At 59.2% G+C, this 113,290-nt stretch carries 109 protein-coding genes, 1 tRNA gene and 1 riboswitch (2 of these 111 cut by a window edge); of the genes, 41 read left to right on the top strand and 69 right to left on the bottom strand.

The genetic code is table 11. The annotated features are described in order from the left end of the window. Positions 1-2,042, top strand: partial view of a hypothetical protein gene (locus tag GF108_RS13670; protein ID WP_153669441.1) — the 3' portion only. It extends 34 nt beyond the left edge of the window; only the last 2,042 of its 2,076 coding nucleotides appear in the window; the start codon falls outside the window, past its left edge; its stop codon occupies positions 2,040-2,042. Positions 2,043-2,044: 2 nt separating this feature from the next. On the opposite strand, the gene GF108_RS13665 is transcribed toward GF108_RS13670, so the two are convergent. Beyond that, on the bottom strand, positions 2,045-2,557 hold the full coding sequence (locus GF108_RS13665) for a GNAT family N-acetyltransferase (protein ID WP_153668425.1): 513 nt from the start codon (positions 2,555-2,557) through the stop codon (positions 2,045-2,047). Positions 2,558-2,843: 286 nt separating this feature from the next. Between GF108_RS13665 and GF108_RS13660 the strand changes: the two genes are divergently transcribed. Beyond that, entirely contained in the window at positions 2,844-3,839 is a 996-nt protein-coding gene (locus tag GF108_RS13660; RefSeq protein ID WP_153668424.1) for a glutathione S-transferase family protein, read from the top strand. A 5-nt stretch (positions 3,840-3,844) separates the two neighbouring features. On the opposite strand, the gene GF108_RS13655 is transcribed toward GF108_RS13660, so the two are convergent. Continuing rightward, on the bottom strand, positions 3,845-4,315 hold the full coding sequence (locus GF108_RS13655; RefSeq protein WP_153668423.1) for an NUDIX domain-containing protein: 471 nt from the start codon (positions 4,313-4,315) through the stop codon (positions 3,845-3,847). 117 nt (positions 4,316-4,432) lie between these two features. Here GF108_RS13655 and GF108_RS13650 point away from each other — a divergent pair, with 117 nt between their 5' ends. Continuing rightward, a complete protein-coding gene (locus GF108_RS13650; RefSeq protein WP_153668422.1) occupies positions 4,433-5,362 on the top strand; it encodes a metallophosphoesterase in 930 nt (309 codons plus the stop codon). Positions 5,363-5,365: 3 nt separating this feature from the next. Here the strand turns inward: GF108_RS13650 and GF108_RS13645 are convergent, their stop codons facing one another. The 8 genes from GF108_RS13645 to putA form a co-directional block, all read right to left on the bottom strand. Beyond that, positions 5,366-5,980 carry a hypothetical protein gene (locus GF108_RS13645; protein ID WP_172982642.1) on the bottom strand — a complete coding sequence of 205 codons (615 nt, stop codon included), beginning with the start codon at positions 5,978-5,980 and terminating at the stop codon, positions 5,366-5,368. 128 nt (positions 5,981-6,108) lie between these two features. Continuing rightward, complete coding sequence (gene leuA, locus GF108_RS13640; protein WP_172982641.1) at positions 6,109-7,815, bottom strand: 2-isopropylmalate synthase; 1,707 nt, start codon at positions 7,813-7,815, stop codon at positions 6,109-6,111. 302 nt (positions 7,816-8,117) lie between these two features. Continuing rightward, positions 8,118-9,065 (bottom strand): alpha/beta hydrolase, encoded by a 948-nt coding sequence (locus tag GF108_RS13635; RefSeq protein WP_246663954.1) that lies wholly within the window; start codon positions 9,063-9,065, stop codon positions 8,118-8,120. Positions 9,066-9,352: 287 nt separating this feature from the next. Continuing rightward, positions 9,353-9,934: an NUDIX domain-containing protein gene (locus GF108_RS13630; protein WP_153668421.1), complete on the bottom strand. Its 582-nt coding sequence runs from the start codon at positions 9,932-9,934 to the stop codon at positions 9,353-9,355. Between the two features lie 29 nt (positions 9,935-9,963). Further along, positions 9,964-10,872: a cation diffusion facilitator family transporter gene (locus GF108_RS13625; RefSeq protein ID WP_027233464.1), complete on the bottom strand. Its 909-nt coding sequence runs from the start codon at positions 10,870-10,872 to the stop codon at positions 9,964-9,966. Between the two features lie 31 nt (positions 10,873-10,903). After that, entirely contained in the window at positions 10,904-13,087 is a 2,184-nt protein-coding gene (locus tag GF108_RS13620; protein WP_153668420.1) for an anthranilate synthase, read from the bottom strand. Between the two features lie 231 nt (positions 13,088-13,318). Beyond that, a complete protein-coding gene (locus tag GF108_RS13615) occupies positions 13,319-14,998 on the bottom strand; it encodes a formate--tetrahydrofolate ligase (protein ID WP_153668419.1) in 1,680 nt (559 codons plus the stop codon). Positions 14,999-15,097: 99 nt separating this feature from the next. Beyond that, a complete protein-coding gene (gene putA / locus GF108_RS13610) occupies positions 15,098-18,190 on the bottom strand; it encodes a bifunctional proline dehydrogenase/L-glutamate gamma-semialdehyde dehydrogenase PutA (RefSeq protein WP_153668418.1) in 3,093 nt (1,030 codons plus the stop codon). A 109-nt stretch (positions 18,191-18,299) separates the two neighbouring features. Between putA and GF108_RS13605 the strand changes: the two genes are divergently transcribed. Continuing rightward, a complete protein-coding gene (locus GF108_RS13605) occupies positions 18,300-18,761 on the top strand; it encodes an Lrp/AsnC ligand binding domain-containing protein (RefSeq protein ID WP_153668417.1) in 462 nt (153 codons plus the stop codon). Between the two features lie 338 nt (positions 18,762-19,099). Here GF108_RS13605 and GF108_RS13600 read toward each other — a convergent pair whose 3' ends face one another. From GF108_RS13600 to GF108_RS13580, 5 genes are all read right to left on the bottom strand, one after another. Next, positions 19,100-20,221 (bottom strand): DUF2333 family protein, encoded by a 1,122-nt coding sequence (locus GF108_RS13600; RefSeq protein WP_153668416.1) that lies wholly within the window; start codon positions 20,219-20,221, stop codon positions 19,100-19,102. A gap of 146 nt (positions 20,222-20,367) precedes the next feature. Next, positions 20,368-21,651, bottom strand: coding sequence for a DUF6638 family protein (locus GF108_RS13595; RefSeq protein WP_370462163.1), 1,284 nt, complete (start codon positions 21,649-21,651; stop codon positions 20,368-20,370). Positions 21,652-21,727: 76 nt separating this feature from the next. After that, on the bottom strand, positions 21,728-23,638 hold the full coding sequence (locus GF108_RS13590) for an AAA family ATPase (RefSeq protein WP_153668415.1): 1,911 nt from the start codon (positions 23,636-23,638) through the stop codon (positions 21,728-21,730). Between the two features lie 47 nt (positions 23,639-23,685). Then, the gene (locus tag GF108_RS13585) at positions 23,686-24,837 is read right to left on the bottom strand and encodes a hypothetical protein (RefSeq protein WP_153668414.1); all 1,152 of its coding nucleotides are present in this window, start codon (positions 24,835-24,837) and stop codon (positions 23,686-23,688) included. A 3-nt stretch (positions 24,838-24,840) separates the two neighbouring features. Then, the gene (locus GF108_RS13580; RefSeq protein ID WP_027233473.1) at positions 24,841-25,929 is read right to left on the bottom strand and encodes a hypothetical protein; all 1,089 of its coding nucleotides are present in this window, start codon (positions 25,927-25,929) and stop codon (positions 24,841-24,843) included. 184 nt (positions 25,930-26,113) lie between these two features. On the opposite strand from GF108_RS13580, the gene GF108_RS13575 reads away from it, so the two are divergent. Further along, a complete protein-coding gene (locus tag GF108_RS13575) occupies positions 26,114-26,497 on the top strand; it encodes a winged helix-turn-helix domain-containing protein (protein WP_153668413.1) in 384 nt (127 codons plus the stop codon). On the opposite strand, the gene modC is transcribed toward GF108_RS13575, so the two are convergent. The 3 genes from modC to modA all read right to left on the bottom strand — a co-directional run bounded on the left by modC (position 26,491) and on the right by modA (position 29,126). Further along, a complete protein-coding gene (modC, locus tag GF108_RS13570) occupies positions 26,491-27,567 on the bottom strand; it encodes a molybdenum ABC transporter ATP-binding protein (protein WP_153668412.1) in 1,077 nt (358 codons plus the stop codon). The genes GF108_RS13575 and modC overlap by 7 nt on opposite strands. Next, entirely contained in the window at positions 27,564-28,265 is a 702-nt protein-coding gene (gene modB / locus GF108_RS13565) for a molybdate ABC transporter permease subunit (RefSeq protein ID WP_153668411.1), read from the bottom strand. The genes modC and modB overlap by 4 nt, the downstream gene beginning before the upstream one ends. Positions 28,266-28,331: 66 nt before the next feature. Further along, positions 28,332-29,126, bottom strand: coding sequence for a molybdate ABC transporter substrate-binding protein (gene modA / locus GF108_RS13560; RefSeq protein ID WP_091923885.1), 795 nt, complete (start codon positions 29,124-29,126; stop codon positions 28,332-28,334). 112 nt (positions 29,127-29,238) lie between these two features. Between modA and GF108_RS13555 the strand changes: the two genes are divergently transcribed. Further along, positions 29,239-30,258: an iron ABC transporter substrate-binding protein gene (locus GF108_RS13555; protein ID WP_153668410.1), complete on the top strand. Its 1,020-nt coding sequence runs from the start codon at positions 29,239-29,241 to the stop codon at positions 30,256-30,258. Between the two features lie 9 nt (positions 30,259-30,267). Then, a complete protein-coding gene (gene tsaA / locus GF108_RS13550) occupies positions 30,268-30,792 on the top strand; it encodes a tRNA (N6-threonylcarbamoyladenosine(37)-N6)-methyltransferase TrmO (RefSeq protein WP_153668409.1) in 525 nt (174 codons plus the stop codon). 6 nt (positions 30,793-30,798) lie between these two features. Here the strand turns inward: tsaA and GF108_RS13545 are convergent, their stop codons facing one another. Continuing rightward, positions 30,799-31,005, bottom strand: a complete 207-nt coding sequence (locus GF108_RS13545) for a molybdopterin-binding protein (RefSeq protein WP_027233480.1) — start codon at positions 31,003-31,005, stop codon at positions 30,799-30,801. Positions 31,006-31,086: 81 nt separating this feature from the next. Then, a complete protein-coding gene (locus tag GF108_RS13540; RefSeq protein ID WP_153668408.1) occupies positions 31,087-31,689 on the bottom strand; it encodes a thymidine kinase in 603 nt (200 codons plus the stop codon). Between the two features lie 189 nt (positions 31,690-31,878). Between GF108_RS13540 and GF108_RS13535 the strand changes: the two genes are divergently transcribed. From GF108_RS13535 to choV, 3 genes are all read left to right on the top strand, one after another. Then, the gene (locus GF108_RS13535; RefSeq protein WP_153668407.1) at positions 31,879-32,820 is read left to right on the top strand and encodes a choline ABC transporter substrate-binding protein; all 942 of its coding nucleotides are present in this window, start codon (positions 31,879-31,881) and stop codon (positions 32,818-32,820) included. Between the two features lie 114 nt (positions 32,821-32,934). Next, positions 32,935-33,777 (top strand): choline ABC transporter permease subunit, encoded by an 843-nt coding sequence (gene choW / locus GF108_RS13530; RefSeq protein WP_027233483.1) that lies wholly within the window; start codon positions 32,935-32,937, stop codon positions 33,775-33,777. Then, positions 33,774-34,817 (top strand): choline ABC transporter ATP-binding protein, encoded by a 1,044-nt coding sequence (choV, locus tag GF108_RS13525; protein ID WP_091944185.1) that lies wholly within the window; start codon positions 33,774-33,776, stop codon positions 34,815-34,817. The genes choW and choV overlap by 4 nt, the downstream gene beginning before the upstream one ends. 3 nt (positions 34,818-34,820) lie before the next feature. Here the strand turns inward: choV and GF108_RS13520 are convergent, their stop codons facing one another. The 6 genes from GF108_RS13520 to GF108_RS13495 all read right to left on the bottom strand — a co-directional run bounded on the left by GF108_RS13520 (position 34,821) and on the right by GF108_RS13495 (position 40,470). Continuing rightward, positions 34,821-35,087 carry a hypothetical protein gene (locus GF108_RS13520; protein ID WP_027233485.1) on the bottom strand — a complete coding sequence of 89 codons (267 nt, stop codon included), beginning with the start codon at positions 35,085-35,087 and terminating at the stop codon, positions 34,821-34,823. Positions 35,088-35,192: 105 nt separating this feature from the next. After that, positions 35,193-36,026, bottom strand: coding sequence for a dipeptide ABC transporter ATP-binding protein (locus GF108_RS13515; RefSeq protein WP_027233486.1), 834 nt, complete (start codon positions 36,024-36,026; stop codon positions 35,193-35,195). Next, positions 36,023-36,877 carry an ABC transporter ATP-binding protein gene (locus GF108_RS13510; protein ID WP_051615418.1) on the bottom strand — a complete coding sequence of 285 codons (855 nt, stop codon included), beginning with the start codon at positions 36,875-36,877 and terminating at the stop codon, positions 36,023-36,025. Before GF108_RS13510 ends, GF108_RS13515 begins: the two co-directional genes overlap by 4 nt. Before the next feature lie 2 nt (positions 36,878-36,879). Then, positions 36,880-37,740, bottom strand: coding sequence for an ABC transporter permease subunit (locus GF108_RS13505; RefSeq protein ID WP_051615420.1), 861 nt, complete (start codon positions 37,738-37,740; stop codon positions 36,880-36,882). A 64-nt stretch (positions 37,741-37,804) separates the two neighbouring features. Beyond that, complete coding sequence (locus GF108_RS13500) at positions 37,805-38,812, bottom strand: ABC transporter permease subunit (protein WP_027233488.1); 1,008 nt, start codon at positions 38,810-38,812, stop codon at positions 37,805-37,807. 53 nt (positions 38,813-38,865) lie between these two features. After that, the gene (locus tag GF108_RS13495) at positions 38,866-40,470 is read right to left on the bottom strand and encodes an ABC transporter substrate-binding protein (RefSeq protein WP_027233489.1); all 1,605 of its coding nucleotides are present in this window, start codon (positions 40,468-40,470) and stop codon (positions 38,866-38,868) included. A 334-nt stretch (positions 40,471-40,804) separates the two neighbouring features. Here GF108_RS13495 and GF108_RS13490 point away from each other — a divergent pair, with 334 nt between their 5' ends. After that, the gene (locus GF108_RS13490) at positions 40,805-41,566 is read left to right on the top strand and encodes a 3-hydroxyacyl-CoA dehydrogenase (RefSeq protein WP_153668406.1); all 762 of its coding nucleotides are present in this window, start codon (positions 40,805-40,807) and stop codon (positions 41,564-41,566) included. A 170-nt stretch (positions 41,567-41,736) separates the two neighbouring features. Next, positions 41,737-42,126: a DUF930 domain-containing protein gene (locus GF108_RS13485; protein ID WP_091946402.1), complete on the top strand. Its 390-nt coding sequence runs from the start codon at positions 41,737-41,739 to the stop codon at positions 42,124-42,126. Positions 42,127-42,177: 51 nt separating this feature from the next. Here the strand turns inward: GF108_RS13485 and GF108_RS13480 are convergent, their stop codons facing one another. Continuing rightward, positions 42,178-43,200: a cell wall hydrolase gene (locus tag GF108_RS13480; RefSeq protein WP_370462162.1), complete on the bottom strand. Its 1,023-nt coding sequence runs from the start codon at positions 43,198-43,200 to the stop codon at positions 42,178-42,180. Positions 43,201-43,394: 194 nt separating this feature from the next. Between GF108_RS13480 and GF108_RS13475 the strand changes: the two genes are divergently transcribed. The 3 genes from GF108_RS13475 to GF108_RS13465 all read left to right on the top strand — a co-directional run bounded on the left by GF108_RS13475 (position 43,395) and on the right by GF108_RS13465 (position 45,261). After that, positions 43,395-43,586, top strand: coding sequence for a hypothetical protein (locus GF108_RS13475; protein WP_153668405.1), 192 nt, complete (start codon positions 43,395-43,397; stop codon positions 43,584-43,586). A 74-nt stretch (positions 43,587-43,660) separates the two neighbouring features. Then, complete coding sequence (locus GF108_RS13470) at positions 43,661-44,440, top strand: HugZ family protein (RefSeq protein WP_370462161.1); 780 nt, start codon at positions 43,661-43,663, stop codon at positions 44,438-44,440. Beyond that, the gene (locus GF108_RS13465; protein WP_153668403.1) at positions 44,437-45,261 is read left to right on the top strand and encodes an RNA methyltransferase; all 825 of its coding nucleotides are present in this window, start codon (positions 44,437-44,439) and stop codon (positions 45,259-45,261) included. The genes GF108_RS13470 and GF108_RS13465 overlap by 4 nt, the downstream gene beginning before the upstream one ends. Here GF108_RS13465 and GF108_RS13460 read toward each other — a convergent pair. Beyond that, complete coding sequence (locus GF108_RS13460) at positions 45,217-46,278, bottom strand: hypothetical protein (RefSeq protein WP_153668402.1); 1,062 nt, start codon at positions 46,276-46,278, stop codon at positions 45,217-45,219. The two genes, GF108_RS13465 and GF108_RS13460, sit on opposite strands and share 45 nt — an antisense overlap. A 110-nt stretch (positions 46,279-46,388) precedes the next feature. Further along, on the bottom strand, positions 46,389-46,946 hold the full coding sequence (locus GF108_RS13455; RefSeq protein ID WP_228019372.1) for a DUF1134 domain-containing protein: 558 nt from the start codon (positions 46,944-46,946) through the stop codon (positions 46,389-46,391). Positions 46,947-47,281: 335 nt separating this feature from the next. Between GF108_RS13455 and chpT the strand changes: the two genes are divergently transcribed. The 3 genes from chpT (at position 47,282) to GF108_RS13440 (ending at position 48,987) form a co-directional block, all read left to right on the top strand. Next, on the top strand, positions 47,282-47,911 hold the full coding sequence (chpT, locus tag GF108_RS13450; RefSeq protein WP_027233498.1) for a histidine phosphotransferase ChpT: 630 nt from the start codon (positions 47,282-47,284) through the stop codon (positions 47,909-47,911). 126 nt (positions 47,912-48,037) lie between these two features. Next, positions 48,038-48,394: a two-component system response regulator gene (locus GF108_RS13445; RefSeq protein ID WP_228017854.1), complete on the top strand. Its 357-nt coding sequence runs from the start codon at positions 48,038-48,040 to the stop codon at positions 48,392-48,394. Beyond that, the gene (locus GF108_RS13440; protein WP_153668401.1) at positions 48,394-48,987 is read left to right on the top strand and encodes a YdeI family protein; all 594 of its coding nucleotides are present in this window, start codon (positions 48,394-48,396) and stop codon (positions 48,985-48,987) included. The genes GF108_RS13445 and GF108_RS13440 overlap by 1 nt, the downstream gene beginning before the upstream one ends. Positions 48,988-49,046: 59 nt before the next feature. On the opposite strand, the gene ctrA is transcribed toward GF108_RS13440, so the two are convergent. Further along, positions 49,047-49,748 carry a response regulator transcription factor CtrA gene (gene ctrA / locus GF108_RS13435; protein ID WP_027233501.1) on the bottom strand — a complete coding sequence of 234 codons (702 nt, stop codon included), beginning with the start codon at positions 49,746-49,748 and terminating at the stop codon, positions 49,047-49,049. 476 nt (positions 49,749-50,224) lie between these two features. Between ctrA and GF108_RS13430 the strand changes: the two genes are divergently transcribed. Next, positions 50,225-50,608 carry a hypothetical protein gene (locus tag GF108_RS13430; protein WP_027233502.1) on the top strand — a complete coding sequence of 128 codons (384 nt, stop codon included), beginning with the start codon at positions 50,225-50,227 and terminating at the stop codon, positions 50,606-50,608. 12 nt (positions 50,609-50,620) lie between these two features. Here the strand turns inward: GF108_RS13430 and GF108_RS13425 are convergent, their stop codons facing one another. Both GF108_RS13425 and GF108_RS13420 read right to left on the bottom strand, forming a co-directional pair. After that, positions 50,621-50,917: a GNAT family N-acetyltransferase gene (locus GF108_RS13425; protein WP_081815999.1), complete on the bottom strand. Its 297-nt coding sequence runs from the start codon at positions 50,915-50,917 to the stop codon at positions 50,621-50,623. Between the two features lie 63 nt (positions 50,918-50,980). Beyond that, on the bottom strand, positions 50,981-53,092 hold the full coding sequence (locus tag GF108_RS13420; RefSeq protein WP_153668400.1) for a carboxy terminal-processing peptidase: 2,112 nt from the start codon (positions 53,090-53,092) through the stop codon (positions 50,981-50,983). A gap of 285 nt (positions 53,093-53,377) precedes the next feature. On the opposite strand from GF108_RS13420, the gene GF108_RS13415 reads away from it, so the two are divergent. Further along, positions 53,378-53,839, top strand: coding sequence for a paraquat-inducible protein A (locus tag GF108_RS13415; RefSeq protein WP_153668399.1), 462 nt, complete (start codon positions 53,378-53,380; stop codon positions 53,837-53,839). 70 nt (positions 53,840-53,909) lie between these two features. On the opposite strand, the gene GF108_RS13410 is transcribed toward GF108_RS13415, so the two are convergent. Beyond that, a complete protein-coding gene (locus tag GF108_RS13410) occupies positions 53,910-54,185 on the bottom strand; it encodes a DUF1153 domain-containing protein (protein WP_081816000.1) in 276 nt (91 codons plus the stop codon). Between the two features lie 301 nt (positions 54,186-54,486). Between GF108_RS13410 and mnmA the strand changes: the two genes are divergently transcribed. Beyond that, complete coding sequence (gene mnmA / locus GF108_RS13405; protein WP_172982640.1) at positions 54,487-55,677, top strand: tRNA 2-thiouridine(34) synthase MnmA; 1,191 nt, start codon at positions 54,487-54,489, stop codon at positions 55,675-55,677. 70 nt (positions 55,678-55,747) lie between these two features. Here mnmA and GF108_RS13400 read toward each other — a convergent pair whose 3' ends face one another. Together GF108_RS13400 and GF108_RS13395 are read right to left on the bottom strand one after the other, a co-directional pair. Then, positions 55,748-56,869, bottom strand: coding sequence for a DegT/DnrJ/EryC1/StrS aminotransferase family protein (locus GF108_RS13400; protein ID WP_153669428.1), 1,122 nt, complete (start codon positions 56,867-56,869; stop codon positions 55,748-55,750). 154 nt (positions 56,870-57,023) lie between these two features. After that, the gene (locus GF108_RS13395) at positions 57,024-58,007 is read right to left on the bottom strand and encodes a Gfo/Idh/MocA family protein (protein ID WP_027233509.1); all 984 of its coding nucleotides are present in this window, start codon (positions 58,005-58,007) and stop codon (positions 57,024-57,026) included. A gap of 565 nt (positions 58,008-58,572) precedes the next feature. Here GF108_RS13395 and GF108_RS13390 point away from each other — a divergent pair. Next, positions 58,573-58,649: transfer RNA gene (locus GF108_RS13390), tRNA-Met, on the top strand. Between the two features lie 143 nt (positions 58,650-58,792). On the opposite strand, the gene GF108_RS13385 is transcribed toward GF108_RS13390, so the two are convergent. Beyond that, positions 58,793-59,122 (bottom strand): DUF1294 domain-containing protein, encoded by a 330-nt coding sequence (locus GF108_RS13385; RefSeq protein ID WP_153668398.1) that lies wholly within the window; start codon positions 59,120-59,122, stop codon positions 58,793-58,795. A gap of 190 nt (positions 59,123-59,312) precedes the next feature. Continuing rightward, positions 59,313-59,588: a hypothetical protein gene (locus tag GF108_RS13380; protein WP_153668397.1), complete on the bottom strand. Its 276-nt coding sequence runs from the start codon at positions 59,586-59,588 to the stop codon at positions 59,313-59,315. 166 nt (positions 59,589-59,754) lie between these two features. On the opposite strand from GF108_RS13380, the gene GF108_RS13375 reads away from it, so the two are divergent. Next, entirely contained in the window at positions 59,755-60,384 is a 630-nt protein-coding gene (locus GF108_RS13375; RefSeq protein WP_153668396.1) for a LysE family translocator, read from the top strand. Here the strand turns inward: GF108_RS13375 and GF108_RS13370 are convergent. Further along, on the bottom strand, positions 60,381-60,959 hold the full coding sequence (locus GF108_RS13370; RefSeq protein WP_153668395.1) for an alpha/beta fold hydrolase: 579 nt from the start codon (positions 60,957-60,959) through the stop codon (positions 60,381-60,383). The two genes, GF108_RS13375 and GF108_RS13370, sit on opposite strands and share 4 nt — an antisense overlap. Positions 60,960-61,014: 55 nt before the next feature. Beyond that, positions 61,015-61,926, bottom strand: coding sequence for a LysR family transcriptional regulator (locus GF108_RS13365; protein ID WP_153668394.1), 912 nt, complete (start codon positions 61,924-61,926; stop codon positions 61,015-61,017). Between the two features lie 104 nt (positions 61,927-62,030). Between GF108_RS13365 and GF108_RS13360 the strand changes: the two genes are divergently transcribed. Then, positions 62,031-62,654, top strand: a complete 624-nt coding sequence (locus GF108_RS13360) for a pyridoxamine 5'-phosphate oxidase family protein (protein ID WP_153668393.1) — start codon at positions 62,031-62,033, stop codon at positions 62,652-62,654. A 160-nt stretch (positions 62,655-62,814) separates the two neighbouring features. Next, complete coding sequence (locus tag GF108_RS13355; protein ID WP_153668392.1) at positions 62,815-65,388, top strand: DNA translocase FtsK; 2,574 nt, start codon at positions 62,815-62,817, stop codon at positions 65,386-65,388. 64 nt (positions 65,389-65,452) lie between these two features. Here GF108_RS13355 and GF108_RS13350 read toward each other — a convergent pair whose 3' ends face one another. The 4 genes from GF108_RS13350 to GF108_RS13335 form a co-directional block, all read right to left on the bottom strand. After that, on the bottom strand, positions 65,453-66,475 hold the full coding sequence (locus GF108_RS13350) for a Tim44 domain-containing protein (RefSeq protein WP_153668391.1): 1,023 nt from the start codon (positions 66,473-66,475) through the stop codon (positions 65,453-65,455). A 485-nt stretch (positions 66,476-66,960) separates the two neighbouring features. After that, positions 66,961-67,734, bottom strand: a complete 774-nt coding sequence (locus GF108_RS13345; RefSeq protein ID WP_153668390.1) for a molybdopterin-binding protein — start codon at positions 67,732-67,734, stop codon at positions 66,961-66,963. Continuing rightward, positions 67,731-68,588, bottom strand: coding sequence for a cytochrome b/b6 domain-containing protein (locus GF108_RS13340; RefSeq protein WP_370462207.1), 858 nt, complete (start codon positions 68,586-68,588; stop codon positions 67,731-67,733). Before GF108_RS13340 ends, GF108_RS13345 begins: the two co-directional genes overlap by 4 nt. Before the next feature lie 79 nt (positions 68,589-68,667). Beyond that, positions 68,668-68,946, bottom strand: coding sequence for a pentapeptide MXKDX repeat protein (locus tag GF108_RS13335; RefSeq protein WP_153668389.1), 279 nt, complete (start codon positions 68,944-68,946; stop codon positions 68,668-68,670). Between the two features lie 288 nt (positions 68,947-69,234). Here GF108_RS13335 and GF108_RS13330 point away from each other — a divergent pair, with 288 nt between their 5' ends. Then, positions 69,235-69,792 carry a sigma-70 family RNA polymerase sigma factor gene (locus GF108_RS13330; RefSeq protein WP_370462160.1) on the top strand — a complete coding sequence of 186 codons (558 nt, stop codon included), beginning with the start codon at positions 69,235-69,237 and terminating at the stop codon, positions 69,790-69,792. Further along, positions 69,779-70,420 (top strand): NrsF family protein, encoded by a 642-nt coding sequence (locus tag GF108_RS13325; RefSeq protein WP_153668387.1) that lies wholly within the window; start codon positions 69,779-69,781, stop codon positions 70,418-70,420. Before GF108_RS13330 ends, GF108_RS13325 begins: the two co-directional genes overlap by 14 nt. 24 nt (positions 70,421-70,444) lie before the next feature. On the opposite strand, the gene iolB is transcribed toward GF108_RS13325, so the two are convergent. From iolB to iolC, 5 genes are all read right to left on the bottom strand, one after another. After that, on the bottom strand, positions 70,445-71,242 hold the full coding sequence (gene iolB / locus GF108_RS13320) for a 5-deoxy-glucuronate isomerase (protein ID WP_153668386.1): 798 nt from the start codon (positions 71,240-71,242) through the stop codon (positions 70,445-70,447). Between the two features lie 3 nt (positions 71,243-71,245). Next, a complete protein-coding gene (locus GF108_RS13315; RefSeq protein WP_370462206.1) occupies positions 71,246-71,458 on the bottom strand; it encodes a DUF3329 domain-containing protein in 213 nt (70 codons plus the stop codon). Then, the gene (gene iolE, locus GF108_RS13310; protein WP_153668384.1) at positions 71,458-72,342 is read right to left on the bottom strand and encodes a myo-inosose-2 dehydratase; all 885 of its coding nucleotides are present in this window, start codon (positions 72,340-72,342) and stop codon (positions 71,458-71,460) included. The genes GF108_RS13315 and iolE overlap by 1 nt, the downstream gene beginning before the upstream one ends. Before the next feature lie 102 nt (positions 72,343-72,444). Continuing rightward, on the bottom strand, positions 72,445-74,295 hold the full coding sequence (iolD, locus tag GF108_RS13305) for a 3D-(3,5/4)-trihydroxycyclohexane-1,2-dione acylhydrolase (decyclizing) (RefSeq protein WP_153668383.1): 1,851 nt from the start codon (positions 74,293-74,295) through the stop codon (positions 72,445-72,447). A 50-nt stretch (positions 74,296-74,345) separates the two neighbouring features. Then, positions 74,346-76,274, bottom strand: coding sequence for a 5-dehydro-2-deoxygluconokinase (gene iolC, locus GF108_RS13300; RefSeq protein ID WP_153668382.1), 1,929 nt, complete (start codon positions 76,272-76,274; stop codon positions 74,346-74,348). A gap of 173 nt (positions 76,275-76,447) precedes the next feature. Between iolC and GF108_RS13295 the strand changes: the two genes are divergently transcribed. Both GF108_RS13295 and GF108_RS13290 read left to right on the top strand, forming a co-directional pair. Next, the gene (locus tag GF108_RS13295; protein WP_153668381.1) at positions 76,448-76,660 is read left to right on the top strand and encodes a type II toxin-antitoxin system VapB family antitoxin; all 213 of its coding nucleotides are present in this window, start codon (positions 76,448-76,450) and stop codon (positions 76,658-76,660) included. Further along, the gene (locus tag GF108_RS13290) at positions 76,657-77,046 is read left to right on the top strand and encodes a PIN domain nuclease (protein ID WP_153668380.1); all 390 of its coding nucleotides are present in this window, start codon (positions 76,657-76,659) and stop codon (positions 77,044-77,046) included. The genes GF108_RS13295 and GF108_RS13290 overlap by 4 nt, the downstream gene beginning before the upstream one ends. A gap of 2 nt (positions 77,047-77,048) precedes the next feature. Here the strand turns inward: GF108_RS13290 and GF108_RS13285 are convergent, their stop codons facing one another. After that, entirely contained in the window at positions 77,049-77,882 is an 834-nt protein-coding gene (locus tag GF108_RS13285; RefSeq protein ID WP_027229576.1) for a MurR/RpiR family transcriptional regulator, read from the bottom strand. 133 nt (positions 77,883-78,015) lie between these two features. On the opposite strand from GF108_RS13285, the gene GF108_RS13280 reads away from it, so the two are divergent. Further along, positions 78,016-79,125 carry a Gfo/Idh/MocA family protein gene (locus GF108_RS13280; protein WP_153668379.1) on the top strand — a complete coding sequence of 370 codons (1,110 nt, stop codon included), beginning with the start codon at positions 78,016-78,018 and terminating at the stop codon, positions 79,123-79,125. Between the two features lie 66 nt (positions 79,126-79,191). Here GF108_RS13280 and iolG read toward each other — a convergent pair whose 3' ends face one another. The 4 genes from iolG to GF108_RS13260 all read right to left on the bottom strand — a co-directional run bounded on the left by iolG (position 79,192) and on the right by GF108_RS13260 (position 83,972). Beyond that, positions 79,192-80,181: an inositol 2-dehydrogenase gene (gene iolG, locus GF108_RS13275; RefSeq protein WP_153668378.1), complete on the bottom strand. Its 990-nt coding sequence runs from the start codon at positions 80,179-80,181 to the stop codon at positions 79,192-79,194. A 182-nt stretch (positions 80,182-80,363) separates the two neighbouring features. Next, positions 80,364-81,392, bottom strand: a complete 1,029-nt coding sequence (locus GF108_RS13270) for an ABC transporter permease (RefSeq protein ID WP_027229571.1) — start codon at positions 81,390-81,392, stop codon at positions 80,364-80,366. A 22-nt stretch (positions 81,393-81,414) separates the two neighbouring features. Next, positions 81,415-82,956, bottom strand: a complete 1,542-nt coding sequence (locus GF108_RS13265) for a sugar ABC transporter ATP-binding protein (protein WP_153668377.1) — start codon at positions 82,954-82,956, stop codon at positions 81,415-81,417. 86 nt (positions 82,957-83,042) lie between these two features. Then, positions 83,043-83,972 (bottom strand): sugar ABC transporter substrate-binding protein, encoded by a 930-nt coding sequence (locus GF108_RS13260; RefSeq protein WP_153668376.1) that lies wholly within the window; start codon positions 83,970-83,972, stop codon positions 83,043-83,045. A 502-nt stretch (positions 83,973-84,474) separates the two neighbouring features. Here GF108_RS13260 and GF108_RS13255 point away from each other — a divergent pair. After that, positions 84,475-88,182: a GH92 family glycosyl hydrolase gene (locus GF108_RS13255; RefSeq protein ID WP_153668375.1), complete on the top strand. Its 3,708-nt coding sequence runs from the start codon at positions 84,475-84,477 to the stop codon at positions 88,180-88,182. A 141-nt stretch (positions 88,183-88,323) separates the two neighbouring features. Here the strand turns inward: GF108_RS13255 and GF108_RS13250 are convergent, their stop codons facing one another. The 3 genes from GF108_RS13250 to GF108_RS13240 all read right to left on the bottom strand — a co-directional run bounded on the left by GF108_RS13250 (position 88,324) and on the right by GF108_RS13240 (position 90,655). After that, complete coding sequence (locus GF108_RS13250; protein ID WP_153668374.1) at positions 88,324-88,584, bottom strand: hypothetical protein; 261 nt, start codon at positions 88,582-88,584, stop codon at positions 88,324-88,326. Between the two features lie 73 nt (positions 88,585-88,657). Then, the gene (locus GF108_RS13245; RefSeq protein WP_153668373.1) at positions 88,658-89,485 is read right to left on the bottom strand and encodes a TIM barrel protein; all 828 of its coding nucleotides are present in this window, start codon (positions 89,483-89,485) and stop codon (positions 88,658-88,660) included. 138 nt (positions 89,486-89,623) lie between these two features. Further along, entirely contained in the window at positions 89,624-90,655 is a 1,032-nt protein-coding gene (locus GF108_RS13240; RefSeq protein ID WP_153668372.1) for a LacI family DNA-binding transcriptional regulator, read from the bottom strand. 153 nt (positions 90,656-90,808) lie between these two features. On the opposite strand from GF108_RS13240, the gene GF108_RS13235 reads away from it, so the two are divergent. From GF108_RS13235 to GF108_RS13210, 6 genes are all read left to right on the top strand, one after another. After that, positions 90,809-91,912: a fatty acid desaturase family protein gene (locus GF108_RS13235; protein WP_153668371.1), complete on the top strand. Its 1,104-nt coding sequence runs from the start codon at positions 90,809-90,811 to the stop codon at positions 91,910-91,912. Between the two features lie 39 nt (positions 91,913-91,951). Then, positions 91,952-92,266: a MocE family 2Fe-2S type ferredoxin gene (locus GF108_RS13230; RefSeq protein WP_153668370.1), complete on the top strand. Its 315-nt coding sequence runs from the start codon at positions 91,952-91,954 to the stop codon at positions 92,264-92,266. Positions 92,267-92,271: 5 nt separating this feature from the next. Next, entirely contained in the window at positions 92,272-93,504 is a 1,233-nt protein-coding gene (locus tag GF108_RS13225) for an NAD(P)/FAD-dependent oxidoreductase (RefSeq protein ID WP_153668369.1), read from the top strand. 13 nt (positions 93,505-93,517) lie between these two features. Beyond that, positions 93,518-94,309: a 3-methyl-2-oxobutanoate hydroxymethyltransferase gene (locus GF108_RS13220; RefSeq protein ID WP_153668368.1), complete on the top strand. Its 792-nt coding sequence runs from the start codon at positions 93,518-93,520 to the stop codon at positions 94,307-94,309. Between the two features lie 142 nt (positions 94,310-94,451). Continuing rightward, positions 94,452-95,807: a glycoside hydrolase family 20 zincin-like fold domain-containing protein gene (locus tag GF108_RS13215; protein WP_153668367.1), complete on the top strand. Its 1,356-nt coding sequence runs from the start codon at positions 94,452-94,454 to the stop codon at positions 95,805-95,807. Continuing rightward, positions 95,717-96,274 carry a family 20 glycosylhydrolase gene (locus tag GF108_RS13210; protein WP_172982639.1) on the top strand — a complete coding sequence of 186 codons (558 nt, stop codon included), beginning with the start codon at positions 95,717-95,719 and terminating at the stop codon, positions 96,272-96,274. Before GF108_RS13215 ends, GF108_RS13210 begins: the two co-directional genes overlap by 91 nt. 113 nt (positions 96,275-96,387) lie before the next feature. Here GF108_RS13210 and GF108_RS13205 read toward each other — a convergent pair whose 3' ends face one another. From GF108_RS13205 to GF108_RS13145, 13 genes are all read right to left on the bottom strand, one after another. Further along, positions 96,388-97,473, bottom strand: coding sequence for a hybrid-cluster NAD(P)-dependent oxidoreductase (locus GF108_RS13205; protein ID WP_153669424.1), 1,086 nt, complete (start codon positions 97,471-97,473; stop codon positions 96,388-96,390). Positions 97,474-97,479: 6 nt separating this feature from the next. Then, complete coding sequence (locus GF108_RS13200) at positions 97,480-98,721, bottom strand: aromatic ring-hydroxylating dioxygenase subunit alpha (protein WP_153668365.1); 1,242 nt, start codon at positions 98,719-98,721, stop codon at positions 97,480-97,482. Positions 98,722-98,837: 116 nt separating this feature from the next. Then, a riboswitch (cobalamin riboswitch) is annotated at positions 98,838-99,037 on the bottom strand. Between the two features lie 132 nt (positions 99,038-99,169). Next, positions 99,170-100,453 carry an L-fuconate dehydratase gene (locus tag GF108_RS13195; protein WP_153668364.1) on the bottom strand — a complete coding sequence of 428 codons (1,284 nt, stop codon included), beginning with the start codon at positions 100,451-100,453 and terminating at the stop codon, positions 99,170-99,172. Between the two features lie 59 nt (positions 100,454-100,512). Beyond that, on the bottom strand, positions 100,513-101,358 hold the full coding sequence (locus tag GF108_RS13190) for a fumarylacetoacetate hydrolase family protein (RefSeq protein WP_153668363.1): 846 nt from the start codon (positions 101,356-101,358) through the stop codon (positions 100,513-100,515). 15 nt (positions 101,359-101,373) lie between these two features. Beyond that, entirely contained in the window at positions 101,374-102,108 is a 735-nt protein-coding gene (locus GF108_RS13185) for an SDR family oxidoreductase (protein WP_153668362.1), read from the bottom strand. A 33-nt stretch (positions 102,109-102,141) separates the two neighbouring features. Then, positions 102,142-102,597: a MaoC/PaaZ C-terminal domain-containing protein gene (locus tag GF108_RS13180; RefSeq protein WP_113280860.1), complete on the bottom strand. Its 456-nt coding sequence runs from the start codon at positions 102,595-102,597 to the stop codon at positions 102,142-102,144. Then, positions 102,598-103,677 (bottom strand): Gfo/Idh/MocA family protein, encoded by a 1,080-nt coding sequence (locus GF108_RS13175; protein WP_370462205.1) that lies wholly within the window; start codon positions 103,675-103,677, stop codon positions 102,598-102,600. Positions 103,678-103,683: 6 nt separating this feature from the next. Then, positions 103,684-104,013, bottom strand: coding sequence for an L-rhamnose mutarotase (locus GF108_RS13170; protein WP_153668360.1), 330 nt, complete (start codon positions 104,011-104,013; stop codon positions 103,684-103,686). A 2-nt stretch (positions 104,014-104,015) separates the two neighbouring features. Continuing rightward, the gene (locus GF108_RS13165; protein ID WP_153668359.1) at positions 104,016-105,128 is read right to left on the bottom strand and encodes a mandelate racemase/muconate lactonizing enzyme family protein; all 1,113 of its coding nucleotides are present in this window, start codon (positions 105,126-105,128) and stop codon (positions 104,016-104,018) included. Between the two features lie 4 nt (positions 105,129-105,132). Beyond that, positions 105,133-106,230, bottom strand: a complete 1,098-nt coding sequence (locus tag GF108_RS13160) for an ABC transporter ATP-binding protein (protein ID WP_027229553.1) — start codon at positions 106,228-106,230, stop codon at positions 105,133-105,135. Between the two features lie 5 nt (positions 106,231-106,235). Continuing rightward, positions 106,236-107,102, bottom strand: a complete 867-nt coding sequence (locus GF108_RS13155; RefSeq protein ID WP_091923981.1) for a carbohydrate ABC transporter permease — start codon at positions 107,100-107,102, stop codon at positions 106,236-106,238. A gap of 1 nt (position 107,103) precedes the next feature. Then, positions 107,104-108,000, bottom strand: coding sequence for a carbohydrate ABC transporter permease (locus GF108_RS13150; RefSeq protein WP_027229551.1), 897 nt, complete (start codon positions 107,998-108,000; stop codon positions 107,104-107,106). Positions 108,001-108,162: 162 nt separating this feature from the next. Beyond that, the gene (locus GF108_RS13145) at positions 108,163-109,479 is read right to left on the bottom strand and encodes a sugar ABC transporter substrate-binding protein (RefSeq protein ID WP_027229550.1); all 1,317 of its coding nucleotides are present in this window, start codon (positions 109,477-109,479) and stop codon (positions 108,163-108,165) included. 171 nt (positions 109,480-109,650) lie between these two features. Between GF108_RS13145 and GF108_RS13140 the strand changes: the two genes are divergently transcribed. From GF108_RS13140 to GF108_RS13125, 4 genes are all read left to right on the top strand, one after another. After that, a complete protein-coding gene (locus tag GF108_RS13140) occupies positions 109,651-110,454 on the top strand; it encodes an IclR family transcriptional regulator (RefSeq protein WP_153668358.1) in 804 nt (267 codons plus the stop codon). 18 nt (positions 110,455-110,472) lie between these two features. Beyond that, on the top strand, positions 110,473-111,324 hold the full coding sequence (locus GF108_RS13135) for an amidohydrolase (RefSeq protein ID WP_246663953.1): 852 nt from the start codon (positions 110,473-110,475) through the stop codon (positions 111,322-111,324). 87 nt (positions 111,325-111,411) lie between these two features. Next, positions 111,412-113,244, top strand: a complete 1,833-nt coding sequence (locus tag GF108_RS13130; protein ID WP_153668357.1) for a monovalent cation:proton antiporter-2 (CPA2) family protein — start codon at positions 111,412-111,414, stop codon at positions 113,242-113,244. A 13-nt stretch (positions 113,245-113,257) separates the two neighbouring features. Continuing rightward, a protein-coding gene (locus GF108_RS13125; RefSeq protein WP_153668356.1) for a DUF924 family protein crosses the window boundary here: on the top strand, positions 113,258-113,290 show its 5' portion. The gene runs 519 nt beyond the window's last position; only the first 33 of its 552 coding nucleotides appear in the window; it begins with the start codon at positions 113,258-113,260; its stop codon lies off the right edge, out of view.

The raw sequence follows: 113,290 nt of genomic DNA, 5'->3' as shown, positions 1-113,290 counted from the left end.
CACTGCTTGCCATTCTGCTTGTGCCATTGCTCGCCTTGACGCTGGCGGGCATCTATTTTCGCCAACGCGGGAGCCTCCTTCGCCTTGTCGCACTGGCCGCCTTCGCCATGGCCCTCCTCAATCCGATCGTCGTCAATGAGCAGCGCGATCCCTTGAAAAGCGTCGTTGCGGTGATCGCCGACCGCAGCCAGAGCCAGGATCTGGGCAACCGCAGCGCAGATACCGACGCGGCGCTCAAGGAGGTGCAGACCGAGCTTGCACGCCTGCCGCAATTCGAGGTTCGCACGGTCGAGACCGGCCGTGCCAGCGAGAATGATGATGCCACCTCCACCCGTTTGTTCGGGGCATTGAACGGAGCGCTGCGCGATGTGCCGCCTTCGCGCGTCGGCGGAGCGATCATGATCACCGACGGGCAGATCCACGATATTCCGGCCAACCAGGCGGGACTTGGCTTCAATGCTCCCATTCATGGGCTGATCACCGGTGTGCCAAATGAAATCGATCGGCGCATCCAGTTCGTGCGCGCGCCGCGTTTCGGGCTGACAGGAAAGCCGCAGCAGATGACCTATAAGGTCACCGCTTCGGGCGAAGCGCCGGGCGGCAGCGCACGCGTCCATGTGCGTGTCAATGGCAACGAGACCGGCAGCGAAGATGCCATCATCGGCGAGGAAATGCCGCTCGAGGTGACGTTGTCGCGCGCCGGGGTCAATATAGTCGAGATTACCGTGGATCCCATCCCCGGCGAGCTTACGGGCGTCAACAACCGTGCCGTCGCCATGGTTGACGGCATTCGCGAAAATCTGCGGGTGCTGTTGATTTCAGGCGAGCCGCACAATGGCGAGCGGACCTGGCGCAACCTCCTGAAGTCGGACGCGTCCGTCGACCTCGTCCACTTCACCATTCTGCGCCCGCCCGAAAAGCAGGATTCGACGCCGCTTCCGGAACTCGCGCTGATTGCCTTCCCGACGCGCGAACTCTTCGTCGACAAAATCGATCAGTTCGACCTGATCATCTTCGATCGCTACCAGCATCGCGATGTGATGTCGCTGCTCTATTACGACTACATCAATGACTATGTGCAAAAGGGCGGAGCCCTGCTTATTGCAGCCGGTCCGGAATTTGCCGGCCAGATGTCGATTGCGAACACGCCGCTTCTTTCAGTGCTTCCCGCCACGCCAACCGGCAATATTGAGGAAAAGGCCTTTTATCCGCGCCTCAGCGACCAGGGTAAACGTCATCCCGTCACGCGCGGGCTTGAAGGCAGTACGCAGGAACCGCCGGCATGGAGCCGATGGTTCCGTGTGATCGATGTCAATCCACCTGAAGGCTCGGTCATCATGAACGCGGGGGACCGGCCGCTGCTGGTACTTAACCGCATTGGCGATGGCCGGGTCGGCATGTTCCTGTCCGACCAGGGTTGGCTCTGGGCGCGCGGTTTCGAGGGCGGCGGTCCGCATGCCGCGCTCTATCGCCGGATCGCGCATTGGCTAATGAAGGAGCCGGACCTCGAGGAAGAGGCGCTGACGGCAACAGGCAATGGCCGCAATCTCGAAATTCATCGCCAGACGATGCAAAAAACGGCTGAGCCCGCCAATATCATCACGCCGTCGGGCAAGACGCGATCGGTTCCGCTGACGGAAACCGAGCCCGGCGTCTTTACCGCCTCCGTACCGACCGATGAGATCGGGCTCTACCAGGTTGCCAATGGCGATCTGACGACGCTCGCCCATGTTGGACCCGTCGATGCGCCGGAGTTCACCGACAATGTTTCGACACAGGCAAAACTCGATCCGCTTGCCCGCGAAACCGGCGGAGGGACGCGCCGCCTGCGCGCGGCCGCCAATCAGAGCGACATCGAGGTACCGAACATCATTGCCTCGCGCGGCACGGCAAGCGCCAGCGGCGACAATTGGATCGGCCTGCGCCAGACCAATGAGACGGTGCTGAAGAGCGTCACCCGCCTGCCGCTTTTCTCGGGCTTCCTTGGCCTTGCCGCCATGATGCTTGTGCTTGGCGGCATGTGGTACCGCGAAGGCAGGTAAAGCTACTGGCCTGCCATCGCGGCGTGGATGACCTTGCCTTCCACATCCTGCAAAGCCCTTGGTGCGAGCTCACAAGCGAGGAACCGCGCCGGATCAACCGGCGCCGGCAATACGATCCGGTGGCCGGGTATCTCACGAAATCCAAACGGCGCGTAATAGGGCTCGTCACCAACGAGGATGACGAGCTTGTGTCCGGCAACGCGCGCGGCTTCCATGCTGGTGCGCATAAGCGCTGCGCCGATGCCCTGTTTCTTCCATGCCGGCCGCACGGCGAGCGGGCCGAGAAGCATCGCCGGGGTAGTGCCGATACGGATGGGCGTCAGCCGGACCGACGCGACGACGTGTTCGCCGTTGAGCGCTACGAAGGAGAGGTTGCGATCATGCGGTCCGCCCTCGCGAATGCGATAGGCCGCCCGGGCAAACCGCCCCGGCCCGAAAGCTTCCCGGTTGATGCCTTCGATTGCAGCATCGTGCACCGGTTCTTCCGGCGCGTAGGTCACGACATGGTTCAGCATGTTGGATTTCTTTGAAGAGAGTGGTCGTTCGCCTCGGCAAATATCGCCATTGGCCAGCACAGGAGCGTCCGTCGCACGAGGCGCCGGTTCAGGTTTCATCGTCGGATGATCAGAAGTCCTGCCACAAATCTCTCCTTTTTCGTTCGCCTAACATCAATCTGTCGCGACGTAAACCAAAATCTAAAGCCCACTGTCGAAGAGTTACGCTCTGTTCACCACCCGGGGGCTGAATTAACAATCCTGCAGCGCCAGCTATAGGCTCAGTAACCAATGGAGATTTGAAACGATGGGTTTGTTGATCGACGGCGCATGGCAGGACAAGTGGTACGACACCAAGGAGAGCGGCGGACGCTTTATTCGCACTGAATCGCAATTTCGCAACTGGGTGACAGCCGATGGAAGCGCCGGACCGTCCGGCCACGGCGGCTTCAAGGCCGAGCCGGGACGCTACCATCTATATGTATCATATGCCTGTCCCTGGGCGCATCGCACGCTGATCTTCCGCGCGCTGAAGCACCTCGAGGATGTCATTTCCGTATCGGTGGTCGACCACTTCATGGGTGCTGAAGGCTGGACGTTCCTTGAACGGGATGGCGCGACTGGTGACCAGCTTTTCGGCTACGACTATCTGCATCAGGTCTACACGCGGGCCGATCCCAAATATTCGGGCCGGGTGACCGTGCCGGTGCTTTGGGACAAGAAGCAGAACACGATTGTCTCAAACGAATCGTCGGAGATCATCCGCATGCTGAATTCGGCATTCGATGCCTTCGGCGATCACTCCCTGGATTTCTACCCGGAGGCGTTGCGACAGGAAATCGATGCCGTAAACGCCCTCGTCTATCCCAACATCAACAACGGCGTCTATCGCGCCGGTTTCGCCACCACGCAGGAGGCCTATGAGGAAGCCTTCACCCAGCTTTTCGGCGCACTCGATCAAATCGAGGCGAAGCTTGCAAAACAGCGCTATCTCACCAGCGACCGCCTGACGGAAGCTGACTGGCGCCTGTTCACGACACTGCTGCGCTTCGATCCGGTCTATGTCGGGCATTTCAAATGCAATCGCCAACGCATCGCGGACTATCCGAACCTGTCGAACTATACGCGTGAACTCTATCAGGTGCCGGGCATCGCGCCGACGGTCAATCTCCTGCATATCAAGGCGCATTATTATGGCAGCCACCGGACAATCAATCCAACCGGCATCATCCCTGTCGGCCCGGCGCTCGATTACGGCGCGCCGAACGATCGCGACCGGTTGAAGGCGTCGGCGTCTGACTGAGGCCGCTACCAGGCGGTCGGAATCTCCGCGCCCTCGAATATTTCGGCAAGGCGCTGCCGGGTTGCAGGCGTCGTGTCCTTGGGCAGGTCGTCGAGGCTGAAGAATCGAGCCTCGGCGATCTCGCGGTTGGGTGTGAAGGGCGCTGTCTGGCGGAACGACCGGCATAGGTAGAGCGCAACATGATCGCGCTTCGACGCATGAGCATTGTGATAGATCGCAAAGAGCTCTGGCCTGCCGGTCAGTTCGATGTTGCCTTCTTCCATGAGTTCCTTCGCGAGTGTCTCTTCCATTGTGTGACCGGTCTCGACCCCGCCGCCCGGAAACTGCCAGCCATGCACATAGGTGTGGCGGATGAGGAAGACCGTACGCGCTTTTTCATCGATGACGACCCCGCGGGCGCCGAGGGTCATGGGGCGTCGCAGCAGGAAATAGGCATGGAGCACACGGTGGCGCCAGGTGGAACGCTTGTCGGACATTCTTTCCTTCTTCAGGTGGAACAGTCTAACCTCGCGACTGTTTTGTTATCGGGTGCGCCGTTCGCGCGAAACGTTCTACCACTGGATTTAGCTGTCATACTCTCCTAAAGCTGAAAAATGTTCCGTCTTGCCCATATCTCAGACATACATTTATCGCCGCTTCCCGCACCGAACTTGCGGGAACTGATCTCCAAGCGCATCACCGGCTATATTAATTGGCGTTCCAACCGCAAGGGAACGATGACCGGCAGCACGCTCGATACGCTCGTTGCCGATATCAAGGCGCACACGCCCGATCACATTGCGGTGACCGGCGACCTCGTCAATCTGGCGCTGGATGAGGAACTGGAGACGGCAGAACGCTGGCTGAGGACGCTGGGCGACCCGGCCAATGTGTCGGTCGTTCCCGGCAATCACGATGCCTATGTGCCCGGCGCGCTGAAGAAGGCACGGCGTCTTTGGCAGCCGTGGATGCGCGGCGATATCGAAGCCGCAGAGAACAAGCCTGTCGAGTTTCCGTATCTTCGCGTACGCGGCGACGTGGCGCTCATTGGAGTCTCCTCGGCCCGCGCGACCGCCCCCTTCATGGCGACGGGCGACATTCGCGAACGCCAGGCGCGCAAGCTCGGCGAGGTTCTCGACGAGACCGGCAAGCGCGGCCTCTTCCGCGTGATCATGATTCATCACCCCCCGGTTCGCGGCGCGGCTCCCTCGCACAAGCGCCTGCTCGGGATCGGTCTCTTTCAGCGAACGGTTGCTGAATACGGCGCTGAACTCGTCCTCCACGGTCATACGCATCTTGCGACGCGCTACACGATAAACGGACCGGACTGGGAAATCCCCGTGGTCTGCGTGCCGGCCGCAAGTCAGGGTTTCGAGCTCGGACAGCACAAACCACCAGCGGGCTTCAACCTTTTTACGATCTCGAAGACCAATGCCGGATGGGAGTGCACCATGGTGGAGCGCGGCATCGTCGATGCGCAAACGACAATCCGCACGATCCGCGAGCACAATCTTAAGGTAGGCAAGGTGCTGGCCGCGATTTGAGGCTCAGTAAGTTGGCTTGATCAGGCTCCAGAGGTAGGCAAGCATGCCACTTGCGCCGATTGTCGCGCCGATAGCAAGGCAGACGATCGCGATCAAGACAACGGTCAACCCGGCAGTCCTCGGCGCGGCGGCAGCCGTAATTTCCGCTGGTCGCGGGATTGCATTTTCGGGGTCGATACTCGGTTCCGTCCGCAAAGAAACCCGCTCGCCTTCCATCAGACGCTTCCGCTCGACGATACGCTCGGCGATATAGGTCGTGACCGCTTCGGAGACGGGCTTCACTTCGGGTGATTCTGCGAGCACGATCCGGCCAAGGCGCGTATCGCGCACGAAACGATAGGTGCGCCGATCGCGCGCCATCATCACATGGGCGGTAGCGTCGATCCAGAGCCGCGGCTGCACTCCCCTGGAAATGGCAAAGTCCCACTGCGGATCGTCGGCAGGCACATCAGCGAAGACCGGCTTCAGATCCTCGGCAAGGATTTCGATTCGCGCCAGATCGGCTTCCTTCATGTCGATGACGACATCGCCGCGATCCGCGGCCGCAATCTGAACACCCCGAATTGCTTCGGCCAGCCGGCGTTCGTCGGTCGTTCTCTTCTCGCGCATTTCATTCATCGGCGTTTTCCGGCAAGGAGGCGATTTTTACCAATCCTTAGCGACAAGTCGCGGCAATTGCATCAAAAACGTACCCTTGCCGCATCGCGTGCCCAGAAATGGGTGAAGGGCCCGAGGGGCCCTTCCATTCATTTGCCGATGATGCGGTTGGCAGCGGATATGATCCCTTCAAGGGATGCCGTCACGATGTTCTTGTTGATCCCCGCGCCGAAGAGCTTGCCGCCCGGATATTCGATTTCCATGTAACTGATGGCAGCTGCGTCGGACCCGTGCTGCAGCGAGTGCTCGGAATAATTCACCACCGACAGCTTGATCCCGAGATAGTGGGACAGTGCATCGATAAAGCCATCCACCGGCCCCGTTCCACGCCCCTCGATCCGTTTCGTTTCGCCGCGATCCGTGATTTCGGCGGAAAGGATACGCATGCCCTTGCGCTCTGTATCGGGATAGGTGTGGTGGTCGACAAACTTCAAACGCGCGTCCGGCTGCTCGACATAGAGTTCCTGGAAGCGGTCGTAGATCCGCTTCGAGGGCATCTCCTTGCCTTCCTCGTCGGTGATGTGCTGGATGTCCTCGCGGAACTCCACCTGCATGCCGCGCGGCAGATTGAGGCCGTAATCGGCCTGAAGGATATAGGCGATGCCACCCTTGCCCGACTGGGAATTGATGCGGATGATCGCCTCGTAGCTGCGGCCCACATCCTGCGGATCGATCGGCAGGTAAGGCACCTCCCACAGGGTCTTGTTGGCCTGCTTGATCGCCTTCATGCCCTTGTTGATCGCGTCCTGATGCGATCCAGAGAAAGCCGTGTAGACCAGTTCGCCGACATAGGGGTGACGTTCGGGAATGATGAGCTGGTTGGAATACTCGTAGACTTCCTTCATGCGGTTTATGTCCGAGCAGTCGATCTCGGGGTCGACGCCTTGCGTGAACATGTTCAAGGCGAGCGTGACGATGTCGACATTGCCAGTCCGCTCGCCATTGCCGAAGAGCGTACCTTCGACGCGGTCGGCGCCAGCCATCAGGCCGAGTTCCGTAGCAGCAATGCCCGTACCGCGATCATTATGCGGATGCAGCGAAATGATCAGGTTCTCGCGATTGTCGAGCTGGCGGCACATCCATTCGATCCGGTCGGCATAGATGTTCGGCGTCGACATTTCGACCGTAGAAGGCAGGTTGATAATCAGCTTGTTGTCCGGCGTCGGCCTGACGATCTCGGTCACCGCATTGCATATCTCCAGTGCGACATCGAGTTCGGTCCCGGTGAAGCTCTCCGGCGAATATTCGAAACGGTAGCCGCCACCGGCTTTGGCAGCCATGTCGGTGATCATCTTGGCAGCATCGGTCGCGATCGATTTGATGCCGTGAACATCCTTGTTGAAGACGACCCGGCGCTGCAATTCGCTGGTCGAATTGTAGAAATGGACGATAGGCTTGTGCGCGCCTTCCAGGGATTCAAACGTACGCGTTATGAGTTCGGGGCGGCACTGGACCAGGACCTGCAGCGACACATCGTCGGAAGCATTTCCCTCCTCGACACACCAGCGGGCAAAATCAAAGTCGGTCTGGGACGCGGAGGGGAACCCGATTTCAATTTCCTTGAAGCCCATGTCGAGCAACAGCGCGAACATACGCACCTTGCGATCATGGCCCATGGGGTCGACCAGCGCCTGGTTGCCGTCGCGCAGATCGACAGAGCACCAGATCGGCGCCTTTTCGATACGTTTTGACGGCCACTGCCTGTTGGTGAGTTCAACGAACGGATAGGGTTCGTACTTGTTGCCGGCATTGGGCATGCCGGCGGTCGGTTTCCTCGGAGCGATCATATCGGTCATTGTGCTTCTCGTTTCCGGCCGGATACGCGACAGTTTCAAGCGATCTCGGCACTTTTTTAAGCGTTACATCGGACTTGTAAAGGGTAAGGAGCAGAAGCCTGGCGGCACTTTCGACCGCCGGACGCTCCTCTCAACGAGCCCGGCGGTCGCCGATAAGGTCGAGGAGAAGCGGAAGGAGGAAGGCGCGGTTCGTCAAGCCCGCAAAAGCGGACAAGGCGAAGGACTTGTGGGTCGGGCGCGTTCTCATGGGCCAGACAAATAAACGACTGTCTGGCCAGATGCAAGGATGAGTTTCGGGCAGATCAGTTCTTTTTGAGCTGGGCCGTCATGCCGGACAGCCATTCGCTGACGACCTTGACGTCTTCCTTGCCGAGGCCATGGTCCGACTTGATCGAACGGGCTTCGACGCGGGCGCCGTGCGAGCGCAGCATGTCTTCGAGCGCCGGCGCATAAGGCGCATAAAGCTGGTCCGTGGCGCCTGAAACCGTCAGGACGCGGGCATTGGCAAGGTTCGCCTCGGTCGATCCAGTCAGAACCGGCATCGAGCGCAACAGCACGGCCTGCTTGACGAGGTCCGGATAAAGCATCATCACCGCGTTGACGAGGTTCGCGCCGTTGGAATAGCCGAGGAAGGTCGTGCGCTTCGGATCGATCTTGTATTGCAGCGCGGCCTGCTTGAAGAAATCGGCAAAGGCCTTCGCCTCGGAGCGGATATCCTTCTGGTCGAAGCTGATCGGGGTGAGACGGCGATACCATCGGTTGGAACCGTCTTGCAATACACGCCCGCGCACGGCGAGGAGCAAAGCATTCGGCGCGATCTTGGCGCCGAAGGAAACGAGGCTCGTTTCATCCTGACCAGAACCATGGAGAAGAACCAGCGTATCGCCGTTCGGCGCGTCGGGACGATAGATGCGGTATTTGAATGGAAGATCGGCGTGAAGCATGCCGTCGCTTTGCGGAATGATTTCACCCTTGATCGCCTTGTTCAAGATCGTGGCCCCACCTGTTGTGAGCGTATTGACCGGCGTCGCCTTGATCTGCATCGCTGGCATAGCCTTGCTTTTTTGCGAGCAGGCATCGGCAGCGGTATTCTTATCGATGTCAGGCGTCGGATCAACCGCGTTCGAACGCACCTCGGCCTTGCCGGATTGCGGTTTCTCACAATCCGCTATCCCGATTGCGTGCGCCGATTGGGCCGCAGCAACAAGTGAAAGGCCTGCAATAAGTGCGTAGAGATACCGTTTACCCATAAGTTAATCCTAAAAGTTAAAGGTTAACCAAGATTGTAAACAGCCGCGGTCGTCCGCTTGGCGCTGCCATGCCTATTGGCGCTCGATTCTCAGAAACTGGAATTGATGCGTCCCGCCAATTTATGTCCCCTGACGTACGCCCCCTGCGTCGCATCAAGATGAATTCGCATTGCTGGGCAATCACTCGCCCAAGCACCTGCTCTATGTCAACATAATTGTAACGAAATCATGACGAACTGAAACAGTCCGTTACATTTTGTTGCGGTCGTGCATCGATTTCCGGCAATTTAGCCGATCAAGCCCCTGAGCTTGACATGCTGGAGCAGCATGACGGTCTTGGCATCGACGATCTCATGGCGCTCAACCCGGGCAAGCGCATCATCGAGGCTCATCTCGAGAACTTCGATGTCCTCCCCTTCGCCCTCGTGCCCGCCGCCATCAGAGATGCGGTCCGAAGCGTCGTAGACGGCGACGAAGAAGACCAGCCGCTCGGTAACGCTGCCAGGGCTCATGAACACGTCGAAGACACGCTCGATGTCGCGCAGGCGATAGCCGAGTTCCTCTTCGGTTTCCTTGCGCGCGGTCGTTTCAGCATCATTGTCGTCGAGAAGCCCGGCGCAGGCTTCGATCAGCATCGGATCGTGTCCCGTCACATAGGCCGGCAGGCGAAACTGCCGGGTGAGCAGCACCGTCCCACGCGATGGATCATAGGGCAACACCACCGCGCCATTGCCGCGATCATAGACTTCGCGCTTGTGCTCTTCGATGCGGCCGTCGCGCCGGGCCATATCGTAGGTATATTTTTTCAGTGTGCCCCAGTTATCAGAAAGGAGTTCGACCGACTTCATGCGCACGGGACTATCGTTCATCGAAACGCTCCTGCAAAGGGATGGAAATATCAGGCAAAGGGGACGGCGGCCGTTCCGATTGGCAGCTTGGCTTCGTCCTCGGGTTCAACATGAATGACGACGCTGGCCTCGGGGATCTGTTCCATAAGGGCATTCTCGATCCTGTCGCAGATCACGTGGGCGTCGCCGACGCTCATCTTGGCATCGACCACAAGATGAAACTCGATGAACGTTACCCGGCCGGCAACGCGGGTCTTCAGGTCGTGAACTTCGAGTGCGCCGCCGGCATTGGCAGAAATGACGTCGCGGATCTGGATCGTCTCTTCAGTCGCGACACCCATATCCATGAGCCCCTGCACCGAATTGCCGATGACATTCCAGCCCTGAAACAGAATATTGACCGCAACGATCACGGCAAGGAGCGGGTCGAGGATCGTCCAGCCGGTGAGAACCGCGCCCACGAGGCCCGCGAACACACCGACCGACGTGACGACGTCGGTCATCAGATGCTTGCCATCGGCAAGGAGCGCCGGCGACTTCGCGATACGTCCGCGATTGATGAGAACGGTCGCCCAGATGGCGTTGATGGCAGAGGCACCGCCGTTGATGGCAAGACCGAGCCACGGCTGGTCGAGCGTCTTCGGCGTCTGCCATGCGAACCAGACCTCGCGCAGGATCAAGAGTGCAGCCACGATGATCAGCGCGCCTTCGAGCACAGCCGAGAAATACTCGGCCTTGTGATGACCGTAAGGGTGATTCCGGTCGGCAGGGATATGGCTGACGCGGATCGCCCACCAGGCAGCCAGGGCCGCAACGACGTTGACGATCGATTCGAGCGCATCGGAATAAAGCGCGACAGAGCCGGTCACATGGTAAGCGACATACTTCAACGCCAGCACAGTGCAGCCGATGATGATCGACCAGAACGCCAGCCGCTGAACTGTAGTTTCTTGGCTCATGCTCAAGCTGCTCGTTGCTTCGCTGCCCGCATCAGGCAGCGCGTTCCTTGGCGCGTCGCGGCAGATGCGCCACGACATTCTCGATCATGCGCATACCAGCATTGTGGCCGAGTGTCATGATGGATTCGGGATGGAATTGCACCGCTGCAATGGGTTCGCTCTTGTGCTCGAACGCCATGATAACACCATCCTCCGTTTCCGCCGTGACGACGAATTCGTCGGGAAGCCGGACCGGATCGGCGAAGATCGAATGGTAACGGCCGACCGTCACTTCCTTCGGCAGGCCCGAGAACACCTTGCCCTGCTTGGTAATGCGGATGCGCGAGGGCTTGCCATGCATCGGCACATGCAACTGTCGCAACGTACCGCCATAGGCTTCCGCCAGCGCTTGAAGGCCTAGGCAGACGCCGAAAATCGGCAGCTCACGTTTGCGCGCCTTCTTGATCGTCGCCTTGCAGTCGAAATCCTCCGGCGTGCCCGGCCCGGGCGAGAGTACGACGAGATCAGGCTTGATCCGGTCAAAAATCTCATCCGGAACCGGGGTTCGCACCGTGGTCACGGTTGCCCCGGTCTGGCGGAAATAATTCGCCAATGTGTGCACGAAGGAATCTTCGTGATCGACGAGCAGGATCTGCAGGCCCTCGCCCACGCGCGCCACGGCGCGCTCCTCGGCAAGAATGTTGGTCTTGTGCGCATCCCGCACCGCAGCGATCATCGCCGAGGCCTTGAGTTCGGTCTCGGCCTCCTCTTCCTCTGGAATGGAATCGAAAAGCAGGGTTGCGCCGGCGCGAACCTGCGCAATGCCATCCTTGATGCGAATGGTGCGCAGCGTCAGGCCCGTATTCATATCGCCGTTGAAGCTGACCATGCCGATGGCCCCGCCATACCACGCGCGCGGGCTGCGCTCGTTCTCTTCGATAAAGCGCATTGCCCAGAGTTTCGGCGCTCCGGTAACCGTTACCGCCCATGCATGCGACAGGAACCCGTCGAACGCATCCATATCCTCGCGCAGACGACCCTCGATGTGGTCGACCGTATGAATGAGGCGGGAATACATCTCGATCTGGCGACGACCGATGACGCGGACCGAGCCCGGCTCGCACACGCGGCTCTTGTCGTTGCGGTCGACGTCCGAGCACATGGTCAACTCGGACTCGTCCTTCTTTGAGTTGAGCAGCTTGATGATCTGCTCGGAATCGGCAATCGCGTCCTCGCCGCGCTTGATCGTGCCCGATATCGGGCATGTCTCGATGCGGCGACCGACCACGCGCACGAACATTTCGGGCGAGGCACCGACCAGGTACTCATTGTCGCCGAGATTGATATAGAACGAGTAAGGCGACGGGTTGATTGCCTTCAGACGCCGCGAAATGACCGACGGCGAGGTTTCGCAGCGTTCATAGAACGTCTGGCCCGGCACCACCTCGAACAGGTCGCCGCGCTTGAAGCTCTCCTTGGCCTTTTTTACGAGTTCGGCATAGTCGCCCGGATTGTGATCGCCCCGGCCCGGTATCGTGGCGGTCGGCTTGAACGGCCTTGACTCGGTTTCGCGGGACAAGCCTTCGGTCGAAAGGCCGTCAAAGGCGTAGTCATAGCGGTCGAGCCATGCCTTGGCCGCATGGTGGTCGACAACCAGAATCTCGTCCGGGAGATAAAGCACGATGTCGCGCTGGTCGTCAGGCCGTTTCAGCTTGTACTGGACCGGATCGAACTGGAAGGCGAGATCATAGCCGAAAGCGCCGTAAAGTCCGAGGCTTGCGTCGTCCTCGGTAAAGAAGAGGCCGACGATGGCACGCAGCACCGTAAAGACTGACGGAATGCGCGAGCGCTCTTCCTCCGTGAAATGACGGGTCGGCAGCGCTATCTCAAGCTCTATCTTTGTGGCACTCGTGGCAGCGACCGATACTTCTTCCAGTGCCGCAACGGTCTTGCCGATGGCAACGATAAGGACCTCGCCGCGCTTGTTCAGCGCCTCGATGGTCATATGCCGGCCATTCGAGGTGATGACAACGGGCGGATCGACGATCGCCGTATCCCAACGTGTATAGCGCCCGGGATACTCGTAATTGGACGAAAAGACCGCGCCGCGGCGCTCGTCCAGGGCATCCACGTAACTGTCGATGGCGCTGGCGTAGGCCGTGCCGATGCGCTGGCGCGATATTGTTATGCCGCCTTTGGTGTCGAAGATTTCGACGTCGCCCTCAATTCTATGCATCTTGTTCTCCGTCTCGTTGCATTTGGCCTTGGGGGCTTCTGGCGATAAACAAAAAGGCCGCCCGGAAAACCCGTTGCGGCCCTGTTCCCTTTACGCATGCAAAAGGCTGTGCGGCCGCTAAGAGCGGAGCCACCACCAACCAGTGTTGTTAACGTGCGTATTCATGCGCTGATTGTTAGCGGCAGCCGAGGCTGCTTGCAACTGCAAAAACGCGAGGGCTTTCGCGGATTGTCAGAAGAGCCCCTCGATCAATCCGTCTTCATTGAGATGGATACGTTCGGCGGAGGGCGATTTCGGCAATCCCGGCATGGTCATGATCTCACCGCAGATGGCGACGACGAAGCCGGCGCCGGCAGCAAGGCGGACCTCGCGCACATGCACAACGTGATTGACCGGCGCGCCCCTGAGATGGGGATTGGTCGAAAAGGAGTATTGGGTCTTGGCCATGCACACCGGCAGATTGCCATAGCCCGCGTCTTCCCATTGCCGGAGTTGGTCGCGCACGCTCGAATCCGCATCGGCCTCGGCACCCCGGTAAATGCGTTTGACGATGGTTTCGATCTTGTCGAAAAGTGGGAGTTCATCCTCGTAGAGCGGCGAGAACTGCGCCGATCCGCTTTCTGCAAGTGCGACGACCTTGTGCGCCAGTTCCTCGATGCCGGCCGAGCCTTCGGCCCAGTGGCGGCAAAGCACAGCCTCGGCGCCGTGGGCGGCGACGAAGGCCTTCAGCGCATCGATCTCGCCTTGTGTGTCGGCGGTGAAATGATTGATGGCGACAACGACGGGCACACCGAATTGCCTGACATTCTCCATATGCCGTCCGAGATTGGCACAGCCCGCCTTGACGGCTGAAATGTTTTCCCGGCCGAGATCCTCGCGGGCAATGCCGCCATGCATTTTCATCGCCCGGACGGTTGCGACAATGACGGCGGCAGCAGGTTTCAAGCCGGCCTTGCGGCACTTGATATCAAAGAATTTCTCGGCCCCGAGATCGGCACCAAAACCGGCTTCGGTCACCACATAATCGGCAAGCTTCAAGGCCGTCGTCGTCGCGACCACTGAATTGCAGCCATGGGCGATATTGGCAAAGGGACCGCCATGCACGAAAGCGGGGTTGTTCTCCAGGGTCTGCACGAGGTTCGGCTGCATCGCATCTTTCAGAAGCACGGCCATGGCCTTGTCCGCCTGGAGATCGCGCGCATAGACCGGCGTCTTGTTGAAGCGATAGCCGATTATGATCTCGCCGAGGCGCTGTTCGAGATCAGCAAGGTCGGTGGCGAGGCAGAGGATGGCCATGACCTCCGAGGCGACGGTGATATCGAAGCCGGACTCGCGCGGAAACCCGTTGGCAACACCGCCGAGCGACGTCGCAATGTCGCGCAGGGCGCGGTCGTTCATGTCCATCACCCGACGCCAGGTGATGCGGCGCGTATCGAGATTAAGCTCGTTGCCCCAATAGACATGATTGTCGATCATCGCCGCGAGGAGGTTATGCGCAGCGGTGATCGCATGGAAATCGCCGGTAAAGTGCAGGTTTATGTCTTCCATGGGAATGACCTGCGCATAGCCGCCGCCTGCCGCACCTCCCTTCGTGCCAAAACAAGGGCCGAGCGACGCTTCGCGGATACAGACGATCGCCTTCTTGCCGACGCGGTTCAAACCGTCGCCGAGCCCGACTGTCGTCGTGGTCTTGCCCTCGCCTGCGGGTGTCGGGCTGACGGCCGTTACCAGAATAAGCTTGCCATTCTTGTCCCCCCGCTTGGAGCGAATGAATTCTGCCGAAAGCTTGGCCTTGTCATAGCCGTAGGGAGCCAGGTGCTCGGGTGGAATGCCTATCTTCGCACCGATCTCCACGACCGGCTTTTTTGCGGCGTGACGGGCAATCTCAATATCGGATTTGACGACAGGCATCGCATTCCCCCCATATTGCTATTCATCAAATAGCATTCCGGGAAGAAAATGGGGATAGGCAGATCGGACTATCCCCATTGGCATCGATTTTGCCGCCGCCTATTCGCCCATGGCGATCAGGCTGGCATTACCGCCGGCCGCGGCAGTATTGACGGAAACGACCTGTTCAAGCGCAAAACGTGCGAGATAGGCGGGGCCGCCAGCCTTTGGCCCGGTACCGGAGAGACCGGACCCGCCGAAGGGCTGCGTACCGACGACGGCGCCGATTGTGTTGCGATTCACGTAGACGTTGCCGACGTCGAGCCGGTCCACGACCTTGTTCACGGTGGACTCGATGCGGGTGTGCAAGCCGAAGGTCAGGCCATAGCCCGTCGATGCAATCTGGTCGAGCACCTTGTCGAGGTCCTTGGCCTTCCAGCGCACGACGTGAAGCACAGGTCCAAAAACCTCGCGCTCCAGCACTTCCGCCCGATCGAGCTCGACAATATGCGGCGCAAAGAACAGCCCGTCATTCGGGACTTCGCCGGCATAATGCACCTTCTGGCTCTTGCGCATGGCCGCTATGTGATCGCGCAGCATCTTGCGCTGGTCGTCATCGATAATCGGCCCGATATCCGTCGAAGGCAAAGACGGATCGCCAACGGTAAGCTCCTTGGCTGCGCCCTCGATCATCTCGAGCATATTGTCGGCGATGTCCTCCTGGAGATAGAGGATGCGCAGTGCGGAACAACGCTGGCCGGCCGACCGGAAAGCCGACATCACCACGTCATCGGTGACCTGCTCCGACAGGGCCGTGGCGTCGACGATCATGGCATTGAGCCCGCCGGTCTCGGCGATGAGCGGAACGATCGGCCCCTTCTTGGCGGCAAGGGCGCGGTTGATAGCCCAGGCGGTATCGGTCGAACCCGTAAACGCAACGCCGGCAATCTCGGCGTGCGAGGTCAAGGCCGCGCCGACCGAGCCATCGCCCGGCACATAGAGCACGGCGTCCTTCGGCACGCCGGCTTCGTGCAGGATGCGAACTGCCTCATAGGCGATCAGCGGCGTCTGCTCAGGAGGCTTGGCAATGACACTATTGCCCGCGGCCAGCGCTGCGGTTACCTGGCCGAGGAAGATCGCCAGCGGGAAATTCCACGGGCTGATGCAGACGAATGCGCCCCGTCCGCGATGACGAAGCTTGTTGTCTTCGCCGGTCGGTCCCGGCATGACCTTGTCGGCACCGAATTGTCGGCGCGCTTCGGCGGCATAGTAGCGGCAGAAATCCACTGCCTCGCGAATTTCGGCAATGCCGTCATCAATTGTCTTGCCTGCCTCGCGCGAAAGCAGATCGAGCAGGTGATCCCGGTTGTCCTCAAGCAGGTCGCCGGCCCGCTCCAGCATCTTCGCACGCGCGTCGACGGCAACCCGCGACCATGCGGAAAAACCCTTGCGCGCAATCGTAACAGCTTTTCCGGCCTCTTCTGCGGTGGCAAACACGACCGAGCCGACCTTCGCGCCGTTGACAGGCGAGATCACATCCTGCGCCTTGCCCGAAGGCTTCAACCCATCGATGAGCGGGACGGCGTTTACCGGGCGCGATGCCTTGGCGATCCCGCCGAGTAGCGCCGCAAGTTCCGTGCGCACGCCGAGTTCGACGCCGGCCGAATTGGCACGCTTGCCATAGATTTTTGGCGGCAACGGAATGTTGGGATGTCGGTACCCCTTGCCGTCATTGAGCTTTTCTGCCGGACGGACGAGGAGATCGGCAATCGGAATGTCATTGTCGCCCACGACCGAAACGAAGGAAGAGTTGGCACCATTCTCGAGGAGGCGGCGCACAAGATAGGCAAGGAGATCGCGATAGCCGCCAACCGGCGCGTATATCCGGCAGGCGATCTTGTCGCCCTTTTCGGTGATCTGCTTGTAAAGGCTTTCACCCATTCCGTGCAGGCGCTGGAACTCGAAACCGGTCTTGTCGTCACCGGCCATTTCCAGAATCATCGCGACCGTCAGTGCATTATGGGTAGCAAATTGCGGGAAGAGCCGCGGTCGCGCGGCCAGCATCCGCTTGGCGCAGGCAAGATAAGACGCATCTGTCGCCGGCTTGCGCGTAAACACAGGGTAGTCGGCGAGCCCGCGTTCCTGCGCACGCTTCACCTCCGTATCCCAATAGGCGCCCTTGACCAGGCGCACCATCATCTTGCGGCCGTGCCGGGCCGCGAGGTGGTCTACATGCTCGATAACGTCGAGCGCCCGCTTCTGGTAGGCCTGGATGGCGAGCCCGAATCCGTCCCAACCTGCGAGAGAGGGATCGCCGAAAACCCGGTCGATCACATCGAGCGAAAGTTCGAGCCGGTCAGCTTCTTCGGCGTCAACGGTGAAATTCAGATCGTAGGACTTCGCTTTTTGCGCCAGCGCCAGCAGGTCAGGCACGAGTTCAGCCATTACCTGGTCGTGGTGGGTGGCGAGGTAGCGCGGGTGCAGCGCGGAAAGCTTGACCGAGATGCCCATGCGGTCGGGAAGCTTCTTGTTGCCGGTCGCGCGGCCGATGGCCTCGATCGCATCGGCATATGACTTGAAATAGCCGCGTGCGTCTTTCCGGGTGCGCGCGCCCTCGCCCAGCATGTCGAACGAGTGGCGGTAGCCTTTCGCCTCGTTGGTGCTGGCGCGTTTGAGGGCATCCTTGATGGTTTCGCCGAGAACGAAGTGGTGGCCGAGATAGCGCATCGCCTGCTTGGTTGCGGTACGAACAGTCGGCAAGCCGATGCGCTTGACCAGCGATGAGATGACGCCTTCCGGCGTCTCGCCCGGCTTGATGACCTTGGCGGAGAGACCCAGCGCCCAGGCGGAAGCCGAGACAAACCAGGTGTCGCCGCTCGGCTCGTGTTCGGACCAATGGCCCTGCTTAAGCTTGTCCTCGATCAGTTTGTCCTGGGTCGCGGCGTCGGGAACCCTCAGCAGCGCTTCGGCGAGAACCATCAATGCCAGCCCCTCGCGGGTCGACAGGCCGTATTCCCGCAGGAAATCCTCGACCCCGCCAATGCCGCGCGCTTCCTTGCGGATAGTGGCGATATACCTGCTGGCGCGTGCGTCGATACGGCGGTTAACATCCTCCGGCAGCGCAATTGTCTTCAGAAGGCTGGCGACGAGTTCCTGGTCGTCGACCGCGTAGGGCGCGGAAAAATCATCGGTTGTGGGCATTTGAACGGTCATCATGGTCCCCTTATTGATTTTTCCCATATAATCTATTCTACTTGGTCATTCTCACCAATGAGTGACACATATTTGATGAAAAAGACCAAAAACGAGGTATAATTTAGTGATGAAGAATCTGGATAGCCTGGATCGCAGGATCTTGCGCGAGTTGCAGAAGGACGGCCGCCTTTCCAACACCGAGCTTTCCGAGCGTATCAGCCTATCGCAAACGGCCACAACCGAACGGGTAAAGCGTCTGACTCGCGATGGCTATATCCTTGGCTATACGGCAAAATTGTCGCCCAAAAAGCTCGATCGCGCAATGCTGGTCTTTGTCGAAATCAAGCTCGACCGCACGACCCCGGACGTATTTGCTACCTTTGCCGCCGCCACGCGCCGCAACCCCGATGTAATGGAGTGCCATATGGTCGCCGGCGGCTTCGATTATTTGATCAAGGCCCGCGTCGCCGACATGGAGCACTACCGGCGGTTTCTGTCCGATGCCCTTCTTTCTTTGCTTGGAGTGCGCGAAACGCACACCTACGCGGTTATGGAAGAGGTGAAGGAATCGTCGGCCTTGCCGGTCTGAATCCTCAACCGCCTACCTTACGACGCACAACCGCGCATGCGTGGTGAACGCGGACGATTTGCGCCATGACTTGAGCGTTGAAGGCAGAAGCACCCGCGCCGGGCCAGCGGCGTATCGGACAGGATAGGCTTTTCCGACTGAGGCAACAGCCTTGCCGTCAAACTTGGAGGTGTATGCTCATGCGGAGTTTGCCGTTTAGCATCACCCTGGTCATGAAAAGGATCCGGAATCGCTGGCAAGTGACAATCCGGATCCAATTCAACTAACCAGGAAAGAGGGTGGGCGAAAGTTCGCCCTCACTCCAGCATCAAATATAGCAATTTACCAAGCCAAGTCCACTACTGCTGCAGCACCTGCTTTATGTCGATAAGGTTTGAGCGCACCCGCAGGATGTAGAAACCCATCGTCGTCAGATGGTTCGGCAACAGCCAGCCGCCCTCGCTGCCATTGGCGATGATCCACGGCTTGATGTTGAGCGCCGATCGCAATTGTCCGTCCATGCCGTCCCAGAGCGGTGCCAGATGCTTTTCCTGCAGAACCTGGTTGAAATCGACCTGTGCCGCATTCATGAGACCGTAATAGGCATAGAGTTGCCCGTAGGCGAACCAGAAGCGGTCGTCGGCGCGGAAATCGAACCAGCCGTAATTATTGTTTTCGGACCTGTCCTTGAGAATGGCCGAAGTTCCGCCAATGTCGTTGGCGATGCGGTCGATGAACTGGATAAGATTGTCGGCGCGCGCATCGAAGATGGCATTGCAACTCTCAAGCTTGGAATTGAACGTGCGCAGGTCGCGTACGGCCGAGCGATAATAACTCGGCGTCGGCGTCTTCGGACCGAATGGATTGAGGCCGAAATACCAGGAATCTTCCGCAAACTGCAGGTTGCCGCGGGCCTTCTGCAGGTCGCCATCAATCTGCGACGTGCCGCGGATACGGCCGAGCGTGTCGACGAGTTCGACTGCGGTACGCCGCACCGCACTGTTGATGCCGCGCTGGAACGACGCCTTGTTGTCCATGAACGGCGTATCATCCCAATCCTTACCGAAAAAGCCGAGCTTGTAGAGCAGCATGGATGATATCCATCCATTCTGGTTCACGTTGAAATCGGTGAGATCGGCCGTCACTTCGACGATGGCGGAACGTGCGCAGGTCTTTGCGCCGGTCGCAGCCGCCTGCGCTATTGGCTCGCCCGCGGGGACGTTGCGGTTCTTGAAATCATAGACATTGACATAGTCGGGATTGAAATTGGTCCAGACCTGCGTGTTGTAGAAGAAATAGCCGTAGAGCCCCAGCCAGACCAGGACCAGAACGCCAAGCACAGCCTTTAGAATAAGGCCGCGCTGACCATACCATTTGCCGATCCAGATGAAGGGCCAGAGGATCAGACTGATCAGAAAACCGATCCCACGCCCGATATAATAAAACAAACGGCTGAAAAAATTGATCACGGGCTCGAGCATCCTGTTTCCTCGTTACTGTTCAAGTCCATAGAGCCGTTTGTCCAGCCCCTCAGGCTTCTCACATAAGCGGTTTTGAAGGTGCGGACAATGTTGCGTTGCGAATTAACACCGCTGCCACGAGACGGGTAATCGTCTCATGTACAAAACTACGACAACCCGTACATCTTCTTTCGCAACCCTTCCTTGTCCTTGAGATACTTCTCCTTGAGTATGTCGACGACGTGCTCCTGATAGGCCGGTTTCCATGTCTGGTAATCGGTATAGAACCCGGGCTTGTTGAAGACATAGCGGGCAAGGAAATCGAAGGGGACGAAATCGCTGATCAACTGATTGACGAGCCAGGCGTCGGCGTGGCGCGGAGCGGCACGTACGACGAGGAACCGTCGCTTCGGATCGATCTCCGCCATGTTGAGTTGGCCGGTCTGGCTGATCTCGCGCTTGGCGGCATTGAGGAACGGCCAGGTGCCGTCATGATTGATCGAAGCGGCGTTGGCGTGGATCCAGGTCTGCAGCCAGATATGGTCGATGTTGCGCAAGTCGCGGTCGGGTTCCAGCGTCTGGATGAGATGGCGGATGACCATCTCACCGCGATTTTCGAGGTATCCGGACTGTTCGATCCAGGATGCGCGCGGTAATTCAAGCCGTGAGGTCGTTGCGAGAAACTGGAAAACCGCTTCGGCATCCCGGATCGAGATATAGTTCACTTGCCAAGGGCGCGAGCGACGAAAGCCGGGGGCCGAGGGATCGCCGATGACGGTCGTGGTGTTGTCATCGACGAAGACATATGTGCCGCCGAAATGGCTGGTCCAATAGGCGCGGTGGCGGAAGATCACCTTGTCGGGCACAAGCGAGTTCTCGCGTATGTCGCCGGTGACCTTGGCAAGCGCCACCATGCGCGTGATCATGGCATCGTCGCGCCACGCGTCCGGTTCGTTCTGCAGCCGGTCGACGAGCAGCCGCAGTTCCGCTGCCTGGCCCATGACATTTTCGGCCGAAAGCACCCGGAATTCCACCTGATTGATAGAAAGCAAATCCTCGATATCGTTGACCACCGACACCGAGTCTTCGATCTCGCCGTAGATGACGTCCTTGATCGTCAGCGCATTGATAGCGCGGGCATTGCTCGAAAAGAACTCATACATCAACTGCGATGTGTTGGAGAACTGGGTGTGGACGACAGGAAGGTCGGCCTGCGCCGGCGTAAGGATGATGAAGCGGCGATTGACGCCGTTCGGATCGAGATAGGACGGGTCCTTCAGTTCAGCGGCAATTTCCGGCGAGAACCCGGTGCGGTCGATATTGAAGGCACTGAGCTGCGTCGCGGCAAAACCAAAGGCTGCGAGCGCGCGATTGTAGCGTTCGATCAGGTGCGGCTGGTCGACGTTGAGCAGGCGGCCATAGATCAGTTCGTTTTCGTAGAGCAGATCCACCGATCACCCCCCTTTGCGCTGCCGGGCATCTTCCCGAGAAGTGGGAAGATCGGATTTGCCTGAAAGCGACGCGAGACTAAACATCCCACTGTCCTTTCGCCTTCAGGGTCTCGACTTCGCGCACCGCTCGCTCGCGCAGCCTCGCGTCGCGGACCATTTTTTCCACGGCAGCATCATCGGACTTGTCGGCGTAGCGGAACTCGGAATCCGCATAGCGGTTCGTTTCCTGCAGCACCATTTCCATCGTGAAAGGCTTGCGCAGTTCCTCGATCATCGCTTTCTTCTCGTCATAACCCTTGTGCATGAAAGTTTCGGGCTTCTCGAACCATTCGTCTGGTAGCTCGACATCCATCGCCCGCATCTTGATGGCATCGGTGACATTCTTGATGGCGCGGCCGGTAAAGCGCGGTTCGCGCTCCTTGATCATATGAAGGTAAGTGCCGATATCGGCGAGCGTCTCCGGAGCGCCGTTTTCGGCAATGAAGCGGTCATAGACGGTGCGAAGCCCGTCCTCCTGTGGCTCCGAAAGTTGATCATAGGCGGTCTCGACAGCGCGTTCGATCTGCTGCGCCTCGAAAAGCTTATGGTCGCCGAGCGGAATCTTATGATTCTTGCCGGCGAGCAGCGCAAAAATGTCGATATAGTCGTCGCGGGATTGTGGGCCGTCCACCAGCCATCGTGCACCCGCCCGCTGGCGCAGGGCATCGTCGACATTCTCCGGGTAGTTGGAAAACATACCGAACGCGCAATTGCCGCGCACAACGGTCGAGGCGCCGGAAAATGCCTCCATCAAAACGCCGGTGATTTCGTGCTGGCCGGACGAGGCGCGATCATCGGAGCGCTTTGCCGCCACCTGGTCGATATCATCGATCGTCCCGAAGCCGATGGCGCGCGGATTGAGCACGTTGGTGACGAACTGCTTGCAGTTCTGCCCCGACTTGCCCTGATAGGACGAAATCTGGTCGACGCCGAAATTCTCATAATGGAAGGGATAGCCCGCAACCTGGCAGTAATCATTGACGAGGCCGGCGATCATCTGGATGAGCGTCGTCTTGCCCGTTCCCGGCGCGCCGTCGCCGATGAAAGTGAACAGAAATCCGCCAAGCTCGACAAAGGGGTTGAGCTGCCGGTCGAAATCATAGGCCATCAGCATTTTTGACAGTTTCAGGGCCTGGAACTTGGCGATGTGATTGCCGACGACTTCATCGGGTTTCTTGAAAGTCATCGTCAGCGGCGTGCGCTTCTTCGATGGCGCAACGTCGAAACCGTCCAGCGTGAAATCATCGCTGTCCAGCCGCAAATGTGTGTCTTCGAAATTGCCCAGGCCATCGAAGCGCGCCTTGCGACGCAGTAGCCCTTCGATCGACTGCGCCGCGAACGCCTTCGCTCGCGAAAGCAGAGCCTGTTCGTCGCCGGCGCCGGAGATCGACCTGTCGAGCCCGGCAATCACGGATTTCAGCGCATCCTGCGCCGTATCGAAATTGAAATCGGGTTCGGCAATATCGCTTACGGGTTCCGCATCGGATTCGACAAACTGCGCAAGGTAAGCCGACAGTGTAAAGGCCGCAACGTAAGCCGCAGCTAACAAAAGCTGCTTGAAGTGGCTGGCATCCTCGCCCTGCAGCGGTGCTGACGCATTGCGTGCACCAAGGCTGTCAAGATCGCTCTGACGCCCGAAGGTATCGGCAACCGCAAGCGCGACGGCGACGCCGCGGCGGGCGCGAAACAGCAATGTATGCTGCGCGATCGACAGCATCTGGTCGTCGGGTCGAACGGACTGGATCGACTTTGCCAATTCCACTTCGCGCGTCTTCCGCAGACCGCCGGTCGAAATGGTAGGAACGAAACGTCGGCCGGTTCCGGCGATTTCGGTGCCGGCTTTGCCCTCGCCAGTCTCAAGAGAGACAAAACGCGTCACCATCGCCTGCGCCACCGCCAGATGCCGGGCAATGTCCTGTTCGCTGATGGTCGTTAGACCGATATCCATGGCCGTCTCCTCAAATGCGGTATCGCCTGCCGGCAAAACCCGAGCATCTAGATGCCGCTTATCACCTGGCCGTTGGACAGGATATGTGTCTGGTACCCCGTGAAGATGCGCGATGCTTCTCCGGATGCGTAAAGCGCCTGATATGCTTCGTGCGGCACCAGCGCATGCTGTTCATAATGGCTGACGCCCTGACGCGTGGCTTCCAGATCGTCGGTATTGATGTGGAATTCCTCGCGCGCCGGCTCCGACGACCAGAGCCCGCGTTTGCCCGGCTTCTCGGCGACCGAAAATACCTCCTGCAATGTCCAGGTGAGAAGCCATGCGTCTTCCGGGCGGCGAACGCTGCCCAGCACATCCGCAACCTTCTGATTGTGCTCGGTAATACCGGCCGTATAAAACGGGCCGAGCACGAAACGGCGCAACTGCTTGGGGTGAAGCTCGGGAAAGTCCTGATCGAGGCTGGTTGCAATCGTCACCGGCGAAAGCGAATAGGCAGAATTCCTGGCCGCGAAATCATCGAAGCGGCGCGCCAGGACCGGGTTAAGCAGGCCGCCGACCGGAAGCGGAATTTTCACAGCAGGATTGAGCTTGCCGTCCTTTGCGACGAGAGCCTCGACCATATCCTCCGAGGAATCCTCGATCACCGCCATATAGACGAGCGGCAGGTTTGAAGCACCGTCGAAGGCGCCCCAATGCACGACATAGAACGGGCGCATCGTTTTCGGATTTACGGAAACACGGATGGTTTCCGGCAAAAGGAAGGGTGAGAAAACTTCGCCCCTTTCGACGGTTTCAAGATAAACGCGCTCCGCCATCGAACGCTGCAGGTCGTGGGGAAAGTCGCGACTGCGCAGAATGAAATCGGCCATTTCACTCCGCAGCGCCTCGGCCGGTGGAATTGCCGCAAGCCTTGCCTTGGCATCCTTCTTGTCGTTCTCAAGTTCCAGAACGTTCTGAAACACCGGAAATCCGCTATCCGCGCGCGATATGCGGAAACGTTCGGCAAAGCCGAGCCGGTTGCGCCAGCAGTCGAACGAGGCACTCAGCCGCTGCAGGTATTGCGCGACGGTCTGGGCCACCAGATCGTGCTTGTAGAGCGGAGAATCCTGCTGGTTCAAGAATATGCCGAGCCCGTCCAGCGCAGAGCGAATGGCGCCAAAATAGCGCTCGGCCGCCCCGATTTCCGCTTTATCGTCCATAGACTAGCTCTTCACGTAGTCGGCGGTGTTGTGCTTCTTGAGTACTTCGGAGAACCGGCGCGAGAATGCGTCGTCGGCGAGCTTCTTGCGCCGCTGTATGTCCTGCGAACTCACCATGTTCTTCTCATGCATTTCGAGAAGGTCGCCAATGTGCTTTTGTGCAGCGGCGCCCACACCGGCCATCGTCTCTTCGGCCGCCGTGTCGACCTTGCTGCCGAGCGTATTGATCTTGTGCGCGACGTCCTGCTGTGCCGCCGTCTTCAACGAGTCCTCGAGGGCCTTGTAAAGGACGATGCGCTGTTCGGTATCGATCGACAATTTGTTGATCAGTGTGCTTTGCGCGGCGATCTGATTGTTGAGCGAATCGACGAAGGTCTGGAACATTGACGTATAACGTTCCAGGGTCTGGCTTTCGGCGAGCAGTTCCTGCTCCTTCGCCTGACGCTCATTATACTCGGTCGCAAGCTTTGAGCGCTCGCCTTCGAGCGCGGCCCGTGCGCCCTGATCCGTTGACGCCGCGATGCGGTTTTCGATGTCGAGCAGTTGCGGGTTCAGTTCCTCGATTCGCTTCTGCGTGGCTTCGAGATTGGCGATCGTCGTCTTGCGCCGTTCGATGACCGAGGCGAGGCTCGTCTCCGACGTCTTGTAGCGCTGGTCGAGCACACCCTTCTGCTCCTTCAGGATACCGACGATGCGATCGGACTTGGCAAGAAGCTCCTGCAGGTTGCCAGCAAGCGACATATTGCGGACGCGGTCGGAACGCATGCGTTGCATCTTCTGTTTGGAGAATACGCCGATGAATTTTTCCCAGCCGGAATAGCCCTTCATGCTCTCGAATTCGGAGCCGAAGACGTTGGTGGCGTCCTCAAGACCGATGATGAGTTCAGCGATATTGCCTTCCATCACCTTCTGCTGCCGCAGCACATCATCGATGCGGGCGTTCTCGATATCGAAATCTGATGCGCCGATCTTTTCATCTGCCTTGGCGAACTTGTCGAGAACGACGCTCGACTGGTCGATCTTGGTCCGCATGTCATTGACCATGGACCGCGTCTTTTCGATTTCAGCATCGAAATTCTGCAAACTCGCCATTAGATTATTTCCTTTGTTTCCCAATAATAATTTCCGCCTCGAGCAGCGAATATAGACACGCCACACTGTGAATAAAACCCTACCAATGTACGACGACGCACAAGTAATCTGTCACACTGGTGTTCTGGCCATGTGCCTTGCTATAGAACGGCGGGCATAGCGGCATGGGCGCGGTAGCAATCACATGGGTTCGACTTCCAAAACGACGCTGAAAACGGTGTTCCGCATCGACTTTCCGAATAAGGACCGGCTCGGTCGCGGGAAGATGCAACTGCTCGAGCGCATTGCCGCCACCGGTTCGATCTCGGCTGCTGGCCGGTCGATGGATATGTCCTACAGGCGGGCCTGGCTGCTGGTCAGTGAAATGAACAAAATGTTCGCGGCCCCGGTTGTCGATTCGCAGCGAGGCGGCAAGCAAGGTGGGGGCGCGGTCGTCACCGCCTTCGGTGAAGAACTCCTCAAGCATTTCCACGCCATGGAAGCGAAAATCGCTGCGGCAATTGCCGAGGACATCGATTGGCTGGACGCCAACCGCAGCAGGACGACGACGTCGCCCGACGATCAGTAGGGCTCCAGCGCCACTGTCTTGATGATGGCGAAGACGGGAAGCCCCAGCTTCAAACCCAATCTCTCGCAGGATAGCTGCGTGATGCGCGCGAGGATCGGCGCACCGTCGCATTCGATGCGGATGTCAGCGGAGCCGGCTGCGTCGAGACTGATCGCCTCGACGGTTCCCTCGATGATGTTCAGCGCACTCAGATGCTCCGGCCGCATGGTCGACAGCATGACATCCTTGGCGAGGATATGAACGCGGACCGATCGGCCCTCGGCAATCTCCGTGCCCGAAACATAGAGGCGGGAAGAGTTGAACCCGATGGTGGCAAGCCGGTGAACAGCGTCGTACGTCACGACCTTGCCCTCGACAACCGCGCCGGCTTCGCGCTTTGAGGCTGCTACCGAGACGGAGGTTGCGTTGAGAACGTCTGTCGCGGCGCCCGCCATGGCGACCTTGCCCTCGCTCAGCAGGATCACCCTGTCGGCAAGACGCGCGACCTCCGCGACCGAATGGCTGACATAGATGATCGGGATATTCATCTCGTCACGCAGCGCCTCGAGATAGGGCAGGATCTCGGCTTTGCGGGTGTCGTCCAGCGCCGCGAGCGGCTCATCCATCAAGAGCAGGCGCGGTGACGACAAAAGCGCCCTGCCGATGGCAACGCGCTGCTTTTCGCCGCCCGACAGCTTTCCGGGCCGACGGTCGAGAAGTCCGCCGATGCCAAGGAGGTCGACAATCTTCGCAAGATTGTCCGCCCGATCCTGCTTCGGCGTGAACCAGCGTCCGTAATTGAGGTTTTGCTGCACCGATAAGTGCGGAAAGAGCCTTCCTTCCTGGAACACCGTCGCGAAGCGGCGCTTGTGCTTCGCCACGAAGATGCCGCGCTGCGTATCGAGCAGAACATCGCCATCGAAAACGATCCTGCCCTCCGTGGGACGCGCCAGGCCCGCAATGATCCGGATCACCGAAGTCTTGCCTGACCCCGAACGTCCGAAGAGGGCAGTGACGCCGCTTTCAGAAACGAACGCCACGTCGAGATCGAAGGTGCCAAGCCGTTGCTTCGCCTCAAACTGCAGCCTCATTCGAATTCCACCCGACGTCCGACGAGATATGCCATGAATTCCGATGCCATCAGCGCGGCCATCGATATGACGACGGAGATCATCGTCAGCCGGAATGCGGCGGCGTCGCCGCCCGGTACCTGTGTGAACGTATAGATCGCCGCAGAAAGCGTCTGCGTTTCGCCGGGGATATTGGAAACGAAGGTGATTGTCGCGCCGAACTCGCCCATCGCCTTGGCAAAGGAAAGGATCATGCCGGCAATAATTCCCGGCAGGATCAGCGGCAGCGTTACGGTGAGGAACACCCAGGCCGGGCTTGCGCCGAGCGTGGCCGCGGCATCCTCCAAGCGGCGATCGACCGCCTCGACTGACAGGCGGATGCTGCGCACCATCAAGGGAAACCCCATCACGCCGCAGGCAAGCGCGGCGCCAGTCCAGCGAAAGGAAAGGACGATGCCGAGGTATTCGGCCAGGAATGCGCCGATCGGGCCGCGCCTGCCGAAAAGAATCAGGAGAATGAAGCCGGTAACGACCGGGGGCAGGATGAGGGGCAGATGGACGAAGCCGTTGAGGATGGATTTGCCCCAGAATTTTCCGCGGGCGAGCAGGATGCCGACGAAGATGCCGGGAATGAGGCTGGCAAGCATCGCAACTGAAGCAATCCGCAGCGTAAGGTGGACCGCAGTCCACTCTTCATTGCTTAATGCAAACCAGTCCAATGCATGCCCCTCGCCCGTTCAAATTGCAGGACTATCCGAATACTAGGTCCGGATAGTCCGAGGATGTTATTTCAATACGGTAAATCCTTGCTTTTCAAAGAATGGCGTTGCCTTGTCCGATTTGATGTAGTCGAGCAGCGACGCAGCATCCGGGTTCTTGCTTTCAGCGAGGAGGGCGATCGGGTAGATGATCGGCTTATGGCTGTCCTCGGGGAACGTGCCGACAATCTTCACTTCCTTGTCGGCAGCTGCATCGGTCTGGTAGACGATGCCGTAAGGCGCCTCGCCGCGCGATACGAGCAGAAGCGCGGCACGCACGCTTTCCGCGCCGGCAACCTTCTTTTCAACCGACGACCACACGCCAAGCGACTCAAGCGCCTCCTTGCCGTATTTGCCGGCCGGGACGGAATCGACCGCCCCCATTGCAAGGCGGCCATCGCCAAGAAGCTTTGCAAGATCAAAGCCTTTCTTGATTTCAACGGGTTCCGCCTTGTCCTTGCCAGCGACGAGGACGATGCGGTTGCCCAGAAGGTTCTTGCGCGTATCCGCCTTGATCAGGTTCTTCTTGGCGACATAATCCATCCAGTCGAGATCGGCCGAAACGAAGATATCGGCCGGCGCACCGGATTCGATCTGCTTGGCGAGCGCCGAACTCGCCGCATAGGAAATCGCCGTTTCCTTGCCGGACTCTTTCGTCCAGGCGGCGGCGATATCGTCAAGGGCGTTCTTCAGGCTCGCCGCAGCAAAAACCGTGACCTTCTCCTGCGCCTGTGCCGTTGCAACCGGCCCTGCCATGCCAAGCCACGCCGCCGCACATGCGGCAGCTGCTAATTTCAACCATTGCCGACGTTGAATGCCCATTTAACCCTCCAGTTCAGGCGTTCGAGATATTTTTCTGAATATATCGATGGGCATCATATAGCCAGTGTTATATTTCTTGAAACATATTGCTCGGTGACCGGAGGATTGGCGCATGCACCGGATAGCGTTTTTGGCATTGCTTTTCCTGAGCTTCGCGTTTGCGGCACGGGCAGAAAGCTTCACCGACGCAGCTGGTCGAACCGTCGAACTTCCGGCCCGCGTCGAACGCATCATGGCGGCAGGCCCGCCCGCCTCGGTTCTCCTATATGTGCTGGCGCCGCAAAAGCTTGCAGGCTGGGTGCACGCCCCCTCGTCCGCGGAGGGCAAGCTCCTTCTCCCCGATGCACTGAAATTGCCAGAACTGGGGCGGCTGACCGGCAAAGGGAATGCGATCCGCGCCGACATCGTGACGAAGGCCAAGCCGGATTTGATTATCGATGTGGGCGATGTCAGCGAGGAATATGCAGTTCTCGCATCGCGTATCCAGAACGAGACCGGTGTGCCCTATATACTCCTCGACGGAAGCCTCGCGAAGACGCCCGAGATTTTCGAGACGTTGGGGAAGGTCGTCGGAGAGCCGGAACGCGGCACGGAACTTGCGCGATACGCCAGGATGACGCTGGACAAGCTTAATGAGGGTCTCGCCAAGATTCCCGCGGACCACCGTCCCCGGGTCTATTACGGGCGGAGCGCCGATGGAATGCAGACCGGGCTCGCCGGTTCGATCAATCTCGAGCTGCTCGACGCCCTCGGCGCCGTCAATGTTGCGGCCGAAAAGGGGCAAGGCGGGTTGGCGAAAGTGACGCCGGACGAGGTCGTCAAATGGAATCCCGACATTATCATTGCAGCGGACCCGAAATTCGCTGCAATGGCGCGATCCGATCCTGCCTGGAGCGGCGTCAATGCAGTGAAAAGCGGTCGTGTCTTCGTCCAGCCGGCACTGCCCTTCGGCTGGTTCGACGGGCCGCCGAGCGTCAACCGCCTGATGGGCATAATCTGGCTGGAACAAATGCTCTATTCCGATGTATTCCCGACCGACCTGCGCAAGGAAGCGAAAGCGTTTTACAAGACCTTCTATCAAGTGGATCTCAGCGACGCGGAATTTGACCGATTATTGCAGGTAAAGCCCTAGGAGCGAAAAATGGTACGGGAGAATGAAATTCGCGCCAATGAAGTAGCGGTCCGGGCGCCCGAGCCGGCTGATGCCGCCCTCGCTTTCATCGGCCGGATCTCAACGCCGTGGACTTCTCGCCTCACATGTCCACGTCAGGCCCGCCATGATGGGCCGCTCTGCACCATCGAAATATTCGAGACCTGGGCGGCCGGACTGGAAGGCGTGGCGGCGTTCGAGCGGCTCGAAGTCCTCTATTGGCTCGACCGGTCGCGCCGCGACCTCGTCCTGCAAAGCCCTGGCAATAATGGCGTGGTCCACGGCACATTCTCGTTGCGCTCGCCGGTCCGGCCGAATCCTATCGGCACGGCCATCGTCAAACTTGAATCTGTGAACGGGTCAATCCTGTCGGTGCGCGGGCTCGATTGCCTCGACGGCACGCCGCTTCTCGATATCAAGCCTGACAGGACGCTGTTCAAGCCGATTGCACCGCCGCAACCCGGCGATTTCGAAACCGATCCGGCCGCGACGGCAACCTATTGTCAGAAGCGGTAGAGAATTCTAGTCGATTGCGACCATCACGTCGGAGGCTTTGACCACTGCATAGGCGTTGTCGCCAACCTTGAGGCCGAGTTCGTCGACAGCCTCATTGGTGATCGAAGCCGTGACGACCGATCCACCAACGTCGATGCGGACATGGGCGGTCGTCGCGCCCTTGGTGACCTCTACGACCTTGCCTTTCAGACGGTTGCGTGCGCTGATTTTCATGAGTGTCCTCCGTTATTGCGCCTGCCGCGCTTGTTGAATGTGCGACCATACCTTGCCTTGCCGATACTGACCATTGAAGACTTAAAGAGCCTTGAAATCCCCCGGCGATACGCGCCCCGTCTCTTCTTCCCAATGCTTGCGACACAGCGAAACATAAAGGGATTTCTCGATCGCCACCTGGTCGCCCTCGGTCAGCGCATGACCCTCGGGATCGCGCCGGACGACCATCGTCGCCTTGGCGCCGCAATGGCAGATGGTGCGGATTTCACGCAAGCTGTCGGCGATGGCGAGAAGTTCCGACGAGCCCGGAAACAGCTTGCCCTGAAAATCCGTGCGAAGCCCGAAGCACATGACCGGAATGTTGAGTCGGTCGGCAACGCGCGCGAGCTGCCATACCTGATCCTTTGTCAGGAATTGCGCTTCATCGACAAATACGCAGCTGATGGCACTAACCTTGTGCGCGACGGCAATTCGTTCGAACAGCCTGTCGTTTTCGCGATAAAGCTCCGCAGCAGCGCTGACGCCGAGGCGCGACGTTATTTTTCCAACGCCGTTTTCGGCATAGTGCGCGGCGGTAAACAGCATCGTGCGCATGCCACGCTCTTGATAATTATAGGAAGCCTGCAGCAGCAGCGTCGATTTGCCGGCATTCATTGCCGAATAGCTGAAATAGAGTTTTGCCATGACCTGCTTTAACCGGAATGAGCGGTGGCATGCACCCCTCACACAAGCTTGTCCGCAACTTTTGTCGGATTTTTAACAACTGTCGCGATTTGACCGGATTTATGCGCGCCTATGCTTGAATGGCCGCCGATTTGGTGCTTGGTTCTTGCAAGTATCAACCGGGAGAAACCCGGAGAGGGAGAACTACCAATGAACGTACTATCCAAACTCACCGTTTCGCTGGCTCTTGTTTTGTCTGCTGGCACCGCGTTTGCCGCCGAGCCCGATTCCTGCAAGGCCGTTCGTTTCGCCGACGTCGGCTGGACCGACATTACCGCAACCACCGCAGCGACGAGCGAAGTGCTCAAGGCGCTTGGTTATTCCACGGACACGAAGGTCCTTTCCGTTCCTGTCACTTACGCCTCGCTCGGCAAGAAGGACATGGACGTCTTCCTCGGCAACTGGATGCCGACAATGGCTGCCGACATCAAGCCATACCTCGAAAACAAGACCGTGGAGGATCTGGGCCCGAACCTCACCGGCGCGAAATATACCCTCGCCGTGCCGCAATATCTCTATGACGAAGGTCTCAAGGATTTCAAGGACATCGCCAAGTTCAAGGACAAGCTCGGCGGCAAGATCTATGGCATCGAACCCGGCAATGACGGCAATCGCCTCATTCTCGGCATGATCTCCAAGGACCAGTTCGGCTTGAAGGATTTCGAGCTCGCGGAATCGTCCGAGCAGGGCATGCTGGCGCAGGTTGCCAAGGACACGAAGGGCAAGAAGCCGATCGTCTTCCTTGGCTGGGAACCGCATCCCATGAACACGAACTTCAAGCTCGCCTATCTTTCCGGCGGCGATGACGTGTTCGGTCCGGATTTTGGCGGCGCCGTCGTCCACACCAATGTCCGTGCGGGCTATACGACCGAATGCCCGAATGTCGGCAAGCTGCTGACCAATCTCAAATTCAATCTTGAGATGGAAAACCAGATCATGGGCAAGATCCTCGACGATGGCGAGGATGCACCCAAGGCTGCATCGGAATGGCTGAAGGCCAATCCCGCCGTTCTCGATACCTGGCTGGCTGGCGTAACCACCGTAGACGGCAAGGAAGCTCTGCCCGCCGTCAAGTCGGCTCTGGGACTCTAACAGGCGATCCCGACGGGGGAACGGCTGTAACAACGAAAAGAAGCTAGGCCGCCCGGCATATCCGCCGGACGGCTCCTTTCATCCATTCGTTTCGCGACAGAGGGATACTTCCGCTTGGACTGGTTAACGCAAGACAAGATTCCGGTTGGCAGGACTGCCAAGCAAATCGTCGATTGGCTGACGAACAATTTCGCCTGGTTCTTCGACGGTCTCGCGATCCTCATGCAGGGCTTCATCGACGCGCTCATGTTCGTCCTGAAATATCCGCATCCTCTCATCATGGTCGCGATCTTTTCGGCGATCGCCTATGCGCTGCGCCGCTCCATTGGCGTTACCATCCTCACCGCGCTTGGCTTCCTCTTCATTCTCAACCAGGGCTACTGGCAGGAGACGATGGAGACCCTGACGCTCGTCCTTTCATCCTGCATCCTGTGCATGGGCATCGGCGTGCCGATCGGCATCATCGCCGCCCATCGCCCTAAATTCTATGCGGCGATCCGGCCGATCCTCGACCTCATGCAGACCTTGCCGACCTTCGTCTACCTCATCCCGGCCATCGTCTTCTTCGGCATCGGCATGGTGCCGGGCCTGCTTGCGACCGCCATTTTCGTTCTCCCGGCTCCGATTCGCCTGACCCATCTCGGCGTCTCGTCGACGCCGACGCATCTGATCGAGGCTGGCGAAGCCTTCGGCGCCTCGTCGCGCCAACTCCTGTGGAAGATCGAACTGCCCTATGCCATGCCGCAGATACTGGCCGGCCTCACCCAGACGATCATGCTCTCGTTGTCCATGGTGGTCATCGCCGCGCTCGTCGGCGCCGATGGACTGGGTGTTCCGGTCGTCCGCGCGCTCAACTCGGTCAATACCGCCCTCGGCTTTGAAGCAGGGCTTGTCATCGTGGTCGTCGCCATTGTGCTTGACCGCATCTTCCGTCCCGGCAAGGAGGCAGGGGAATGACCGCGATTACGCTCGACAATGTCTGCATAATCTTCGGCAAGAAGACGGATGGTTCGCTCGCGCTTGCCGATAAGGGCAAGAGCCGTTCGGATATCCAGGCCGAGACCGGCCACGTGCTTGGCGTGCATAATTGCTCGATCACGATAGAGGAAGGTGAGATCGTGGTGCTCATGGGGCTGTCAGGCTCCGGCAAATCCACGCTCCTGCGGGCGATCAACCGCCTGAACCCGATCTCCCGCGGTTCGGTTGTCGTTCACAACAATGGCCGATCCATCGATGTCGGCAAAGCCGACAAGGGTACGCTGCGGGATCTGCGCAAGCATCTCGTTTCAATGGTGTTCCAGCAATTCGGCCTCCTGCCCTGGCGCACGGTCGAGGAAAATGTCGGCTTTGGCCTGGAGCTTTCCGGCGTTCCCAAGGAAGAGCGGGCCAAGGCCGTCCAGCAGCAGCTCGAACTGGTGAACCTCAAGGATTGGGCAAAGCGCAAGGTCGGCGAACTTTCCGGTGGCATGCAGCAGCGCGTCGGCCTCGCCCGTGCCTTCGCCACCGGCGCGCCTATCCTGCTCATGGATGAACCCTTCTCGGCGCTCGACCCGCTGATTCGCACGAGGCTCCAGGATGAGCTTTTGAGCCTGCAGGCGCGCCTGAAGAAGACCATAGTTTTTGTCAGCCACGACCTCGATGAGGCGATGAAAATCGGCAATCGCATTGCCATCATGGAGGGCGGCCGCATCATCCAGTGCGGCACGGCGCAGGACATCCTGCTCAACCCGGCCGATGACTATGTGGCGGATTTTGTCGCCAACATGAACCCGCTTGGGGTATTGACGGCGGCAGATATCATGGTTCCGCTCGACCGGACCCGGCCGGCCAGCCGGCCTTTTGCCGCAACCGCGCGTCCGGAAACGCCGGTACGTGAAATAATGCAGGCTGTCGCCAAGAACAGCGGCGACGTCGGCGTCGTCGACAAGGGCACCATACTCGGCATGATTTCGGCCGACGACATCGTCCGCGGGCTGCTACGGCACCAGAAGCACTGAGGCTTACTCGGCCTCGGATTGATCCTCGTCATCGCGGGATTTGCCGGCTGGCTGCCAGGATTGCGGCGAGACCTTTTTTTGCGTGTTGGAATCGGTAAAGATCCACCAACCGGCATCGGTCTCGTCCCACTGCCCACCCGTCGCCTTCAGTCGCTCGAGCGAGCGATACTGGCCGATCGATTCGTTTTCCTGGCCATCTTCGTCGGTCCAGAAAACCGTGACCTTGCTTCCGTCCTTGGGCGCCGTGGAAATTGGCTGTTTGCCGGCCATGCGTATCGCTCCCTGCTTCATATGCGTTGTTAAGTCACCATGAAGCAGGCATCGAATGCAAGCGGTCACGCGCGTTTTCCGCGATGACCGCTCATACGCGGGAGATCAGGCGGCCGCTTTCTTCTTCTCGATACGGGCGCGAATGCTTTCGACATCGGCCTTCGGCGTCGCCGCAAACAGGGTCTTCGTATAGCTGTGCTGCGGATTGGCGAAAACCTCGTCGCGCGTACCGTACTCGACGACCTCGCCGTAATACATCACCATCACCTCGTCGGCGATGTAGCGCACCACCGAAAGGTCGTGGCTGATGAAGACGTAGGTGAGGTTGAACTCGTCCTGCAGGTCGGCGAGGAGATTGAGCACCTGCGCCTGCACAGACAGGTCGAGAGCGGAGACCGGCTCATCGAGGACAAGCAGGCTCGGGCTCAGCATCAGCGCGCGGGCAATGGCAATGCGCTGGCGCTGTCCGCCGGAAAACATGTGCGGATAGCGGTTATAGTGCTCGGGGCCAAGACCGACCTTAATCAGCATCTGCATGGCAAGGTCACGACGTTCCGCCGCCGTCTTCTTCGTGTTGAGGAGCAGCGGTTCGCCGAGCACTTCACCGATCTTCTGGCGTGGATTGAGCGAGCCATAGGGGTTCTGGAAAATGATCTGCACCTTGCGGCGCAGTTCGGGCGTCACGGTATCCTTGGCGATATTGATGGGCTTGCCTTCGATCAGAAGTTCGCCCGACGTCTGCGGATCGATCAGCGTCAGGATGCGCCCGAGCGTTGACTTGCCGCAACCGCTCTCGCCCACAATCGCGAGTGTCTTGCCGCGTTCGAGCGTGAAACTGACGCCCTTGACGGCCCGAACGGATTTGTCCTTGCCGAACAGACCGCCGCCGACGTGATAGTCACGGATGATATTGCGGCCTTCGAGCACGATCTCGCTCATGGTGCCACTCCTGCATTGGCCGCTTCGTTCTTCATGAAATCCGCAACGGTCGACAACCGGTCGCCGGTGGCATTTTCCGGCAGAGCTGAAAGCAGCGCGCGCGTATAGGCATTCTTGGGCGATTCGAAGAGCGTCAGCACATCCGCCTCTTCCATCTTGCGCCCCTTATATTGAACGATGACGCGATCGGCGGTTTCCGCGACGACGCCCATGTCGTGGGTGATCATGATGAGGCCCATGCCGTGCTTGGCCTGGAGGCCGACGAGCAGATCGAGAATCTGCTTCTGGATGGTCACATCAAGCGCAGTGGTCGGCTCGTCGGCGATCAGGAGTTTGGGATTGCAGGCGATTGCGATGGCGATCATCACGCGCTGGCACTGTCCGCCTGACATCTGGTGCGGGAACGAATTCAGCCGTTCTTCCGGCGTTGGAATGCCGACCTGCTTGAGCAGTTCGATCGCCCGCTGGCGGCGCGCCTTTCCATCCATTTTCATGTGGACGCGCAAGACTTCCTCAAGCTGGAAGCCAACGGTAAAGCACGGATTGAGGCTGGCAACCGGTTCCTGGAAGATCATGGCGACGTCGCGGCCGACGATCTCGCGCCGTTGATTGGACGACATCGCGAGAAGATCGTGTCCGTCGAAGGTCATGCTGTCGGCGGTCACCGTAGCGGTCTTCGGAAGAAGCCCCATGACCGCGAGCATGGCCACCGACTTGCCCGAGCCGGATTCACCGACGATCGCGAGCACCTCGCGCGCGTTAACATGCAGGTCGATGCCCTGTACCGCCATGAAGAGACCGCTGCTGGTATCGAAGCCGACCGACAGATTCTTGATTTCCAGAAGCGCCATGCTCAGCTCCTCTTCAGTTTCGGATCGAGAGCATCGCGCAGCCCATCGCCAACGAGATTGATGGCAAGGACGGTGATGAGGATGGCAAGGCCAGGGAAGGTGACGACCCACCAGGCGCGCAGGATGAATTCGCGCGCTTCAGCGAGCATCGTGCCCCATTCCGGCGTCGGCGGCTGGGCGCCCATGCCGAGAAAGCCGAGAGCGGCTGCTTCGAGGATGGCGTTCGAGAATGAAAGTGTCCCCTGCACGATCAACGGTGCGAGACAGTTCGGCAGGATGGTCTTGAACATCAGCCGCAAGTGGCCTGCCCCGGCGAGCTTCGAGGCGACCACATATTCGCGGTTCTTTTCGCTCATCACGGCCGCGCGGGTAAGGCGGGCGAAGTGCGGCTGCAAGACCAGAGCGATTGCGATCATCGCGTTGAAGAGCCCGGGCCCGAGGATTGCGACAAGCACCAGGGCGAGGAGCAGCGGGGGGAATGCGAGAATAATATCCATGATGCGCATGATCAGCGCATCGACCCAGCCACGGAAATATCCGGCGAGCACGCCAAGGATCACGCCGGTTACCATCGAGATCGTCACGACGATAAGGCCAATGAACAGCGAGAAGCGCGCGCCATAGATGAGGCGCGAGAGCAGGTCACGGCCGACCGCGTCCGTTCCGAGCAGGAACATCGAATTGCCGCCGGTCTGCCAGGATGGCGGCGTCAGCAGCGCTTCGCGGTATTGCTGGTAGGGCGCGTGGGGCGCGAGCACCGGCGCGAAAATGGCGACGAGCATGAGGAACACAAGGACGCCAAAGCCGATCACAGCGCCCTTGTTGACGCTGAAATAGAACCAGAACTCCGAGAGCCGTGCCATCAGCCCCGCGGACTTGGGCGCGGCGAGCGGTACGGGAGGGGAAACTTCGTTAGTCAAGACTTCCTCACTTTACGCGGATGCGCGGATTGACGACTGCATAGAGCAGATCGACAATCAAATTTACGGTCATGACGATGAGCGCGACGAGCATGAGGCCACCTTGCACGACAACATAGTCGCGCTTGGCAATGGCGTCGATCATCCATTTGCCGATGCCCGGCCAGGAGAAGATCGTCTCAGTCAGAATCGCGCCCGCCATCAACAGGCCCATCTGCAAACCGATCGTCGTAATGACGGGGATCATGGCATTGCGCAGGGCGTGAACGCCGATGACCCGGCGGGGTGCGAGGCCCTTGGCGCGCGCCGTGCGCACATAGTCTTCGCCGAGCACTTCGAGCATGGCCGAGCGCGTCTGCCGCGCAATGACGGCGAGCGGGATCGTGCCAAGCACGATCGTCGGTAGCACGAGATGCGAGAATGCCGATTTGAAGGCGCCCTTCGGCCCGGAAATCAGGCTGTCGATCAGCATGAAACCAGTGGTGGGTTTGAAGAAATAGATGAGATCCATGCGGCCGGAAACCGGTGTCCAATGCAGGATGCCAGCAAAAAGGATGATCAGCAGGATGCCCCACCAGAAGATCGGCATCGAATAACCGACGAGGGCGATGCCCATGCTGAGCTGGTCGAACACCGAGCCGCGCTTGACGGCGGCAAAAATGCCGGCGGGAATTCCGATGATGGTCGCAAAGAGCATCGCACAGATGCTGAGCTCAAGCGTCGCCGGAAACAGCGTCAGGAAGTCGGTGAGGACTGCGCGCTTGCTGGCAATGGATGTTCCAAAATCCCCGTGGAATATGTTCCAGACGAACGAGAAATATTGTTCCCAGATCGGCCTGTTGAAACCGAACTGCTCCATGAGCAGTTGATGCCGCTCGGGCGTCATGCCGCGTTCGCCGGCAAGCGCGATGACCGGATCACCAGGAAGCAGGCGAATGAAGATAAAGGCAATGAAGCTGATGCCGATGAATGTCGGGATCAGCAGCAGCACTCGGGAAGCGATATAACGGAACATGGCAACCTGAAAAAATGCGGTACCGGCCGAAGCCGGTACCGCGAGGAGTTTGATTACTCGGCGATGTCAACGCTTTCGAAATTGTGGACACCGAAAGCGCTCGGCACGTAGCCGGTGACGTTCTTGGTCATTGCCGTCGTAACGAGCGAATGAGCGAGGGTTGCCCACGGAGCTTCGCGCTTGAACACGACCTGCGCCTGTTCGTAGAGCTTGGTGCGCTCGGCAACATCGGAAACCACAGCGGCCTTATCGATCAGGTCGGTGAATTCCTTGTTGCACCATGCGGCGCGGTTCGAGCTGCCTACGGCCTGGCAAGAAAGAAGCGTTGCAAGGAAGTTGTCCGGATCGCCATTGTCACCGGTCCAGCCGATGATGACGGCACCATCATGCTTCGGATCCGAAGCGCGCTTCAGATATTCCTGCCAATCGTAGCTGACGATCTCGACCTTGACGCCAACCTTGGCAAAGTCCGACTGCAGCAGTTCCGCGGTGCGGCGGCCGTTCGGCATGTATGGGCGAACAACCGGCATTGCCCAGATCTTCATCGAAAGATCCTTGACGCCAGCCTTTTCGAGAGCTGCCTTTGCCGCTTCAGGATTGTACTCGTCATCCTTGATCGACTTGTCGTAGGACCACATCGTTGGCGGGATCGGGTTGATCGCCGGCGTGCCCTGACCGAGATAGACGGCATCGACGATAGCCTTCTTGTCGATTGCCATGTTGAGCGCCTTGCGCACTTCCGGCTTGTCGAACGGAGCCTGCGTCGTGTTGTAGGCGAGCGTCGAAACGTTGAGGCCGCTTTCCTGCAGGACGGTGAGGTTCGAGTCGGCCTTCAGGCCCTCGACGTCAGCCGGATCCGGATAGATCGTCAGCTGGCATTCGCCGGCCTTGAGCTTCTGTACGCGAACGGCAGCATCCGGCGTAACAGCGAAGATCAGGTTGTCGAGCTTGACCTTGCCCTTCCAGAAAGTCGGATTGGCTTCGTAGCGGATGGCGGTGTTGAGCTGATAGTCGACGAACTGGAACGGACCTGTGCCGACCGGCTGCTCGTTGAACTTCTGCTGGGTGCCGTCAGCCTGCAGCTTGTCGGCATATTCCTTGGAGACGATGGACGAGAAGTCCATGGCAAGGTTGGCGATCATCGGCGCATTCGGCTTGGTCAGCGTGATCTTGACGGTCAGGTCGTCGACCTTCTCAACCGACTTGATCAGCTTGGGGAAATCCATGCCTTCGAAATATTCATAGGAAGCACCATCGACATATTTCGCCCAGGGGCTGCCTTCCTTCTGACGCTCGAAGGAGAAAACGACGTCGTCGGCATTGAGGTCACGCGTCGGCGTGAAATAGCTCGTGGTCTGGAACTTGACGCCGGGACGCAGCTTGAACGTGTACTGCAGGCCATCGTCGGAGATCGTCCAGCTTTCAGCAAGCGCGGCCTCGACTTCGGACTTGCCCGGCTTGAACTCGACCAGCTTGTTGAAAACGGCCTGTCCCGTAGCGTCGAGCGTCTCGCCGCCGGTATAGAGCGCAGGGTCGAAGCCGCCCGGTGCAGCTTCCGAACAATAGACCAACGTCTTGGCCGAGGCTCCACCTGCCATCAGCCCACCCGTCAGCATTGCGAGCGCGCTCGCCGCAAGGAGTTTCTTGTAGGTATTCATCTTTTCCACCTTCAGAGGTTTTTTGTGTTGCAGGCCCCCATGCCTACAACGAAAGTCGCATGGAAGCCTTTGCCATGTCGCAATGCAAGCAGATTCATTCGCAGTCAACCCGTCCCAGAAGGCATAATTGTCGATTCTGGGGAAAATCGCCCCATTTAATCAATTAATGGTGAAATCGACTAAAAATCCGTCCACTAACTTTTGGTATGCCGGGTAGCAGCGTTTACCAGTTTGACGCAAACGTGGCGTATTTCGCGCTAAGAGGGTACATTTCAGTCTAGTTCAGCACCAAAACACGTGCAAGAACTCATAAGATCAACAGGAGTGGTCTATTTTGGACGAAAACGGGCAAACAGCAATCGTTACAGGCGCCGGATCGGGGCTCGGGGCCGCCACGGCCCGCGCCCTCGCACAAAAAGGCGCCAGGGTCGCCATCATCGACATCAATCTGGACGCGGCCGAAAAGGTCGCCGCCGAGATCGGCGGAATTGCCCTTGCCTGCAACGTAGCCAACGCTGCCGAGGGCGAAAAGGCGGTTGCCCGCGTGGCCGATGAACTTGGGACCCCGCGCATTCTCGTCAATTGTGCTGGCATCGCCAATGCCGGACGTATCGTCGGCCGCGATGGTCCGCACGATCTCGAATTGTATCGCCGCGTCATCGAGGTCAATCTCATCGGTTCGTTCAACATGCTGCGTCTGGTGAGCGACGGCGCTGCAAAGCTTGAACCGCTTGCGACCGGCGAGCGCGGCGTCGTCATTTCAACCGCGTCGGTCGCTGCCTTCGATGGCCAGATCGGACAGGCCGCCTATGCCTCGTCGAAAGCGGGAATTGCCGGCCTCACCCTTCCGGCGGCACGCGAACTCGCACGCTTCGGCATCCGCGTGATGGCGATCGCGCCCGGAATCTTCGCCACGCCCATGCTGCTTGCCATGCCGCAGGAGGTGCAGGATTCGCTGGCGGCCTCGATCCCCTTCCCCTCGAGACTGGGCAAACCGGAGGAATATGCCGCCCTCGCGCTGCATATCATTGAAAATCCCATGCTGAACGGCGAAACGATCCGGCTCGACGGCGCCATTCGCATGGCGCCAAAATAGCCGGACGCGACGCCAGAAGATCGATCGGCTTGGCAGGCCGAGGAACGTTTCATAATTTGGTCCCAATCGGCGGAGTATCTAGGGCAATTCTTGTTACTCTAGCGCTTTGAGCTTCGGCCGGCCTGTTGCCGGTCCCTGCTTCGATATCCTGCAATTTGAAAGCCGAAATGATGAAACGAATTAGCGCCATGCTGTTGCTGCCGCTCGCTTTAGCGGCGCCGGCCCGGGCCATGGATAGCGGTGCAACGGAAGAGTTGCAGCGGCTTGATCCCGAAACCAGGCTGGAACAGCGCTGCGACGTCGAGGCGATGGACCGCATACACAAGGACCCGGCCAAGCTGGTCCCTGACGAACTCGTTGCCTATGCTTTTGAAGAGCCGAAGATCAAGGGCGATAAAATCCGTTCGGCCGGGGCAGCCTTTCGCAGCAAGGGAGAGTGGTATCACCTCTCCTACACCTGCTCGACCTCACCCGACCACATGACGATCCTGACGTTCCAATATGCGATCGGCCAGGTGGTGCCGCACGATCAGTGGGCGCACCACTACCTCGTCCCCTAAAAGTTCGAGGCGCACAAGGCGCCTCGAATGATCTCTCTGAACGAACATCGGTCAGTTGAACGTCGGTCGATCCTGTGCGAGCAGCATTTGTCCGATCGCGTCGACCTTCTTGGCGTTCGGCGCCTCATAGGCGAGCAGGCTCGGATCTGTTGCCGGCGCTGCAGCTGGCTGTGCAACGCGAACGGTCGGCTCGCTGGTCCGGTAATCCATCGCCTGCGGCGGCGGATCCATCGGCACGGCAACCTTCGCCGGATTGGCGATGACCGGCGTTATGTCAGCCTGTGCCATGAGGATCGGCTGCTGGTTGGCAGTGACACGTCCCGCTGTCGCCGTCGAGGTCGTCGTCGAAGCCGCCGGCGCCGCGGCGACCGCAGTCGTCGTTACGCCCGGGACATTGCTCGCGACCATGGTCGGGGCAGTTGCGATCGTCGGTCTGCCGCCCATGCGCAGGCTGGCGATATAGGCATTGGCGATGGCTGCGCTTGCATCCTTGGACGCGATGTCTGCCGTATTATAGCGGTCGCGTTTTTCATAAAACGCGTTGCCACCGGCAACGACCGTATAGTGCATGTTCTTATAGGGGAAGCGAAGGCCTGCCGTGTGGAAATACATGGCATTCTTCACCTTGGTATTGCGCTCGCCGCGCAGCACCGCGTCGGCGGCCGCCTGCACATCCGGGAGAGCAACGGACTTCATCGGGCGAGAAAGCACGCCTGGAGCGAACTGCCCCTTCTGTCCAACCACGCCACAGATGGAATCGCCCCATTTGCCGGAATCGAGGCGGTTCATCACGACCGTGCCAACCGCAACCAGCCCATCCTGGCTCGAACGGTTGGATTCGAAGAACATCGCCCGCTCAAGACACTCCTTGTCCTTCGGCGTATAGGCGTAGCTCTTGCTGGTGCCTTTATTCGTCAGATTGGCTGAAATTTTCGAGTGCTGTCCGGTCTGCGCGCAACCACTGACAAGCCCCGCGGCCGCTATGATGCCCGCAATTGAATGGATCTTCCACTTAGCGAAGCCGATCACGAAGCAATTCTCATCGCTGTTGTTCCTGCTGGTGAAGGTGCTCACAGAATGATCTCATTTAGGGCCAAACAATGGCAAAGATGACGTTAACGTTACCATGCCTATTCATCCTTTTGAAATCATGAACTTATTTTATTCACCCGCACAGCAAAAAAATTTCAAAAATGGCAAAATTAAGAATTCGTTTACCGTAATTGCCTTAATGTTTTGGCCAGTAACCACGCTCGAAGGCACGGCCGATGCACAAGCGCTCCCACCGGTATGACACGCGCGAATCACTAATGGAAGTGCTGAAGGAACTTGTGGCGCTGCAGGTTCCGGCGGAGGACGTGGCGCCGGTCCTGTGCACGATCGGCCCGGTTGATCTCGATCTCCTCGATGATTGCATGGATGCGATCGGATTCAATGACAACCAATCAGTCGCCGCCTGAGCCACTGCTACCAAACAGCTTGTTCCCCTGCCCGTCACGCACTATCAATCGGCCAACAGATCGAGAGGTATCCCGTGGCCGAAAAGAAAGACGTCTTGCGTGAAATCGATGAAGGCGCCGTTCGCCTTGCGCGTACATTGCTGCGCGCCGCGCGATATGCGGCGCTAGCGACGCTCGAACCTGGCTCCGGCCATCCTATCGCGACGCGGGTAGGCCTTGCCACCGACCACGACGGCGCCCCTGTCATTCTTGCATCAGCGCTGGCCGCGCATACGCCGGCGCTCCTTGCCGATCCCCGCTGTTCGCTGCTGGTGGGAGAGCCTGGAAAGGGCGACCCTCTGGCCCATCCCCGCATGACCATTACGGCGAAAGCACGCCAAATTGCACGCAACACGCCGGAACATGAGCGGATCGAGTGGCGCTATCTTTCGCACCTTCCCAAGGCCAAGCTCTATGCCGGTCTTGGCGATTTCAGTTTCTTTCGGCTCGAACCCGACAATGCCCGCCTGAACGCCGGTTTCGGGCGCGCCTATCAGCTGCCGCCGGCCGAATGGCTCAGTCTCAATCCGGCCAATGATGCGCTTGCGGCGGCGGAAAAATCGGCGGTCGAACACATGAACGAGGATCATGCGGCGGCGATTGCCCTTTACGCCCGGTATTTCGCCAAGGCGGATGACGGCAACTGGCGGATCACCGGCATTGACGCCGACGGCTTCGATATCGCGGATGGCGATGCGGTTGAACGCGTCTTTTTTGCTTCGCCGCTCACATCGGCGGAGGACATGCACAAGACGCTCGTCCGCATGGCAGGAGAAGCGCGCGCCGGCCTGCAGGCGTCCCAATCTCCGGCATGACGGCGTCGCCCGATCAAAGGGTCATCCGTATCGACGACCCTCGCGATGAACGACTTGCGCCCTATCGCGACGTGCGCGAGCGCGATCTCGTCGGCCGCGAGGGTCGATTTATTGCCGAGGGCAAGGTTGTCCTGAACGTGCTCTTGACGAGCCCGCACTTTGCCGCCGACTCGCTCCTTGTGCTGGAGAACCGGCTTTCGGGCCTGTCCGAACAGCTGAAACTGTGTCCGCCCGACGTACCGGTCTATTGCGTCAGCCGGGAGACGATGGATGCGATTGCCGGCTTTCCGATGCATCGCGGCGTTCTGGCAATAGGACGGCGCAGCGGACCGCACACCGTCGACACATTGCTTGCCGCCATGCCGGAACACGGGCTGGCCGTTGTCCTGTGCGGGCTTTCAAACCACGACAATATGGGCTCGATCTTCCGCAACGCCGCGGCTTTCGAGGCTGACTGCATTTTCATGGACGAGACGAGTTGCGATCCGCTCTACCGCAAGGCGATCCGCGTTTCTGTTGGCGCCGCGCTCAAGGTTCCTTTCGCCCGCGAGGGATCGATCGAAGCCATTGTCAGTAAACTGCAGAGCGCAGGCTATACGATTTTTGCCTTGAGCCCCTCGGGCAAGACGAGCATCAACGCGGCTGAGCCGGTCCAGCGCACCGCACTTCTCCTTGGAACGGAAGGGGAAGGTCTGCCAGAGGCGTTGCTGGACCGCCTTCAGACGGTGCGAATACCCATGTCGAAGAGCTTCGATAGTCTAAACGTTGCAACCGCCTCAGGCATCGCTCTCGCGCGGTTCAGCCGCTTTAGCGGGCTTTGAGGCGGCCTGCAGGGCGCGCACCCGGTCGGCAATGCTGACGATGGCCTCGCCATTTTCATCATAGACCGCCGGCACCTGTCTTTTAGCCTTGCCTAGAATTTCGTTGACGGGAGACTTCTCGCCTTCAAGCCTCGCCACCATGGCCACGACCTGTGCGGCAAGCGTATTCATCTCGTCGCGCATCAGCCGGGTTTCGTCGGCCTGGATCAGCGCTTGCTTGCCACGCGGCGTATCGACAACGGAAGTGCCCTGCTTGCGGCCGTCAGCGAGGACCTTGCGCAGTCTCTCGTTCAGCCTTTCCATGTCCTTCTCGCGACGGGCGAGTTTCGCCTCTGTGTCGGACAACTTGGTCAAAAGCGCGGTCGCCTGCTTTTCGAACTCGGTACGCTGCGCTGCTTCCTGTTCCAGACTATGTTGCAAAGCCTTGTGCTCGGTCTCGATTTTCCGCCGCTGCTCGTCGCTGTCGCGCTTTTCGCGCCGCGCGTCGTTCAATTCGTCGAGGAGGTTTTCGACGCGCGCGGATTGGGCAGCAAGTTCAATCTGCAGGCTATCGGCATCGATCGAGAGTTTCGACAGACGCCGGTTGAGCTGCTCAACCTCGCTGGTGCGCTCTTGGAGAGTCTTCGCCGTGCCACTGAGATTTTGTGATGATCGTTCGAGCGTATCTTCATTAGTACTCAGTGACGTTGAAAGACCGGCAATGCTGGTTTCCCGCTCGCCGAGATCCGCCGTGAGCTTGCGAATTAGCCGTTCCTTTTCGCCGATCTCGGTCAGGTGCTGCGCCGCTTTGTTGCGCGCGCTTTCGAGTGCAAGTTCGAGCTTGCGCTCCGCCATGGCGTGTTCGGCGCGCAATCCATCCCTTTGCGCCTGAATTTCATTGAGCGTCAGGGGTGTCTCGGCCTCCACATGCTTGCGGGTCAAAAGCATGGCCCTGCGCCAGATCGGCGGCGCGACCAGCAGGACCAGAAGCACGGCACTCAAGAACCCAAGGGCAAAATAGATTACGGACTGGATCAAGATCGGGGTCCTGTTGGCGTTTCTTTAAAGGGAGTCTTAGCAGCGGGGGCGCCGAAAACAAAGACGCGGACCGCATGGGTCCGCGCCGGGCAGACTTGAATCCTGCTCTGTCAGAACGGATTCCATGTCGGGGTCTGGGTCAGCTTCAAGTAGCCGACATTGACGCCAAGACGCGCGCCGACACCCGTGCGGATGGGAACGAGCAATACCTGATTGCGCTTGAGAACATTGAAGCCCACGCCGGCAAAAAGGTAGGCGGAACCAGCAACCCCAACAAAGCGCCCATAAAGATTTTGAACGTCGTCGAGGTTATAAACCAGCATCATCACGCGGGAGCCCTGTCCGCCAAAATCCCAGCCGATCGACGGGCCCTGCCAGTAGGTCTTGTGATCGCCGGCGTTCTTCGTATAGAGCGTGCCCTCCCCGTAGGTCAGGCCGCCGATGAGAGCGCCCGATCCTTCCTCGCCGAGGACATAGCCGTTAGGAAGGCCGTAACTCGCGAACACCTTCTCGACAGCTGTAGCCAATCCGCCTGAGGTTGATCCGAAGAACCGCTGACCGGAATTGACGATCTCTTCCATCGTATAGGTTTCTTGCGCGCGGGCCGCCTGGGCTTGGGCAAAAACAAGTGACACGAGTGTCAGGACGAGAAGAAGACCACGGTTCATAGACAAGAGTAGAGACGCCATCGTAATTCCTTTTGGCTGTTCGCTTCTTTGCCTGACGCCTGATACGGGAGATTTGCAGATCTTGCGCCTGCCTAATGATTTGGTGCTCAATTTAAGGCGCTAAACCTTGTATAAAAGTTTATGAATCGATCTTGGCATTTCAATGACTTGCAAAGATCGGCAAAAATGCCGGAAATTCAGCATTCACAAGCTTTCGCCACGAGCTTCTTGCCGATCCGGACGCGTCTATGTATCCAAATAGCGCTGAAATTCGAAGTGATTCGCTTGCCAGTGATTCGCGAAAACCCACTCGACCATCTCCAGGAGAAGCCCTCATGACATTGCCCGTAATTCTCTCGGCAACGGACCTCGGAGCGCTCCTGAGCAGCCGCATCTGCCATGACATCATTTCGCCGGTTGGCGCCATCAACAACGGCCTCGAACTGCTCGAGGAGGGCGGCGCCGACGAGGATGCGATGAACCTCATCAAGTCGAGCGCCCGCAGCGCCTCGGCCCGCCTGCAATTTGCTCGCATTGCCTTCGGCGCGGCAGGATCCGCTGGCGTCCAGATCGATACCGGCGACGCGCAGAACGTCGCCAACGAATATATGAAAGGCGAGAAAGCACAGTTCACCTGGGAGGGCACCCGCGTCCTTTTGCCGAAGAACAAGGTGAAGCTCTTGCTCAACCTCGTCCTGATCGCCAATGCCGCTCTTCCCCGTGGCGGCACGCTCGCAGTCAAGCTTGAGGGCGGGGACACCGAGCCGCGTTTCAGCCTCACCTCGCGGGGACCAATGCTGCGCGTACCGCCGAAGTTTCTCGAACTTCACAGCGGCAGGGTACCGGAAGAACCGATAGACGCCCACGCGGTGCAGCCCTACTACACCCTGCTCCTTGCGCAGGAAGCCGGCATGACCATCTCGATCCATGCGACACCGGAAGAGATCGTCTTCGCGGCAGCCTGATCGCCGCGCAAAAGTTGCACTAATATTTACCATCAACCTTGGGTATTTGTTCACCCAGGCCCGCTAGTCTTTGTACCAGGAAAGGTATGTTTCTGGCCTGCCGGGGGTATTGTATTGCTGCGTTGCATGATCATTGATGGTTCGCCGGTCGTGCGGAAGGTCGCCCGCCGACTCATCGCGAGCGAAACGACCGTCGTCACGACGGCCGACACCGGCTTCCAGACAGTTGCGGCTTGCAGCGTCGAGATGCCCGATATCATCATTCTCGACAGCGCCATCGCCGACATGCCGGCTGCCGATGTCATCGCACAGGTAAAGTCGCTTCCCGGCGGCGCCAACAGCAAGATTTACCTCTGCCTTCCCGAAATCGACCTTGCCAAGATCATGCGCGCCAAGCGCGCTGGTGCTGCCGGCTACCTGCTCAAGCCTTTCAACCGGGCTTCGATCGCCGAAATCCTGCCGCAGGTTCCAGTGGCGGGCTGATGCCGAAGAGCGATCTTCCTGTGAGGTTCTTTGCGTCGGCATCGGATCTCGACGCTTTTCTTGCCGCTGAACCGATCACTTCGAAGGGGGTTTGGCTGAAGCTTGCGAAGAAGGATGCCCCGATCAAGGGCATATCTCGCGAGGAAGCGATCGAATGTGGGCTCTGCCATGGCTGGATCGACGGCCAGCTCGACAAACTCGACGAGCACCACTGGCTTATCCGCTTCACGCCGCGTCGGGCCATCAGCAAGTGGTCAGAGAAGAATCGAGACAAGGCGATCGAACTGATGGCGCAGGGCCGGATGCAACCGGCAGGCCTTGCCGAAGTCGAAAAAGCCAAGGCCGACGGGCGCTGGGATGCCGCCTATGCCCGGCAGAGCACCGCGACAGTGCCTGACGATTTGCAGCGGGCCCTTGATGCCCATCCGGCGGCGCTGACGTTCTTCAACCAGCTTGATGGCCACAACCGGTTTGCAATTCTCTACCGCGTTCATGGCGCGAAACAGGAGAAAACAAGGGCAGCGCACATAGAGAAATATATCGCCATGCTCGCCAAGGGTGAGACCATCTACCCGCTCAAACGCAAACGCTGACCCCAAAAGCAAAAAGGCTCCGCGCTAACGGAGCCCTTTGAAATTCTTGCGCAATGCTATCAGGCGATTTCACGCAGTTCGGTCGAGTCCGGCTCACGCAGCACATAGCCGCGGCCCCATACGGTTTCGATGTAGTTCACACCGTCAGAAGCAGAGTCGAGCTTCTTGCGCAGCTTGCAGATAAACACGTCGATGATCTTGAGTTCGGGCTCGTCCATGCCACCATAGAGGTGGTTGAGGAACATTTCCTTGGTCAGCGTCGTGCCCTTACGCAGCGAGAGCAACTCCAGCATCTGGTATTCCTTGCCGGTCAGGTGCACGCGCTGTCCGCTAACTTCCACCGTCTTGGCATCGAGATTGACGATGAGATCGCCCGTTGTGATGACCGACTGGGCGTGGCCCTTTGAGCGGCGAACAATCGCATGGATGCGGGCGACGAGTTCATCCTTGTGGAAGGGCTTCGTCATATAGTCGTCGGCGCCGAAACCGAGGCCGCGAACCTTGTCCTCGATGCCGGCCATGCCGGAGAGAATAAGGATCGGGGTCTTCACCTTGGACAGGCGAAGCGTCCGGAGCACTTCGTAGCCGGACATGTCCGGCAGGTTCAGGTCGAGAAGGATGATATCATAGTCGTAGAGCTTGCCGAGATCGACACCCTCCTCACCCAGATCAGTCGTATAAACATTGAAGCTTTCCGACTTGAGCATCAGTTCGATGCTCTGGGCCGTTGCACTATCGTCTTCGATTAAAAGAACCCGCATATCATTCCCCTTTTCCCGCCGCTGAAATGGGTTGCCGTGCAATCCCGAAGCCAGGTCGCGAACAAGCCGTTTCCATAACGTTAAGATTGCCACCGAATGGTTAACAAAATCTGATTCCGCTTTGCAAGTGCCCTCGACTCTTAATTTAGAGATCGCAGGCACCGCATTGATTCATAAGGTCAACTCGCCTGCCAAAAACCATCAGATGGTGCTTCAGGTTCAAAGGCTAAGCGATTCATTCGACTCAATAAAATCTCTGCCTAGAAACTTCAGGATTCGATTTACGGAGCTTTAAGTCTTAAGGCGTATGATTAATGCTGAACGTAAAGGAAAGGTTACCAGACGGGGCCGCCTTTAAGTTTTTGTTTCATTTTCCCGAGGTGATTCGGGTGGAATACCGGCTGGATGGACCGCCGCCTCGCATTTGGCGGCATACGCGTACCGGCCTGAGAGTATGGTGTGAGGGGGTAGTGAGCATGAAGTCGCATGAGGGTTTGGTTCGGCTGAAACTCTTTCAGGTCAAGGAAAAGCGCCGCCAGCTCGGTCAACTCGATCTGATGATGGGCGAATTCGAACGCATGGCCGCTGAACTGGACGCCCAGATTCTTTCAGAGGAAAAGAAGGCCGGCATCACCGACACGACGCACTTTGCCTATCCCACTTTCGCCAAGGCCGCGCGCCAGCGCCGCGACAATCTTTTCGACTCGATCCGTGACCTGAAGGCGCAAAAGGACGAGGCGGAAGCCGCCCTTGCCGAATCGGAAGCCGAACTTGCCAAGGCCGAGGCGCTTGAGCAGCGTGACGGCAAGCCGCGCGAGGAAGAGATCCCCCTGACCGACAAGCGCGCCATGATTGGCTGACGGACCGCCGCCCTATCGCTGCTGGATTACGTCCGACCATTCGCTGTGACGCAGCGATTGCGCCCGCATGAACGGGCAAAGCGGAATTATCTTCCAGCCACCCGCTCGCGCATCTTCCACCGCATTCAAGGCGAGCGCCTGGCCGACGCCCTGCCCCCGAAGCGCGTCAGGCACCGCGGTGTGGTCGATGATGATGAGATGGGGGCTTGCGCGCGAAAAGGTCATCTCGGCTTCATGGCCGGATACAACGGCTACATAGCGTCCGCCCTTGCCCGTTTCCTGCTTTTCGATACTGATCTGACCACTCATTGCTACACCATCGTTATTGCGGCATGTGGTACCCGATGCCGGGTGCCCATCAACTGCCATTGATCAATTGTTTTTCGCCGACGTGACTTTGCCGAGGTCGGACGCATCGCTGAGAATGTGCACCGTCTCGTCGAGAAGCACGTCTTTTGCATCCTTCAGCGCTTTTTCGCTCGCAATATCCGCACTCATGCTGCGCTCGTCGGCCTGCAGACCATCCTCCTGAAATACAAGATCGGTGGTCGACGCCGAGCCCTTGCCATCGGCTGCTTCACGGGCCTTCAGGCGGCCAATCTGGCGATCCCTTTCCGCACGTCTTTCGGTTTCATTGAGGGATATCACCCGCTTGTCACGCAAGTCCTTGAGCTCGTTCACGTCTTCGACAAGTCTCTTGAAATCCCTGTCCTCCTTGGCACGCGCGTCGTGGCGGCTTTGAAGTTCCGGCAGGATCGGCTTGATATCCCCGAGAGGCTTGTACCTGGCAGGTTTGATCTGCAACCATGGCAACGCGTTGTCGTAACTCGACTCCCCGAGCGTCTCCTCGTCCGAAAAACCGGGCAGGATGATATCCGGCGTCACGCCGCGCAGCTGGGTAGTCCCGTCATTAATGCGGAAGAACTGCGCGACCGTCATCTTCAATTCGCCGAATTCCGGCTTTGGGTTGCGCGCTTGCTCGTCGAGATCGACCACAGTTTGCACGGTGCCCTTGCCGAAGCTTGGTTCGCCGATAACGAGCCCTCGGCCATAGTCCTGTATTGCCGCGGCAAAAATCTCGGAAGCCGAGGCCGATCCGCGATTGATAAGGACTGCAAGCGGCCCAGTCCATTTCGCCTGGCCACGATCATTGCCATCGACCTTGATGTCGCCCTCGCTATTGCGCTGTTGCAGGACGGGTCCCTTGCCAACAAACAGGCCGGTCAGTTCGATCGCCTGAGGCAGGGAGCCCCCGCCATTGTTGCGCAAGTCGATAACGACGCCGTCAACCTTTTCGTCTTCGAGTTCCGCCAACAGCTTGGCAACATCGCGGCTTGCGCTGCGATAGTTCTTGTCACCCCGTCGCCGCCCTTCGAAGTCGTCATAGAATGTAGGCAAATCGATCACGCCAATTTTGCGCGTGAGATCACCATCCTTCACAATCCTGATGCTTTTCTTGGCGGCCTGTTTTTCCAGGCTGATGTTATCGCGCACCAGAGTAATGAGCCGGTGCTTGCCGTCGGGGCCCGCGTCGGATGGCATGATATCCAGCCGTACGACCGTATCCTTTTCTCCGCGTATGAGCTTTACAACCTCGTTCAATCGAGTGCCGACGACGTCCACCATTGGACCGTCCTTGCCTTGTGCCACCCCGACAATTCTGTCGCCGGCATTAAGCTGGCCTGACAGTTGGGCAGGTCCGCCGGCCACCAGTTCCCGTATGGTCGTATACTCATCGCGCTCCTGAAGAACGGCGCCGATGCCGACGAGCGAGAGCTTCATCGAAATGTCGAACTCCGAAGCGGCGGCAACGCCAAAATAGTCCGTATGGGGTTCGACGGCATTGGTATAGGCGGTCATGAACGTCTGAAATACATCGTCGCTCTTGTATTTATAGGCGCGAGCCTGCGAGTTCTCATAACGCTTGCCGAGCGTCTCGCGTATCTTTGCGTCGGACGTACCGGCCAATTTCAGGCGCAGCCAGTCGTTCTTGACGCGCTTGCGCCATATTTCCTGGCTTTCCGCTTCGGTTTTCGGCCAAGGCTCCTTGTCCCGCCGGATCGTGAAGTCTTCTTTTTGGCTGAAATCGAACCCATCCTTGAGAAGTCCGCGCGCGTAATTCATGCGCTCCACGAAGCGCTGGTCATAAACGTTGAAAATCCCAAACGGGATGGTGAGATCTTCGCCATAGATGGCATCGTCCAGCTTGTCCTTGCTGGCCATGAACGTGTCGATATCGGACTGAAGGAAAAAGGATCGGTCCGGGTCCAGCAATTCTATGTAGCGATCGGTGATTTTCGCCGACAAAGCGTCGTCCAGCGGCACTTTCTTGTAGTGATAATAGGTCAATACCTGCGCACTCAAATGCGCAGCCTTGCCTTGATCCTCCTCAGGCGCGAGCACCGGAGGTGAGGCGGTTTCCAACGCCTGAGCAGAGGAAACCAACGTCAGGAAAGCAAGCAACAAGCCAAATCTGGTACGCATAAGGTGCACGGATCCAATGCTCTGTGTGGATTAAACCATCAAATATCACCGCCGGCGGACTGCCGACCGCATCTAAACTTACTATGGCGATCCACCATGCGAAGCGTCAATCGGTAACAAGTGAATGTGATCCAGTCTGTCTAGTGTAAATCTTGTTTAAATTGAGCCGATCCTGTCATCGCGAAGGCCAATCTCTTGCGGTGGGCGCAAATTGTCTTCGCCGTCCTTGACGGTGGCCATGCATTTCCTTCATGCATGGGCTGTCAGCCTCGGTCGGATATCAGCATGTCGACAAGATTTATCATTCCGATCCTGCTTTTCGTCGCGACATTCACCCTCGCATTAGGGCTGACCATGCCGCTGATGAATGTGAGCAAGCTCTATTTCTTCGACGAAAGCCCGTCGCTTCTCGATATCATCGGCTCCCTGTGGCGTAGCGGCGACTGGTTCCTCGCGCTCACCGTCCTTCTCTTTTCGGTTATCCTGCCGGTCGCAAAGCTCGGCGTCGCGCAGATGGCCGCGGCGCAGGTACCGGCCGCGTCCCGCGCCCTTCATCGCTGGGTCGGGCTATTGTCGAAATGGTCGATGCTCGACGTGCTTCTGGTCGCCCTTGTGATTTTCGGCGCCAAGACCAGCGGGCTTGCTACCGCGATCGCACAGCCGGGCCTCTGGTTCTTCACCGCCTCGGCAATACTTTCGGCGGTCGCGGCCCACCTTATCGTTGCCAGGGAAAAGCAGGTAGATTAATCGCGACATCGGCCGAATGGAAAAAGGCTGGTCTTGCGACCAGCCTCTCCCAACTTTCTTGCACCATCATCTAATGACGATATTGCTGTATCCGGGTTGTTCTAAGGCCCGCCAGCCCATGATCGGAGATCGAGGACTGCCAGGACAGGAACTCCTCCACCGTCAAAGTGTAGCGCTGGCATGCTTCCTCAAGACTAAGAAGACCACCGCGCACAGCGGCAACCACCTCAGCCTTGCGGCGAATGACCCAACGCCGCGTATTCGCGGGTGGAAGATCGGCGATGGTCAGTGGACTGCCATCCGGGCCGATAACATATTTTACTCTCGGTCGAACAAGATCGGTCATTGTACTCTCTACACTAAACTTCAAGACCTATCGCAGCAGACATTACAGAGAGGGCTTTAATAATTGCCTAAACGCCGAGTCATTGTCTGGTAACCTCGGTTAATGGAGGCGTAGGGATTTCATTAAACTTTTGTCTAACTGCAAATATTTCACCGGGGACTCATCGGCGTTGTTCAGAAAACTTTGAACGAGAAAGACTTATCTTGGCGCACTTCCTGTTGGCAGAACCGGTCAATTCACCTATATAGAGCCCGACAATAGCGCTGCGCCTTTATGCCGCTGCCAATAACCGGATCCGCTTATGACCTTGAATAGCCTCGATCTGCCGGGAAAGCCGGAAGACACCCGTATCGTCGTTGCCATGTCTGGCGGCGTGGATTCTTCTGTCGTCGCGGGCATCCTGAAACGCGAAGGCTATGATGTCGTCGGCGTGACATTGCAGCTTTACGATCATGGCGCCTCGACCCATCGCGCAGGCTCCTGCTGCGCCGGCCAGGACATCGAGGACGCGCGCCGGGTATCCGAGCTTCTTGGTATCCCGCATTACGTGCTCGATTACGAGGCGAGATTCCGCGAAGCTGTGATCGACCCGTTCGCTGCAAGCTATGTCAGCGGCGAAACGCCAATCCCTTGCGTTTCCTGCAACCAGACGGTCAAGTTCGCCGACCTGTTGCAGACGGCGCGCGATCTCGGCGCCGATGCCCTGGCGACCGGCCATTATATCCGCAGCCACGCCAATGGCGCCCACCGTGCCCTCTACCGGCCGGTCGATACCGACAAGGACCAGAGCTATTTCCTGTTTGCGACGACGCAGGAACAGATCGACTATCTGCGCTTTCCGCTCGGCGGCATGACCAAGACCGAAACCCGCGCCATCGCCGAGGAGCTCGGCCTCACCGTCGCCAACAAGCAGGATAGCCAGGACATCTGCTTCGTGCCGCAGGGCAAGTATTCCGACATCATCTCGAAGCTGAAGCCTGAGGCCGCCAACCCCGGCGATATCGTTCACATCGACGGGCGCGTGCTCGGCCGGCACGAGGGTATCGTCCACTATACGATCGGCCAGCGCCGCGGCATTGGCGTCGCGACGGGCGATCCGCTCTACGTCATCCATCTCGATGCCAAGAAGGCGCGGGTCGTCGTCGGCCCACGCGAGGCGCTGGAAACGCACAAGGTCTTTCTGCGCAACATCAACTGGCTCGGCGATGGCCAGCTTTCGGCAATTCCCGAGGGTGGCGTCGAAGTCTACGCCAAGGTCCGTTCCACCCGTCCGCCGCGCCCGGCACTCCTGCACCATCGCGACGGCGAGACCTTCGTCGAACTCGTCGATGGCGAAAGCGGCATTGCTCCCGGCCAGGCCTGCGTGCTCTATTCCGACAACAGCAATACGGCCCGCGTCTATGGCGGCGGCTTTATCGGCCGCTCCGAGCGCGCTCCAAAGGCCGAAGCCATGCTGAAGCGGCTCGCCCAGCAGGGCCACGCCGCCGCGTGAGGCGGTTTGCTTGTCTCATGCCAGATGGTCCTCGGGACATAGCCCGAGGCGCCACCAGCGCCCTTAACCCTCAGTCCTTCTCGCAAATCCCGCGGATGGTACCGATAATACGGTCCTGATCGGCTTCGCTGAGGTAGGGGTGCATGGGCAGGCAGAGGATATTCTTCGGCAAGGTCTCCGATACAGGTAGCCCGCCCGGCGCACGCATATAGTGCTCATAAGCCTTCTGCAGATGCAGCGGCTTCACGTAGTAAATCACCGAAGGAATGCCGTTAGCCTGAAGATGCGCCTTCAAGGCATCGCGCTTGTCCGTCTCGATAGCATACTGTGCCCAGGCCGAGCGTGAGCCGGCCGGCATGTGCGCAACCTTGACCACGTCCTTCAGGCCATTGGCATAGCGCTTCGCCACTACCTGACGCGTTTCCATCTCGTCCTCGAGAATGGCGAGCTTTTCGATGAGCACCGCCGCCTGGATCGTGTCGAGGCGCGAATTGAGCCCGATACGGACATTGTCATACTGGGTCTCGCCCTTACCGTGGAACAGCACGGACCGCAAAATCTCGGCGAGCGAAGCGTCATTGGTGAACATCGCTCCGCCATCGCCATAGCATCCGAGCGGCTTGGCCGGGTAGAAGCTGGTTGCCGCGACATCGCCGAACGCGCCGCACATGGCATTGTCACGCTTGCCGCCCATCGACTGCGCCGCGTCTTCGATAACGAAGAGGCCTTCCTTGGCGGCAATGGCGGAAAGCGAGGTGTAATCGGCGGCAAGACCGAAAAGGTCGACCGGAATGATCGCCTTGGGCTCGAGACGCCCTTCGGCGCGCACGGCGGCAATTGCCGCCTGCAGCTGCTCGACATTGATGTTGTAGGTTTCGGGATCGACATCGATGAATACAGGCTCAGCCCCGGCAAGCGCCACGACTTCGGCGGTTGCAGCGAAGGTGAAACTCGGGACGAAAACCGCGTGGCCTCGGCCGATGCCCTTGGCCATCAGCGGCATGAGCAGCGCATCGGTGCCGTTGGCGCAGGCAATCACATGCTCGACGCCGACATATTCGGCGAGACGCTTTTCGAATTCGGCAACTTCAGGCCCGAGGATGTATTTGCCTTCGCGGACGACCTTGGCGATCGCCGCGTCGAGTTTGCCGCTAATCCGTTCACGCTGTGCGCCGAGATCGATGAACTGCATCATTGCTCCAATATCAAATATGCTCGCGCAATCGCCGCGAGCAACAGTCAAGGCGATTGTTTAGATGGGCAGCCGATGGACCGCCAGCCGTCGCCATTCAAAGTTTGTGCGGCCTTGTAACAACGCTTTATGCCGAGTGCAATCTTTGCGCGCGTCAACCGTAGGCTGGTGTATCGCGCTTGGGCTCGGTATGCGCCACGGTGCCGGCTGTCAGGATGCGCAGCACGCGGATTGCTTCCTCGCCATCGGTGCGCGGTTCTTCACGCGTTTCGATGCACGAAATGAAATTCTGCAGTTCGCGCGTCAGCGGCATGCCCTGCGCGATCTTGACGTAGGTCGGCTCTTCCGTGGTCGACGCCCAGGCACCATTATCCTGCCAGATCGAGTGCTTGTAGACCGCGAGTTTCTTGTCCCATTGCTCCATGTCATCGAAGACGGCCATGGCCTTGGTGCCGACGACGGTCAGGCGACGCTCGCGATAGGGATTGAGGCGCGAAGCAAAGAGATGCCCGCGCACATTATCGGGAAAGCGAAGGTGCAGGTGCGCAAAATCGCTGAGGTGGTCGAGCACCGCGGCGCCCTCGCCGCGCACTTCGATCGGCTCGGTCCCAGTAATCGCCAGGATCATCGACAAATCATGCGGAGCCAGATCCCAGAGCGCATCGTTCTCCGTGTGAAACTTGCCAAGGCCAAGCCGGTGCGAGTGGATATATCGCACCTTTCCGAGATGGCCGGCCTTGATCAGGTCGAGCAGCTTTTCGAAAGCCGGATGAAAGCGCAGCACATGGCCGACCATGAAGATGCGGCCATTATCGTGGGCAGCTTTCACGGCAGCTTCGGCGTCGGGCACAGTCAGCGCGATCGGCTTCTCGACGAGCACGTCCTTGCCGTTGCGAACGGCCTTGATTGCAGCCTGCGCGTGAAACTGCGGCGGCAGCGCCATGACGATCGCGTCGACGTCCGGATGCGTGTAGATTTCGTCCGCCGCAATATGCAGGACGCCTTGCTCGGCGGCAAAGCCCGCGGCACGATCGCTGTTCTGGTCCGAGACGGCATAGAGGGCGCCGAGGCTCTTCAGGGTACGGATATGGTTGCTGCCCCAATAGCCGCAACCAAGCACTGCAATCCGTGGAGCCATCTTTTCAGCCTTCTTCATGTCGGCATCCAATATCTGGAGCAAGAAACGATGACAAGACCTCGAACCCGGCAATTCCATGTCGAGGGTTTTAAAGCCGGTGCACAATTCCTTGAGATTCGGGCGCGGTGCAACGGCAAGTCGCATCAGGTGCAGTGAGAGTGGATCGTCGGGACAGGCCCGGTCCTCGGGTCGAAACGCGAGAATGACGGCTACGGTGAATCAGGGTGACGGCACTTGTGGATTAGGGTGCCGGCAGTGGTGGACAAGGAAGACTGCAATGCTGGTGGATGAGGGGGGCGCCTATTGATGCACTGACAAGGAAGAGGTCGCGTTGTCGCCATCCCCGCTATCTTGGGCGGCTATAACGAATGTGAAGACGCGTTTCTTTATTTTCCCACCGTCTCGGTCATCCTTGTACTTTACGGGAGCCATTCGCAACTTGGCCGAGTCATCCACTTGACAGGCAGTTTCTACGCACATATACCCCGCCCGTCCCTGTCGATTGACAGCGCGTTCCCCGGTACAGCTTTATAGGCAGGCCATTGACGGAACGCTTGGCATATGGGGCGAAGTAGCTCAGTAGGTTAGAGCAGAGGAATCATAATCCTTGTGTCGGGGGTTCGAATCCCTCCTTCGCTACCATAACTTTATCTCGTTAATTCAAGGCGATAGCGGACGTACACGACCCTGAAGTAGGAGCGTCATGTCGCAGTTATGTTGCAGATAATTTCCCTGCATTTTCAAAGGTTGCCCGAAACTACCGGATAATCCTTGCGTTAGTCAGATTAAGTCAGTGCTTCGGCGATACTATTCCATAGGATAGCCCCAAGGATCGCACCGCAGCCTGCCGCATGAAGAACGACAATCCGCCCCAGCCGTGTTCGGAATGGTTCCTTTTGTGTCTTGTGTCGAAAAGCTCGCTGTCCCGCTACCGCGCCTATCGTGCCGCCCAGTAAGGCAAACGCAAGAAGCGTACGTTCTGGGATGCGCCGGCCCGCCTGGCGGGCGCAATGCTTATCCCAGCCGAATAGGACAAAAGATACGAGGTTGGCGATTAATATGTAAGCAAAAACAAAAGGGTAAGCCCCCTCTGTCACCCAAGTCTGGCCTTCCATCGGACGAATCCCTCATTGCCGCACGACAGCATAACCATCTGTGCTTAACGGTCTCGTCCTGCAATGAGTAGGATTGTTCAGATTCGTCCTTGTATCGGGATTCGAAACGAACCCTCACTACCATTTCTTCTGGCAGAATCATTGACCAGCCTCCGGCGAAGCGGGAAACCCACCCAACCAGTCCATGCTGCTATTTTGACCTGTTGTTATCACCCTGCTTTATCGTGTTGAAGCGTTGCAGCGTGTTGTAGCGCAAGTTCCTGATTTCAACGACGCCGCCTTCCAGTACCGTGTAGACAACTTCCCCGTTCTTGGCTGTCGCGGTTTCGCCGGGCTTGCCCTCGCCTCGTATGATCTTGTTGATGGTTGCAAGCTGCGATGTGCTGTCGTCCTCGGCAAATGCAGCCGGGAAATGCAGACCGACGGTTAAGACCAAGGAAAGAAGAGCCGTTACTGGTCTGATCATGACTATCCTCAGCAAGGTGAGCGCAAAGCAAAGCGTCGCAACTTAACTCAATTTGTGCCTTGAAGGCGAACGTCATTCTTGTCCCTCCTAGATGACTTTTGCAGCGCTTGCCAGTAATGAATGCTTGGGCCCAGTCAGGGCGAACCTCCCGCACCGGAGCATAGAAATGCCATCGAGCGAATTGTTGATAGCGTTCCTGATAACGACGGCAATCTTCGCCTATATTCCAGGGCCAGCCATGCTCTATGCCGCCGCCCAGACGATCGCGCGCGGACGCCGTGCGGGCTTGATGGCATCCCTCGGCATTCATCTTGGTTGCTATGTCCATGTCATTGCCGCCGCGGCGGGCCTGTCGATGCTCTTTCACGCCGTGCCAATGCTCTACATGCTGGTGAAGCTTGCCGGCGCTGCCTATCTTGTCTGGCTCGGCATCTCGTTGTTTCGTGCCAAGGTCGAGGATGTCGCGCTGCCCGGTATCGAGGCAAAGTCCGGCCGCCGCGCGTTTCTTGAGAGCATCAGCGTCGAAGTGCTCAACCCCAAGACCGCCATTTTCTTCATGGCGTTCCTGCCGCAATTCATTGATGCTTCGGCGGCATTCCCGATCTGGGTACAGTTCCTGATCCTCGGAACAATCGTCAACCTGATGTTTTCGTCCGCCGACCTCGTCTGCGTCTTTCTCGCTGGGGCAATTGTCACGCGGCTCCGGCGCTCAAGCCACGCCCGCAGGCTCATGCAGCGGGCCGGCGGCGCCCTGCTCGTCGGTCTCGGCACCCATCTCGCCTTGCAGCGCAGCTAGCCTCCTGTCGGCTCTTCACTCCGTCTGCTCACGGCCCGAATATCACGCGCGATCTCGCGCATATTATTGTTGAGCTGATGGTCCCGCCCTTCGAGCGTGCATATCACCGCGTGCGGCAGAGCTTTCATATAGAGGTCTACATGGGCGGCGGGCACCACATCGTCCGCCGTGCCGCGATAAAGATAGATGGGAATGCCGGGCGGAAGGCGATCCGCAAGGTCGTCAGACGCCGCGATGTCATCGTCCGGCCACCCGCCTTCGCCGATGAAAGGCGGTGCGATCAGGAACAGCCCGCCAAACACGCGTGGTAAGGCCGACTCCGCGAGGACATGCAGCAGGATTGTGGCGCCGACCGAGTGGCCGACAAGTATTGCACCGTCGTCCAGGCTATCGAACGCGCTGAGCAGCGCGGCTTTCCAGGCGGCATACTTCGGATCATCCTCATCGGGCATGCGCGGATAGTGGACCTGATAGGCGGCACCGAGTTCCTGTCGCAGGCTCTCCGCAAGCTTGTTGTCCCAGTTATCGTGGGTACCTTCCCCGGCGCCTTGAACGAAGAGGACATCTGTGGCCATTTTCCGATTTTATGCGACTGCACTGACGGGTACAAGACGCGGGCGCATGGGCGGCTCAGGTGGTAAGGGACAATGCCGCCATTCTCTCCCGTAGCAATGGCACGGCAAAATCCACGAATGCGCGGAGTTTTAATGGGGTCCGCCCTTGCGCGACATAGACCGCGCTTACCGGCCATGGCGCGGGCTCAAAGTCTTCAAGCAGGAGGACAAGTTTCCCCGCGGAGACAGCGCCTTCCGCCTGGTAGGAGAGCAATCGCGTAATGCCAAGTTCGGCCGCCGCCGCGTCGGCCGCCGCTTCGGCGGTCGTCACGCTGAGCCGCGATTGCACAGGAACATCGATCTCGCGCTTTCCCTCGACGAAGGTCCATATCCTGGGCGAGTTGAATCCCTCGAAGGTGATGCAGTCATGGGTCGCGAGTTCTTCCGGGCGTGCGGGCGTGCCACGTCTTGATAGATAGGCGGGGCTTGCATAGGAGGCCCGTCGGATCATCCCGACCTTCGTCGCCACAAGATTGCTGTCCGGCAGATTGCCGATGCGGATGGCAAGGTCGATGTGATCCTCGATCAGATTGACCTGCCGATCGCTGAGGCTCAACCGCAGATTAATCTGCGGATAGGCCTTGAGGAATTCTGTTACCACCGGCAGCACATGCGAACGGCCGAAAACGATGGGCGCGGTGACGGTCAGGTCGCCCTTTGGCGCTACAAACTCCCCGGCAGCTATCCGCTCCGCTTCTTCGACCTGCTGCAGGATCGTTCTGCTCGCCTCAACATAGGCGCGCCCGACGTCGGTGAGCTCGAACTGGCGGCTCGAGCGTATCAGTAGACGCGTGTCGAGGTGAGCCTCGAGTTCGGCCACTTTTCGACTTACGGTTGCAAGCGGCATGTTTAGCCTTCGGGAGGCCGAAGACAGACTTCCCGCGTCCACGGCAGCCAGCAGCACGGCCATTGCATCAAGACGATCCATCAAGCCTTCCATATTTTGGTAGGATAACTCCCGATTTCCCTTTCTACTGCGATTTGATGAAAGAAGCTATATATGCGTCACGTTCAACGCACGAGGTCACAGTCATGTCGTCCGCCCCTGCCTATTCAAGCGATGTAGCCTTCACGCCGACGGTAAAATCGATCCAGGCGCGCAAGGGTTCGCGCGCCGGTTATGCCAGCATGGAAGAGCGTAGCTCGTGGCGGACAGGCTTTACCCTCGATCTCGTCGACTTCATTGAGAGCCAGACCAGTGTTTTCCTTGCCACCGCGAATGCGGAAGGCCAACCCTATATCCAGCATCGCGGCGGCCCGGCTGGGTTCATGCACGTTGTCGATGACCATACGATCGCCTTCGCCGACTTTGCCGGCAATCGGCAGTACATCACGCAAGGCAACCTCGCCGACAATTCAAAGGCCTATCTTTTTCTCATCGACTACCGTACGCGCCAGCGCGTGAAGCTTTGGGGCGAGGCCGAGGTCGTCGAAGACGCTGAACTCACCGCAAAATTCATGCCCGAGAACTATCGGGCCCGCCCGGAACAGGTGATCATTTTCAAGGTTGCTGCCTGGGATACGAACTGCCCGCAACATATACCGCTGCGGTTCGAGGCTGCGGAGGTCGAAGCAATCGTCGCAGGGCGTGACACAAGGATCAAGGAGCTTGAGGCCGAGGTAGCACGCCTGCGCAAAGCGCAATCCTCGCAGTAAGCCAATCGATTTTCGGCGGGATTTGCAGGCTGTTGCCCTGCTGCCACGCAGGTGAAATAGGCGGTCTGCAACCGGCAAAAGTAGCGAGTTGTTAACCTTGGTTTTCTATTCAAATAGGGAGCCCATCGGGTAACACCACACCATTCCGTTTGCAGGCATCATGCGCATCCCAAGAACAAATTTTCCAATTAAAACAGACGAATATGAGTTCGAGACCGAATTGGAGCGGGTGCCGAATCGCATCCCTCCATATGAGGCACCGGTCGCTGCGCCCGCGCCGGCACAGGCGCCGCTACGCGCCGCTGAGCCGCCCCGCCGTGTGACCGCCCAATATGAACCTCTCGACGTGCGCCGCAGCATCACGCCTGCGGCGCCGGCCCGTCCGGTGTCCCCGGCCATACGCCCGCAGAGGGTAAACCCGATGAACGCTGACGACCCGTCCCTGCCAATCTCCAAACGCATGTTTTCGCTGTCCGAGAATGTCCGGTTTACCCGCACGCCCGACAGCGAACTCCTGAAGGGCAAGCTGCCGGAGATCAAGCCGGCGCCTCGGCCGGCCGCGTCCACGGCCAAGCCCACTCCGATCGCTGTGCCGCAAGCACCCGCTGTGCCGCAACCGCCAAACGTCGCGGCAGCGCCACGCCCGGCATCCGCACGTATACAGAAGGTACCCGCGCCCACTCGGGCCGCAGACGTGGAGCAATCGTCGCTACCGCCGGCAAGCGCCTCGCCCCTCGCCTATGTCTCTGATTTTGCCTTCTTTGATTCGATGGATATTCCCCTTGATACAGCGCCGAAAAGTGTCGCGCCGGCCCGGCCGAACCCGAAGCCGGCCTTCAGCCTTGATGAAATAACCGCCCGGTTTCGCATCGTCGAGTGCACGCCGGCAGGTGCCCTGGAGGCAGCGCCGAAGCCTCGGCTTCTTGCTCCGCCACTCGATTCCGAGCCGGTTGAAGAAAGGTTCATCGAAACGTCCGCACCGATCGTCGCGGAAGTGATCGAGGCCGAGATCGTTATGGACACCATCGAACCCATGGTCGTGATCGAGGCCGAGCCGACCCCGATCGTCACTGAACCGACCCAAACGCCAAAGCGTCGCGACATCGTACGCTCCGCACAGCCGCTCGCCCCGCGCCCGTTCGCGCTTGCACCGGCTGCGGACCGTGCAATTGCGGCCACGCATTCGGGCGGATATGAGAAGCCGCCGGTGACGCTGCTCCAGGAGGCGGTGACGCAGGATGCGGTTACGATCTCGCAGGAGACGCTGGAGCAGAATGCCGGCCTCCTCGAGAGCGTGCTTGAGGATTTCGGCGTGCGCGGCGAGATCATCCACGTTCGGCCGGGGCCGGTCGTGACGCTCTATGAATTCGAACCCGCCCCCGGCGTAAAATCGTCCCGCGTCATCAACCTTGCCGACGACATTGCGCGTTCGATGTCGGCGCTCTCGGCCCGCGTCGCGGTCGTCCCGGGCCGCAACGTGATCGGCATCGAATTGCCCAATGCGACGCGCGAGACGGTTTATCTGCGCGAAATGGTTGCCTCGGAGAATTTCGACAAGACCAAGTTCAAGCTCGCTCTTTGCCTCGGCAAGACCATTGGCGGCGAGCCGGTGATTGCCGAACTCGCCAAGATGCCGCATCTCCTGGTTGCCGGCACGACAGGCTCCGGCAAATCCGTTGCCATCAACACCATGATCCTCTCGCTCCTCTACCGGCTGACGCCAGACGAGTGCCGGCTGATCATGGTCGATCCGAAGATGCTTGAACTATCGATTTATGACGGCATTCCCCACCTTCTCACTCCCGTCGTCACCGACCCGAAAAAGGCGGTCATGGCGCTGAAGTGGGCGGTGCGCGAGATGGAAGATCGCTACCGCAAAATGTCGAAGCTCGGCGTGCGCAACATCGACGGGTTCAATGCGCGCGTAACCGGAGCCGCCGAAAAGGGCGAAACGGTCACATGCACTGTGCAGACCGGCTTCGACAAGGGCACCGGCGAGCCGATCTACGAACAGGAGGCCATCGATCTGAAGCCGATGCCGTTCATCGTCATCATCGTCGATGAAATGGCCGACCTGATGATGGTCGCCGGCAAGGAGATCGAAGGCGCCATCCAGCGCCTGGCGCAGATGGCGCGCGCCGCGGGCATCCATCTGATCATGGCGACGCAGCGCCCCTCCGTGGACGTCATCACCGGCACCATCAAGGCGAATTTCCCAACCCGCATCTCCTTCCAGGTTACCTCCAAGATCGACAGTCGCACCATCCTTGGCGAACAGGGCGCCGAACAACTACTCGGCCAGGGCGATATGCTGCACATGATCGGCGGCGGGCGTATCTCCCGCGTCCATGGTCCCTTCGTTTCCGACGAGGAAGTCGAGAAGATCGTCGCTCATCTGAAGGCGCAGGGCCAGCCCGATTATCTCGACACCGTGACGGCGGACGAGAGCGAAGAAGAAGAGCCGGAAGCCGAGGACAGCGCCGTGTTCGACAAGAGCGCCATGGCGGCCGAGGATGGCAACGAACTCTACGACCAGGCGGTCAAGGTGATGCTGCGCGACAAGAAGTGTTCTACCTCCTATATCCAGCGCCGCCTCGGCATCGGCTACAACCGCGCGGCATCATTGGTCGAGCGGATGGAAAAGGAAGGTCTGGTCGGGCCAGCCAACCATGTCGGCAAGCGTGAAATCCTGCATGGCCGCAGGGAAAGCGCCTCGATGGACGATGTGGACTAACGACCCACTTGAACGCAAAAAGGCCCGCGCCGGTGAAGCGCGGGCCTTTCGTTTGTGAAGGATTTTAAGCGGCGTCCTGAATCGCTGAAAGCTTCCAGTCCGCATTGGGCTTGCGCATGAAGGTCCAGACTTCCGTCGTCTGGCTCGGCTCCTTCTCGTCGCCGTTGACGATACGGCCGGTCTCGCGGTCGACCATGGAGTCGATGCTCGAATAGCGCATGGCGGTCGTCGCATATTCCGTATCGCCTTCGGCCCAGGCCTCGGCAATATCCGCCTGCAGCAGCTTCACGCTTGAAACGCTGTTGCGCAGGCCATCGGTTGCGTTCTGCCCGAGTTCCTCGGCGAGATAGGACATGGCTTCCGGCGTCGTCAGCTTGCGCAACGTGGCGTAATCCTCCTTGCCATACGCAGTCTGCACTTCCGTCAAAAGCTGCTCGAAACGATCGAGATCATCCTGTTTCAGGCCGATCTCATCGCCGGCCGACGAAGCTGCCGCCACTTGATAGCCACCGCCATTGCCGTAGCTGGCATTTCCGGCCGCACCTGAACCCGAACCGATCGTCGGAATTCTGAAGGACGCGTTTGAGGGCGCATTGCCTCCGGCATTCCGTCCGAATGCAGGCCCGCCTGCCGGCGCCATTGTCGTCTGGCGCGAGCGGAAGAAACGCATCGCCAGCATGACCACGCCAATAAGGAGCCCGATCTGCAGCAACATGCCTAGGAACCCGGCTGCACCGCCGAAGCCGTGGCCAAGCAAGGTGCCGATGAGGCCGCCGACCAGCAGACCGCCGATAAGCGAGCGGCCCATGCCGCCGAAAAGACCCGGACGCTGCTGCTGGCCCAATTGCGGCTGTGCGGCCGATGGCTGGGCCGCATCGGGCCGCGGGCTCATGCTGCGCTCGATGGGCGCTGCCGGAGCAGGCGCCGTGCGGGTCGGCGCGGGCGCCTGGAATGTGCGAGCGCCGCGGCTGCCAAACCCGCCGCCACCACGCCGGGCGTCAGCGTCATGGACAACGCTGAATGACACCGCCATGCCCAGGGCAAGAATAGCGGCAATCCGGCTGAAGCGGTTTAGAACGGGCAGCATGCAACAGTCTCCTCAATCATGTTACGAAACATCTGTTGCGCAGCATATGGTAAAAGCCGGCGGGCTTTTGAAGGTTCGGCGGCAAGTTTTTCGCTGGCGTCGTGTTGAAAGCGTGCTTCCTTGGGCTCTCGTCCCGAGGATCCACTCTTGCTGAACGAGGGGAGCGGCGCCTGTAAATAACTTCATCCCGGCCACCGTCGTATTCTCGCCACATCAACGGCTAGGCTTGATGCCTGCTGTTGCGATGGCGCGGCACTTAAGGGGAATGGGTTCTCTTCTACGATCAGCCGACGTTGTGGATCAGGTCTGCAGCGAGACACGAATCTCCAGATGAGGGACCGAACTATTGGTTCATCAATGCGTCGTAATACTCGTGCTCTTGACGTTTTTCGCCTTGCTGGGAGCACTCGCGCTGTTTTCAGACAATAACGGGTCCCTGCGACAGTCGCCGCAGACGACCGTTGAGTCGCCCCTCTAGGCAGGTCTCAAATCCCCGCATACCATTCATAGCCGCGGTCCTCCCAGAAGCCACCCTTCCCGCCCCAAATACCCCTGAAACTGTCGGTGAGCTCGATGCGCATCACATATTTGGCGTGCTTGTAGCCGAGTTGGCGTTCAACGCGCAGCCGTAGCGGCGCGCCGTGCGCCACTTCCAGGTCCTTGCCGTTCATGGCATAGGCGAGGATCGTCTGCGGGTGCCAGGCGTCGACGAGATCGATGCTCTCGTAATATTTGCCGCTGCCATCCAGGGTCTGCTCCAATTCGTCTGCGCAATAGAACACCGCATACCGCGCGCCGGGAGCAAGCCCCGCCTTTTCGAGTACGAGGCCAAGCGGGACACCTGTCCATTTGCCGATTGCGCTCCAGCCCTCGACGCAATCGTGCCGGGTGATCTGCGTCCGTGACGGCATGGCCTTGAGGTCAGCCAGCGAGAATTCCAATGGCCGCTGCACCATTCCGTTCACGACGAGTTTCCAGTCGGCGAAGTTGTTTTCCCGCAGATGTGCATACTCCTCGCTGGCCGGTTCCGAGGTGCCATTCGGCTTGAACACCGGTGAAAGGTCGGCTTCGCTGAATTCGCGCGCCAGAGGTTGGTGGCCCATCAAAAGTCGCTGGGCTCCCATCGTCAGCGATTCTGCCCGTTGCAGTATATCGTTGACGGTTGTGCTCTGGACGAGCGCGTCGCAGCCGGTCAAAAGCCCGGTCGCCGCAACGCTGGAGCCGATGAGGAAGCGGCGGCGGGTAAGGTCGATGCTCATGTCGACTTTTCCTTTTCAGGCTCGACGCGCAGCGCATAATAGCCGGTGATCATCGAGCGCAAATTGTTCCAGACGCCGGAGACCAGCACCATCACGATATGGACGATGACAAAGGCGACGAGGAGCGAGGCGGTAATGAAATGGATAGTTCGCGCCGATTGACGGCCGCCGAAGAGATCGAGCAGCCATGGGAAGATCGAGTTGAACCCCGGCGACATCGTCAGCCCGGTGAGCACCATGAGCGGCAGCAGGACGAAGATCACGCCGACATAGGCAAGCTTTTGCAGGGCGTTGTAGTGGCGGGCCGCTTCGCCTTTCGGAAAGCGCAGCCGCGCATGTTCGGCAACCTCGTGGGCAAGATGGCCCGGCGTCAGTTCGGTTCGGGTCGGAGCGAGGTCGCGGCGAAAATGCCCGGCAATAAGGCCATAGAGGAGATAAACGAAGCCGTTGATGACGAAGAACCAGGCGAAGAAGAAATGCCAGCGCCGGCCGGTGGCAAGGTCCTGATAGCTCGGAATCGTGATCCAGGACGGGAAGGCGCGCGGTGCAAGTTCGCCATCGACGATCGATGCACCAAGGACCCCGGTCGTCGGAAGAGAGATGGAGCCGATCCGGGTAACGCCCTTGATCGTATCGCCATCCTCGACCGCGCCGATTGAAATGAACGATGGATCGGGTCTCGCATCTGCGCCGTATTGCCCCCAGTAAAGCGCCGGATGGGCGTTGAAGATTTGCAGGCCGCTCATCAAAAGAAAACTCAGGCAGAGGACGTTGAGCCAATGCGTGATACGCACGAGCACCGAATGCCGGTAGAAGAGCACCTGGCGCGACTTCGCCGTTTCGGATTGTGCAATGCTTGTCACGGACGGCCTCCAAAGCCGAAGCAGCTGCAATTATGCGTGGCGAACTCACCCGCCACGCACGATCTTCATGTTACTTTTTCTTGGGCGCCATCGTGCCCATGGCATCTGAGGTGCCGCTCTTCTTCATCATCGTATCGGATTTCATTGTATCCTTTTTCATCGCCATCTGGTCGCATTCCTTCATCATGGAATCCTTCTTCATGGCGTCCTTCTCCATGCCCGCATGTTTCATGCAATCGGATTTGGTCATCGGCTTCATCGTCTCCGCGGCCGATGCCGCATTTGCCCCGGCAATGCCGGCGCCAGCAATGAGAGCCGAAACGGCGATACGGCGTATGAGAGTGTTCATGGGTGTTCTCCTTTGGTTTGAAGTAGATACGGTGCGACGCGTCCTTTAGTTTCGGGACACATTCCGCATCCTTGCCTTCCGGTCGTTGCCGGAAATTCTCTGCTCTCGCTGTCACGCCGGCTGTGCGCCGATCACATGAAGCAGTTCGCGGTGAGGCACGGATCGGTTACAGCATCACGCATTGGTGATCATTCTTTAGTGGAATACGGCGCAAGCCATTGACGCGCCGGAGGCTTGGCTCTCATCTGTAACCTTTTCGCCATGCCTGCGAATAAAGGATGAATGAGAGTGCTTTCGCTCGAGACGCGATTGAAGGAACTCATGCTCGCCAGCCTTGCCGGCGATGCGCGCAGCTATGGAGCCCTTCTCACCGAGGTGGCCAGGCATCTACGCTTTTATTTTTTGCGGCGGCTGTCCGATGCGCACAAGGGCGATGCCGACGACCTGGTGCAGGAGACACTAATGGCGCTGCACACGCGGCGGGCGACATATGAGATCGACAGGCCCTTTACGGCCTGGCTGCATGCCATTGCGCGTTACAAGCTGATCGACCATTTCCGGCGCAACCGCATCCGGGCCACTGTGCCCCTCGACGATGTGGAAGACCTGTTTGCGACGGATCCATCCGACGCTGCAGGCGACCGCATGGATGTCGAGCGGCTGCTTGAAGCGGCGCCGGAAAGAACGCGCGATCTGATCCGCCGCACCAGGATCGAAGGACAGTCCATCGCCGAGGTGGCGGAAAGCACTGGCCTTACCGAAACGACGGTCAAGGTCAGCATACACAGAGGAATAAAGGCCATAGCGACGAAGCTCAAAGGGCGGGCTGCCAATGACGACAAATGACCTGATTGCGCGTCTGACAGGCGAGTTGAAGCCGGTGTCACCCATGGCCGTCGTTGGCCGCGTTGCTGCGGGGCTCGGCCTTGGCTCCATCGCCTCGGCGCTTCTCATGTATTTCTGGCTCGGCCTGAGGCCCGACATGACAACAGCCATGGGCACGACGCCGTTCTGGGTCAAGTTCGCCTATACGCTTGCGCTTGCCGCCGCTGGCGGCTGGGCGGTAAAGCGTATCGCCCATCCGCTCGGCAGCATCCGCGTCAGTCTTGCCTTGATGGCGATAGCCATCATCGTCATCAGTTTCCTCGCCTTTGCCGAGCTCGCGGCAACGCCCCCAGAACAATATATGGCAATGATGAAGGGCCGTTCGGTCAGCGTGTGCACGTTCAACATCGTCATGCTCTCGCTGCCCCTGCTCATTGCAGCATTCTGGGTGCTGCGCGGCCTTGCTCCAACGCGGCTGACAGTGGCGGGCGCCGCCGCTGGCCTGGCGGCCGGGGCGATCGCCTCATTCGTCTATTCGTTTCATTGCACTGAAAGCGGCATGCCATTCATCGCCATGTGGTACACGCTGGGCGTGCTCGTAACCGGCCTTATCGGGGCGATCGTGGGGCGGTATGTTCTGCGGTGGTGAGTACCTTGGCGTAGTGTGACGCGCCTAGGCCTTCATCAGCCACTCGTGCTCGGCCGCATTGTGGAACTTCCATGTGCGCTTCGGCCCCGCCATGACATTGAGGTAGTAAAGGTCGTAACCATGACAGGCGGCGCAGGGGTGGTAACCCTTCGGCACCATCACCACGTCGCCATCCTCGATCGCCATGGCCTCGTCGAGCGAGCGATCATCCGTGTAGACGCGCTGGAAACCGAAACCCTGCGCCGGGTTGAAGCGATGGTAGTAGGTTTCTTCCAGATAGGATTCGGCCGGCAGATTGTCCTGATCGTGCTTGTGCGGCGGATAGCTTGATGTATGCCCGCCAGGCGTGATGACCTCTACGACCAACAGCGAATCCGCTGGCTCATTCTCCGGCAGGATGTTGGTGACATAGCGCGTATTGGTGCCCTTGCCCCGCGTTTCCTGGCCGAGATCGTCGGGGGAAATCACCCGCACCGGCAGTCCGCCGCCAAGGCCTGGCGCCGAACACACCGCAAGCTCGACGGACGTCTCGGCGACGACGGACCATTCCGCGCCTTCCGGAAGGTAGACGGACCAGGGCTTGCCATCAAACGGCGACATGCGGGTTCCAAGGATGCCGAGATCATCACCATCGACGACCACCCTGCCCTTGCCGGTCACGAAGACGAGGCAGACTTCCTTGTCACCCGTGGTGCCGCTCGCAGATTGGCCCTCGTCCAGTTTGTGCAGGTCGAAGCCGACATAGGTCCAGCCCGCGCTTTCCGGCGTCACATGCGCAACGCGTCCCTTGCCGGGCGCTGCCTTGATGAGCAATTTCGACATGCCCTACTCCTTCTTGTTCTCGGGGTCTGCCTGCTGCTCCGATGCATCGTAGATGAGGAAGAACTGCCAGACGCCGTAGCCGGCAAATCCGAGCGCGATGACACCCCAGAACGGCGTGCCCGTGGCGAACTCGAAGATCGCCCAGGCAACACAGAAGGCAACCACGGCAATACGGCGCCACAGGGGACGGAAAAACGGATGGTTCGAGTCCTTGATCAAGCGAGACCTGCTTCCTTGATGAAGCGGCTGAGATTGGCGTATCCAAGCTTCGAATAGACGGCCGGATCGGCCTTCTCCGGATCCTGCTCGGCCTCGACCACAACCCAGCCGCTGTACCCTTTCAGTTCTTTCAGAACCCGAACATAGTCGATCATGCCGTCGCCAGGAACCGTGTAAACGCCGGCAAGGACGGAATCGAGAAACGACCAGTCCTCGCGGTTCGAGCGCCACATCACATCCTCGCGAATATCCTTGCAATGGACATGGCTGATGCGCGCCTTGTAGTGGCGTGCAAGCCGCGCCGGATCGGCGCCGCCCCACGTCGCATGGCCGGTATCGAGAAGAAGGTGCACCGGTGCGCCGGTGGCTTCCATGAACCGGTCGATCTCGCACTCGGCCTGAACCACTGTGCCCATATGGTGATGGTAGACGAGTTGCAGGCCGTAAGTCTGCTGGATCGCCTCGGCAAAACGCGTGTAGCGCTCGCCAAACACCGTCCAGGAGGCCTTCTGCAGGACGGGGCGCGCCGAGAGCGGCATATCCTTGTTGGAGTGGATGGCATTGGACGTCTCAGCGGCGATCAGCACCGAGCACCCCATATCCTTGAGCAAGGTCGCATGTGCCTTTGCGGCTTCGAGTTCCGCATCGACATCGCGCAGCAGGAGTTCTGTGGAATACCAGCCGCTGACGAGGCTATGGCCATAGGATTCGAGAATGGGCCGCAGCCTGTCGGCGGTGCGCGGAAACTTGTTGCCGAGTTCCATGCCGGTGAAGCCGGCCGCCTGCGCCTGCTCGAGGCAGGTCTCCAGCGGTATGTCCCCGCCAATCTCCAGCATGTCGTCATTGGACCAGCCGATTGGGTTCGCCCCGATGCGGATCATTCTTTCATTCCTTTGGTTCTGGGTTGATTTGAGATTGCAAATCGGCTCCGTCGCTTCCTCCGCCCCCCACAAAGGGAAGGGTAAGGGCAGCGTCTTGCCTGATCAATCACCAACCCGTTGCAGTTTCTGTTTTGCTTCGTAGTTCCGTCGCGCATCGTTTACCTGGCTGCGCGCACTGACCTCCGGTACGGCGACATCCCACCAGAAACCGCCCTCCTCGGTCGAGATCAGCGGATCGGTGTCGATGACAACCACCGTCGTTCGGTCGTTCAGCCTGGCGCGTGCCAGGGCACTTTCGAGCTCCGCGATGGAGGCGACCTTTTCGGAAATGGCGCCAAGACTGCGGGCATGAGCGGCAAAGTCGATCTCGGGCAGAACCTCGTGCTTCGTATCCTTGAGAAGATTGTTGAAGTTCGCGCCGCCGGTGCCCATCTGCAGCCGGTTGATACAGCCATAGCCGCGATTGTCGAGCAGCACGATGTTGATCTTGTGGCCGAGCATGACCGAGGTCGCGATCTCCGAATTCAGCATCAGATACGAGCCGTCACCGATCATCACCACGACCTCGTCGTTGGGCTTTGCCATCTTCGCTCCGAGACCGCCGGCGATCTCGTAGCCCATGCAGGAAAAGCCGTATTCGGCGTGGTAGGAACCGGGAGCGCCCGCCTGCCAGAGTTTGTGCAATTCCCCCGGCAATCCGCCCGCAGCGTGCAAAACGGTGGCCTCCGCGCCCATGGCGCGTTGCACCGCGCCAATCACCTGCGCGTCGGAAGGTAGGGACGCATTGGTCGGTCCCGTCACCTTGGCCGCCGCCCGCTGCCATTCTTCCTTGCCGCCTTTCGCATTGCCGGTCCAGTCAGTCGGGGCGCGGTAATCCTTGAGGGCGGCCGCAAGCTCCTCGAGCCCTTCCCTGGCGTCGGCGACAAGCGGCAGCGCCCGATGTTTTGTCGCGTCGAAGGGCTGGACGTTCAGCCCGATGAAGGTCTTCTCCGCGTTCTGGAACAATGCCCAGGACCCTGTGGTGAAGTCCTGAAGCCGGGTTCCGACGGCGAGAATGACATCCGCCTCCTGCGCGAGCCGGTTAGCCGCCGAGGTGCCCGTCACGCCGACCGCGGCCATGTTGAGAGGATGCACGTCCAGCAACGAGGACTTGCCGCCTTGTGTTTCGCAAACGGGTATGCCGGCCGCTTCGACGAATGACGCAAGTTCGTTCGATGCCTGAGAATAGATAACCCCACCGCCGGCGATGACGAGCGGTTTCTTGGCCGATTTCAGCGCGGCAACCGCCGCAGCAAGCTCGTCGCGATCCGGCCGCTGCCGGCGTTGGGTCCAGACGCGTTCCTCGAAAAAGCTTTCCGGATAATCGTAGGCCTCAGCCTGCACATCCTGGCACAGTGCAAGCGTCACCGGTCCGCACTCAGCCGGATCGGTCAGGACGCCCATGGTGCGAGCGAGCGCCGGGATGATCTGTTCGGGACGGGTGATACGGTCGAAATAGCGTGAGACCGGACGGAAGCAATCATTGGCCGAAACAGTTCCGTCGCCAAAGGACTCGACCTGCTGCAGAACCGGATCGGGCACCCGGTTTGCAAATACATCGCCCGGCAGCAGCAGGAGCGGCAGGCGATTGACATGCGCGAGTGCGGCCGCAGTCACCATGTTGGTGGCGCCGGGTCCAACCGAACTCGTCACCGCCATCATCCGCTGGCGGAAGCTCGCCTTGGCAAAAGCGATCGCCGCATGCGCCATCGCCTGCTCGTTGTGGGCGCGATAGGTCGGAAGCTCCTCCCTGACCTGATAGAGCGCCTCGCCGAGGCCCGCGACGTTGCCATGGCCAAAAATCGCCCAGACCCCGGCAAAGACCGGTACCTTCTTGCCGTCGACCATCGTCATCTGGCGGCTAAGGAAACGCGTCAGGGCCTGCGCCATGGTCAGGCGTATCGTCTTGGTCATCTCAGTCTCCTCCCGGGAAGTTCGCTATCCCGACGCTGGCAATACTAATCCTATGCCGCCTGCCGGTCGCGGCTGGCAAGCCAGGCCTTGGTCAATTTTTCGAAACGGCCGGCCATGTCGTCGATCGCAGCCTCGTCCGAGATCCGTCCGGCGAGCCAATTCTCCGCCGCATCCATGAACAATGTCCGCCCGACGGCAAAGCCCTTGACGATCGGGGCACCAGCCGTGGCAACGAAAGCCGCCTCAAGTTCGTCATGTGGCGCTTCAAGTCCGAGGAGCACGACGCCACGGCACCACGGATCGTTCTTTTCGATCACGGCTTCGATTTTCTTCCAGGCGACAGCCGATGCCTGCGGTTCGAGCTTCCACCAGTCCGGCTTTATGCCGAGCGCATAGAGTTCCTCAAGCGCCTGCGGAATAGTGTTGTCATCCACCTCACCATGCTTGCCAGCGATGATTTCGATCAAGAGTTCGCGGCCGACCTTGCGTGCGGCCTCGAAGAGTGACTGCAGCTTTGCCTGCTGCTCTTCCTTCAATGCCGCAGGATCATCCGGCCGGTAGAAACACAGGCACTTGATACAATGATCGACCGGCCATTCCGCCAGTTGCGAACCGATGTCCTGTGAAAACTCGAAGCGCAGCGGGCGCGAACCCGGCAGTTCGACGGGACGCCCGAGCCAATCGAAATTGTGGCGGGCGAATTCGAACATCGCCTCGCGGCCGAACTTCTCGTCGATCAGCATGCCGTAGCCGCTGCGCCCATCTGCGACCTTGGCGGCAGCCTTCACCGCCAGTTCCTTGAAGGCCTCGATTTTATCAGCCCCTGCGCCGAGCTTCTCTGCCAGCGCCTCGAGCTGGACGCGGTGATCGATCGCAAAAGCCATCATTGCCGGAATATCGCGGCGGCGCGTCGTCGCCCAATGGACGTGGTTTATCGCCTCGTCCTTGCGCAGCGCATGGTAGCGGCTGCCATGTTCGAGGAAATATTGCAGTTCCTCGTAAGTCGGAATTTCCGGGGCGCATAGCAGCCTCGACACGGCAAAGGCGCCGCAGGCATTCGCCCAGGTCGCGGCGGTGGCAAGGCTTTCGCCGCCGAGCCAGCCACGCAGGAAACCGGACATGAAGGCATCGCCGGCGCCGAGCACGTTAAAGACCTCGATCGGGAAGCCTTTGCCGACGATCCCGTCCTCGAGGTCGTCGGATATGGCGCCTTCATAGACGATACAACCCATGGGACCGCGCTTGAGCACGATCGTCCCGCTGGAAAGGGCGCGGATCGCCTTGAGGGCGCTCAAAAGATCGGCTTCGCCCGAGGCGATCAGCACTTCTTCCTCCGTGCCGACAATGAGGTCGCAATCGGCGAGAACCGTCTTCAGATGGTTGGAGACCTTGTCTGAGGCGATGTAACGGCTGTCGCCAGCCCCATGACCGGCGAGGCCCCAGAGATTGGGACGGTAGTCGATATCAAAGACGACCTTGCCGCCGGCTTCCTTGATCAGGCGAATTGCCTTGCGCTGCGCCGCATCGGTATTGGGCTTGGAAAAGTGCGTGCCGGTCACGACCACGGCGCGCGCCGACCGAATGAATTCCGGATCGACATCGCTTTCATCGATGGCCATGTCGGCACAATTCTCGCGATAGAAGATCAGCGGAAAGCTCTTGTCGTTCTCCACCGAGAGGATGACGAGCGCCGAAAGCCGCTCCGGATCGGTGATGACGCCTTGCGTCGCAACGCCTTCGCGCTGCAGTTGCTCACGGATAAAACGCCCCATCTGTTCGTCGCCGACGCGTGTCAAAAGCGCCGAGCGCAGTCCGAGCCGCGCCGTGCCGACGGCAATATTGGTGGGACAGCCGCCGACGGACTTGGCAAACGAGGCGATGTCCTCAAGCCGCGAGCCGATCTGCTGGCCGTAAAGGTCAACCGAGGAACGACCGATCGTAATGACATCAAGCAGCTTGCTCGTATCAGCTCCGTCCATGATGGTCCTCCCGATATGCTGATTGTCCCGCTCGCTGAGCCTGGGAATTTTGCCATATGAAATAATAATTCTATCAAATCGTCAATATGGAATGTCTGTTCTTTTTGTGTTTCGCTTTCAACGAGGCGCTTCTATGTGTATAGTGTGGGGACTATATACACATCGGAGCCACCATGCGCACAAATATCGAACTCGATGACGAGCTTGTCGCGAAGGCTATGAAACTGACAGGGCTCTCCACAAAAAAAGCTACAGTCGAGGAAGCCCTTAGGCGGCTCGTGCGGCAGTACGATCTTCAAAGATCGCTAGATGAAATCGTTGGCATCGAATGGGAAGGCGACCTCGACACCATGCGTGACGGTCGCGATCGAGATGATTTCGAATGATCGTGGTGGATAGTTCGGGCTTTATTGCCCACATGCGCAACGAACTCGTTCCCCCGGTTCAAAAGCTTCGTTCGATTTCCGATCTCTCCACAATAATCGTCGGGGATATCGTTCTGCTCGAACTGTTGCAGGGCACGCGCACGGACGCTGCGGCGGCGGCTCTGGAGGCGCGTTTACGCAGATTTGAGGTCCGTAACATGTTGTCGACGCGTATCGCCATCGAGGCGGCGCGGAACTATAGGCAATTGCGGCAACGCGGCATCACTATCCGCAGGACCATCGATATGATCATTGCGACTTATTGCATCAATGAGGGCCACTACCTCCTGCACCACGATCGGGATTTTGCTCCGATGGCGGAGCACCTGGGACTAAAGGTTCTTTGAACCTAGGTATTTCGGCGCTTCTCCGCGACACTGACAGTCAGCGCCATTGCCAGTGCCATGGTGCCGGAGAGAGAGCGGAAGCCGGAGAAATCGCCCTCTGCCGCTTCGAACCATACGCTCGCAGACTGGGCGAGTGGTGAAAAAGCGCTGTCGGTGATGGCGACAACCGGGACATTACGGGCCGATAAAGCCGCAGCATGTTCGATCGTGGCTGAGGCATAGGGCGAGAAGCTGATGGCGATGGCGGCATCACGTGGCCCGGCAAAGGAAATGATCTCAGGGTCGATGCCGGCGGTCGATTCGATCAGCTGGTTGCGAATTTTCAGTTTGCCGAATGCATATGCCATGTAGGCGGTTATCGGATAGGAGCGTCGGCGCGCCAGGAGATAGATCGTCTCGGCACCCGATAAAATGTCGACCGCCCGTTCGAGAACATCCTCTTCCACATTGTGGGAAATCGTCTCGATCGAATGCGTCGCCGCCGTAAGGAAGCCATTCAATATCGTGCGGTTCTTCGAAAGGCCATGCGTGTCACCCCGCAGGGCCGATAGCCGTTCCTCGTACGATGTTTGCCGCTCGCGCAGACGTTCACGAAAAACCGCCTGAAGGCTGGTAAAGCCGTCGAAGCCGAGATGCTGGGCAAAGCGGATGAGCGTCGACGGCTGCACGCCCGCCGTCTGGGCGATACTTGCGGCGGTGCCGAAGGCGATCTCATCGGGATTGCTCAATGCGTAAGCCGCGATCTGCGCGAGGCGTTTGGGCAGCACTTCGCGGCGATCGAGGATCATCGTGCGCAGCGCATCGAAATCCCGCGGCAGGGCCGCCTCGTTGTCCATGCTCGCCACCCCTATCCTTTCCCGCAACTGGTGCACGCCGCGACAAAATATTTATATCGAGACGGATCAGTTATTCCATTTACTCCACTTATAGATTATTTCAATCAGGAACTGCAAGCGATGGGAGAGAGCGATGCTGGGTGTTGGGCTGATCGGAACCGGCTTCATGGGCAAATGCCATGCGCTGGCGTGGAACTCGGTTCGCGCCGTCTTCGGCGATGTGGGGCCGGTGCGGCTGGTGCACCTCGGTGAAGCCAACGCCGAACTTGCAGTGCGCCGCGCTGGCGAATTCGGCTTTCAGAAGGGCTCCGGCGACTGGCGCTCTGTAATCGAGGACCCGGAGGTCAATGTCGTTTCGATCACGACGCCAAATCAGTTTCATCCCGAAATGGCGATCGCCGCGCTGGAGGCCGGCAAGCACGTCTGGTGCGAGAAGCCCATGGCACCGCTTTTCGCCGACGCCGAAGCCATGCTTGCAGCAGCGAAGCGAAGCGGCAAAGTTGCCGCACTCGGGTATAACTACATCCAGGGACCAGCGATCCGCCACATTCGCAAGCTCCTGGCCGAAAGGATCATCGGCGAGGTCAATCATCTGCGCATCGAGATGGACGAAGATTTCATGGCCGACCCCGATGCGCTGTTCAACTGGAAACACGCATCATCATCAGGCTACGGTGCACTCGATGATTTTGCGGTGCATCCGCTGTCGCTGCTGTTTACGCTATTCGGCCGCGTGGCGCGCGTAATGTGCGACATGTCCAGGCCCTATCCGACGCGCAAGACGGAGGATGGCAGCGATCGCACCGTCGAGACCTTCGACAGCGCCAGCGTGCTCATGCACATGGAAAACGGCGTCGCCGGAACGTTGCAGGTCAACCGCTCGGCATGGGGCCGCAAGGGGCGTATCTCACTGCAGATTTTCGGCTCAAGAGGCTCGATTCTGTTCGACCAGGAGCGCGCAAATGAGTTCCAGCTCTACGTGACCTCGGATCGGAAGACTGAACAGGGTTATCGTACGATCCTCACCGCGCCGCATCACGAGCCCTACGACCGATTTATCCCCGCGCCCGGCCATGGGCTTGGTTTCAACGACCTGAAGATCATCGAGTGCCACGAACTCATCAGGCGCATCAATGGCGCGCCCGCGCATTTGATCGAATTTGCCGACGGGCTCGAGATCGAGCGGACTGTTCACGCCATGGCCCGCTCCTACCAGGAACAGCGCTGGGTGGACGTGCGGTAGCTGACAAACTTGTTCAATGGGCAACGAAACCCTCCCCGCGCCGGGGAGGGTTTCGCCGAGCATGGCTTATAGAGTGATGGTTCGACCTTCCTTTACCGAGCGCAGAGCCGCATCTGCAAGCGCCAGTGCCTTGAGACCATCGTCGCCGCCTGGCGCGGCCTTGGATCCCTTGGCGATGGCGTCAATGAATGCCGCGATCTCATTGGCGTAAGCTTCGGTGTAGCGCGTCATGAAGAAGTCGTGCAGCGGCGGGCGGGTATAGCCGCTGCCGTTCGCCACTTCGATCGAGACCGGCCGCTGGTTCTCGGCCGAAACCATGCCCTTCGAGCCATGCACTTCGATGCGCTGGTCATAGCCATAGGTGGCGCGGCGCGAATTCGAGATCACGCACTGCTTGCCCGAAGCCGTCGATAGAATGACGCTGACGCTGTCATAGTCGCCAAGTTCGCCGATCTTTTTGTCGACGAGTACCGCGGCATGCGCGGTGACGGCGACCGGCTCCTCGCCGAGGAGGAAACGGGCCATATCGAAATCGTGGATCGTCATGTCGCGGAAAATTCCGCCCGAGCGCGTGATATATTCCGCCGGCGGCGCACCCGGATCACGCGAGGTGATCGTGACCATCTCGACATCGCCTATCGCGCCATCGTCAATCGCCTTGCGCACCGCCGCAAAGTGCGGATCAAAGCGCCGGTTGAAGCCCACCATCAGCGTTGCGCCGGTCTCCTGAACGACGTTCAGACACTGTCTGACGCGCTCGACGTCGAGGTCGATCGGCTTTTCGCAGAAGATCGCCTTGCCCGCGTGCGCAAAGCGCTCGATCAGGTCGGCATGCGTGTCGGTCGGCGTGCAGATGATCACCGCGTCGATGTCCGCGGCCTTTTCAATATCGTCGATGCTGCGGATTTCGCAGCCATGCGCCGTGGCAAGGTCCTTGGCCGCCTGTTCGAAAGCATCCGCAACGGCGACGAGTTTCGCCTGCGGGTTTGATGTGACGGCCTTCGCGTGGACCTTGCCGATGCGGCCCGCCCCGAGCAGGCCAAAGCGTACAGTCATTTTCAATACCTCTTTAAAGAAGCCCGGAACAACCCCGGGCGTTGTTATCCGCCCCCTGCCGTTATCCCCCGGGCTAGACCCCAGGACTCTAAGGATGCAGAGCGCGTATTTGCTTGGATCCTGGGGGGCAAGCCCGGCCCTCGGGTCAGGCCCGAGGATCGCAGTTGGACAAGTCTTTACCCTTATACCTTGCGCTTCTTCTGGCGGTACACGTCAACGATAACCGCTGCAACGATAATCACGCCCTTGATGATTTCCTGGTAGTAGGCATCGACCCTAAGGAAGGTGAAGCCGGAAATCATCACGCCGAGGATGATGGCGCCAATGACCGTACCGGTGATGCGGCCGATACCGCCCGTCAGCGATGTGCCCCCGATAACCGCAGCGGCAATCGCGTCAAGTTCGTAGGTAACGCCCATGCCGGCCTGTGCAGTCTGGGCACGTGCGGCGGTGACGATGCCGGCAAGCCCCGCCAGAAGACCGGCAATGGCATAGACCTTGATGAGATGGCTCTCAATATTTATACCGGAAACGCGCGCAGCCTGGGCATTCGCGCCGATCGCATAGGTGAACTTGCCGTAGCGCGTATAGCGCAGCGCAATGTGAAAGACGAGCGCAACCACCAGGAAGACGACGACCGGCCAGATGCTGGTGCCGATGAAATTGAACTGATCGGTCAGCCCTGAAACCGGCGAACCTTTCGTATACCACTTGGCCACGCCGCGCGCCGACACCATCATGCCAAGTGTCGCGATGAAGGGCGGTATCTTGGTATAGGAGATCAGCCAGCCATTGACGATGCCGGCGAGGAGGCCAATACCAAGGCCAACGCCGATCGGGATAAAAAACGGCAGGTCTGTCAACGCAGGATAGACCGGCCGTGCCCATGTGGAGGATTGGGCAAAACTTGCGGCGATCATCGCCGTCATGCCGACTACGGAGCCGGATGAAAGATCGATGCCGCCGGTAATGATGACCTGGGTAACGCCGACTGCGATAATGCCGATCACCGAAACCTGAAGAATGATGATGCGCAGCCGCTGGACATTCATCAGAAAGCTCTGACCGGCAAAAATCCAGCCGAGAATCTCGAAAATCAGCGCAATACCAATAAGGACGAGGAGGATATTGACCTCAGGCGGCAGCCGCCTGCGGCTTCGCGGCGCTAAAGGGGGTGTCGTTGCCTTGGCGGTTACAGGTTCGCTTGTCATTGTTCGTTCCTCCCCGGCGCGCTCACTTGGAAGCGAGCTCCATCACCTTGACCTGGGTTGCTTCGTCTCGATCGAGAAATCCGGTTACGCGGCCTTCGTGCATCACCATGATGCGGTCGCTCATGCCGAGCACTTCCGGCATTTCCGACGAGATCATGATGACGGCGACGCCCTGTTTGGCGAGTTGTGAAACAAGGCGATGGATCTCCGCCTTGGCGCCAACGTCGATGCCGCGGGTCGGCTCGTCGAGAATGAGAATTTTCGGGTTCGTCAGAAGCCAGCGACCGATCAGCACCTTTTGCTGGTTGCCGCCTGAGAGGTTTTCGACCTTTTCTTCAAGGCTCGGCGTCTTCACCCGCAGCGTATCGCTCATTGTTTTGCACGCCTTGGCAATCTGCCTTTCCGCGACGAAACCATATTTGACGAAGCGGTCCTGAAGCACGGCGATCTGCATGTTCTCAAGCACATCGAGAATGAGTAGGCAGCCGGTTTCCTTGCGGTCTTCGGTGATGAACGCCATGCCATGGGCGATCGCCTTGTGGGGCGTATCGATCTTAACATCCTTGCCGTTGATGGCGATGGTGCCTGTCGACGCCGGTGTCACCCCAAAAACCGTCTCCGCCACATTCGAGCGGCCCGAGCCGACCAGTCCGGCAATGCCGAGGATCTCGCCCGCGCGCACATCGAACGAGATATCGTGGAAGACGTTTTTGAGGCAAAGATCCTTCACCGAAAGCACCACGTCGCCGATCGGCACCGTCTCCTTCGGAAACATCTGCGTAATTTCGCGCCCGACCATCATCTTGATGATGTCGTCGCGGGTAACGTCCGTCGACGCATGCGTGCCGATAAAGCGACCGTCGCGGAACACCGAAAACTCGTCGGCAATCTCGAAGAGCTCGTTCATCTTGTGGGTGATGTAGACGATGCCGATACCCTGCGACCGCAGATCGCGAATGATTGCAAAGAGATGCTCCACTTCGCGCTCTGTCAGCGCCGAAGTCGGCTCATCCATGATAAGGACATCGGATTCGTAGGAGACTGCCTTGGCGATTTCGACCATCTGCCGGTTCGCGACGGATAGGTCGCGCACCTGGCTGTCGGGATCAAGGTTGATATTGAGCCGTTGGAACAGCTCGGCGGTCATGTCGTGCATCTTGCCGTGATCGACGAAGCCGAACGCGTTCTTGGGCTCGCGCCGAATCCAGATGTTCTCCGCCACGGTCATGAACGGCATCAGGTTGAGTTCCTGATGGATCATGGCGATGCCGTTTTCGAGCGCATCGAGCGGCGATTTCAGGCGGATCGGGACCCCTTTGAGGAAGACTTCGCCCTGATCTGGAATATATATTCCAGCAAGTATCTTCATCAGGGTGGATTTGCCGGCGCCGTTTTCGCCCATCAGCGCATGCACCGTCCCCCGCTTCAACCGGAACTGGACATTGTCCAGCGCGAGAACGCCCGGAAACTCCTTGCGAACGTTTTCCGCATTCAGGAGATATTCGGCCTGCGGTATGGCGCCACTAGCGCGCACCGCCGCCATGGTCGAGGGACTGACTGCCATGATCATCTCCTCCCAGAGAGGCTCCATTATAGACCGGAACGCATGAAAACGATGCGTTCCGGATCGTCAAAAGGCGTTGAACGGCCTTAGTTCGACTTCTGGTACTTGGAGAGATTCTCCGGCGTTACCAGTTCGAACGGAACGTAGACCTTGGCCTCGACCTTTTCGCCCTTGGCAAGCTTCAGCGCCGCATCGACAGCGCCCTGCCCTTGGCCGGCGGCGTTCTGGAACACGGTTACGTCGAGATCGCCCGCAGCCATGGCGGCAAGCGCGTCCTGTGTCGCATCGACTCCGCCGATCACGACGGAATCCATGGTGCGGCCGGCAGCCTTCAGGGCCTGGATCGCGCCGATGGCCATTTCGTCATTGTTGGAGATGACCGCATCGAACTTGAGACCGGCGGAAAGCCAGTTCGTCATGAGGTCGGCGCCCTGCGTACGGGACCAGTTAGCAGTCTGTTCTTCAACGATTTTAAGGCCCTTGCACTCATCCGTGGCGATCACATCGTGAATGTCCTTGGTCCGCTGGCGCGCGGCCTGGTTGGAGAGTTCGCCCATCATGACGACGACGTCGCCTTTGCCCTTCAGAAGACGGCAGACTTCCTTGGTCTCGAGGGTACCGGATTCAACCTCGTTCGACGCCACGAATGCCTGCTTCGCGGGCAGTTCATTGACGTTGACGGGTTCGCGGTTGACGTAGACCAGCGGAATGCCGGCGTCGGCGGCGATCTTCGACATGGCCGCGGTCGCGTCCGTATCGACCGGGTTCACGATGATCGCATCCACCTTGGAAGCGATGAAATTCTGGATCTGGCTCTGCTGCTTGGCGACGTCGTTCTGGGCATCTTCAACCTGAAGGGTCACGCCATCGAGCGTCTTGGCATAGTCCTGCATGCCATTGCGCAAAACGGTGAGGAAGTTGTCATCGAACAGGGCCATCGAAACGCCGATATTGGCGGCGAAGGCCGAACTGCTCATCAAGGCTGAAACAGCCACGGTCATCAGTAACTTTTTCATTTCATCTCCTCCACAAATGGTGCCCGGCCACACCCGCTTTAATCCGGATTGTCCCCACACCTTGGTACACGCAGCCAACCTACCCCTGGATGCGAGATTGCGGCGAGGAGAGTGCGCGAAGTTTCGCGCAAACCTGATCCTGAGCCTTATAGAACGGAATATACAGACCGTCTCACTCAATTTCTGAAATATTTATTCCATTTTATCGCGCAAGCGTCAAGCGAGATTCAATTTGAAGCGGCAATAATCGCCGGACCAATTTTGCACGGCTGTGCAATTGGAAGTGACTGCTGACGAGTGATAATGAATCAAAGTCCCGATGCATGGTGTGCGACTTTGGTCGGATTGACACGTTTTGCACCAACTCGAATAAGTAGCGCTTATTTATCGATTTAGGTTCGCATTTTGGGAGGAATGCGCAATTTTCGATGTTCGTCGATTTTTTGCGGCGGCGCACACGCGCGCATCAACAAATTTTCAAAAATTTATTTTGGAGGAGACAATGATCATTAAACGCGCCGTTATGGCGTCCCTGCTTGGTTGCACGATACTGACAGCTTGCGAGGGCAAGGACGAAGCGCCGGCACCTACGAGTACGTTTGCGGCAGATATTGAAACGCTCAAGCAAGACAATGCCCTGCTCAAGGACGACAACGCTTCCCTGAAAGCAGCGGGTCAGGCGGCAAGCGTGCAAATCGCTCAATTGCAGTCACAAGTGGCGCAAAGCAAAAACACAGACACCGTCCCGACAACCGCTATGCCGGATACCATCAACCGCCTGCAAAGCCAGATTGACGCCTTGCAGCAGTCTGCGACTGATACCAAACAGTCGGCCGACGCGTTTAAAGCCAGCCTGCAGGCCAGTCTCGAAAAACTGGCCGAACTTAAGAAAAACCCGCAACTCACTCCAGCCGACCGTACCGCCCTGGATGAACTCGGCGGCAAACTCAAGGGCCTGAGCGAAGATATCGCCACGGCGGTCAAAACAGCCGGCGACGACAGAACGAAACTCACAGCCGCGACCGACGGCATCAAGCATTCGCTTGAAACAATGAATACCAAGGCGGACGCTACCATAGTTGCCGCTCTCGGCGAGCAACTGGCCAAATTGCAGAGCGCGTTCGACGCTTCCGCCAAATCCAGCGCTGAGACAGCAACAAAAATCACTGCCCAACTGGCTGCCATCGAAGGTTCGATCGCCGAGCTAGTTCCGGACGATTTGACCGCCTACGTCAACCAGTTTGTCGGCACCGCCGATGCGAAGATGGCCGAAGGTGCGGTTGCCGTCGCGGCCGGCAAAGGCGGATCGCTTTCGCCAGGCGCTGGCGTGCCCTTCGGCATGGTCTTCTGGGCTCCGGAAAATCATTACAATTGGGAGTCGAGCACCTGGCCCTCCGGCTATTACTGGAGCAATAACGGGACGGTAAAGGGCATAAAGGGATTCAGCCTCACCCACATGAACGGCGCCGGCTGCGCCGGCAATGGTGGTGAGTTCCCCATGATGCCGCTGACCGACGGCTCCTTCGACCTTGCCAAGGGAATTACCTTTTCCCATGCCAATGAGTCGGCGGCGGCTGGGTATTATCAGGTCAAACTCGACTCAAACGTCAATGTCGAACTCACCGCGACTGCGCGCACGGGTTTCGGCCGTTTCGTCTATCCCGCCGACGGGAAAGCCTACCTGTTGATCGATCCGACTCGCACGAATGTGCGCAAAGGGCAGTCCGGTGAAATTAAGCTCGCGCCAGACTCGCCACGCGCCCTCGTTGGCAGGGCGCAGACAGGCGCGTTCTGCGTTCCTTACAATGGTAACGACAAGCCTGATGCCTTCATCTATGCCGAGTTCAATCAGGACTTCGTCCTGACGACCGTTGCCGGCGCACCGGCATTGGAGTTTACGACAGCACCCGGAAAACCGACCGATATCATGATGAAGGTCGGCGTATCCTTCGTCAGCCAGGAAAATGCCAGGCTCAACCTTCAGCAGGAAAGCGTCAAGGAATGGAATTTTGACGCTGCACGGGCGCTGAACCGCAAGCAGTGGAACGATAAGCTTGGGGCGATCAAGGTCGATTGGGACAAGGCGAAGAACAACGATTATTTCGCCCATCAGAAGCAGAAGCTTTACACCTATTTCTTCAGGTCATTGCTCGCGCCGACGATCGCCAGCGACGTCGATGGCAGCTACATGGGCTTCGACCGCCAGGTAAAAAAGACCGAAGCGGGGCACGTCCAATATACCAACTTCTCCGGCTGGGACATATACCGGCAGCTTACGCCGCTTCAAGCCCTGTTTTTCCCGAAAGAGACCGCCGATATGGCCCAGTCCATGGTCAATATGGGCAAGGTGTGCGGCGCACTGCCCCGTTGGGTCAACTACAACAACGACAAAGGTGTCATGTCCGGTGATTCCGGACCGATCATTGTGGCTCAGGCACATGCCTTCGGCGCCACGAATTTCGATACGGAATCGGCGAGACAGTTAATGATCAACGCTGCCGACGATCCCGTTGCACACTGCCAGGGAAAGGCAATTGCAGATGTCCGGCTTGGCTATCTTTCGCGCGGCTATATTTTCAGCGCCGATTGGAACGGCTACGTCTCCACGAGCCTCGAACTCGCCGCCAGCGACTATGCTGTCGGAAAATTCGCCAGCAAGCTTGGCGACACCGCCAATGGCAACCGGCTGATCAACCAATCCGCGAGCTGGAAGAACTCGCTGAACAAAACGGGCGCCAAACCAGTGATGGCGCAAAAGGGCCGCGACGGCAAATGGGGCGGCTCCTGCGCTCCGAACGGCTGCTTCATGGAAGGGTCAGACGAACAATATCTTTGGATGGTGCTGCATGATCTCGGCGGGCTGGTCGATGAACTCGGCGGTGCTAAAGCGACATCCGACAGGCTTGACGCGTTTTTTACGGAATTGAACGCTGGTGAAAAGAGCAAGCATGCCTACCTTGGCAATGAACCGTCATTCGGTTCGCCCTGGGTCTATAATTGGACGCAGAACCCAGCCGGAACGCAGCGTGTGGTCCGCCGAATGGTCGGGACAGTCGAGGACTTCCAAAACAAAAAAGACGCCGTCTTCGAGCTCAACCCAGCGGGGCTTCCGGGCAACGACGATCTCGGCTCCATCTCCGCAATGTATGTGTGGGGAGCGCTCGGCTTCTATCCGGAAATTCCGGGAGAAGGCGGCGTGAGCCTCCATTCGCCGCTGTTCCCGACAACGCAACTGCGTCTTGCTGACGGCAAAGCCGACGTGGCCATCAGTGCGCCGAATGCGCCAGCAATCTACACCCAGGGCCTGCGCCTCAATGGCGCGCTGTACGACTCCACCTGGCTTCCGGTGGAAAAGCTGATCGGCAACAACCTGGCAACTCTCGACTTCGCCCTTGGCGACGAACCGTCTCAATGGGCCACGCTGGCAACGCCGGCAATTCTCCCGCCATCGCCCGCCAAGGGAAAGGTCTGGGCAAAGGCTTCGTACGAGGGCCTAGCTGCGGCATTCAACAATTGCGGCATCGGCGGCCTTGCTACATCGTGCATTACGACCTCGATGATGGTGCCAATGCCCAATGACAGTGTCTATTCAAGTGGCGGCGTCCCTGGAACGACCATAGATGGGACGACGCTCAAACTCGCCGATGCCAATTCGGAGGGATTGAAACTCGTTGCGGGACTTTTCGATGCGCTACCAGCCGAGACAAGACTGCATCCGCTCGGACGCGACAACGTCATTTCCTATGGACAGATTGTAAAATTCGAAAAGCCATTGAAGGGAAATACGTTTTTTGTTCTTGGTGCAGGGTCGAGCGGCACCGGCAGCGGTAACGCGATCTTGACCTTCAGCGATGGCACTACAGAAACCGTAAGCATATCCTTGCCGGATTGGACGGACGCCATCGCCTATTCGCCGTCAGCAATAGCCGCGACAGGCAGCACTGATGCACAAAAGCTTGCTGCGTACAGCGCCGACTCGACCAAAGGAAACGGCTACAGGATAGTCTATGAAGCGGATGGACGCCTCAAATGGGCCGGCGGTAAAACCACGACGAAGGCAAGGCTCTACTACCAGGCCATCAAGCTGTCGGGGACCAAGGAGATTGCCCAGATTGAACTGCCCGACATGGCAAGCAGTTCCAGCACGTCTCCTCCTTCCAACCTGCTCCATATCTTCGGCCTCAACGCCGCAGATGTGAGCTACCCATGATCTGCAAAGGCGCGATTGAAGTAGAAATGGCCACCGCAAGGTGGCCATTTCATTCGGGGATGTTGAAAGATTTGCTCTTCGCATTCGCGCTTTCGAGCGCTGCGGCCGGGCAGTTTCCTGCCCCGCCACTCGAAACTTCGCTCAATTGAGCGATGCTTCCTTCGCGGCCGGACCACTATAAGGCGGTGCATCGTAGAATTTATCAAGCGCCGCTTTCAACGGTTTGCGCGCTTCCTCCGAATAGTGGGTCGAGTGCCCGCCCTCGAACAGTTTCACCGGTACGCGCTGCCCTAGCCCCGCTCCCTTTAGATCAAGCTCGGTCTGATAGAATGGTATAACCGCATCCGACCAAGCCCCAGTGCCGAATGACGCGACAGGCGCGGTCGAGGCGCGCCTTACCATCCGTCTTGGCCGCGGAAGTGCGGGGACCGGGCATATGGAGGAGCGTAACATCTGCGCATGCCGCTGACTCGTTCTAAACCAGTCCGGCCTTGATTCCGTCCATGCTGTCCCGGACTGCCTCGGCGGGGTTTTCGAGCTGCTGAACTTCCTCGGCAAAAGGCTCGAAGGAGAAGGCACCGTCATACCCCTGATCGATGAGCGCGCGCATCTGCTCGAGATTGCCGAGCCGGTCCTTGCCGTCGACCAGTACTCGATGCGGATCGCGCATGGCGCTGACCGTGACGTCCGGATCGGTCACGCCGGAAATATGGACCAGGCCGGTCATCGCCGGGAAAAGTTCCGGCTCGCCGGCAAGATGATGGTGGAACGTGTCATGCACGAGCTTGAACCGCTCCTCCCCGCCGACCGCCTGAATGGCCTCGACGGCCTCGCGCTTGGAGCGCAGGGAGCAAACCTCGAAGCCGAGCGGCTCGACATAGCCGATCAAGCCACGTTGTTCGAGAATGGGCTTCAGCCCCTTCAGCGCCGAACGCAGGTTCGCCTGGCGCTCACCATCCCTTTGCCCGGTGCCGTCATTGACGGGAACGAGCACCAGTGCCTTGGCGCCGACGTCCCTTGCATAGTCCGCAAGTTCCATTGCCTCTTTCTCGCGCTCCGGTGTCCAGTCGTTGAAGCGCTGCAGCGCGTTGATCGTTGCGATTCTCACGCCGACCTCGTCGGCCAATGCCTTCACTTCGCTCGCGTCCGTGCCGTCCATGATGGCGTTGCCGCCAAGATCATTGCGGATCTCGACATCCTTGAGGCCAAGCGACTTTGCCAGTTCAAAGAATTTGCGCGGCGAAAGCCCGGGAGCGACCATATGATTGAGAGCAAAAACTGCATGCGAAATTGTGTCGGTCATGTGATTTCCTCCCGAAGATCAGAACGTCGCGCAAGGACGTTGCCGTTGGGCGTGAACATCTGTCGTGATCGCCTCGTCGTCAATCACCATGATGAGCGAAAAACTATCATTCCTGATAGATTCGGTGGTGACGAGACGTCAGATATTCTCCGGCAGGTAGATGTCGAAGGGCAGGAAGGTCTGGCCCGGAGCATTGGCCGCGCCCCGCTCGATCGCATGGCCCATGAGATAGACGAGTTCGCGGCAAAGCCGCTGCAGCGGCGTGGAGATCGCCATTGTAACGATGTTGTCGGCAAGCGCGGCGCGCGATTCCGGCGTGATCTCATTGACGATCATCACCGGCGGCGGTTTGATGCCCGTTTCCCGCAGCGCGGCGATTGCCCCCTCCATGCCGCCACCAGCCACATAGCAGCCGGCAAGGTCGGGATGGCGGCGCATCAGGTCGAGCATGGCCTCATGGGTGATCTGGCGGGTTTCGAGGTTGACCATCGTATCGAGAACGGTGAATTCCGGCGCCTCTTCGCGGAAAAACGCCCGAAAGCCGATCTCGCGCAGTTCGTGACCATGATAGCGATGGCTTCCAACGAAGATGACGACCTTTCCGGGCTTGCGCGCCGCCTTGGCAATCATCCACGCCGCAGTCCGCCCAACCTTGCGATTGTTGACGCCGATATAGCCTTCGCGCACGCCGGCGGCGAAGTCCGATAGCAGTGAGAAGACCGGAATATCCTTCTGCTTCAATTCCTCGACGGCCGCGGTAATCGCCGGATGATCCGGTGCAACCAGGCCGACCGCGCGGCACCGGCCCGCTAGCGGCCGCAGCTTGGCGACGATATCTTCGGGCGATTGCGAAGCGCAGAATTCAACCTGGGCCATGCCGCGAAAATGCGCGGCTTGCGCAACGGCGTTTTCGATCTCGCGTGCAAAGCTTTGATAAAATTGATGACCCGGCTTGCTGAGCAGGAATCCCACCTTGTATTCCGGGAGTTCCTGACGCATGCGCTGGCGAATGAGACCGGCGGCGTGATAGCCGATCGTGTTGGCCGCCTCATAAACGCGCCGCGCCGTCTCTTCACGCACCGGCAACCGGTTGTTGAGCACCCTGTCGACCGTTGCAACGCTGACACCAGATACCCGCGCAAGATCAGCAATAGTCGGTCGGTTCGCCATATCTTCTTCGCCTGATAGATTCTATCATCGTTTCCTACCATGACATGAGGGCAAATGATAGAATTTCCTCATCCTCGATTGAGGCGCGACAGCTATACTCATAATATCCAGGCCAACACGGAATTCCGTTGCAACGATCTGGGAGGTCACGCAATGAACACAGCCACCTTGGCGGCGCCGACAAAAAGGGATTACAGCCTCATCGGCCGGGATTCCCGCCTCGCCGTGGAATCCGGTCTCGCCGCCGCCGAGTGGTATCATACGGACATTCCGCGCAAGCAGATGAAGGAACTGATGAAACGCAGCGATGGCCCCGCCATTCGCGATACGATCATCTGGCTCGGGAGCATGACCGTCCTTGCCGGTCTTGGCATCTACTTCTGGGGCAGTTGGCTATGCGTGCCCTTCTTCCTCGCCTACGGCGTGCTCTACGGTTCCGCATCGGATAGCCGCTGGCACGAATGCGGGCATGGCACCGCATTCAAGACGCGCTGGATGAACGACGCGGTCTATGAAATCGCCTGTTTCATGATTATGCGCAACCCGATCACCTGGCGCTGGAGCCACACGCGCCATCACACGGACACCGTTATTGTCGGCCGTGATCCCGAGATCGCGGTCATGCGCCCGCCTGACCTCTTGCGCCTCGTCCTCAACTTCTTCGGCATTCTCGACGCCTGGCACGCGATGACCGATCTTGTCCGCAATGCGTCCGGCATTGTCAGCGCCGAGGAAAAGACTTTCATTCCCGAACAGGAACAGCCCGAGGTCATCCTTGTCGCGCGGATCTGGGCGGCGATCTACCTCGCGACCATTGCGCTCTCCATCTATATGGGCTCGATCCTGCCGCTGATGGTCATCGGCCTGCCTCGTCTTTATGGCGCCTGGCACCATGTCATGACCGGGCTTCTGCAGCATGGCGGCCTTGCCGACAATGTCATCGACCACAGGCTGAACAGCCGTACGGTTTACATGAATCCGGTCAGCCGCTTCATCTACTGGAACATGAATTATCACGTCGAGCATCACATGTTCCCGATGGTGCCCTACCACGCGCTGCCGCAGCTCCACGCCATGACCAAGCACGACCTGCCCGCGCCGAACCCATCCATTTTCAGCGGCTACCGCGAAATGATCCCCGCCTTCATTCGCCAATTGCGCAACGAGGACTACTTCCTGAAGCGTGAACTGCCGGCAACGGCAAAGCCCTACCGCGAGGCGTTTCACAACGAAGCTTTGGCGTCCGCAGCGGAATAGCCGGGTCTGTATCCAGGACAACATTCGGGAGGAATGAATATGAGCAATTGGGTTGAAGCCTGCACCTCCGAGGATATCGACGAGGAGGACGTCATGCGCTCTGATCACGACGGGCGCACCTTCGCGATCTATCGCAGTCCCGAGGACGAGTTCTTCGCCACCGACGGTTTGTGCACGCATGAGCATATCCACCTTGCCGACGGCCTGGTGATGGATGAGATCATCGAATGCCCGAAACACAACGGCCGCTTCAACTACAAGACCGGCCAGGCCAAGGGTGCGCCGGTCTGCGTCAACCTCAGGACATATCCGGTCAAGGTCGAGTCCGGCAAAGTCCTCATCCAGCTCGGGTGACTGTCATGGAACGTGGTATGGTCATCATCGGCGCTGGCGAATGCGGGGTGCGCGCGGCATTTGCCCTGCGTGAAAACGGCTATGGCGGGACGATCGCGTTGATCGGCACCGAACCCCACCTTCCCTATGAACGGCCGCCCCTTTCGAAAGAGGCGATGGTCTCGGACGATCATCCCTTGCCGAGAACCATCGCCAGCATCGAACAATTCGCTGAGCAGCGGATCGAGTTCATCGGCAATTCAACCGCTGCGTCTATCGACCGGGCCGCAAAGTCGGTCGTCCTTCACGACGGCCGAAAAATTCCATACGAGCGGCTGCTGATTGCCACCGGCGCGCTGCCGCGCGCCCTGCCGCTTGCTGCAGGCAGCAAGCATTGCGTGACCTTGCGCAGCTATGACGACGCGCTGCGCATCCGTGCGCGCTTCGGTCCGGCGGCACGCATTGCTATCATCGGTGGTGGGTTCATCGGCCTCGAACTTGCCGCAAGCGCACGCAAGCGCGGCGCGGTGGTGACGGTCATCGAGGCGCAGCCGCGTATCCTGATGCGCGGCGTACCCGAAGAGATCGCCGAGGTCATCGCCGCCCGCCATCGCCATGAAGGCGTCAGTCTCCGCTGCGGAGCGGGGATCGCATCGATCAACGACACGGACGAAAGCGTCAACATCATCCTTGCTGACGGCACGGAAATTGCCGTCGATCTTGCGGTGATCGGGATTGGCGCCTTCCCTGTTACGGATCTGGCTGAAGCAGCCGGTCTCGAAACCGCCAACGGCATTATCGTCAACGATTGGCTGCAGACGAGCGACCCTGACATATTTGCTGCCGGGGATTGCTGCGCCTTTCCACTCGCGATCTATGGCGGACGGCGCGTGCGCCTGGAGGCCTGGCGCAATGCGCAGGAACAGGGTTCCCTCGCCGCGCGCAACATGCTCGGCGGTCGGCAGCCACACGAATCCGTGCCGTGGTTCTGGTCTGATCAATACGAACTCGGCTTGCAGGTTGCGGGACTTGCCGACGAAGCGACGCAGACAATCCGCCGTGACCTTGGCGACGGCGCCTTCATGCTCTTTCACCTTGCCGCCGATGGCCGGCTTGTCGCAGCGAGCGGGATCGGACCCGGCAATGTTGTCGCCAAAGATATTCGCCTCGCCGAGATGTTGATCCAACGCGGCGCGCGGCCGGTTCCGGCGCAGCTTCAATCGAGCCATGTCAAACTCAAATCGCTGCTCGCGGCCTAAGGCGGGATAAACCATGCGAAACCTGCGCCCCACCGTCGCGGACATTCTTGCACTTAAGGGCCGCCGCCAGCTAACCATGCTGCGGGTCGAAACGCTGGAGGAAGCCGAGGCTGCCGAATGCGCCGGCGTCGACATGCTTTCCGTACCGCCGGCGCTGCTTACGCCGGAATTTCGCGACGCGGCGCCCTCTGCCTTTACCGTGCCCGGCCTCGAATACGGCGATTTCGTCACCGCCGAGGATTACCTGCGGGGTGCGTTCATGGCACGCAAGGCCGGCGCCGACGCTGTCTATTGCGCCGCAAGTCTTGCCACGGTGCGCCGGCTTCGCGACGAAGGCATCCCCGTATGCGGACATGTGGGCCTTATCCCCTCCAAGGCGACCTGGACGGGCGGATTCAGGGCGGTAGGCAAGACCGCGACGAGCGCGCTCGAAATCTGGCGACAGACCAAGGCGCTTGAAGAGGCAGGCGCCTTCGCCGCCGAGATCGAGGTCGTGCCGGTTGAAGTCGCCTCGGCCATCAGCGAGCGGACATCGCTCTTCATGATCTCGATGGGCGCCGGCACGGGCTGCGATGCGCAGTATCTTTTCGCAGCCGACGTGCTCGGTTCGAATCGCGGCCATTACCCGCGCCATGCCAAGGTATATCGCAACTTCACTGCTGAACTCGACCGCCTGCAGCAGGAAAGGATCGCGGCCTTTTCCGAGTTCGTCGCCGACGTGAATACCCGGACATATCCGGGACCAGAACATGTCGTCGGCATGCCGCGCGATGAACTGGACCGGTTCTTGCGCGAACTGCCCTGAAACCGCGTCGTCGCGTGAACCGCAAAAACACCCTCGATATTAAACTGTCCTTCTACCAAAGCCCAATTGCTTTGACCGACCCTTTCAAAGAACATGCCAGTATTTAAGGCCGGTTAGCTAAATAAATATTGGGGAATTTTTGATGAAGGTCACAGTTCAACTGCTTGCAACATTATTGCTACCCATGGTCGTTGCCGGATGTAACAATGATTCCTCTGACGGGCCGACCGGCGATCCTGCGCCAACGTTCATAACGGAGCCCAATCCTCCAATAGCGCCACCGGAACTCGAGCCCCGATGGGATACCGAACCGGAAGTCGTTCCCAGCAAGACGTCCAAGCATTGCGTCGATCCGGAGCTTGATGACCAGCAAGCTATCAACGCCTCCATCAATTCCAGCAATGGCACCTTGCCCGCGAGCGTCGCGCAATTGCTTCCGGTTCCTGCTTATGCGTCCAGTGCCTCCGCTGGCACTTCCCTTGATGCGCGGACCCTGATCGCCGTCGATAAGAGCTATCCGGGGCTCCAGCCTGTCGTTGCGTATCTGCGCAGCACGCTCAAGCAATCCACCGGATATGAGTTGCCCATAAATCCTGGGATCGTCGATAGCGCAGTAATATCAGCGCCGCCTTGCATCAAACTTGAAATCCGGGCGCTCAAAGCCTCGAACGGTCAAAGCATTGGGGCCGAAGGCTACTCCCTTACCACCACGGCCAAAGGAGTGGCGATCAGGGCGCCAAGTCCCAAAGGATCGTTCAACGGAGTGGAAACGCTGTTGCAACTTCTTCCGCCCAAGGTCTACAGCGCGCCAAAGCAGCCACTATCCTCGGATGATATCGTTCATAGTATTTGGAATGTCCCGGCCATTCAAATCGTCGACTGGCCGCGCTTTAGCTACCGAGGCATGAGAATCGATTTGGAAAAGGGGGCGTTTGGCACTGCCGACATAAAGCGTCTTATCGACGAAATGTCCCGCCTGAAGATGAACACGCTTCATTTGCGGCTGACCGCCGAGCAGGTATCCGCCATGCTCTCGAACGGCCAGGCCGTTATTGGTTCGGAAACTCAATGGTACAAGCAGGAATCCGTCAAGGATCTCATTGCCTACGCGTCAGACCACTTGATCAATGTCGTCCCAAATGTGGATGTTTCCAATTTAACAACGTTATGCGGTTCTCATTGTGCTGGCGCAAGTTTGGAGGAGTCCGTCAATAGCGTCATCACAGGGATGGTGGCAGTCACGCCGGGTCAGTATTTCGACATCAGCATTGGTTACGAAGCGAAGTTGCCACCTGAAGATTTCAAGCGACGCATTGAAATTTTGCCTCCGCTGCGGTGCGCAAGGCCGGGAAAACACTCATGGTCGGGGGTACGATGGGCAATTATCCCCTTCCTGCAGGAACGCCCGTGCAATATTGGGGCGCTGAGCCGACTGGAACCGACCGCTATGCTGTTGGGGTATCTTATGCGAAAATCGAAACAGTCGACAACAGTCTGAAGCAAGGCGCCAAGCTGATTATTTCTCCGGTGGACCGCACCGTCTTCGACATCAAGTACGATGCCAAGACGCCCTATGGAATATACTTCAGCAACTACCTCAATCTGGAAAGATCCTACGGCTGGGACCCGTTGTCGGCGATCGCACCGGAAAACGGCAAGGCACGCCCGCTTGGCAAGGATGAAGTTCTGGGCGTCGAGGGCACGATCAGCGGCCGTCATGGGTTTGAGTATATGACACCTGAAGAACGGACAACCTCGGAAAAATATCTCGGCTACATGGCCTTTCCGCGTATAGCTGCTATTGCCGAAATCGGCTGGTCGCCGCAGGCCTCCCGTTCATGGGATGGCTTCAAAACGCGACTTCCATATCAGGGAGAACGTTGGGACGCGGACCACATCGAATATTACAAGACGCCTGAGGTGGACTGGAAGCAGCCGTCCGGGCTCTTCGTCATCAATCGCTGACGGTCCCTGGCTGCACATTCCGTGTGCCTGCCATCCGAGACATGGTCGGAACAGAATGGTTGGACGTTGGTTGCGAGCCTCAGCCCGGGCAGATCCGGGCTGAGGCAATTGCCTTAAGCCTCGACCTCGACATTGCCGAGCGGCTTGGAGCAGCAGGCGAGGATATAGCCCTCGTCGATCTCCTCATCGAGGATGCCGCCATTGTGGTCCATGTCGACGTCGCCGGCGAGCTTCATGATCTTGCACGTGCCGCAGAGACCCGACTCGCAGGCGGCGGCAATGCGGATGCCGGCACCGCGCGCCGCCTTGAGGATCGTTTCTCCAGCCGCGCATGGGACCTCCATGCCGGACATCGAGAACGTTAACGTCGCGCTCGCGGCTGCCGGCTCCGTGGAGATCCCGTCGAGCATCGGCAGAACAGGCTCGGGCGCCGGGCCGAAGCTTTCCTGATGGTAGTGGGCCATGTCGAATCCGGACGCTTCGAGCATATTGCGCACATCGCGCATGAAGCTTTCCGGACCGCAGCAGAAAATGGTCCTGTCCTTGAAGTCCGGGGCGAGCAGCGGCAGCTTCGGCGTTTCGAGCCTGCCGCGTATGCCGGTCCAGACCTGCCCCATCTCGTGCTCCTTGATGAGGAAGGTCAATTTCAGGTTCGGCATGCAGCTCGTCAGATATTCGAGTTCCTTGCGGAAAATGATATCGCTCGGCCGCCGCGCGCAGGTAACGAAATTGATATCGCTCTGCGGCGCGCAATCATGCATCCAGCGCGTCATCGACATCATCGGCGTGATGCCTGAGCCGGCTGATATGAAGAGATACTTGCTGCCGGGATGCTTGCGCATCGAAAAGTCGCCGAGCGGGCCAAAGGCTTTGAGACGCACGCCCGGCATGAGATGATCGAGCATCCAGCGCGTGCCGATGCTACCTTCCTGCGCCTTGACCGTCACGGCGACGGTGAAGGGTCGGGAGGGGCTCGATGACAATGTAAAGGTACGCAAAACCGCTTCCGGTTGCACGGGCAACTCGAAGGTCATGAACTGGCCGGGCTCGTAACGAAACCAGTTATGATTATCCGAGCGGAAGGTGAAGGTCTTCACATTGGGCGCTTCCTCGACGACCGAAAGACATTCGAGAAGATGCAGCCGGTCGTTCCACGGCTGCATCTGGTCGAGGTGCGGATAACTCTGGGAAACGCCCATGTTCATTCAAGCAACCCTGCTGAGTTTCGTATCGCCGGAAAGCCGCGTTTCCATGGCATTGCTGTACCATTCGAGGAATTGAAGGACGCCGCCTTCATGCTCGACCGAATAGGGACCGGGTTCATAGGCCGGCGAGCGAATGCCGAACGCGTTTTCCTCGACGATGCGACGGTCCTGATCGTTGGTTTCCAGCCACACATGCGTCAGCTCTTCGAGATTATAGTCGACGCCCTCGACCGCATCCTTGTGAACCAGCCACTTGGTCGTGACTTGCGTCTCGTTCGGACCGAGTGGCAGGACACGGAAAGAAATCGCATGGTCGCCAAGGATATGATTCCACGTCGTTGGATAATGGTAGAGGAGGAGCGAACCTATGCTCCTGGCGTTGACGTCGTCGCTGAGTTGACGGCCAACCGCCCGCTTGCCCGATAGAGTATAGCTCTCGGCGTTGTTGATGAGCGGAACACGGGTCGCCCGATACTGCCCATCTTCCGCGATGCGGAATACGCTTGGCAGACCGGCAGCCTCGCACATGTTCCAGTGCGACACCATTTCCGGATCTTCCTTCGAACCCTGAATTCCGGTGGCGCTCGGCGCCTCCGGGAAGGTCTTGCAAAGCTCAGGATGGTTGCCGGCGCAATGGTAGCACTCGCGGTTATTCTCCCAGACGAGCTTCCAGTTGCCTTTTTCGACGATCGAACTCTGGAAGGCGACCTTGGTTTCCGTCAGCCGGTGTGGCGCAAGGTACGGCTCGAGCAGGGTTCGTGTCGGGGTGAAATCGGGCGCGATCTGCGCAAGGCAGATGAAGATGTAGCCGCCGACGCTCTCGCAATGCACCGTTTTCAGACTGAACTGGCTCGCGTCGAAATCCTCGCCCATCTGGCGGGCAAAAAGCAGACGTCCATCGAGCTCGTACGTCCACTGGTGATAGGGGCAGACGAGCTTTGCCGAGCTCCCCTTCTCACCCGCGCAGATGCGCGAGCCGCGATGGCGGCAGGAATTGTGGAAGGCGCGAATCTGTCCCTGGCGGTCGCGCACGATGACGACCGGGTAGTCGCCGACCTGTACCGTGAAATAATTGCCGGGTTTGGCGACTTCGCAATCATGGCCGATGAACAGCCAGTCGTGATAATAGATCGTCTCCATGTCGAGACGGTCATAGTCTGGGTCTGAGTAGAAAGCCTGTTCCAGTCCGTAGCCCGGTTTCCGGTTTCTGAGATTCCGGAGAAGTTCATTGCGAATGTCCATGTCGCGTCCTCGCCTTAAGCCTGCAAAGAACTGACTGGTGGTGACGGAGAAGAACGTCCGTACAGCCAACGTTTGTCGACCGCACAAAGCCATGCTCCTTGATCGCCCACCGCGATCAGTCGGTTTTCCCTCAAGGCTGGTTTCCGGGCTCTGGAGTTGCCTTTTCAGACTTCACGGCGCCTTCCCGGGGTGCACTCCCAGTGGCTGTTTTGCCGCGTTTTACTCCACTACCGTTGCGGGGGCAGCGCCGGGTTTTAACCGGCTTCCCAATTCTCCGCCTTCCCTAGAAAGCGGCACCTCAAGTGGGCACGATAAAAGCATCGGGCTTTGGAAAAGGATAGGTGCGGAAACGACATCGCATTTACGAACGGCGACACGCGGCATTTCGGTCAAATGGTGCGCCGCACCTTTGACCCCAGGCGCTGTCGATTTTCGGCACAGACGCCGATCATACCATTGGGCGATGCAGATATTGCCTGATCGATTCCGGCTTCATCTCTATCGAGAACCCCGGCATCGAAGGGGGCATATAGGCGGCATTGCGAATGTCGCAGGGATCGACGAAATGCTCGTGCAGATGATCGACATATTCGATCACCCGCCCCTCCTTGGTGCCCGACACCGCGATGTAGTCGATCATCGACAAATGCTGCACATATTCGCAAAGCCCAACCCCGCCCGCATGCGGCCAGACCGGCAGATTGTATTTTGCAGCCATCAACAGCACCGCCAGCACCTCGTTGAGCCCGCCCATGCGGCAGGAATCGATCTGGACCACATCAATGGCACCTTCAGCGATGAACTGCTTGAACATGATCCGATTCTGGCACATCTCGCCGGTCGCCACCTTGACCGGTTTGATTGCCTGGCGAATCTTGCGATGTCCGGCGACATCATCCGGGCTCGTCGGTTCCTCTATGAAGAACGGCTTGACGAAGGCAAGCTTCTTCACCCAGTCGATGGCCTCGTTGACCTCCCAGACCTGGTTGGCATCTATCATCAGGATACGGTCTGGCCCGATCACCTCGCGGGCGATCGTGAGCCGGCGGATGTCATCCTCGAGATCGCGCCCGACCTTCATCTTGACGTGATTGAATCCGGCGTCGACGGCCTCTCGGCAAAGCCGGCGCAGCTTTTCATCGGAATAGCCGAGCCAACCGGCGGAGGTCGTATAGCAAGGATAGCCTTCGGCCTTGAGGGCAGCAATGCGTTCCGCCTTGCCGGCATCGGCTTTCCACAGAATGTCGAGTGCCTCGTCGCGGGTCAGCACATCGGTCAGGTAGCGGAAATCGACAATGTTGACGATTTCCTCCGGCGTCATCTCGCCGACCAGCTGCCAGACTGGTTTGCCGGCTTCCTTAGCCAGCAAGTCCCAGACGGCGTTGACGACGGCGCCGGTGGCAAGATGCATGGCGCCCTTGTCCGGCCCGATCCAGCGCAATTGACTGTCGCCGGTGATAAAATGCCAGAAGCGTCCCGGATTTTCCTTCACCCAGTCGAGTTCAAGTCCGATGACAAGATGCTTCATCGCTTCGATGGCGAGGCAGCAAATCTCGTTGCCACGCCCGATAGTGAATGTGAGGCCGTGCCCGGCAAGACCATCCTTGTCCGTATCAAGAACGACATAGGCCGCCGAATAATCCGGGTCCGGGTTCATCGCGTCGGAACCGTCGAGGCCCTGCGACGTAGGGAAACGGATGTCGAAAACCCGAAGATCGGTGATGCGGGTCATGTCTTGCTCCTGAAATTGCCCAGTAATCTCGTGTTCAATTTTGGTTTGTCGCAAAATGATCAGGTGTCGGCGCGCGCCACCTGCTTCTGGTTGCCAAGGCCCTCAATTCCAAGCTCGATAACATCGCCTGCCTTGAGATAGCGCGGCGGCTTCATGCCCATCCCGACGCCGGGCGGCGTGCCGGTCGAAATGATGTCGCCGGGCTGCAGGCTCATGAACTGGCTGAGATAGGAAACGAGGAAGGCAACGCCGTAAACCATGGTTTTTGTCGAGCCGTTCTGCATCGTCTCGCCATTGACGGTGAGCCACATCTTGAGATTCTGCGGGTCGGCGATCTCGTCCTTCGTCACCAGCCATGGGCCGGTCGGCCCGAACGTGTCGCAGCTCTTGCCCTTGGTCCATTGCCCGGCACGCTCGATCTGGAACGCGCGCTCGCTGACATCATGGACGGTGCAGTAGCCGGCGACGTAGTCGAGCGCGTCGGCTTCACTGACATATTTTGCGGTCCGGCCGATGACGACGCCGAGTTCCACTTCCCAGTCGGTCTTTTCCGAACCGCGCGGTATGAGCAGGTCGTCATTCGGCCCGACAATGGCGGAGGTCGCCTTCATGAAGATGACGGGTTCCGGTGGCACGGCCATCCCGGATTCTGCTGCATGGTCGGCATAGTTGAGGCCGATGCAGATGAACTTTCCGGTACCGGCAACGCAGGGACCAAGGCGCGGGGTGCCCTCGACGAGCGGAAGGCCATCCATTTCGAGATCGGCCAGCTTTGCCAGCGCTGCTGGATCAAGCACAGCGCCCGAAAGGTCGCTGACTTTCCCCGAGAGATCGCGAATCTGGCCCTGATTGTCGAGTATTCCGGGCTTTTCCTGTCCGGGGGCGCCATAGCGTAGAAATTTCATCGTTTATTCCTTTGGTTACACCGTCCAGCCGCCATCGATATTGTAGGCTTGGCCGGTCGTGTAGGTCGCGCCGGCGAGATAGACGGCAAGATCGGCAATCTCTTCCGGCAGTCCGAGGCGTCCCATGGGCTGGCGCGCGATGAATGCCGCACGCGTCGTCTCGTAGTCGCCCCCAGCGCGCATGCGCTGCTCCAGCGACGGGCTTTCAACCGTGCCCGGGCAAATCGCGTTGCAGCGAATACCTTGCGTGATGTAGTCGGCGGCCACCGCCTTGGTCAGACCGAGCACTGCAGCCTTGGTCACGCCGTAGGCGAAGCGGTTCGGCACGCCTTTCACGCTGCTTGCAACGGACGACATGTTGACGATCGCGCCATCCTTGCGCTCGATCATTCCCGGCAGCACCGCCCTGATCGTGCGGATCATCGCGCGAACGTTGAGGTCGAGCGCAAAGTCGAGATCGGCATCCGGCATTTCGAGGATCGAGCCGCCGTGCACGAAACCGGCGCAATTGAACAGGATGTCGATCGCCCCGATCTCGCCGATCAGCCGGTTGACCTCGTCGGTCTTCAGCACATCGAGCTTGCGCGGATGGATACTGGCCTCCTTGGGCAAGGCATCGAGAAGCTGCTCGTTGATGTCCGTCGCATGGACGATAGCGCCTTCGCGGGCGAACGCGAGCACGGATGCCCGCCCGATACCCTGCCCTGCCGCCGTGATGAGAACGCGCTTGCCCGCAAGCTTGCCTGTCATTTCAAACCTCCATTTCGACACATATCGCGCCTGTCATGCACCCGATGCCCTGCGCTCGGCAATCAGGATGTGATCTGCGGCGAGAACCACCTCGTCGCGCTGGTTCAGAACTTCGCAGCGCTCGACCACGCGACCGCTGCCGGTGCGCTTTGGATCGTCTTCCTTGGCGCTGATCGTCACGCGGGTCCGGATCGTATCGCCGATGAACACCGGGCGCACAAAGCGCAGCCGGTCGTAGCCATAGGAAAAAGCCACGGGATTGATCAGGCTCGCCGTGAGCCCGACGCCGATCGAAAAGATCATTGTGCCGTGCGCCACGCGCTGGCCGAACGGCGTCGTCTTGGCAAATTCCGCGTCCATGTGGTGCGGGAAGAAATCGCCGGTATGGCCGGCATGCACCACGAAATCGGTCTCGGTGATCGTCCTCCCGGACGTGACGCGTACATGGCCGAGTTCATAGTCTTCGAAATAGATTGCCTGTTCGGCCATTCACGCCTCCGCCAGTTTCGCCAGCGGCGTTGCCGGCGTTGCGCTCGATTGATAAGCCGCCTCGACCAGCGCCATCGTCTGCCAGCCATCTTCGACCGAACTGACCAAGGTCTCGTCTTCCCCGCTCGCGAAACGCTGCAGATTGGCCATGCGCCCAACGAAGGCATCCGGGAACCAGGCCCCTTTCAGGGGAACGTCGATCCAGTCCGAACCGCCCTTCGGGTAGATCATCAGCACGTCCGGCTCGCCGCGCGGATAGTCGAGATTGACCCCGAGCTTCACGTAGGCAGCGCCTTCAGTGCCGCAGATACGGAACTCGCAGGCCTGGAACTTGCGGCCGAATTTGTGGTCATGGTTGATGGAGAGCGCACAGCGCACTCGATCGCCGTAATCGAGAATGGCGCTCGTCCGCGTCTGCGCGACCCCGTGGTTCGGATGCCCCAGGGTCTTGGCATGAACGCCCAGCGGATTGCCGAGAATCTGCCGGATGAGATCGATATAGTGGATCGAATGCATGGCGATTTCGACCCGGGGCAGGCCAGCGAGGAACGGCCAGAGCGACCACGGCGTGTCAAGCGCCAGCAAGGCATCGAAATCGATGACGTCGCCAAGCCAACCTTGCGCAATCGCATCTTTCAGGGCGAGCATCATCGGCGCAAAGCGCAGCTGGAAGTTGACGGCGGCCGTGATATTGCGCTCGCGGCAAATCTCCACGATCTCGGAGGCTTCTCCAAGGTCGCTGCCCATAGGCTTCTGGATCAGCGCGAACGATCCCTGCGGCAGCGCCCGCAACACATCCGCATGTCGCGAAGGCGGCGTCGCCAGATCGAAGATCGCATCGTCCACCGCAGCGGCTTCCGCCAGCGACGCGTAAGCGGTCACGCCCCACTGATCAGCGAGCTTGCGCGCCTTGTCGAGGTCGGGGTCAAACAGTCCGGCAATCGGAAAGCCGCCCTTCCGATAGGCGGGGTAGTGCGCATCGCCGACGATGCTGCCGGCACCGAAGGTCACGATGGGCCTTGGCATTTCAGGCAATGGCCAACTCTGCTGGAGGGCCGCTGGGTCAAAACGCATCACTATTCCTCATCAGTCGAGATGGAACACTTCTTCCATCGTCGCCCACCACTCGCCTTCGGCCCGGGTTTCGAGCGGAACCTGGCAAGGCATGCACACGGCCCACCATTCCTGGTTCCTCGGGTCCGCCGCCATCTTCGCCATATCGGCGGCAAAATCCTTTCCGTGATATTCGAAGGTGCCGAACAGGACGTTTTCGGGCTCGCGCAGAAAGATTGTGTAGTTGCGGATATTGCAACTCGAAATAAGCGCGAGAATCTCTGGCCAGACGGCAGCATGCAGGCGCTTGTATTCGGCGACCTTGTCCGGGTTGAGCCCGATCATCATGCCCATGCGCTGCATCGTCAGACCCTTATCTCGGTGGTGAATTCGCCGACGCTCCGGCCTTTGACCGCATCCCAGTCCCAATCGATGCCGATGCCGGGTTCGGAGGGCGCCACAGCGTAGCCGTTCTCGATCCGCATCTGCGTATGCGTGAGATCGTCGAGCTGCGGGATGTATTCGACATATTTGCCATTCTGGACGGCGCAGGTAAGGCTCACATGCAGTTCCATGAGGAAGTGCGGGCAGACCGGCATGTCGAAGGCTTCCGCCGTGTGCGCGACCTTCAGCCATGGCGTAATACCGCCGATACGACCGACATCCACCTGCACGATCGAGCAGGCACGCTTCTGCATATATTCGCGGAAGTGGCGTATCGAATAGAGCGATTCGCCGACCGCGACCGGTATTGCCGTGGCGGATGAAAGGCGCACATGCCCATCGATGTCGTCCGCCGGCAGCGGCTCTTCCAGCCAGGCAGGATCGACATCGCGCAGCACATGCGAACGACGAATGGCCTCGTCGAGGGCAAAGCCCTGGTTGGCATCTGTCATGATTTCGAAGCCGGGACCGACAGCATCGCGCACGGCGGAAAGGCGGTCGAGATCCTCCGAGCCATGCGGCCGGCCAATCTTGACCTTGGCGCCGCGGAACCCCTTGGCCTGCGCCTGCAGCGCATCGTCAACCAGCGCCTGCTTTTCAATGTGCAGCCATCCACCCTCGGTTGTATAGAGGGGACAGCGATCCTTGGCGCCGCCTGCAAGTTTCCACAGTGGCAGGCCCTGCTTCCTCGCCCGCAAATCCCAGAGTGCCGTATCGACGGCCGCCAGCGCTATCGCCGTGATTGCACCAATGGTCGTCGCGTGTGTTGCGAATTCGAGATCACGCCAGATGGCTTCGATCTGGTCCGCATCCTTGCCGAGTATGCGCGGAACAAGGTGATCGGAAAGAAGCCGCATGACCGAGGAGCCGCCTGTGCCGATCGTATAGCTGTAGCCGGTGCCGGTTGCGCCATCGCTGTCGGTGATGGTGACGATAGGCGTTTCCTGGCTGACGAAACTCTGGATGGCGTCGGTCCGCAGGACCTTCGGCGGCAGATCCACCATGCGCAGTTCGACGCGTTCAATCTTTGCCATCGTATCAGCTCCGCAAGGTTTTGCCGGTTTCGGGCGAGAAGAGATGCGCCTGCGACAGGTCGAAACTGAACTTTACCACCTCGCCGCCGGCAATGGCGCGCGGATTGAGCATGCGCGAAACCCATTCGCGCTCTGCCATGGTGACAAAGAGCAGCGTTTCATTGCCGAGCGGCTCGGTGATCGACACCGGCAATTCGAGTTCGTGAACATCGGTGGCTTCACCGGAATTGAGGCCGTGCCCGGTCGGGTAGATGTCATCAGGACGCAGGCCGAAAATCACCTTGTCGCCGGCCGCGACCTTGTTGCGGAACTCGGCCGGTAGGGGCAGGCTCTGGCCGCCCTCGAAAATGAGCTTTCCGTCCGCGACGCTGGCTTCGTTGAGGTTCATGGGCGGCGAACCGATGAAGCCGGCGACAAAGCGCGTGGCCGGACGCTTGAACACTTCGTCTGGCGTTCCGACCTGTTCGATATAGCCGTCGCGCATGATGACAATGCGATCCGAAAGCGTCATCGCCTCGACCTGATCGTGCGTTACATAGATCATGGTGGATTGCACCTTGTTGTGCAGGCGCTTGATCTCGGTTCGCACCTGCGTGCGCAGCTTCGCATCGAGATTGGAGAGCGGTTCGTCGAAGAGGAAGACGTCGGGCTGGCGCACGATGGCCCGCCCCATCGCGACACGCTGGCGCTGGCCGCCGGAAAGTTGCGACGGCCGACGGTCCATATATTTGCCGAGATCGAGAATCTGAGCCGCTTCGTTGACGCGGGCGTCGATCTCACTCTGTGCAACTTTGCCGATCTTCAGCGAAAAGCCCATATTCTCCCGCACGGTCATATGCGGGTAGAGCGCGTAGGATTGGAACACCATCGAGATATTGCGGGCGCGCGGCGGCAGATCGTTGACGGGCTTGCCGCCGATCTCGATCACGCCGTCGCTGATATCCTCGAGGCCGGCGATCATCCGCAGCGTCGTTGACTTGCCGCAGCCGGAAGGACCGACGAGCGCGATAAACTCGCGATCCTTGACCTCAAGATCGATGCCATGCACGACGTCGACATTGCCGTAGCGCTTGACCAGCTTTTTGAGTGTGACGGGAGCCATGCGAACTAACCTTTCACCGCGCCGAACGTCAGTCCGGATACGAGATGCTTTTGAATGATGAACGTCAGGGTGAGCGCCGGAATGATCATGACGACGGCGAGCGCGCACATGCCGCGCCAGTCGATGGTAAATTCCGACGTATAATCGAGAAGGCCGACGGGCAGCGTCTTCGAATTCACCGAGCGGGTGATCTGCGAGGCAAGCGCATACTCGTTCCACGAGGTGAGGAATGCGAAGATGCCCGCGGAGGCAATACCAGGCCCGGCGAGCGGAAATTCCACCTGCCAGAATGCCTGCCAGCGCGTGCAACCGTCGATCTGCGCGGCTTCGGCGAGATCCTTCGGCACCTGGCGGAAGAAGCCGTCGATGAGCCAGATCGTAAAGGGCACATTCAGCGCCACATATACCAGGATCATCGCAAAGTGCGTGTCGATGATGCCGAGGCGCGCGAAGATCATGAAGAGGGGCAGCGACAGAGCAATGCCGGGCACCGCACGCGTCAGCATGAAGCCGAGGAAGATACCGGACTTGCCCTTGAACTTGTAGCGGGCAAAGGCGTAGCCCCCGGCGGTGCCGACAACCAGCGCGATGATCGTCGACGTAATCGAGATGATCAGCGAGTTGCGGAAATAGTCGATGACTGGAATGCCGCCCTGCCCGGCCCCGCCGAACATGGCGCGATAGGCGTCGAATGACAGTTCCTGCGGAATCCAGACCGGTGGCTTCGCCATGATCTCGACAGTGGGGCGCAGCGAACTCAGGACGATCCACAGGCCCGGCAGGCAGATCACCAGCATCGCCAGGAACAGGCCGACGAGGTGGGCGAACTTCAGCGCGCGGCGCTTGAATCTATGGGACGTATTGAGATCCATCTTACCACTCCGCTCCAATCTGCTGACGCGCAGCCGCAAGTTTCCTGAAGAAATAGACAGTGAAAAGGATCGAAAGCAGGATTGAGATATAGGCCATGGCATTGGCAAACCCCATGCGGCCATCGCTATAGGCGGTGCGCCCGATGAGGGTCCACAGGAGTTCGGTGCGCTTGGCCGGCCCGCCATCAGTCATGATCTTGACGATGTCATAGGCGCGCGCAACGTCGAGCGAGCGGATCGTCATGGCGATGAACGCGAACGGCATCAGGTACGGCCATGTGACGAAACGGAAAGTCTGCCAGGGCGTGCAGCCGTCGACCCGCGCCGCTTCGATCGGCTCCTGCGGCATGGCGAGAAGTCCGGCAAGGATCAGGATGGCGAAGACCGAGGTCGACGACCAGATCTCGGCGACGATGATCGAGAACAGGGCAAGGTTGCCGTCGATCAGCCACGGTATGGCATTGGTGGCAAGACCGAGCGATTGCAGGGCGTTGTTGATGAAACCCACATTGTCATTGAAGAGGAACTTGAACTGAAAGCCGACAAGCACTGGCGAGAACATCATCGGGAACATCATCAGTGTGCGCAGGAGCCGCTGACCGTGCGTTGCCTTGTTGACGAGCATGGCAAGTCCGAGGCCGAGCATCATTTCCGCGTTGAGCGCAATCGTCAAAAGCAGAACGGTGCGTCCGAACGCCGTCCAGAATTCATAGCTGGTGAGGGCCGTGACGTAGTTCCGGAAGCCTATGAGAACCCAGATCGTCTCGGGCTTGGTCAGACGGAACGGCGTAAAACTCGAATAGAGCGAGAAAAGCAGCGGCAGGACGATCACGGCGGCAAGAACGATGATCGCGGGCAGTAGCAAGAGTGTCGGCGCTGATAGTTTGAGAGATTTCATCGGATGCCTTGTTCTGACGTCACCTGGACAGCGAGCCAGCGCAATAATCACTGACCTTAAAGGTAAAACTTCCAGCTCAGGGCAAGGTCATTGCCCCGCGCCGGATGAATTGGACGATCGGGACAGCACCGCGTGCGGCACCGTCCCGAAATTGAAATCAGATCAGAGCTTGCCGGCGTCCTTCAGGATGTCGGTTGCCTTCTGGGCTGCGGTATCAAGCGCTTCCTTTGACGTCTTGTCGCCAAGGATCGCCGCCTGCAGTTCTGGATAGACCGCATTGGAAATTTCGATCCATTCGGCAAGTGGCGGAACCGGGAAAGCGCTCTTTGCCTCTTCCTGGAAGGCATTCAGCACTTCCGACTTGTACGGATCGGATTTCGACTGCTCGATATCCCATTCCCATACCTTGGTGCGCGTCGGCAGCGGACCATTCTTGGCTTCGAGCTTCTGGCTGTCTTCGTTGGTCAGCCACCAGACCAGGGAAGCAGCGGCATCCTTGTGGGCGCAGTTTTCCGTGACCGAGAAGCCGTGATGGCCCGACCAGCCGGTGCGCTTGCCGGAAGAACCCTTAGGCGCCACCTTGATGCCGACATTGCCCGCGACCTTCGACGACTTCGGGTCGTTGAAGAAGCTGGCCCAGCCCGGCCAATCGAGGTTGATGGCGATCGAACCTGAAGCGAAGCCCTGGCCGAGATCATCCCACAGATAGTTGGTCGTGCCAGCAGGCACAGCCTTTGCCTTGTAGAGGTTGACGAACCAGTCGAGGGCCTTGACGCCGGCTTCCGAATTGAAGGCCGGCTTGCCTTGCGCGTCGATATATTCGCCGCCTTCGGCAATGACCATTTCATAAAAGCGACCGTTGATCGCCTCTTCCTTGCCGGCGAACTGCGTGCCGTAGAAATCCGGCGCCTTGGTGAAGAACTGCGCCTGATCCGAAACCTGTTGCCAGGTATCCGGCGGCGTCAGGTCGTAGCCGTACTTTTCCTTGAACGCCTTCTTGTTGGCGTCGTCCTCGTAAAGGCTCTTCTGGTAATAGAGTGCCGACACGTCGAACTGCGCGCGTGGCAGCATGACGAGCTTGCCGTCAAGCGTCGAGGCCTTGATGTTGTTGGGGACGAATTCCGCGATTTCTTCCGCCGGAAGCAGCTTGTTCAGGTCGGTATAGATGCCTGGATACTGCGGTGCGAACGACGAGTGGTTCGATCCAACACACCAGTTCAGGCTGCCCGAGGCGATGTCCGATTTGATCTCCTTGTCGAGCTCGAAGTGGTTCTTCTTCGACAGGATGTTGACCTTGGCGCCCGTCAGCTTTTCCCACTCGCCGATACGCTCGTAGAGGGGCTCGTACTGCTGGCCGCCGATAAGCTTGGCGTCGATCGTCACGCCGTCGAATTTTCCAGGCAAGTCTGCCGCAACGGCTCCCTGCGCTGCCAACAACGCGATAGCCCCAGCTGAAACGCTGGCCAAAAGATACTTCATCGAAATTCCTCCCAAAGCGGGACCGCTCCCCGGCTCCCGCACAGTTAAACACCCATATATGGGCGCTTCATTCATATACAAACATTAATTAGGCTCTATCGTCAAGCAAGGAATTCGCTTTCCTACGAATATCCTCTTCGTATATGCATACTCTCAATGGGGAGATTTTTCATGACGGACGAAGACGACAGCGACCGGTATCGGGCGCCTGCGCTCGACAAGGGGCTAGATATTCTCGAACTGCTTTCTGGGATTGATGGGGGGCTCACCCAGGCGGAAATTGCCAAGTTTCTCGGGCGAAGCCCCAATGAATTTTATCGTATGCTCGACCGGCTGGTGCGGCGCGGCTACGTTACACGGCTGGAGGGCGACCGCTACTCGCTGACCCTTAAACTCTTCGGCCTTGCGCAACTCCATGCGCCGGTACGTCGCCTGGTATCCTATGCGACACCCTTGATGCGCGACCTTGCCGTCAACTCAAAGCAAGCCAACCAGCTCAGCGTCTTCGATCGTGGCGCGGCGGTGGTCATCGCCCAGCAGGAAGCCCCGGACTACTGGGGCATCTCGATCCGCGTCGGCTCGCATATCAGCCTGTTCAACACTGGCTCCGGCCACGTGCTTCTTGCCTTCAGATCCGATGATGAGCGGGCTCTGATGATTGCAGAATACGAGAAACACGCGGACGATATTGCCCAGCCTGCGGACTTTCTCGAGCGCCTCAACCAGATTCGCGAACGTGGATATGAGGTCATGCCGAGCGCTCAGACCGCGGGCGTTTACAACGTTTCGGCGCCGGTACTTGGGCCGGACGGGCGCGCCATTGCCGCCCTCACCTGTCCCTATATTCAGCTCCTGAACATTGCGAACGCTCCAGCCATCGACGATGCCCGCAAGATGCTGGTGGCGACGGCCCAGAAATTATCGGCGCTCGCCGGGGCCGACGTCATTCATTCAAGCGTGCCCCGGCACGCCTGACCGAAGGAGGAAATCCCCATGTCAGTCATGCCCTTGATCGATACTCACCTTCACATTATCGATCAGTCCGCCCTTTCTTATCCCTGGCTTGCCCGCGCAGATGCCCTCAACCGCGACTTCAGCTACGAGGAATATGCCGTGCAGGCGCGCCGCGCCGGCATTGCACAGGCGCTGCACATGGAAGTGGACGTCGCCGCGCACGAGATCGAGACGGAAACGGCCTACATTGCGAGCCTTGCCCGCCGTAAGGACAGCCTTATTGCCGGAGCCATATCCTCCTGCCGTCCGGAAGACGGCGATTTTCCGGCCTTCCTCGAACGGCAGGTCGCCAACCCCCTGGTGAAGGGTTTCCGGCGCGTGCTCCATGTGATGCCAGATGCGCTTTCGGAAGGCCGAACGTTTCGCGACAACATCAAGCGCCTCGGCAAGACGAGGTTCACTTTCGACCTCTGTGTCCTGCCCCGCCAGATCGACAAGGCGATCGCGCTCGTCGACCTTGCACCGGATGTCACCTTTATCCTCGATCATTGCGGCGTGCCGGATATCAAGGGCGAAGAGTTCGACGGGTGGAGCGGGAAGGTCGCCGAGATCGCCAAGCGCAGCAACGTCATCGCCAAGATATCGGGGGTGGTTGCCTATGCGGACCCGGACGCTTGGCAAGTGGATACGCTCAAGCCCTATGTTCATCACGTGATCGAAAGTTTCGGCTTTGACCGGCTCGTCTGGGGCAGCGATTGGCCCGTTTGCACGCTTAACGGCGGGCTTGCCACCTGGGTCGCGGCAACCCATACGCTCGTTTCCGGCTGCAGCAACGAGGAGCGGGGCAAGCTTTTCTCGCAGAACGCCCGCCGCATCTGGAATCTCGGCTGAGTCCGCTATCGGTTCAAATAGGCTTGCCTGCTGCCGCCTGCCGCTTTACCCATGGTAAAATCAGCGGCACAAATGGCAGGGGCGACAATGGCGGTAGAGACAAGCGGACCGGATCTTTTAAGCGTCGTGGTCCTGCTCGGCGCGGGCGTCGTCGCCGTGCCGTTGTTCAAGCGCCTCGGCCTCGGCTCCATCCTCGGTTATCTCGCGGCCGGGGTGGTTATCGGTCCTTTCGGTCTTAAGTTCTTTTCCGATCCCGAAACGATCCTGCATGTGGCGGAACTCGGCGTCGTGATGTTTCTTTTCATCATTGGCCTTGAGATGCAGCCTTCCCGGTTATGGGGGTTGCGCAAGGACATCTTCGGACTTGGCGCCCTCCAGGTCGGTGTCTGCGCCCTCCTTCTGACCGGCGTTGGCATCGCCACCGGCTTTCCTGTGGCGCATTCCTTTGTCGCCGGCGCCGGCTTCGTTCTGACGTCGACCGCCATTGTCATGCAACTTCTCGAGGAGCGCGGCGAGACGGCGACGCCACAGGGCCAGCGCATGGTGTCGATCCTTCTTCTTGAAGATCTGGCCATCGTCCCCTTGCTGGCGATCGTCGCTTTTCTCGCCCCGATGAGCGTGGAAGCCGCAGGCGGCATGCACTGGGTTCCGATCGGCATAGGGATCGGGGCCATTGTCGGGCTCGTGCTGGCCGGCAAATACCTGCTCAATCCGCTCTTCGGATTCCTTGCGCAATCGCGCGCCCGCGAGGTCATGACGGCGGCGGCGCTGCTTGTCGTCCTTGGATCGGCGCTGCTGATGCAGGTGAGCGGGCTCTCCATGGCCATGGGCGCGTTCCTTGCCGGCGTTCTCCTTTCCGAATCGACCTTCCGCCACCAGCTCGAAGCCGATATCGAGCCTTTCCGCGGCATCTTGCTCGGCCTGTTTTTCCTCGCGGTCGGCATGTCGCTCGACTTGAGCGTTGTCGCTGCCAACTGGAAAACCGTCATTTTCTACGTCGTCGCCTTCAAGGTCGTGAAAGCGACCGGGATCTATGCCGTTGCACGGCTGCTGAAATCTTCCAACCGCGAGGCGATCGAACGCGCCGTCATCATGGCCCAGGGCGGCGAATTCGCTTTCGTGCTCTATGCGACCGCGACGGCCGTGGGCATTCTCGACGGCCAGGCGAATGCAATTCTTACCGCCGTGATTATTTTCTCGATGTTCCTGACACCCCTGCTTCTCGTTGCCCTGCGTTATCTCATGCCGGAAGAAAAACAGGATCTGGAGGCGGTCGAGGTGGCCGAAGGCCTTTCGGGCAATGTGCTGATCATCGGCTTCGGCCGGTTCGGGCAGATTTCCTGCCAGCCGTTGCTGCTGCGCGGCGTCGATATCTCGATCATCGACAACGACGTCGAAATGATCCAGGCGGCGTCCCAATTCGGATTCAAGGTGTATTACGGCGATGGCACGCGGCTCGATATTCTGCATGCCGCCGGCGCCGGTCGGGCCCAGGCGGTTCTCATTTGCGTCGACAAGGCGGAGACAATCCTTTCGATCGCCAACCTGCTCAAATCCGAATTCCCGCTGGTTCAGATCTATGCGCGCGCCTACGACCGCGGCAACACGATCGAACTCATCAAGATCGGCGTCGACTATCAGATGCGCGAGACCTTCGAATCGGCGCTGATCTTTGGCGAGAATACGCTCGTCGGGCTCGGCGTCGACAGGCGCGAGGCCGCCGACGTGATCGAGGACGTGAGACGGCGCGACGCGGAACGTCTCGACCTTCAGGTGGCTGGCGGCATTCGCGCCGGCATCGACCTCATGAAGGGCAATGCCCCGGTTCCCGGCCCGCTGATCAAGCCGCGCCGCGCCGGTCAGGTAATCAACCCCGAGGTCGCCGGGGTGCAACCGCCGCAAAACGCCGACGCAAACTGAAGGGATCATCACCATGCCTGACACGGACGATGCGAAGATCACGGCC

Source organism: Phyllobacterium sp. SYP-B3895 (assembly GCF_009647635.1).
Taxonomy (GTDB): domain Bacteria; phylum Pseudomonadota; class Alphaproteobacteria; order Rhizobiales; family Rhizobiaceae; genus Phyllobacterium; species Phyllobacterium pellucidum.
Note: the sequence above shows the minus strand (reverse complement) of the source record. Positions and strands in the feature narration are given on the sequence as shown.

What these genes read in the sequence shown, in the direction of transcription:
- GF108_RS13575 (WP_153668413.1), top strand. Translation starts at nt 26,114, where the DNA reads ATGGGTTCGACTTCCAAAACGACGCTGAAAACGGTGTTCCGCATCGAC.
- GF108_RS13590 (WP_153668415.1), bottom strand. Translation starts at nt 23,638, where the DNA reads ATGGATATCGGTCTAACGACCATCAGCGAACAGGACATTGCCCGGCAT.
- GF108_RS13555 (WP_153668410.1), top strand. Translation starts at nt 29,239, where the DNA reads ATGCACCGGATAGCGTTTTTGGCATTGCTTTTCCTGAGCTTCGCGTTT.
- GF108_RS13200 (WP_153668365.1), bottom strand. Translation starts at nt 98,721, where the DNA reads ATGGACATTCGCAATGAACTTCTCCGGAATCTCAGAAACCGGAAACCG.
- GF108_RS13410 (WP_081816000.1), bottom strand. Translation starts at nt 54,185, where the DNA reads ATGACCGATCTTGTTCGACCGAGAGTAAAATATGTTATCGGCCCGGAT.
- GF108_RS13355 (WP_153668392.1), top strand. Translation starts at nt 62,815, where the DNA reads ATGCGCATCCCAAGAACAAATTTTCCAATTAAAACAGACGAATATGAG.
- modA (WP_091923885.1), bottom strand. Translation starts at nt 29,126, where the DNA reads ATGGGCATTCAACGTCGGCAATGGTTGAAATTAGCAGCTGCCGCATGT.
- GF108_RS13510 (WP_051615418.1), bottom strand. Translation starts at nt 36,877, where the DNA reads ATGGCGCTTCTGGAAATCAAGAATCTGTCGGTCGGCTTCGATACCAGC.
- GF108_RS13400 (WP_153669428.1), bottom strand. Translation starts at nt 56,869, where the DNA reads ATGCAGTTCATCGATCTCGGCGCACAGCGTGAACGGATTAGCGGCAAA.
- GF108_RS13635 (WP_246663954.1), bottom strand. Translation starts at nt 9,065, where the DNA reads ATGGGTAAACGGTATCTCTACGCACTTATTGCAGGCCTTTCACTTGTT.
- GF108_RS13475 (WP_153668405.1), top strand. Translation starts at nt 43,395, where the DNA reads ATGCACAAGCGCTCCCACCGGTATGACACGCGCGAATCACTAATGGAA.
- GF108_RS13270 (WP_027229571.1), bottom strand. Translation starts at nt 81,392, where the DNA reads ATGACAAGCGAACCTGTAACCGCCAAGGCAACGACACCCCCTTTAGCG.
- GF108_RS13485 (WP_091946402.1), top strand. Translation starts at nt 41,737, where the DNA reads ATGAAACGAATTAGCGCCATGCTGTTGCTGCCGCTCGCTTTAGCGGCG.
- GF108_RS13135 (WP_246663953.1), top strand. Translation starts at nt 110,473, where the DNA reads ATGTCAGTCATGCCCTTGATCGATACTCACCTTCACATTATCGATCAG.
- mnmA (WP_172982640.1), top strand. Translation starts at nt 54,487, where the DNA reads ATGACCTTGAATAGCCTCGATCTGCCGGGAAAGCCGGAAGACACCCGT.
- GF108_RS13455 (WP_228019372.1), bottom strand. Translation starts at nt 46,946, where the DNA reads ATGAACCGTGGTCTTCTTCTCGTCCTGACACTCGTGTCACTTGTTTTT.
- GF108_RS13650 (WP_153668422.1), top strand. Translation starts at nt 4,433, where the DNA reads ATGTTCCGTCTTGCCCATATCTCAGACATACATTTATCGCCGCTTCCC.
- GF108_RS13150 (WP_027229551.1), bottom strand. Translation starts at nt 108,000, where the DNA reads ATGAAATCTCTCAAACTATCAGCGCCGACACTCTTGCTACTGCCCGCG.
- ctrA (WP_027233501.1), bottom strand. Translation starts at nt 49,748, where the DNA reads ATGCGGGTTCTTTTAATCGAAGACGATAGTGCAACGGCCCAGAGCATC.
- GF108_RS13240 (WP_153668372.1), bottom strand. Translation starts at nt 90,655, where the DNA reads ATGGCGAACCGACCGACTATTGCTGATCTTGCGCGGGTATCTGGTGTC.
- GF108_RS13180 (WP_113280860.1), bottom strand. Translation starts at nt 102,597, where the DNA reads ATGGCCGAACAGGCAATCTATTTCGAAGACTATGAACTCGGCCATGTA.
- leuA (WP_172982641.1), bottom strand. Translation starts at nt 7,815, where the DNA reads ATGACCGATATGATCGCTCCGAGGAAACCGACCGCCGGCATGCCCAAT.
- GF108_RS13620 (WP_153668420.1), bottom strand. Translation starts at nt 13,087, where the DNA reads ATGCATAGAATTGAGGGCGACGTCGAAATCTTCGACACCAAAGGCGGC.
- GF108_RS13600 (WP_153668416.1), bottom strand. Translation starts at nt 20,221, where the DNA reads ATGCTCGAGCCCGTGATCAATTTTTTCAGCCGTTTGTTTTATTATATC.
- GF108_RS13420 (WP_153668400.1), bottom strand. Translation starts at nt 53,092, where the DNA reads ATGCGTACCAGATTTGGCTTGTTGCTTGCTTTCCTGACGTTGGTTTCC.
- GF108_RS13280 (WP_153668379.1), top strand. Translation starts at nt 78,016, where the DNA reads ATGCTGGGTGTTGGGCTGATCGGAACCGGCTTCATGGGCAAATGCCAT.
- GF108_RS13190 (WP_153668363.1), bottom strand. Translation starts at nt 101,358, where the DNA reads ATGAAATTTCTACGCTATGGCGCCCCCGGACAGGAAAAGCCCGGAATA.
- GF108_RS13645 (WP_172982642.1), bottom strand. Translation starts at nt 5,980, where the DNA reads ATGAATGAAATGCGCGAGAAGAGAACGACCGACGAACGCCGGCTGGCC.
- GF108_RS13445 (WP_228017854.1), top strand. Translation starts at nt 48,038, where the DNA reads ATGATCATTGATGGTTCGCCGGTCGTGCGGAAGGTCGCCCGCCGACTC.
- modC (WP_153668412.1), bottom strand. Translation starts at nt 27,567, where the DNA reads ATGAGGCTGCAGTTTGAGGCGAAGCAACGGCTTGGCACCTTCGATCTC.
- GF108_RS13265 (WP_153668377.1), bottom strand. Translation starts at nt 82,956, where the DNA reads ATGGCAGTCAGTCCCTCGACCATGGCGGCGGTGCGCGCTAGTGGCGCC.
- GF108_RS13285 (WP_027229576.1), bottom strand. Translation starts at nt 77,882, where the DNA reads ATGGACAACGAGGCGGCCCTGCCGCGGGATTTCGATGCGCTGCGCACG.
- GF108_RS13425 (WP_081815999.1), bottom strand. Translation starts at nt 50,917, where the DNA reads ATGAGTGGTCAGATCAGTATCGAAAAGCAGGAAACGGGCAAGGGCGGA.
- GF108_RS13215 (WP_153668367.1), top strand. Translation starts at nt 94,452, where the DNA reads ATGAAGGTCACAGTTCAACTGCTTGCAACATTATTGCTACCCATGGTC.
- GF108_RS13655 (WP_153668423.1), bottom strand. Translation starts at nt 4,315, where the DNA reads ATGTCCGACAAGCGTTCCACCTGGCGCCACCGTGTGCTCCATGCCTAT.
- putA (WP_153668418.1), bottom strand. Translation starts at nt 18,190, where the DNA reads ATGACCGTTCAAATGCCCACAACCGATGATTTTTCCGCGCCCTACGCG.
- GF108_RS13500 (WP_027233488.1), bottom strand. Translation starts at nt 38,812, where the DNA reads ATGTTCCGTTATATCGCTTCCCGAGTGCTGCTGCTGATCCCGACATTC.
- GF108_RS13535 (WP_153668407.1), top strand. Translation starts at nt 31,879, where the DNA reads ATGAACGTACTATCCAAACTCACCGTTTCGCTGGCTCTTGTTTTGTCT.
- GF108_RS13220 (WP_153668368.1), top strand. Translation starts at nt 93,518, where the DNA reads ATGCGAAACCTGCGCCCCACCGTCGCGGACATTCTTGCACTTAAGGGC.
- GF108_RS13395 (WP_027233509.1), bottom strand. Translation starts at nt 58,007, where the DNA reads ATGGCTCCACGGATTGCAGTGCTTGGTTGCGGCTATTGGGGCAGCAAC.
- GF108_RS13145 (WP_027229550.1), bottom strand. Translation starts at nt 109,479, where the DNA reads ATGAAGTATCTTTTGGCCAGCGTTTCAGCTGGGGCTATCGCGTTGTTG.
- GF108_RS13335 (WP_153668389.1), bottom strand. Translation starts at nt 68,946, where the DNA reads ATGAACACTCTCATACGCCGTATCGCCGTTTCGGCTCTCATTGCTGGC.
- GF108_RS13370 (WP_153668395.1), bottom strand. Translation starts at nt 60,959, where the DNA reads ATGGCCACAGATGTCCTCTTCGTTCAAGGCGCCGGGGAAGGTACCCAC.
- GF108_RS13185 (WP_153668362.1), bottom strand. Translation starts at nt 102,108, where the DNA reads ATGACAGGCAAGCTTGCGGGCAAGCGCGTTCTCATCACGGCGGCAGGG.
- GF108_RS13625 (WP_027233464.1), bottom strand. Translation starts at nt 10,872, where the DNA reads ATGAGCCAAGAAACTACAGTTCAGCGGCTGGCGTTCTGGTCGATCATC.
- GF108_RS13250 (WP_153668374.1), bottom strand. Translation starts at nt 88,584, where the DNA reads ATGGTAAGGCGCGCCTCGACCGCGCCTGTCGCGTCATTCGGCACTGGG.
- GF108_RS13165 (WP_153668359.1), bottom strand. Translation starts at nt 105,128, where the DNA reads ATGGCAAAGATTGAACGCGTCGAACTGCGCATGGTGGATCTGCCGCCG.
- chpT (WP_027233498.1), top strand. Translation starts at nt 47,282, where the DNA reads ATGACATTGCCCGTAATTCTCTCGGCAACGGACCTCGGAGCGCTCCTG.
- GF108_RS13375 (WP_153668396.1), top strand. Translation starts at nt 59,755, where the DNA reads ATGCCATCGAGCGAATTGTTGATAGCGTTCCTGATAACGACGGCAATC.
- GF108_RS13205 (WP_153669424.1), bottom strand. Translation starts at nt 97,473, where the DNA reads ATGGGCGTTTCCCAGAGTTATCCGCACCTCGACCAGATGCAGCCGTGG.
- GF108_RS13290 (WP_153668380.1), top strand. Translation starts at nt 76,657, where the DNA reads ATGATCGTGGTGGATAGTTCGGGCTTTATTGCCCACATGCGCAACGAA.
- GF108_RS13385 (WP_153668398.1), bottom strand. Translation starts at nt 59,122, where the DNA reads ATGGAAGGCCAGACTTGGGTGACAGAGGGGGCTTACCCTTTTGTTTTT.
- GF108_RS13520 (WP_027233485.1), bottom strand. Translation starts at nt 35,087, where the DNA reads ATGGCCGGCAAACAGCCAATTTCCACGGCGCCCAAGGACGGAAGCAAG.
- iolD (WP_153668383.1), bottom strand. Translation starts at nt 74,295, where the DNA reads ATGACCAAGACGATACGCCTGACCATGGCGCAGGCCCTGACGCGTTTC.
- GF108_RS13155 (WP_091923981.1), bottom strand. Translation starts at nt 107,102, where the DNA reads ATGGATCTCAATACGTCCCATAGATTCAAGCGCCGCGCGCTGAAGTTC.
- GF108_RS13230 (WP_153668370.1), top strand. Translation starts at nt 91,952, where the DNA reads ATGAGCAATTGGGTTGAAGCCTGCACCTCCGAGGATATCGACGAGGAG.
- choV (WP_091944185.1), top strand. Translation starts at nt 33,774, where the DNA reads ATGACCGCGATTACGCTCGACAATGTCTGCATAATCTTCGGCAAGAAG.
- GF108_RS13235 (WP_153668371.1), top strand. Translation starts at nt 90,809, where the DNA reads ATGAACACAGCCACCTTGGCGGCGCCGACAAAAAGGGATTACAGCCTC.
- GF108_RS13580 (WP_027233473.1), bottom strand. Translation starts at nt 25,929, where the DNA reads ATGGCGAGTTTGCAGAATTTCGATGCTGAAATCGAAAAGACGCGGTCC.
- iolB (WP_153668386.1), bottom strand. Translation starts at nt 71,242, where the DNA reads ATGTCGAAATTGCTCATCAAGGCAGCGCCCGGCAAGGGACGCGTTGCG.
- GF108_RS13380 (WP_153668397.1), bottom strand. Translation starts at nt 59,588, where the DNA reads ATGATCAGACCAGTAACGGCTCTTCTTTCCTTGGTCTTAACCGTCGGT.
- GF108_RS13605 (WP_153668417.1), top strand. Translation starts at nt 18,300, where the DNA reads ATGAAGAATCTGGATAGCCTGGATCGCAGGATCTTGCGCGAGTTGCAG.
- iolG (WP_153668378.1), bottom strand. Translation starts at nt 80,181, where the DNA reads ATGACTGTACGCTTTGGCCTGCTCGGGGCGGGCCGCATCGGCAAGGTC.
- GF108_RS13225 (WP_153668369.1), top strand. Translation starts at nt 92,272, where the DNA reads ATGGAACGTGGTATGGTCATCATCGGCGCTGGCGAATGCGGGGTGCGC.
- GF108_RS13585 (WP_153668414.1), bottom strand. Translation starts at nt 24,837, where the DNA reads ATGGACGATAAAGCGGAAATCGGGGCGGCCGAGCGCTATTTTGGCGCC.
- GF108_RS13415 (WP_153668399.1), top strand. Translation starts at nt 53,378, where the DNA reads ATGTCGACAAGATTTATCATTCCGATCCTGCTTTTCGTCGCGACATTC.
- GF108_RS13360 (WP_153668393.1), top strand. Translation starts at nt 62,031, where the DNA reads ATGTCGTCCGCCCCTGCCTATTCAAGCGATGTAGCCTTCACGCCGACG.
- GF108_RS13255 (WP_153668375.1), top strand. Translation starts at nt 84,475, where the DNA reads ATGATCATTAAACGCGCCGTTATGGCGTCCCTGCTTGGTTGCACGATA.
- GF108_RS13630 (WP_153668421.1), bottom strand. Translation starts at nt 9,934, where the DNA reads ATGAACGATAGTCCCGTGCGCATGAAGTCGGTCGAACTCCTTTCTGAT.
- tsaA (WP_153668409.1), top strand. Translation starts at nt 30,268, where the DNA reads ATGGTACGGGAGAATGAAATTCGCGCCAATGAAGTAGCGGTCCGGGCG.
- GF108_RS13665 (WP_153668425.1), bottom strand. Translation starts at nt 2,557, where the DNA reads ATGCTGAACCATGTCGTGACCTACGCGCCGGAAGAACCGGTGCACGAT.
- GF108_RS13140 (WP_153668358.1), top strand. Translation starts at nt 109,651, where the DNA reads ATGACGGACGAAGACGACAGCGACCGGTATCGGGCGCCTGCGCTCGAC.
- GF108_RS13430 (WP_027233502.1), top strand. Translation starts at nt 50,225, where the DNA reads ATGAAGTCGCATGAGGGTTTGGTTCGGCTGAAACTCTTTCAGGTCAAG.
- GF108_RS13130 (WP_153668357.1), top strand. Translation starts at nt 111,412, where the DNA reads ATGGCGGTAGAGACAAGCGGACCGGATCTTTTAAGCGTCGTGGTCCTG.
- GF108_RS13495 (WP_027233489.1), bottom strand. Translation starts at nt 40,470, where the DNA reads ATGAATACCTACAAGAAACTCCTTGCGGCGAGCGCGCTCGCAATGCTG.
- GF108_RS13545 (WP_027233480.1), bottom strand. Translation starts at nt 31,005, where the DNA reads ATGAAAATCAGCGCACGCAACCGTCTGAAAGGCAAGGTCGTAGAGGTC.
- GF108_RS13195 (WP_153668364.1), bottom strand. Translation starts at nt 100,453, where the DNA reads ATGACCCGCATCACCGATCTTCGGGTTTTCGACATCCGTTTCCCTACG.
- GF108_RS13515 (WP_027233486.1), bottom strand. Translation starts at nt 36,026, where the DNA reads ATGAGCGAGATCGTGCTCGAAGGCCGCAATATCATCCGTGACTATCAC.
- GF108_RS13325 (WP_153668387.1), top strand. Translation starts at nt 69,779, where the DNA reads ATGACGACAAATGACCTGATTGCGCGTCTGACAGGCGAGTTGAAGCCG.
- GF108_RS13350 (WP_153668391.1), bottom strand. Translation starts at nt 66,475, where the DNA reads ATGCTGCCCGTTCTAAACCGCTTCAGCCGGATTGCCGCTATTCTTGCC.
- GF108_RS13505 (WP_051615420.1), bottom strand. Translation starts at nt 37,740, where the DNA reads ATGGCACGGCTCTCGGAGTTCTGGTTCTATTTCAGCGTCAACAAGGGC.
- GF108_RS13345 (WP_153668390.1), bottom strand. Translation starts at nt 67,734, where the DNA reads ATGAGCATCGACCTTACCCGCCGCCGCTTCCTCATCGGCTCCAGCGTT.
- GF108_RS13260 (WP_153668376.1), bottom strand. Translation starts at nt 83,972, where the DNA reads ATGAAAAAGTTACTGATGACCGTGGCTGTTTCAGCCTTGATGAGCAGT.
- GF108_RS13540 (WP_153668408.1), bottom strand. Translation starts at nt 31,689, where the DNA reads ATGGCAAAACTCTATTTCAGCTATTCGGCAATGAATGCCGGCAAATCG.
- GF108_RS13245 (WP_153668373.1), bottom strand. Translation starts at nt 89,485, where the DNA reads ATGACCGACACAATTTCGCATGCAGTTTTTGCTCTCAATCATATGGTC.
- iolC (WP_153668382.1), bottom strand. Translation starts at nt 76,274, where the DNA reads ATGGACGGAGCTGATACGAGCAAGCTGCTTGATGTCATTACGATCGGT.
- GF108_RS13615 (WP_153668419.1), bottom strand. Translation starts at nt 14,998, where the DNA reads ATGCCTGTCGTCAAATCCGATATTGAGATTGCCCGTCACGCCGCAAAA.
- GF108_RS13365 (WP_153668394.1), bottom strand. Translation starts at nt 61,926, where the DNA reads ATGGATCGTCTTGATGCAATGGCCGTGCTGCTGGCTGCCGTGGACGCG.
- GF108_RS13465 (WP_153668403.1), top strand. Translation starts at nt 44,437, where the DNA reads ATGACGGCGTCGCCCGATCAAAGGGTCATCCGTATCGACGACCCTCGC.
- GF108_RS13295 (WP_153668381.1), top strand. Translation starts at nt 76,448, where the DNA reads ATGCGCACAAATATCGAACTCGATGACGAGCTTGTCGCGAAGGCTATG.
- iolE (WP_153668384.1), bottom strand. Translation starts at nt 72,342, where the DNA reads ATGATCCGCATCGGGGCGAACCCAATCGGCTGGTCCAATGACGACATG.
- GF108_RS13160 (WP_027229553.1), bottom strand. Translation starts at nt 106,230, where the DNA reads ATGGCTCCCGTCACACTCAAAAAGCTGGTCAAGCGCTACGGCAATGTC.
- GF108_RS13170 (WP_153668360.1), bottom strand. Translation starts at nt 104,013, where the DNA reads ATGCAGCGCATGGGCATGATGATCGGGCTCAACCCGGACAAGGTCGCC.
- GF108_RS13660 (WP_153668424.1), top strand. Translation starts at nt 2,844, where the DNA reads ATGGGTTTGTTGATCGACGGCGCATGGCAGGACAAGTGGTACGACACC.
- GF108_RS13440 (WP_153668401.1), top strand. Translation starts at nt 48,394, where the DNA reads ATGCCGAAGAGCGATCTTCCTGTGAGGTTCTTTGCGTCGGCATCGGAT.